This window comes from Acinetobacter sp. LF10, assembly GCF_048585715.1.
Lineage (GTDB): Bacteria > Pseudomonadota > Gammaproteobacteria > Pseudomonadales > Moraxellaceae > Acinetobacter.
The window spans coordinates 1670468-1785810 of sequence record NZ_CP184160.1; the positions used below are offsets into that span (position 1 = coordinate 1670468).

At 37.7% G+C, this 115343-nt stretch carries 106 protein-coding genes, 4 pseudogenes and 1 riboswitch (1 of these 111 cut by a window edge); of the genes and pseudogenes, 42 read left to right on the top strand and 68 right to left on the bottom strand.

Features of this window, described 5'->3' with window-relative positions:
* From ACN19N_RS08110 to ACN19N_RS08130, 5 genes are all read left to right on the top strand, one after another.
* Positions 1-1849, top strand: partial view of a TonB-dependent siderophore receptor gene (locus ACN19N_RS08110; protein WP_420001070.1) — the 3' portion only. Its footprint begins 338 nt before the window's first position; the window shows 1849 of its 2187 coding nt (coding positions 339-2187); its start codon lies beyond the left edge, outside the window; its stop codon occupies positions 1847-1849.
* Between the two features lie 477 nt (positions 1850-2326).
* Entirely contained in the window at positions 2327-3319 is a 993-nt protein-coding gene (locus ACN19N_RS08115) for a DUF1852 domain-containing protein (protein WP_269230375.1), read from the top strand.
* 30 nt (positions 3320-3349) lie between these two features.
* Positions 3350-4378, top strand: coding sequence for a methionine synthase (locus ACN19N_RS08120; protein WP_269230374.1), 1029 nt, complete (start codon positions 3350-3352; stop codon positions 4376-4378).
* A gap of 151 nt (positions 4379-4529) precedes the next feature.
* Positions 4530-5021, top strand: a complete 492-nt coding sequence (locus ACN19N_RS08125) for a flavin reductase (RefSeq protein ID WP_269230443.1) — start codon at positions 4530-4532, stop codon at positions 5019-5021.
* A gap of 51 nt (positions 5022-5072) precedes the next feature.
* Positions 5073-5873 carry a sulfite exporter TauE/SafE family protein gene (locus ACN19N_RS08130; RefSeq protein ID WP_269239622.1) on the top strand — a complete coding sequence of 267 codons (801 nt, stop codon included), beginning with the start codon at positions 5073-5075 and terminating at the stop codon, positions 5871-5873.
* A 97-nt stretch (positions 5874-5970) separates the two neighbouring features.
* On the opposite strand, the gene ACN19N_RS08135 is transcribed toward ACN19N_RS08130, so the two are convergent.
* Entirely contained in the window at positions 5971-6669 is a 699-nt protein-coding gene (locus tag ACN19N_RS08135; protein ID WP_293746348.1) for a DUF1826 domain-containing protein, read from the bottom strand.
* Between the two features lie 204 nt (positions 6670-6873).
* On the opposite strand from ACN19N_RS08135, the gene ACN19N_RS08140 reads away from it, so the two are divergent.
* Entirely contained in the window at positions 6874-8205 is a 1332-nt protein-coding gene (locus tag ACN19N_RS08140) for a type II toxin-antitoxin system HipA family toxin (RefSeq protein ID WP_420001071.1), read from the top strand.
* Positions 8202-8510: a helix-turn-helix domain-containing protein gene (locus ACN19N_RS08145; RefSeq protein ID WP_269230370.1), complete on the top strand. Its 309-nt coding sequence runs from the start codon at positions 8202-8204 to the stop codon at positions 8508-8510. The genes ACN19N_RS08140 and ACN19N_RS08145 overlap by 4 nt, the downstream gene beginning before the upstream one ends.
* Before the next feature lie 77 nt (positions 8511-8587).
* Here the strand turns inward: ACN19N_RS08145 and ACN19N_RS08150 are convergent, their stop codons facing one another.
* Positions 8588-8824 carry a VF530 family DNA-binding protein gene (locus ACN19N_RS08150; protein ID WP_089604344.1) on the bottom strand — a complete coding sequence of 79 codons (237 nt, stop codon included), beginning with the start codon at positions 8822-8824 and terminating at the stop codon, positions 8588-8590.
* A 579-nt stretch (positions 8825-9403) separates the two neighbouring features.
* Positions 9404-10150: a TenA family transcriptional regulator gene (locus ACN19N_RS08155; protein ID WP_269230369.1), complete on the bottom strand. Its 747-nt coding sequence runs from the start codon at positions 10148-10150 to the stop codon at positions 9404-9406.
* Positions 10151-10492: 342 nt separating this feature from the next.
* Between ACN19N_RS08155 and ACN19N_RS08160 the strand changes: the two are divergent.
* From ACN19N_RS08160 to ACN19N_RS08170, 3 genes and pseudogenes are all read left to right on the top strand, one after another.
* Positions 10493-11038: pseudogene (locus ACN19N_RS08160) on the top strand (GGDEF domain-containing protein); the annotation flags it as partial.
* Between the two features lie 72 nt (positions 11039-11110).
* Positions 11111-12270, top strand: a protein-coding gene (locus tag ACN19N_RS08165; protein ID WP_420001054.1) for an IS3 family transposase whose coding sequence is annotated in 2 segments (ribosomal slippage) — positions 11111-11345 and positions 11345-12270 — 1161 coding nt in all. Because the reading frame shifts where the segments join, the coding sequence is not laid out codon by codon here.
* A 17-nt stretch (positions 12271-12287) separates the two neighbouring features.
* Positions 12288-12998, top strand: a pseudogene (locus ACN19N_RS08170) (GGDEF domain-containing protein); the annotation flags it as partial.
* A 67-nt stretch (positions 12999-13065) separates the two neighbouring features.
* Here ACN19N_RS08170 and aroC read toward each other — a convergent pair.
* The 12 genes and pseudogenes from aroC to ACN19N_RS08230 all read right to left on the bottom strand — a co-directional run bounded on the left by aroC (position 13066) and on the right by ACN19N_RS08230 (position 22384).
* Positions 13066-14157, bottom strand: a complete 1092-nt coding sequence (gene aroC, locus ACN19N_RS08175) for a chorismate synthase (protein ID WP_420001072.1) — start codon at positions 14155-14157, stop codon at positions 13066-13068.
* Positions 14158-14172: 15 nt separating this feature from the next.
* Positions 14173-14538 carry a hypothetical protein gene (locus tag ACN19N_RS08180; protein WP_269230366.1) on the bottom strand — a complete coding sequence of 122 codons (366 nt, stop codon included), beginning with the start codon at positions 14536-14538 and terminating at the stop codon, positions 14173-14175.
* A gap of 11 nt (positions 14539-14549) precedes the next feature.
* Complete coding sequence (gene prmB, locus ACN19N_RS08185; protein WP_420001073.1) at positions 14550-15563, bottom strand: 50S ribosomal protein L3 N(5)-glutamine methyltransferase; 1014 nt, start codon at positions 15561-15563, stop codon at positions 14550-14552.
* A gap of 144 nt (positions 15564-15707) precedes the next feature.
* Positions 15708-15824 (bottom strand): annotated as a pseudogene (locus ACN19N_RS08190) (hypothetical protein); the annotation flags it as partial.
* Positions 15825-15860: 36 nt separating this feature from the next.
* Complete coding sequence (locus ACN19N_RS08195) at positions 15861-17048, bottom strand: vWA domain-containing protein (protein ID WP_420001074.1); 1188 nt, start codon at positions 17046-17048, stop codon at positions 15861-15863.
* A gap of 12 nt (positions 17049-17060) precedes the next feature.
* The gene (locus tag ACN19N_RS08200; protein WP_277560848.1) at positions 17061-17912 is read right to left on the bottom strand and encodes an AAA family ATPase; all 852 of its coding nucleotides are present in this window, start codon (positions 17910-17912) and stop codon (positions 17061-17063) included.
* Between the two features lie 37 nt (positions 17913-17949).
* Positions 17950-18336: a hypothetical protein gene (locus ACN19N_RS08205; RefSeq protein ID WP_269230362.1), complete on the bottom strand. Its 387-nt coding sequence runs from the start codon at positions 18334-18336 to the stop codon at positions 17950-17952.
* Complete coding sequence (locus tag ACN19N_RS08210) at positions 18329-18589, bottom strand: YcgL domain-containing protein (protein ID WP_269230442.1); 261 nt, start codon at positions 18587-18589, stop codon at positions 18329-18331. The genes ACN19N_RS08205 and ACN19N_RS08210 overlap by 8 nt, the downstream gene beginning before the upstream one ends.
* Positions 18590-18769: 180 nt before the next feature.
* Positions 18770-19912, bottom strand: a complete 1143-nt coding sequence (locus tag ACN19N_RS08215) for a ribonuclease D (protein WP_293744034.1) — start codon at positions 19910-19912, stop codon at positions 18770-18772.
* Positions 19913-20191: 279 nt separating this feature from the next.
* Positions 20192-20788: a recombination mediator RecR gene (gene recR, locus ACN19N_RS08220; RefSeq protein WP_005160191.1), complete on the bottom strand. Its 597-nt coding sequence runs from the start codon at positions 20786-20788 to the stop codon at positions 20192-20194.
* A gap of 66 nt (positions 20789-20854) precedes the next feature.
* The gene (locus ACN19N_RS08225; protein WP_293744037.1) at positions 20855-21184 is read right to left on the bottom strand and encodes a YbaB/EbfC family nucleoid-associated protein; all 330 of its coding nucleotides are present in this window, start codon (positions 21182-21184) and stop codon (positions 20855-20857) included.
* Positions 21185-21196: 12 nt separating this feature from the next.
* On the bottom strand, positions 21197-22384 hold the full coding sequence (locus tag ACN19N_RS08230; protein WP_004662102.1) for an O-succinylhomoserine sulfhydrylase: 1188 nt from the start codon (positions 22382-22384) through the stop codon (positions 21197-21199).
* Positions 22385-22518: 134 nt separating this feature from the next.
* Between ACN19N_RS08230 and ACN19N_RS08235 the strand changes: the two genes are divergently transcribed.
* Both ACN19N_RS08235 and ACN19N_RS08240 read left to right on the top strand, forming a co-directional pair.
* Entirely contained in the window at positions 22519-23604 is a 1086-nt protein-coding gene (locus ACN19N_RS08235) for an alpha/beta fold hydrolase (RefSeq protein ID WP_250749072.1), read from the top strand.
* 3 nt (positions 23605-23607) lie between these two features.
* Positions 23608-24480, top strand: a complete 873-nt coding sequence (locus ACN19N_RS08240) for an NAD(P)-dependent oxidoreductase (RefSeq protein ID WP_420001075.1) — start codon at positions 23608-23610, stop codon at positions 24478-24480.
* Between the two features lie 86 nt (positions 24481-24566).
* Here ACN19N_RS08240 and ACN19N_RS08245 read toward each other — a convergent pair whose 3' ends face one another.
* A complete protein-coding gene (locus tag ACN19N_RS08245) occupies positions 24567-24833 on the bottom strand; it encodes a hypothetical protein (protein ID WP_293744044.1) in 267 nt (88 codons plus the stop codon).
* Positions 24834-25170: 337 nt separating this feature from the next.
* On the opposite strand from ACN19N_RS08245, the gene ACN19N_RS08250 reads away from it, so the two are divergent.
* The 3 genes from ACN19N_RS08250 to ACN19N_RS08260 all read left to right on the top strand — a co-directional run bounded on the left by ACN19N_RS08250 (position 25171) and on the right by ACN19N_RS08260 (position 27291).
* Positions 25171-25440 (top strand): YARHG domain-containing protein, encoded by a 270-nt coding sequence (locus tag ACN19N_RS08250; RefSeq protein WP_004662096.1) that lies wholly within the window; start codon positions 25171-25173, stop codon positions 25438-25440.
* Positions 25441-25527: 87 nt separating this feature from the next.
* Positions 25528-25941, top strand: coding sequence for an HIT family protein (locus ACN19N_RS08255; protein WP_420001076.1), 414 nt, complete (start codon positions 25528-25530; stop codon positions 25939-25941).
* Positions 25942-26190: 249 nt separating this feature from the next.
* Positions 26191-27291, top strand: coding sequence for a porin (locus ACN19N_RS08260; protein ID WP_269230356.1), 1101 nt, complete (start codon positions 26191-26193; stop codon positions 27289-27291).
* A 91-nt stretch (positions 27292-27382) separates the two neighbouring features.
* On the opposite strand, the gene ACN19N_RS08265 is transcribed toward ACN19N_RS08260, so the two are convergent.
* Positions 27383-27844 carry a DUF6231 family protein gene (locus ACN19N_RS08265; protein ID WP_269230355.1) on the bottom strand — a complete coding sequence of 154 codons (462 nt, stop codon included), beginning with the start codon at positions 27842-27844 and terminating at the stop codon, positions 27383-27385.
* Positions 27845-27882: 38 nt separating this feature from the next.
* Between ACN19N_RS08265 and ACN19N_RS08270 the strand changes: the two genes are divergently transcribed.
* Positions 27883-28752, top strand: coding sequence for a DUF2797 domain-containing protein (locus ACN19N_RS08270; RefSeq protein WP_420002369.1), 870 nt, complete (start codon positions 27883-27885; stop codon positions 28750-28752).
* A gap of 37 nt (positions 28753-28789) precedes the next feature.
* Here the strand turns inward: ACN19N_RS08270 and lpxB are convergent, their stop codons facing one another.
* Positions 28790-29968: a lipid-A-disaccharide synthase gene (lpxB, locus tag ACN19N_RS08275; protein ID WP_269230354.1), complete on the bottom strand. Its 1179-nt coding sequence runs from the start codon at positions 29966-29968 to the stop codon at positions 28790-28792.
* Positions 29969-30215: 247 nt separating this feature from the next.
* Between lpxB and ACN19N_RS08280 the strand changes: the two genes are divergently transcribed.
* From ACN19N_RS08280 to ACN19N_RS08300, 5 genes are all read left to right on the top strand, one after another.
* Complete coding sequence (locus ACN19N_RS08280; protein WP_046739620.1) at positions 30216-30509, top strand: hypothetical protein; 294 nt, start codon at positions 30216-30218, stop codon at positions 30507-30509.
* Between the two features lie 2 nt (positions 30510-30511).
* Entirely contained in the window at positions 30512-32068 is a 1557-nt protein-coding gene (locus ACN19N_RS08285) for a PepSY-associated TM helix domain-containing protein (protein WP_420001077.1), read from the top strand.
* A complete protein-coding gene (locus ACN19N_RS08290) occupies positions 32065-32352 on the top strand; it encodes a DUF1634 domain-containing protein (protein WP_269237951.1) in 288 nt (95 codons plus the stop codon). Before ACN19N_RS08285 ends, ACN19N_RS08290 begins: the two co-directional genes overlap by 4 nt.
* 389 nt (positions 32353-32741) lie before the next feature.
* On the top strand, positions 32742-33686 hold the full coding sequence (locus ACN19N_RS08295) for a sulfite exporter TauE/SafE family protein (RefSeq protein ID WP_420001078.1): 945 nt from the start codon (positions 32742-32744) through the stop codon (positions 33684-33686).
* A gap of 132 nt (positions 33687-33818) precedes the next feature.
* Positions 33819-34910, top strand: a complete 1092-nt coding sequence (locus tag ACN19N_RS08300) for a 3-deoxy-7-phosphoheptulonate synthase (RefSeq protein WP_269230350.1) — start codon at positions 33819-33821, stop codon at positions 34908-34910.
* A 26-nt stretch (positions 34911-34936) separates the two neighbouring features.
* On the opposite strand, the gene ACN19N_RS08305 is transcribed toward ACN19N_RS08300, so the two are convergent.
* Entirely contained in the window at positions 34937-35236 is a 300-nt protein-coding gene (locus tag ACN19N_RS08305) for a hypothetical protein (protein ID WP_293746374.1), read from the bottom strand.
* Between the two features lie 92 nt (positions 35237-35328).
* Between ACN19N_RS08305 and ACN19N_RS08310 the strand changes: the two genes are divergently transcribed.
* The 3 genes from ACN19N_RS08310 (at position 35329) to ACN19N_RS08320 (ending at position 39498) form a co-directional block, all read left to right on the top strand.
* Complete coding sequence (locus ACN19N_RS08310) at positions 35329-35829, top strand: hypothetical protein (protein WP_420001079.1); 501 nt, start codon at positions 35329-35331, stop codon at positions 35827-35829.
* 75 nt (positions 35830-35904) lie between these two features.
* Complete coding sequence (locus ACN19N_RS08315; protein ID WP_420001080.1) at positions 35905-38028, top strand: TonB-dependent receptor; 2124 nt, start codon at positions 35905-35907, stop codon at positions 38026-38028.
* Between the two features lie 3 nt (positions 38029-38031).
* Complete coding sequence (locus ACN19N_RS08320) at positions 38032-39498, top strand: PepSY domain-containing protein (RefSeq protein ID WP_420001081.1); 1467 nt, start codon at positions 38032-38034, stop codon at positions 39496-39498.
* Positions 39499-39554: 56 nt separating this feature from the next.
* Here ACN19N_RS08320 and ACN19N_RS08325 read toward each other — a convergent pair whose 3' ends face one another.
* From ACN19N_RS08325 to ybaK, 16 genes are all read right to left on the bottom strand, one after another.
* The gene (locus ACN19N_RS08325; protein ID WP_420001082.1) at positions 39555-40295 is read right to left on the bottom strand and encodes an adenosylcobinamide-GDP ribazoletransferase; all 741 of its coding nucleotides are present in this window, start codon (positions 40293-40295) and stop codon (positions 39555-39557) included.
* A 102-nt stretch (positions 40296-40397) separates the two neighbouring features.
* Positions 40398-41978 (bottom strand): histidine-type phosphatase, encoded by a 1581-nt coding sequence (locus ACN19N_RS08330; protein ID WP_420001083.1) that lies wholly within the window; start codon positions 41976-41978, stop codon positions 40398-40400.
* Between the two features lie 117 nt (positions 41979-42095).
* On the bottom strand, positions 42096-42695 hold the full coding sequence (locus ACN19N_RS08335; protein WP_269230440.1) for a histidine phosphatase family protein: 600 nt from the start codon (positions 42693-42695) through the stop codon (positions 42096-42098).
* A complete protein-coding gene (cobT, locus tag ACN19N_RS08340) occupies positions 42685-43755 on the bottom strand; it encodes a nicotinate-nucleotide--dimethylbenzimidazole phosphoribosyltransferase (RefSeq protein WP_420001084.1) in 1071 nt (356 codons plus the stop codon). The genes ACN19N_RS08335 and cobT overlap by 11 nt, the downstream gene beginning before the upstream one ends.
* Before the next feature lies 1 nt (position 43756).
* Positions 43757-44275, bottom strand: a complete 519-nt coding sequence (gene cobU, locus ACN19N_RS08345; protein WP_293741663.1) for a bifunctional adenosylcobinamide kinase/adenosylcobinamide-phosphate guanylyltransferase — start codon at positions 44273-44275, stop codon at positions 43757-43759.
* Between the two features lie 2 nt (positions 44276-44277).
* Complete coding sequence (locus tag ACN19N_RS08350) at positions 44278-44901, bottom strand: 2'-5' RNA ligase family protein (protein ID WP_420001085.1); 624 nt, start codon at positions 44899-44901, stop codon at positions 44278-44280.
* Between the two features lie 79 nt (positions 44902-44980).
* On the bottom strand, positions 44981-47110 hold the full coding sequence (gene mtlD / locus ACN19N_RS08355; RefSeq protein WP_420001086.1) for a bifunctional mannitol-1-phosphate dehydrogenase/phosphatase: 2130 nt from the start codon (positions 47108-47110) through the stop codon (positions 44981-44983).
* Between the two features lie 222 nt (positions 47111-47332).
* The gene (locus ACN19N_RS08360) at positions 47333-48553 is read right to left on the bottom strand and encodes an MFS transporter (RefSeq protein ID WP_420001087.1); all 1221 of its coding nucleotides are present in this window, start codon (positions 48551-48553) and stop codon (positions 47333-47335) included.
* A gap of 53 nt (positions 48554-48606) precedes the next feature.
* Complete coding sequence (locus tag ACN19N_RS08365) at positions 48607-51000, bottom strand: TonB-dependent receptor (protein WP_420001088.1); 2394 nt, start codon at positions 50998-51000, stop codon at positions 48607-48609.
* Positions 51001-51009: 9 nt separating this feature from the next.
* Positions 51010-52260 carry an MFS transporter gene (locus ACN19N_RS08370; RefSeq protein WP_269237963.1) on the bottom strand — a complete coding sequence of 417 codons (1251 nt, stop codon included), beginning with the start codon at positions 52258-52260 and terminating at the stop codon, positions 51010-51012.
* Complete coding sequence (locus tag ACN19N_RS08375) at positions 52257-52628, bottom strand: hypothetical protein (protein WP_269230336.1); 372 nt, start codon at positions 52626-52628, stop codon at positions 52257-52259. Before ACN19N_RS08375 ends, ACN19N_RS08370 begins: the two co-directional genes overlap by 4 nt.
* A complete protein-coding gene (locus ACN19N_RS08380; protein WP_420001089.1) occupies positions 52625-53272 on the bottom strand; it encodes a GNAT family N-acetyltransferase in 648 nt (215 codons plus the stop codon). The genes ACN19N_RS08375 and ACN19N_RS08380 overlap by 4 nt, the downstream gene beginning before the upstream one ends.
* A 33-nt stretch (positions 53273-53305) precedes the next feature.
* Positions 53306-55123, bottom strand: coding sequence for an IucA/IucC family protein (locus tag ACN19N_RS08385; protein ID WP_420001090.1), 1818 nt, complete (start codon positions 55121-55123; stop codon positions 53306-53308).
* A complete protein-coding gene (locus tag ACN19N_RS08390) occupies positions 55120-56601 on the bottom strand; it encodes a lysine N(6)-hydroxylase/L-ornithine N(5)-oxygenase family protein (RefSeq protein ID WP_293741677.1) in 1482 nt (493 codons plus the stop codon). Before ACN19N_RS08390 ends, ACN19N_RS08385 begins: the two co-directional genes overlap by 4 nt.
* A complete protein-coding gene (locus ACN19N_RS08395) occupies positions 56594-58378 on the bottom strand; it encodes an IucA/IucC family protein (protein ID WP_420001091.1) in 1785 nt (594 codons plus the stop codon). Before ACN19N_RS08395 ends, ACN19N_RS08390 begins: the two co-directional genes overlap by 8 nt.
* Positions 58379-58698: 320 nt before the next feature.
* Complete coding sequence (gene ybaK / locus ACN19N_RS08400; RefSeq protein ID WP_269237969.1) at positions 58699-59166, bottom strand: Cys-tRNA(Pro) deacylase; 468 nt, start codon at positions 59164-59166, stop codon at positions 58699-58701.
* A gap of 163 nt (positions 59167-59329) precedes the next feature.
* Here ybaK and ACN19N_RS08405 point away from each other — a divergent pair, with 163 nt between their 5' ends.
* From ACN19N_RS08405 to ACN19N_RS08420, 4 genes are all read left to right on the top strand, one after another.
* Complete coding sequence (locus ACN19N_RS08405; RefSeq protein ID WP_050039743.1) at positions 59330-59635, top strand: hypothetical protein; 306 nt, start codon at positions 59330-59332, stop codon at positions 59633-59635.
* Positions 59636-59828: 193 nt separating this feature from the next.
* Complete coding sequence (locus ACN19N_RS08410; protein ID WP_420001092.1) at positions 59829-61202, top strand: ABC1 kinase family protein; 1374 nt, start codon at positions 59829-59831, stop codon at positions 61200-61202.
* A 236-nt stretch (positions 61203-61438) separates the two neighbouring features.
* Positions 61439-62725, top strand: coding sequence for an acyl-CoA dehydrogenase family protein (locus tag ACN19N_RS08415; protein WP_420002370.1), 1287 nt, complete (start codon positions 61439-61441; stop codon positions 62723-62725).
* Between the two features lie 15 nt (positions 62726-62740).
* Positions 62741-63940: an acyl-CoA dehydrogenase family protein gene (locus ACN19N_RS08420; RefSeq protein WP_269230328.1), complete on the top strand. Its 1200-nt coding sequence runs from the start codon at positions 62741-62743 to the stop codon at positions 63938-63940.
* Between the two features lie 66 nt (positions 63941-64006).
* Here the strand turns inward: ACN19N_RS08420 and gorA are convergent, their stop codons facing one another.
* On the bottom strand, positions 64007-65359 hold the full coding sequence (gene gorA, locus ACN19N_RS08425) for a glutathione-disulfide reductase (protein ID WP_269230327.1): 1353 nt from the start codon (positions 65357-65359) through the stop codon (positions 64007-64009).
* Positions 65360-65514: 155 nt separating this feature from the next.
* Entirely contained in the window at positions 65515-66759 is a 1245-nt protein-coding gene (locus ACN19N_RS08430; RefSeq protein WP_293743378.1) for an alkane 1-monooxygenase, read from the bottom strand.
* Positions 66760-66949: 190 nt separating this feature from the next.
* On the opposite strand from ACN19N_RS08430, the gene ACN19N_RS08435 reads away from it, so the two are divergent.
* Entirely contained in the window at positions 66950-67882 is a 933-nt protein-coding gene (locus ACN19N_RS08435; RefSeq protein WP_331276169.1) for an AraC family transcriptional regulator, read from the top strand.
* Positions 67883-67928: 46 nt separating this feature from the next.
* On the opposite strand, the gene lpxA is transcribed toward ACN19N_RS08435, so the two are convergent.
* The 12 genes from lpxA to rimO form a co-directional block, all read right to left on the bottom strand.
* Positions 67929-68717 (bottom strand): acyl-ACP--UDP-N-acetylglucosamine O-acyltransferase, encoded by a 789-nt coding sequence (gene lpxA / locus ACN19N_RS08440; protein ID WP_269230324.1) that lies wholly within the window; start codon positions 68715-68717, stop codon positions 67929-67931.
* Positions 68714-69199: a 3-hydroxyacyl-ACP dehydratase FabZ gene (fabZ, locus tag ACN19N_RS08445; RefSeq protein WP_420001093.1), complete on the bottom strand. Its 486-nt coding sequence runs from the start codon at positions 69197-69199 to the stop codon at positions 68714-68716. The genes lpxA and fabZ overlap by 4 nt, the downstream gene beginning before the upstream one ends.
* A gap of 6 nt (positions 69200-69205) precedes the next feature.
* Positions 69206-70276 carry a UDP-3-O-(3-hydroxymyristoyl)glucosamine N-acyltransferase gene (lpxD, locus tag ACN19N_RS08450; protein ID WP_420001094.1) on the bottom strand — a complete coding sequence of 357 codons (1071 nt, stop codon included), beginning with the start codon at positions 70274-70276 and terminating at the stop codon, positions 69206-69208.
* A gap of 3 nt (positions 70277-70279) precedes the next feature.
* Entirely contained in the window at positions 70280-70780 is a 501-nt protein-coding gene (locus ACN19N_RS08455; protein WP_269230322.1) for an OmpH family outer membrane protein, read from the bottom strand.
* Positions 70781-70820: 40 nt separating this feature from the next.
* Positions 70821-73334 carry an outer membrane protein assembly factor BamA gene (bamA, locus tag ACN19N_RS08460; protein WP_420001095.1) on the bottom strand — a complete coding sequence of 838 codons (2514 nt, stop codon included), beginning with the start codon at positions 73332-73334 and terminating at the stop codon, positions 70821-70823.
* Between the two features lie 36 nt (positions 73335-73370).
* A complete protein-coding gene (gene rseP / locus ACN19N_RS08465) occupies positions 73371-74726 on the bottom strand; it encodes an RIP metalloprotease RseP (protein ID WP_269230320.1) in 1356 nt (451 codons plus the stop codon).
* Between the two features lie 5 nt (positions 74727-74731).
* A complete protein-coding gene (ispC, locus tag ACN19N_RS08470; RefSeq protein ID WP_420001096.1) occupies positions 74732-75928 on the bottom strand; it encodes a 1-deoxy-D-xylulose-5-phosphate reductoisomerase in 1197 nt (398 codons plus the stop codon).
* The gene (locus ACN19N_RS08475; RefSeq protein ID WP_420001097.1) at positions 75929-76756 is read right to left on the bottom strand and encodes a phosphatidate cytidylyltransferase; all 828 of its coding nucleotides are present in this window, start codon (positions 76754-76756) and stop codon (positions 75929-75931) included.
* 2 nt (positions 76757-76758) lie between these two features.
* On the bottom strand, positions 76759-77508 hold the full coding sequence (uppS, locus tag ACN19N_RS08480; RefSeq protein WP_269230317.1) for a polyprenyl diphosphate synthase: 750 nt from the start codon (positions 77506-77508) through the stop codon (positions 76759-76761).
* 4 nt (positions 77509-77512) lie between these two features.
* A complete protein-coding gene (gene frr, locus ACN19N_RS08485) occupies positions 77513-78067 on the bottom strand; it encodes a ribosome recycling factor (RefSeq protein WP_004662028.1) in 555 nt (184 codons plus the stop codon).
* 77 nt (positions 78068-78144) lie between these two features.
* Entirely contained in the window at positions 78145-78873 is a 729-nt protein-coding gene (gene pyrH, locus ACN19N_RS08490; protein ID WP_004662027.1) for a UMP kinase, read from the bottom strand.
* Between the two features lie 51 nt (positions 78874-78924).
* The gene (gene rimO, locus ACN19N_RS08495; RefSeq protein WP_269230316.1) at positions 78925-80268 is read right to left on the bottom strand and encodes a 30S ribosomal protein S12 methylthiotransferase RimO; all 1344 of its coding nucleotides are present in this window, start codon (positions 80266-80268) and stop codon (positions 78925-78927) included.
* 328 nt (positions 80269-80596) lie between these two features.
* Between rimO and glnL the strand changes: the two genes are divergently transcribed.
* The 5 genes from glnL (at position 80597) to ACN19N_RS08520 (ending at position 85677) form a co-directional block, all read left to right on the top strand.
* Complete coding sequence (gene glnL / locus ACN19N_RS08500) at positions 80597-81706, top strand: nitrogen regulation protein NR(II) (RefSeq protein ID WP_269230315.1); 1110 nt, start codon at positions 80597-80599, stop codon at positions 81704-81706.
* Positions 81693-83180 (top strand): nitrogen regulation protein NR(I), encoded by a 1488-nt coding sequence (gene glnG / locus ACN19N_RS08505; protein ID WP_005216038.1) that lies wholly within the window; start codon positions 81693-81695, stop codon positions 83178-83180. The genes glnL and glnG overlap by 14 nt, the downstream gene beginning before the upstream one ends.
* 147 nt (positions 83181-83327) lie before the next feature.
* Entirely contained in the window at positions 83328-83969 is a 642-nt protein-coding gene (locus ACN19N_RS08510) for a TetR/AcrR family transcriptional regulator (protein ID WP_004662020.1), read from the top strand.
* A 112-nt stretch (positions 83970-84081) separates the two neighbouring features.
* Positions 84082-85002 (top strand): ornithine carbamoyltransferase, encoded by a 921-nt coding sequence (argF, locus tag ACN19N_RS08515; RefSeq protein ID WP_004662017.1) that lies wholly within the window; start codon positions 84082-84084, stop codon positions 85000-85002.
* Positions 85003-85152: 150 nt separating this feature from the next.
* Positions 85153-85677: a protein tyrosine phosphatase family protein gene (locus ACN19N_RS08520; RefSeq protein ID WP_004662015.1), complete on the top strand. Its 525-nt coding sequence runs from the start codon at positions 85153-85155 to the stop codon at positions 85675-85677.
* Here the strand turns inward: ACN19N_RS08520 and ispF are convergent.
* Positions 85665-86156, bottom strand: coding sequence for a 2-C-methyl-D-erythritol 2,4-cyclodiphosphate synthase (ispF, locus tag ACN19N_RS08525; protein WP_293745538.1), 492 nt, complete (start codon positions 86154-86156; stop codon positions 85665-85667). The two genes, ACN19N_RS08520 and ispF, sit on opposite strands and share 13 nt — an antisense overlap.
* 98 nt (positions 86157-86254) lie before the next feature.
* On the opposite strand from ispF, the gene ACN19N_RS08530 reads away from it, so the two are divergent.
* Positions 86255-86902 (top strand): A1S_1983 family putative colistin resistance protein, encoded by a 648-nt coding sequence (locus ACN19N_RS08530; protein WP_005160326.1) that lies wholly within the window; start codon positions 86255-86257, stop codon positions 86900-86902.
* A 39-nt stretch (positions 86903-86941) separates the two neighbouring features.
* On the opposite strand, the gene ACN19N_RS08535 is transcribed toward ACN19N_RS08530, so the two are convergent.
* The 4 genes from ACN19N_RS08535 to galE all read right to left on the bottom strand — a co-directional run bounded on the left by ACN19N_RS08535 (position 86942) and on the right by galE (position 91722).
* Complete coding sequence (locus ACN19N_RS08535) at positions 86942-88186, bottom strand: D-amino acid dehydrogenase (RefSeq protein ID WP_420001098.1); 1245 nt, start codon at positions 88184-88186, stop codon at positions 86942-86944.
* Positions 88187-88367: 181 nt separating this feature from the next.
* Positions 88368-88457, bottom strand: a riboswitch (glycine riboswitch).
* A gap of 140 nt (positions 88458-88597) precedes the next feature.
* Positions 88598-89089: a hypothetical protein gene (locus ACN19N_RS08540; RefSeq protein ID WP_420002371.1), complete on the bottom strand. Its 492-nt coding sequence runs from the start codon at positions 89087-89089 to the stop codon at positions 88598-88600.
* A 115-nt stretch (positions 89090-89204) separates the two neighbouring features.
* A complete protein-coding gene (gene fumC / locus ACN19N_RS08545; protein WP_420001099.1) occupies positions 89205-90599 on the bottom strand; it encodes a class II fumarate hydratase in 1395 nt (464 codons plus the stop codon).
* 115 nt (positions 90600-90714) lie between these two features.
* Positions 90715-91722, bottom strand: coding sequence for a UDP-glucose 4-epimerase GalE (gene galE, locus ACN19N_RS08550; protein ID WP_269237981.1), 1008 nt, complete (start codon positions 91720-91722; stop codon positions 90715-90717).
* A gap of 64 nt (positions 91723-91786) precedes the next feature.
* Between galE and tusD the strand changes: the two genes are divergently transcribed.
* Genes tusD through ACN19N_RS08570 form a run of 4 tightly spaced genes read left to right on the top strand, consistent with a single transcriptional unit; the run spans position 91787 to position 93184 of the window.
* Positions 91787-92155, top strand: coding sequence for a sulfurtransferase complex subunit TusD (gene tusD, locus ACN19N_RS08555; RefSeq protein WP_420001100.1), 369 nt, complete (start codon positions 91787-91789; stop codon positions 92153-92155).
* A gap of 43 nt (positions 92156-92198) precedes the next feature.
* Positions 92199-92549: a hypothetical protein gene (locus ACN19N_RS08560; protein ID WP_420001101.1), complete on the top strand. Its 351-nt coding sequence runs from the start codon at positions 92199-92201 to the stop codon at positions 92547-92549.
* An 11-nt stretch (positions 92550-92560) separates the two neighbouring features.
* A complete protein-coding gene (locus ACN19N_RS08565; protein WP_269230308.1) occupies positions 92561-92845 on the top strand; it encodes a hypothetical protein in 285 nt (94 codons plus the stop codon).
* A 27-nt stretch (positions 92846-92872) separates the two neighbouring features.
* Positions 92873-93184: a TusE/DsrC/DsvC family sulfur relay protein gene (locus tag ACN19N_RS08570; protein ID WP_269230307.1), complete on the top strand. Its 312-nt coding sequence runs from the start codon at positions 92873-92875 to the stop codon at positions 93182-93184.
* Positions 93185-93194: 10 nt separating this feature from the next.
* On the opposite strand, the gene ACN19N_RS08575 is transcribed toward ACN19N_RS08570, so the two are convergent.
* Positions 93195-94058 (bottom strand): DMT family transporter, encoded by an 864-nt coding sequence (locus ACN19N_RS08575; RefSeq protein WP_420001102.1) that lies wholly within the window; start codon positions 94056-94058, stop codon positions 93195-93197.
* A gap of 121 nt (positions 94059-94179) precedes the next feature.
* On the opposite strand from ACN19N_RS08575, the gene ACN19N_RS08580 reads away from it, so the two are divergent.
* Entirely contained in the window at positions 94180-95574 is a 1395-nt protein-coding gene (locus ACN19N_RS08580) for a PLP-dependent aminotransferase family protein (RefSeq protein WP_420001103.1), read from the top strand.
* A 5-nt stretch (positions 95575-95579) separates the two neighbouring features.
* Here ACN19N_RS08580 and ACN19N_RS08585 read toward each other — a convergent pair whose 3' ends face one another.
* From ACN19N_RS08585 to ACN19N_RS08645, 13 genes and pseudogenes are all read right to left on the bottom strand, one after another.
* Complete coding sequence (locus ACN19N_RS08585) at positions 95580-96062, bottom strand: winged helix-turn-helix transcriptional regulator (RefSeq protein WP_420001104.1); 483 nt, start codon at positions 96060-96062, stop codon at positions 95580-95582.
* Positions 96063-96241: 179 nt separating this feature from the next.
* Positions 96242-97468, bottom strand: coding sequence for a molybdopterin molybdotransferase MoeA (locus ACN19N_RS08590; RefSeq protein WP_420001105.1), 1227 nt, complete (start codon positions 97466-97468; stop codon positions 96242-96244).
* Positions 97468-98391 (bottom strand): bifunctional molybdenum cofactor biosynthesis protein MoaC/MoaB, encoded by a 924-nt coding sequence (gene moaCB / locus ACN19N_RS08595; protein ID WP_004661994.1) that lies wholly within the window; start codon positions 98389-98391, stop codon positions 97468-97470. Before moaCB ends, ACN19N_RS08590 begins: the two co-directional genes overlap by 1 nt.
* 17 nt (positions 98392-98408) lie before the next feature.
* The gene (locus tag ACN19N_RS08600) at positions 98409-98927 is read right to left on the bottom strand and encodes a molybdenum cofactor biosynthesis protein MoaE (protein WP_420001106.1); all 519 of its coding nucleotides are present in this window, start codon (positions 98925-98927) and stop codon (positions 98409-98411) included.
* A 2-nt stretch (positions 98928-98929) separates the two neighbouring features.
* Positions 98930-99181, bottom strand: a complete 252-nt coding sequence (locus ACN19N_RS08605) for a MoaD/ThiS family protein (protein WP_087536153.1) — start codon at positions 99179-99181, stop codon at positions 98930-98932.
* 27 nt (positions 99182-99208) lie between these two features.
* Positions 99209-100237: a GTP 3',8-cyclase MoaA gene (moaA, locus tag ACN19N_RS08610; protein ID WP_420001107.1), complete on the bottom strand. Its 1029-nt coding sequence runs from the start codon at positions 100235-100237 to the stop codon at positions 99209-99211.
* 272 nt (positions 100238-100509) lie between these two features.
* Positions 100510-102807, bottom strand: a pseudogene (locus ACN19N_RS08615) (molybdopterin-dependent oxidoreductase).
* A gap of 20 nt (positions 102808-102827) precedes the next feature.
* Positions 102828-103703: a MaoC/PaaZ C-terminal domain-containing protein gene (locus tag ACN19N_RS08620; protein ID WP_420001108.1), complete on the bottom strand. Its 876-nt coding sequence runs from the start codon at positions 103701-103703 to the stop codon at positions 102828-102830.
* A 172-nt stretch (positions 103704-103875) separates the two neighbouring features.
* The gene (gene mobA / locus ACN19N_RS08625; RefSeq protein WP_420001109.1) at positions 103876-104505 is read right to left on the bottom strand and encodes a molybdenum cofactor guanylyltransferase; all 630 of its coding nucleotides are present in this window, start codon (positions 104503-104505) and stop codon (positions 103876-103878) included.
* Positions 104502-107282 (bottom strand): nitrate reductase, encoded by a 2781-nt coding sequence (locus ACN19N_RS08630; RefSeq protein ID WP_269237992.1) that lies wholly within the window; start codon positions 107280-107282, stop codon positions 104502-104504. The genes mobA and ACN19N_RS08630 overlap by 4 nt, the downstream gene beginning before the upstream one ends.
* A 192-nt stretch (positions 107283-107474) precedes the next feature.
* A complete protein-coding gene (gene nirD / locus ACN19N_RS08635; protein ID WP_420001110.1) occupies positions 107475-109094 on the bottom strand; it encodes a nitrite reductase small subunit NirD in 1620 nt (539 codons plus the stop codon).
* An 11-nt stretch (positions 109095-109105) separates the two neighbouring features.
* On the bottom strand, positions 109106-111652 hold the full coding sequence (gene nirB, locus ACN19N_RS08640; protein ID WP_420001111.1) for a nitrite reductase large subunit NirB: 2547 nt from the start codon (positions 111650-111652) through the stop codon (positions 109106-109108).
* Between the two features lie 28 nt (positions 111653-111680).
* Positions 111681-113033, bottom strand: a complete 1353-nt coding sequence (locus ACN19N_RS08645; protein ID WP_420001112.1) for an MFS transporter — start codon at positions 113031-113033, stop codon at positions 111681-111683.
* Positions 113034-113559: 526 nt separating this feature from the next.
* Here ACN19N_RS08645 and ACN19N_RS08650 point away from each other — a divergent pair.
* On the top strand, positions 113560-114150 hold the full coding sequence (locus tag ACN19N_RS08650; protein ID WP_420001113.1) for an ANTAR domain-containing response regulator: 591 nt from the start codon (positions 113560-113562) through the stop codon (positions 114148-114150).
* A complete protein-coding gene (locus ACN19N_RS08655; protein ID WP_420001114.1) occupies positions 114151-115161 on the top strand; it encodes an ABC transporter substrate-binding protein in 1011 nt (336 codons plus the stop codon).
* Positions 115162-115343 lie beyond the last annotated feature (182 nt).

A 115343-nucleotide genomic window follows, 5' to 3' on the forward strand; every position in this document is an offset into this window, starting at 1 on the left:
TTACTCAAACTTTATGATGCGTGGTTTCGCGCTGAACCTTGGTTCAAGCTACTTGCTCAATGGTAACTTACTCCGTGGTGAACAAAATGTCGGGCTGGAAAACAAAGAACAAGTCGAGATTTTAAAGGGTATGAGTGCCATTCAAAGTGGCATGTCGACACCTGCGGGTGTGGTTAATTATGTAAGCAAACGTCCTAAAGACATCCGTTCAATGACCGTTGATGCAGATAGTCATGGCGGTAATCGTATCGCAGCGGACTTGGGTGGATTTTTAGGAACTGAGCAACAATTTGGTTATCGAATGAATTTGGCGCATGAGGAAATCCATCCGCATGTAGAACATGCCAATGGTAAACGCTTATTTGGCTCTTTGGCTTTAGATTGGAACATTTCCGATCGTTCAAAACTAGAATTTGATATTGAATCACAGCGTCAACGTCAGCGTTCAGTACCAGGTTATCAATTACTTGATGGTAAAACAGTACCCACTGACGTGGAGTGGGATCGTTTACTTGGCTATCAAAGTTGGAGCCAACCTGTCATCAATCAAAGTCTAAATACGGGCTTAAAATATACGCATCGTCTCAATGATGATTGGACAGCAAACTTATCCGCTTCACAAAGCCGTGTAGTCGTTGATGATTATTCTGCCTTTCCATGGGGCTGTTATAGTGATATTTGTCAAACCAAAGGAAGCTCTTTTGACGAAAATGGCAATTATGATATTTATGACTTCCGCAGTCCTGATGATAGTTATCTGACCAATCAATTTAAAGCAGGATTAAATGGTCAATTCAGTACTGGCACATGGCAACATAAACTGAGTTTAGAATTATCACAGACCTATAAACGACATACACAATATAATTCTATCTTTCAGCTAGCATCGGAAAGTCCTCAATCTACAGGAAATATTTATAATGATCCTGTGACTTATATACCGAGTGAAAAAACTTTAGGAAAACATTACAAATCATTAGCGAGTCAGCAAACTGCATTCAATTTACTTGATCAAGTTAAATTTAATAATACTTGGTCAGCTCTAGTTGGCGGAAAATTACTTCATTTAAATGAAGATGCTTATAATGCTGAGGGAAGCAATATCCGCAAGACCAATTTTAATCGTTTCTTACCGCAATTTGCTGTGATGTATCAACTTTGGGAAATGGCTCATGTCTATGTATCTTATGCCAAAGGTTTAAGTGATGGAGGGCAAGCACCATCATATGCTAATAATCCACTTACTATATTAGCACCTAAACATTCAACTCAATATGAGTGGGGCTTTAAGCAGCAGTGGCAAGATTTACTTTTTACTGCGGCATTATTTGATTTAAAACAAGATAACCAATATACCAATACTTCAAATGATTTCGTAAAAGATGGTGAACAACATAACCTTGGTTTGGAACTTGGTCTGCAAGGACGTCTTGTTCAAAATTTAGATGTGACATCGACTATGGCGCTCACACGTTCACGCTTAAAAGACATACAATCATCTGAATATCAGGGTCATCAAACTCAAAATGTACCGACTGTACGTTTGGCGAGTAATATTTCATATCAAGTCCCTCAAGTAGAAGGATTACGTTTACTTGCTGGTATACAATACAGTAGCAGTAAATATGCGAATAAATCAGCTACAGTAAAAGTGCCGAGCTATACCTTATTTAACGTGGGTTCAGCCTATAACTTCCGTGCTTATGGCTATGAAAACACGTTAAGATTCAATGTAGATAATCTATTTAATAAAAAATATTGGCGAGATGTAGGTAGCTTCTTCGGTGATGATTATTTATTTCTTGGTACACCACGTACAGCACAATTGTCTTGGAGTGTGAATTTTTAATTGCATCAGTTGAATGTGGTAAATAAATTCAGGCATCAAGTACAGCACTAATAATCATATGATGGTAGGGGCTGTGCTTGATACTTCATGTCACATAAAATTAAGTGATATGATTTTAAAATAAAAATAATTAATTAAATTCGAATACTTAGAATATAGTTGTGCTTTGAAATTACAATTTTCTAGCGTTGTCTTTTAGCTCTTTATTCCATTTTTTATCCCTTTTTAAAGATACAATCAGATCTAATCTAAACTTTTATTTTCAAGAAATTTATGTTGGTTTTACTGACTTAATTTATAAAATCTGATGACTCAGCTTGCTGCCTTTCATTCGCAATGGATACAACAAAAACCTTAACATGAATTTTACTCATCTTGTGGTTAGATTAAATCATTTTTATTCATCTAATGATTGCGGTATAAATCACTCCATAGAGAAATTTAGATTTTATTGCAAAAATTAGGATACCAATCATCATGAGTACAGAGTTTGCATGTTCAATTAAACGCATTCGTTTTGATGAAAACTATCAACCAGCGGATAGCACACGTCTAACGACTAATTTTGCCAACTTAGCACGCGGTGAAAGTCGAGAGCAGAATCTTCGTAATACACTTCGAATGATTAATAATCGTTTCAATGCTTTAGCACAAACTGATAATCCGAATGGTGACCGTTATTCACTTGAAATTGATATTATTTCTGCGGATTTAGATATTGAAGGTAATGGTAAAACTTTTCCAATCATTGAAATGCTGAAAAGCACCATTACCGATCATCATACCAATCAACGTATTGAAGGCATGATTGGCAATAGTTTCTCATCTTATGTACGTGATTATGATTTTAGTGTGGTGCTGAAAGAACACAATAAAGAGAACTCAACTTCGTATGCACCAGAAGGTTTCGGTGATTTACACGGTAAGCTTTATCAATATTTAGTAAATTCAGATACTTTTAAGGCTGAATTTAATCAACAACCTGTCATTTGTTTAAGTGTTTCAACGGCAAGGACTTATCAGCGTACTGTTAATGAGCATCCAGTTTTAGGTGTTGAGTATAAACAAGATGCATACTCACGTACTGATGAATATTTCCACAAAATGGGCTTACAGGTTCGCTTCTTCATGCCGAAAGGTAGCGTTGCACCTTTAGCATTCTATTTTTCGGGTGATTTATTACGTGATTACACTGACTTCGAGCTGATCAGTGCAATTAGTACCATGGAAACTTTCCAAAAGATCTACCGTCCTGAAATTTACAATGCAAATTCTTCAGCAGCACAGGTCTATCAAGCAAGTCTAGAGTACCCAGATTACTCCTTAACACGAATTGTTTACGACCGTGTAGAGCGTGGTCAGCTTGCTGTAAAACAAGGTAAATGGACGGAAGAAAACTTTATCAAGCCTTATCAAAATATCCTTGAGCAATGGGCTGCGAATTACACCGTAGACAGTAACGCTGCTTAATTTACCTGAAATAGAGATAGAAGATTTACAATGGCAATTTTATTACCAACATCAACGGCTGGCAGTTTACCAAAACCTTCATGGCTTGCTGAGCCTGAAAAACTTTGGTCACCTTGGAAATTAGAGGGTGAGGCATTAATCGAAGCAAAGCAAGATGCCTTGCGTTTATCTCTGCAAGAACAGATCCATGCAGGGATTGATATTGTCAGCGATGGTGAGCAAACACGCCAACATTTTGTCACAACATTTATTGAACACCTTGATGGTGTGGATTTTGAGAAGCGTGAAACGGTGCGTATCCGTAATCGTTATGATGCAAGTGTTCCATCTGTAGTCGGTGCAGTCTCTCGTCAAAAGCCAGTATTTGTAGAAGATGCTAAGTTTTTACGTAGCCAAACCACACAACCAATCAAATGGGCACTTCCAGGTCCAATGACCATGATTGACACGTTATATGATGGTCACTATAAAAGCCGTGAAAAACTGGCTTGGGAATTTGCCAAGATTCTTAATCAAGAAGCGCTTGAATTGGAAGCTGCGGGTGTCGACATTATTCAATTTGATGAACCTGCATTTAATGTGTTCTTTGATGAGGTAAATGATTGGGGTGTTGCCACTTTAGAAAGAGCGCTTGAAGGTCTTAAATGTGAAACAGCCGTACATATCTGCTATGGCTATGGCATCAAAGCCAATACCGATTGGAAAAAGACTTTGGGTTCAGAGTGGCGTCAATACGAAGAAGCTTTTCCTAAGCTACAAAAATCTAAGCTCGATATCATCTCACTCGAATGCCAAAACTCTCGTGTGCCAATGGATCTAATTGAACTGATTCGCGGTAAAAAAGTCATGGTTGGTGCGATTGATGTGGCAACCAATAATATTGAAACAGCGGATGAGGTTGCAGATACGCTACGTAAAGCGCTTCAGTTTGTCGATGCTGATAAACTTTATCCATCTACCAACTGTGGAATGGCGCCTTTATCTCGTCAAGTAGCACGCGGTAAGCTGAATGCCTTGAGTGCAGGCGCAGAAATTATCCGAAAAGAGCTCTCTTTTTAATATTTAGAAATTTGGAAATATCGAATGGGCTACTTATTAATTTAGTTAGTAGCCCATTCAGTTTGAAATAATTTAGATGTGCAAATGTGACGCAAGTGTGTGTTAGGGCTTAATCTAAAGAAAAGCTACAGTTCAATTTAGGAATAAGATGATGATTGAAGCAACTGACTTTAGAAATGCGATGTCTTTACTGACAAGTGCAGTGAATGTAGTGACTACAGCGGGAGCGTCTGGTCGTCATGGATTTACCGCATCTGCTGTATGTAGCGTTACGGATACACCTCCGACATTATTGGTGTGTATGAATACAGCCTCTAGGTCACATGCACATTTTATTGAAAATGAAACTTTAACTGTGAATGTTTTAGGCGCGCAACATCAGCATATTTCCAATGTATTTTCTTCTAAGTTGACGTCTGAAGAGCGTTTTAAATATGGAACTTGGACTAAATTAAAAACAGGTGCACCTGTTTTAGAGGATGCTCTTGTCAGTTTTGATTGTCAGATTGAACAAATTCAGGAAGTAGGAACACATACTATTTTTATTTGCCGTACAGTTGCTATTCAAAAAAGTCAGCATGAACATAGTCTGGTGTATTTTAATCGCGCTTATCACCAAGTGGGTGAGACTGAAGTTGCTTAAATTAACATTCGCTATTTATCTAATATTAACCTTCAATCAAGTAAGTATGTCGTGGAATTAATCATTTTTTTAGCTATAGGTGCATTAGCGGGATTTGCTGCTGGGCTTTTTGGTGTTGGCGGTGGACTCATCATCGTACCACTTTTATATGTGGTCTTTACGCAAATGGGGTATGATTCTGAAGTTGTGATGCATCTTGCTTTGGGTACTTCATTAGCCACGATTATTGTGACGTCTATCAGCTCATTAATGGCGCATAATAAAAATGGTGCAGTAATTTGGCCTGTATTCAAAAATCTGACTCCTGGTTTAGTCATTGGGTCATTTTTTGGTGCAGGTATTGCGGGATTACTATCAAGGGAACATTTACAACTGATTATTGGTGTTTTTGTGATTTGGGTTGCATATCAGATGTTTACTGGTGCAAAAAAAGTCATTGATCAGAATAAAGCACTTCCTTCAGCAGCTAAACAAGTATTTGCTGGTACTGGAATCGGCGTTGCATCTGCAATTTTTGGGATTGGAGGAGGGAGCTTAACTGTACCTTATCTCAATCATTATGGTGTGGTCATGCAAAGAGCGGTGGGAACATCTGCTGCATGTGGCTTACCTATCGCAATCGCAGGTGCGCTAGGGTTTATGTTATTTGGTATGAAAGAACAAATAAATGTTCAGAACAGCATTGGTTTTGTTCATATTTATGCTTTTCTTGGTATCAGTGCGATGAGCTTTTTCACCGCAAAGCTAGGTGCTAAAGTGGCACATGCTTTATCACCGCAAATGTTAAAAAAATGCTTTGCTGTATTGTTACTTATTGTCGGATGTTTTTTCCTTTTTAAAGGAATACGTTGAAATATAATAGGTTGATTATTCAAAAGCTCATTAGATATGGGCTTTTATACATTAGAGCTTAATGGATCTATTTTTTAACTCTTTGAGATATAAATAGTTAGCAAATCAAGAGTAGACGATATTCGCCTTCATTTTCAATAGGTGCTCTATGAACACAAGGTAAAACGTGCTGCGTCGGGTGATCAACTGCTAGACGCCAAAGATGTCCTAAACCCAAATTTAAAGGTCTTGCATCAGGGAGCGGCTGGTAATGTAAATCGAAGAAATAATCTTGTAGAAAATTTTCAAATTCAGCTTCTGAGCCATGATGTAATTCTTTAAGCTTATCTCTAATTTCGGGAATCAAAACTTTTTGCTTAACTTGATCGCTTGGCAAAATATCACTTGCCGCGCCGTGATAAGTACATAAAAAAGTATCAGTTGGGATGGGGGAACGATCAACATGAAATGAATACACATCGGTTGAAATAAAATTTAACTCATCATCACGTTCGTAATTTTGAATTAAGTTAAGGGTAGGTGAAGCGCCGAAATCACTTAATAGCTGCATATCTTTTAAGATGATTTCTCTTGCTAAATGACCTTGTTCGGAAAGTTGTAAAGCCAATAGATCATCAACCGAAACCTCAGTGATATTTTCCTTTAGCTGAAGCTTTTTTACGATTTCTTGAAAATCTCCATTCAGGTTTCTATACCAACAAATCGCATTTCTATCTCCTTGAAAATTAGAACCGACAAGTTCAGAGAAACTAGAAACCACATTAATTTGCTTGTGGTCAGAAAATGCATTCTTCATAAAAAGAAGTTTATCAAAAAGAAATTATGTTTAATGATACACAGTTTGGTTGGGTTATGAACTATCACGTTGAGCAAATTAGCTTAAAGATGAAATGAGCAAAATTATACTCAAAAAATTATATAAAAAATAATTATGCGCAAATATATTCACAAATATAAAAAAATAGAGTATTTTTGAGAAAATAATTGCTCATTCATATCAATGAAAAAATTAACAATACAGGCGTTACTTGATCAAAGTTGGTTTGATATTGCTGAACTTACGCTATTAGAACCAAAACTAGGCTCAGCAAGTGCTAGTGAATTAGCTTACGAGTTAGAATACGCAATCCATAATTTGGATAAACGAGATGAGCATGCCTGTAGTCTATCACTACCTGTACAAATACTCATAAAACATGAATCTAGTTCATGGTTTGGTTTTTTAGATGATATTGTTCCATCAGGTGCTGCACGCCGTTATTGGGTGAATTTTCTAGGTCTACAAAGACTAACGCATGCAGAGCAAGATAGTATTTTATTAGAAAAAGGTGGCATCGCACCCGTAGGCAATTTGAGAATTAAAGAAGCTCTTCCAGCAATCAATCCTGACTCAACTCTACATCTACGTTATTTTAGTCAAATTGATGTTGCTGATCGAAATGTGGATTTTCTTGAATATGCACAGCAAATGGGGGCAATTAGTGGTGGTGCAACAGGAGCGGGTGGTGAAGCTCCCAAATTACTAATTCGTGCTACCAAAGATCAAAATATTTGGATTGATACTTATCAACAAAACTTTGATCAACCTGATCAACACTATCTAGTTAAATTTCCTCGGAATAATCGTGCTGAGATAGACTGTAATATTCTCAGAGCAGAATACTATTATTATCAAGAACTAAAAGAATTAGGTTTCAAGACCATTGAAACAACAGAAATGAAGCTGATTGAAGGTGAAAAATATCCATCTTTATGGCTGCCGAGGTTTGATGTCGAATGGCACAATCAACAATGGCATCGTCATGGGCTTGAATCCATCTATTCAATATTAAATAAAGCTTCAGGTAGTCATCTCAATCACTTTGAAGTGATTGAAAATCTATGTAAGTTACTTATATCTATTGATTCCGAATTTGATTCAACACAATTCATTTGTGAATGGTTACAAAGGGACTTATTGAATATTATTTTTGGTAATTCTGATAATCATGGACGAAATACTTCATTTCTAAAAAAATCTGGAAAAATTTCGCTTGCTCCAATTTATGATTTCGCTCCAATGAAAGCTGATCCAGAAGTTGTTACAAGGTCAACAACTTGGGGAAGTCCTTATGAGGAAGGAGGAGAATATCAATGGGATAAAATTACCCAAAAACTAGAACATTTATGCGATCCAAATTTATCTCTAACGACATTAAAATCTTTGGCAAGTCATCTTGTTGGCTTAAAACAAAGATTACTTGATAGAGGTGTACCAAAGCAGATTATAGAGATACCAGCGCTTTCATTTGACTACGTTGAAGCTAAATTAGAAAGATGGGAACTATTATGAATATAAAAAATCAGACTCAAGATCGCCAACAAATCCTGATAGATCTATATATGCAATACTTATTGAATGAAATAACACTGGGACAATTATTGGCGTATTTACGCAAAAACATTCTGAGTATGTCTCAAGAACAATATGCAAATTTAGTCGGTGTAAGTCGCAGGACATTAACTGATATCGAGCAAGACAAAGGAAAACTTACTCAATCAGTTTTAGACAAGGTCTTTAAACCACTTGGATTGAAAGCAGGACTTGTACCAACTCATGAGCACATTGTGAGAAAGATTCTTAAACCATCAGAATGAGATCAATGGCAAAGTTTAACTCTGTGTACCAAGACTGTGTAGCCTAAATTAAAATGCTGGGGCTAGGGTTTTGATAGCTAAGATTTCTGTTTAGCTTTTTGGCGTAAGACATACAAATATAAGCTTTCTACTTTTTCACGTGCCCATGGTGTGGTACGCAAGAATCGCAATGATGATTTAACACTTGGATCTATGCAAAAACATCTAATTTCAATTTTATGACTTAAGCCTTCAAAGCCACCGTAGTAATCCAATAATTCATCCAAAATGTCAGCAAGTTTTTTGCCATGTAGAGGGTCATTGGAGGCGTTCATAATAGATCAACCATATTTTTGAGACCGTTATTATAACCTGAGCGAGTTGAAATAGGTCAGCATTACAAGGCTTATGCAATCATGGCTTTAATGCATAAGCCTTTCACGTAGCGGTCTGATTTCTGCATAACTTATATTACTATCATTAGGATACTCAGTAATGTGATGTATAATCGTAGATTATTACGTTACTAAGCTATGGCAACAAACAGTGTTGTGTAGACTACAGTCTCGGATATCTTATTTAACATAATATACATTATACGCAATTGTTAAAATATAAGTTTTTGATATTTAATAACGATTATTCTTTATCATAATCTTTTTCAAATCCCGATGGTTCACCAGTAACTTCTTCTACTGTTAAAAGTGTGCAGTCACAACAACGTTCCATATATCACCAATGAAGAACGAGAAAAAATTCTTACTCGTTTTGAAGAAATACATAGTTAATCTAGACAACTTAACGCCACTGAGCTCCCTAAATTAGAGAATTTCGACGATAAAATGAATCCATTTTAAAATTAAATAAAAACTGCTACTTAGCACCCCAACTAGGTAGCAGCTTATTCGGTATTTTTAATTATTATTTTGTAACTTGTAGCACTCATCTAAAGCTAGCTCATAATAAGCCAAGCCTTCTTTCGCTGCTAAAAAAGCTTTTCTCTGAGAAACCGGATCTTTGTCACATAATCTCTTAATTAGCTCCATCGCTTCATAAGGATGTAGATCATCGTAGTGTGCATGAGCTCTTAACCATGCCAATGATCTTTTATTAATACTTACTTCTGGAGTTTCTGTATAAGCTTGTATTCCTTTATATACATGAATGGTCCAATCCCCTGTAGCCCACTCTATTGCTAAATTTGTTGCAGCAATACTCTCCGCTAAACTTCCCCTAAAATTTACATCCCATAAAAAATGATTGACCGCATTCATTGCTACTGGTGGTCTAACTTCATTCAACATTTCAGTCGTTATGCCAAAACCCTTCGCCCAATCTTGATACCAATGTAAATGTCTTTCTTCAACTTTGATATTTTGAATTAACCAATCTCTAGTCTCAGTTACACCATCTAAAGAAAAAGCCGTCGCTTTAGCTAAAGCACCTGCCATATATGATGGAAAATGAGCAACCAAAGGATAAAAATTTAATAATGCTGACCGAAAGCATTTTAAATTTAGGCTACCGCTTGCCATATTTAAAAACAAAGGGTGTTTGCTTACTCGTTCTTTTGCAGGAACAAGTTCATCCCAAAATTGTTGTGCCCATTCTGAGTGAGGTGTTATTTCTAGTTTTGTTCCATATTGCTTCGTAACAGTCATTTCGATCCATCCTATTTCGTATGACTTATTTCAATCATTTTCCACGATTGCTGCTTATTTTTATAGCTAGATTTGATCGTAATACAATCAATATACAATGATTGTTATTTAATTTGTAACATTTTTTTATCTGTTCAGCATTTTATTAAGTTTAATCATTATATTAGTTGCTAATACATTCATATTACACCCGAAAAATATAGAATACTGGTAATAAAATCTGATTATCATAAAAAATTATTAATTTTATATAATCCAATACACATTTTATTTAATTCAGTGTAACGTAGTTAACAATCCCTATTTACATTTATAAGAACATTGGGGGCGATGAGAGATAAGATGAAGTTAAAAGCATCCAACTTACTGGGGCAAGAACAAATTGACTTGTTAATTTCTCGCGGACTAAATTTAGTTTGGTTTCCTAAAGAATTAGAAGTCATTTATAAAGATCAGTATAAAAATGAAGCTGCACATGAATTCCGTTACCGTGCACCAATCATTCTATGCCTCTATTTATATTTAAGTTTTGGTACTTATCAGGTTCTACCTACAGAACTACGCACTGCATGGGTCGCGTACTACGGTTGGGTGGGCATGATAATTGTTTTTGCATGGTTACTTGCTTTCATTCCATCGATGAATAGATGGTTTGATTACTATGTTTGCTTAGGCTCTACAGGTGCCGTCGCTCTTACTTTCACGTTAATTAATGTATTGGAACATGGTCAGAATAACGTTCTTTTTCATGCCGCTATGATGTATGCCGTGGTCATTATATATGGCTTTGTTGGTATGCGATTTTATACAGCGATGTTTGCTGGTTGGTGTGGTGGTTTAATTGGTATTGCCATTAGTGTTTGGTTTAATGGATCAATTGATTGGACTGATCCTAGCCAAAATAATGGACAGCATGTCCCTCTAAAGATAACGTAACTTCAATCTTTGGAGATCCAAGAAATGGCTAAACGTTTTAGTCCGGAATTTAAACAGCAAGCAATTGATCATGCACTTTCAAACTCCCACGAGCCTATAGCTGCAATCGCCCATAAATTAGGTGTGGGTTATTCAACCTTAGATAAATGGATTCGTGAAGCCAATCCAGTAGGTTCAAGCAAACGTCAACTTTCTCCTGAACAACAGCGGATATTGGAATTAGAAAAAGAAGTCAAACAGCTCAAGGAAGCCAATGACATCTTAAAAAAAGCGCATGTGTACTTTCTGACAGATCATGCCAAGAAAAGTACACGGTAATTCAAGATATGGATGTGAATGAAGTCACTGTGTCTTCTGTCTGTAAATGCCTAGATGTCAGCACTTCAGGCTATTATGCCTGGCGAAAACGCCAGACCAATACAGCGCAGAAATACAATGATTTAAAAGTTGTATATTGGCAGCATCATGCGCGCTTGGGTGCACCGTCATTGGTACATGACATGCGTGATTTAGGTTATCGCATGAGCGAACGTACCGTTGGAAGGATGCTAAAAAAGCTTGGTTTACGTAGTAGGATTGCACGTAAATACAAGCATACGACTGATTCAAACCATCGTTTGTCTACAGCATCAAATTTGTTGGATCGCCAATTTACAGTTACTCAGCCTAATAAAGTTTGGACAACGGATATTACCTATATCCGAACTAAAGAAGGCTGGCTGTATTTATGTGTGATGCTAGATCTATTCAGCCGTCGTATTGTGGGTTGGCAAACCAGCCATCGAATAGACCGCCAATTGGTGTGTGATGCGTTTAATTATGCAATGGCTCGTCAGGGTTATCCAACGGGTGTCATGGTGCATTCGGATCAAGGTAGTCAGTACTGTAGTCGTGATTTTAGGGCGCTATTATTGACGAATAACTGTATTCAAAGCATGTCTAGACGAGGAAACTGTTGGGACAATGCAGTGACCGAAAGCTTCTTCCATACCCTGAAGGGGCATGTAGTACATGGCAGTGTATTTTCTACGAGAAAAGAGGCAAATGCTATCTTGTTTGAGTATATTGAAGTTTACTACAATCGAATCAGAAGGCATTCTGCAAATGGCTGGTTAAGTCCAGAAGCCTTTGAACAGAAATATTTCAAGAATTTAGAGGGATCGGTTGTCCACGATACTGTCTAGGATCAGCCATTAGTGTTTGGTTTAATGGATCAATTGATTGGACTTACTTAAATCGGACTTATACTTTTAGTAGCTTTCTAGGAATGGCTTTAGCTTATGCAATAGATCGGCAACATAGAGAGAATTATCTACAAGACTGTATGATCGAACTAAATCGATTAGAGCTTATGCGTCAGGCGCAACAACTTTCAATTTTATCTCAACAAGATGCTTTAACTGGTTTAGCGAACCGTAGATACCTCGATGAAGTGCTTGAAAATGAGTGGAAACGCTCAATCCGTCATGAAGTTCCTATCACAATCATGATGATCGATATCGATTTTTTTAAACTATACAATGATACATTAGGCCATATTCAGGGAGATCAATGTCTTAGACGAATTGCCATTTTGCTCGGTTCAATCTCATCGCGAAGTGGAGATCTTGCTGCACGTTATGGCGGTGAAGAGTTCTTACTTTTATTTTCCATGACGAATAAAGATCAAGCACTTATACAAGTTCAACGTTTAATGGAATTGGTACGAAATATAGAGATTGCACATCCTCGAAGTAATGTCTCTAAATATGTAACGATCAGTGCAGGTGTTGCAACAACAACCCCTCATCTTAATGACAGTCTATCAGAGTTTATCTCTAAAGCAGATCATGCTTTGTATGTAGCAAAAAGTAATGGTCGAAATCAATATCATGTTGCAACGAGTGAAAATGTAATTTCTGAGACTTTATAAGATTAATTTTTTATTATTAAAAAACATACTTGCGCCCAAAGTGTCGCAAGTATGTGAAAAATCAAAATTATGGCTCAATTGGTTGAAATGGAACTACAACATCAGCATTTTGAGCACGATGTCTTAAAAAATGATCCATTAGAACAATTGCTAACATTGCTTCAGCAATTGGAGTCGCTCGAACGCCCACACAAGGATCATGACGACCCTTGGTTAACACATCCGTGTTTTCTCGATCAATTGTAATGGTTTTACCTGGAGTGGTAATACTGGCAGTTGGTTTTAAAGCAATCGCGACACGAATCGTTTGACCACTTGAAATACCACCTAAAATTCCACCAGCATGATTTGCAAGGAAACCATCTGTGGTTAGTTCATCACGAGTTTCGTGACCAAACTGCCCAGCAACTGCAAAACCATCCCCAATCTCAACACCTTTAACCGCATTGATACTCATCATGGCATGAGCAATATCTGCATCTAAGCGATCAAATACAGGTTCACCCCATCCTACTGGTACTTTTTCAGCAACGATTTCAAGTTTTGCACCGCAACTTGTCCCTTGCTCACGTAATGCTGTGACTAATTGCTCGAAGCGAGGAACTGCATCAACATCACCACAGAAAAATGGATTATTTGGCACTTCAGCCCAATCTAACTTTTCTGCAATTTCATTCCCAATCTGTGTTACATGCCCGCGGATATCAATACCAAATTTCTCTGCCAAATACTTTTTAGCAATCGCGCCCGCTGCAACACGCATCGCTGTCTCACGTGCACTTGAGCGACCACCACCACGATAATCACGGAAACCATATTTTTGAGTATAGGTATAATCAGCATGACCAGGACGGAATGTTTGGGCAATATTACCGTAGTCTTTTGATTTTTGATCTGTATTACGAATCAATAAACCAATTGATGTACCCGTAGTTTTGCCTTCAAAAACACCAGAAATAATTTCAACTTGATCAGGCTCTTTACGTTGCGTTGCAAACTTAGAAGTACCCGGCTTACGGCGATCCAAATCTTTTTGCAAGTCTGCCTCGCAAAGTTCTAGTCCCGGTGGTACGCCATCTACAATTGCCATCAAGCCAGCACCATGTGATTCACCACATGTCGTCACACGGAATAACTGACCAATACTATTTCCTGCCATTTTCTAACCTATCTTTTATTCATCGAAACTGTGGTGCATCTCTTCAAGCATTAATTCATAGATATTCCCTAAAACATCATCATCACATTGCTGACGATAACTCAGGACAATATATTCAATCAGACTTTTATGATCTGAAAGTAAATAAAGACTATGAATCAATGACTCCGCGGCATCAGGATCAAACTCACCATACCCTAGATTTACAAGGAGTTGATCAAATTGCTGACAAATTTCTTGCTTAAAAACTTCCGAATTAATTGCATCAATTCCACTCTGATTCCATTTGTTTTTTAATGCAATCAAACCATCTTTAAATTGCTGAATTTTAGTTTGATCTAAGTCAGGTTTAGCTACTAATAGAATTGCTGCAATTGGCATCTTGTACGACTCTAGATCTGCTCAACAGATTGTTGAAAGATGTCTTTATAACGGCGGCATTGTTCAGCTGTTAAAGCAAAAATACCAGAACCGCCTTTTTGGAATGTAAGCCAATGGAAATCAACAGTATTAAAGTTTTGACGCATTGCCCATTCTGAATTACCGACTTCGATAACGATTAAACCATCTTCTGTCAAATAGTCAGCAGCTTGCGCTAACATTTTACGAACCAAATCTAAACCATCTTGACCAGCAGCAAGTGCAAGCTCAGGCTCGTGTAAGAATTCTTCTGGTAAATCTGCCATATCTTCTGCATCCACATAAGGTGGATTGCTTACGATTAAATCATATTGATTTTCAGCAGGAATTTTTGAGAATAAATCAGACTCAAGCAAAGCAACTTGATATTGCTTATCATGGTGTTCGGCATTAATTGATGCAACTTCTAAAGCTTCTTTGGAAATATCAGTTGCATCCACTTCAGAATCTGGAAATGCATAAGCTAAAGCAATCGCAATACAACCAGAACCCGTACACATGTCTAAAATACGTTGTGGCGTTTTCGGATTCGTGTTTTCTGGTAAATTATTTAATGCTTCAAGCATTTGACCATTTTCATTTAAACAATATGGTGCAAAGCGTTGTTCGATCAATTCGGCAATTGGCGAACGCGGAATCAGTACACGTTCATCTACATAGTATGGTTTATTACAGAAATATGCCAAATTTAATAAATATGATGTTGGAATGCGATCATTGATGCGACGTTCTAATAGACTTAAAAATTCTGCTTTCTCAGTTGGGAGTAATTTTGCATCTAATATTTCTGCATCAGCTTTCCATTCTAGAGAAAGTGTTTGCAAAACAAGTGCAGAGCTTTCTGCAAAATAATCTTCAGTACCTTGACCTAAGTGTGCATCATATTGACGAAGTGCGGTTACACCAAAACGAATAAAATCTCGAATTGTTACTAAGTTTTCAGCCGCTTCTTGTAAATGTTCAGGGCTGATTGTAGGTCGCTCCACTTAGGCGTCTCCAAAAGTGCTAATTGCAAAAACGCTTTATTCTAACGGGATTAGCGTCTATTTAACAGAAAAAAAACCGCCTCTATACAGAAGCGGTCATTATTTTGATATTTCAATATCTACGAGTCAGAGTCCAAATTTATCAGCCACATAATCAGCATCCATTGCTTCTTTTAAATGATGAGGAATAAATTGACCACCAAAATTACCAAAGAAACCTGCTTCATTCGGTAAAGCAATCCCATTAATTTGATATTCCATGATTCCTCCTATTTTTATAAAGTATGCATATAAACGCTAACGAGACAAATAACGGGTCATATCCTCAATGCCTTTTAATGTCATTGGGTACATATGATTTTCAAAAATTTCTTTGATCCAGTTAATGGTCTGGGTGTAATGCCAGTAACTTTCCATTTCAGGATTCAACCAAGCGGTTTTGTCAAAATGCTGACGTAAACGCCTTAACCATACTTCTCCAGCCTCATCATTCATGTATTCAACTGAACCACCTGCCGATTTGAGTTCATATGGTGCCATACTGGCATCACCAACAATGATGACACGATAGTCACGACCGTAAGTATGGAATAAATCCCATGTATTCATACGAGTTGAACTACGACGGTGGTTATCCTTCCATACATAATCATAAAGACAATTGTGGAAATAGAAATATTCTAAGGTTTTGAACTCAGACTTCGCCGCACTAAATAATTTTTCACATTCAGCAATATAGGCATCCATTGAACCACCAACGTCAAACAACATCAGTACTTTAATGCGGTTACGCCGTTCAGGAACCAATTGCACATCCAAAATGCCCTGTTTTGCTGTTTCTCGAATAGTCCCATCAACATCAAGCTCTTCAGCCGCGCCTTGACGAGCAAACTTACGTAAACGGCGTAAAGCAATTTGCATCTGACGTGTTCCTAAAACTTGATCATCATCAAGATTTTGGTATTTACGCTGCTCCCACACCTTTACAGCCGAACGTTTACGCCCCGGCCCACCGATACGAACACCTTCAGGATGATCGCCAAAAGCACCAAAAGGCGAAGTTCCGCCAGTGCCAACCATTCGATTGCCACCCTGATGCTTTTTATGTTGTTCACGTAAACGTTCTTCCAACATTTTCATCAGTTCTTCCAAAGAACCTGCTTTTTGTAGCTCAGCACGTTGCTCTGGTGTTAGATGTTTTTCTAATAATTCAAGGTCAAACCAATCTTTAGGTAACTTGTGAACTTGTTTAAGTAACTCGTCCAAATCAAAAGTTTCAATGCCATCAAAATAATCTTTCATGGCACGATCGAACTTATCAAAGAAACGTTCATCTTTGACTAAAACTGTTTTAGCCAACTGATAGAATTCTTCCTGATCTGCAAATACCAAACCCGATGCAACCGCTTGGTTGAGATCAATCAGCTCACGAGTTGTAACAGGTACACCATATTTACGTAAGGTGTAAAACAATCGCACAAACATGTGATTACACTCTTAGCGGCGTGACATAAAAGCTAAACGTTCAAGTAATTGTACATCTTGTTCATTTTTAATCAGCGCACCATACAGTGGCGGGATTGCTTTTGATTTATCATGATTACGCAATACATCTTCTGGCATATCATCTGCCATGAGCAAGCTTAACCAATCAATTAACTCTGAGGTTGATGGTGGTTTTTTTAAATTCGTGACTTCACGTAGTTTAAAGAACACTTGCAATGCTTCACTGACCAAAGTATTAGAAATATTGGGGAAATGCACTGCAATGATTTCACGCATCGTTGCTTCATCAGGAAACTCAATATAATGAAAGAAGCAGCGACGTAAGAATGCATCTGGTAGTTCTTTTTCATTATTCGAAGTAATAATCACAATCGGGCGTTGTGTTGCAGTAATGGTTTCACCAGTCTCGTAAACATAAAAAGACATTTTGTCGAGTTCATGCAATAAGTCATTTGGGAACTCAATATCTGCTTTGTCAATTTCATCAATCAACAATACACAACGTTCTTCACTGGTAAATGCTTCCCACAATTTACCCGGTTTAATATAGTTTTTAATGTCATAAACACGGTCATCACCTAACTGGCTATCACGCAAGCGAGAAACAGCATCATATTCATACAATCCTTGCTGAGCTTTGGTGGTTGATTTGATATGCCAAGTAATTAGTTTTAGACCTAAACTTTCTGCAACTTGTTCCGCAAGTAATGTTTTACCTGTACCTGGCTCACCTTTTACCAATAATGGTTTTTGTAAAGCACGCGCGGCTTTTACCGCAAGTTTCAGGCTGTCAGTTGCAATATATTGATCTGTACCAGTGAAGTGTTGTGTATCAGCAGACATTTGAAAACCTTATTTTTCTTTAACTTTATGTGAATATCTAAACCGAACGTGCAAGTTTATTTGCACTGTATTTTGACCAGCAGAAGCCGATCAATAATCCTGTACCAATGACAAAGAGAATCAAAGATAAATTTGACCAGATTAAAACATGCTCTTTTGTGAGTACGCCAAAAATCAAACCAAAAATAGCAGGTGCTAATTCTGAATTGGGACCTTCAGAAATTGTTGGTGTGGCAAGGATTGCAAAAACGATAATCCAAAGAATTCCTCCTATTGGATTAGGCATACGTGACATCAAACGATACCAACACCATAATGCAATCATTGCACCTGTAACATACACAATAATCGCAACATTCTCTTCAGGAAATTGTTCCAGTAGCGAAAGAATGTGAGACCACATTGCAGTTATCGTTTCAAGCACCACGCAACCCCTCTGGCGCTACCGCATTTGGATTAATAAGTCCTTCTGGCGGCATTTGAATAAAAAAACCTTTGGTCTGTAATGAGTCTAAGACATGCAATACGTTTACACGTGCAAGTTTCCGCTCACCATGAAGTTCCAAATGCATTACAAAAGTTGCTTTGCCAAATGCTTGCAAAACAGTCTCAGGAACAGATTCAAAAGGATTTTCTTGTTCCGTATCAGCAGAATAATTTGGACGAGCAATATACATATACATTTCGTCTTTCTTGCTTGATCTATAAATATCGCAGTGCATGTTTACTCACAACTCTTATCAATCTTAGAGGCTGTTGGCAGTTCATTCAACAGTCCTTAAACAGCATACATGAAAAAAAAACTAGGTACATTAACGAATGTTAACGCAACAGTCGTATTTCACAGCTGAACTATTTTACCTAGCTAACTTCATTTGGGCCGCCAAATACTCAATATCTTGTCGCAGTAATGCAACCAATGGCTTGGTCAAGATATCGTAGCGCCAACCTAACAAATAACTTGGCAACTCTTGCTCTTCTAAATGGAATACAACATATTCATAAATTGCATTCAGCCATTTCTTACGTAGCAAGACTTCTTTTGGTATTCCTGTCTCAAATACGACACGGTCAATCAAAGCATCGACCTGAGGTGCAACTTCTTTTGAATTACTTTTAACAGGTCGAGCCATTCTTAATGGCCATTCATCTTCAGGCGGTAAAAATTTTAATAAATCCAATATCGTTTTGCCATGTTCACGCACAATATTTGGACGAATATCTTTAACTTGTGCAAGTTGGAAATTATTACGTGGATTTTTTTCCACTAAATCTAGCATTGTTGTATTTTTGAGGACAAAACTACGCGGTTGATTCATGGCTTTGGTAATTTGCTCACGCCAAATACTGAGCTGCTGTAATTGCATTAACTCACGACGTGAATGACGATAATTACCAATATCGGTATATAGTTCTGTCAATGGAGTTTCTATCGCAATTTCTTTCGTTAAATTCTGACAATCTTCCAAAACATATTGATAAAGCCCTTTACGCTGTAAATCATGTTTTAATGTATCAGCGAGCTTTGTTAAATATAAGACATCATTTGCGGCATAATTAATTTGCTCTTGACTTAAAGGGCGTGCCAACCAATCTGAGCGAGTTTGATCTTTATCAATCTCAATATTTAGGCAGGTTTTTAATGCATTTTGATAGCTGACCTGAAGCCCATGACCAAGAAATGCCATTGCGATCTGTGTATCAAATACATTTTTTAATGGTTTTTGATCTGCATAATGATAAATTAAATCAATATCTTCGCCACAAGCATGAAAGATATTTTGCTGAGCAGCAAAAACTTTCTGCCAAAACTGCTCTAAATCAAGTGCTGTTCCATCTAGTAAAGCAATTTGACCATTACAATTAATCTGGCACACCCCAAGTTTCGGATATAAGGTATCAACCTTAATGAACTCAGTATCAAGTGCGTAGGTAGAACATTGTTCCATTTGAGTGAGGAGAACAGCAAGATCTTTTTGCTGTTGAATGAACTGAAACATATTTGCTCAAGTAAAATAATAAAAAACACTAGCAAGACAACTGTAAAATTACAGTTTTTGCTGAAACGAAACTAAATTAAATCTACAAAGAATAATTTAATCACTATTCCACATGAAAAACATGAAATTACTCCTATTCCATTCATCAAAAACGAAAATCCTTTTCGTTTGCTCATAGTGCCATAAATTAAAACAAATATACCTAAAATAATGTAAGACAAAATGTAAAAGTGAATTATTTGTTTAAATTAATAGTATGAATTTACAATAAATATAAAACTATTTCATCTTCATACGATTGTGTACTGCTTGGCTTAATGTATGACTATCAACATACTCTAATTCGCCACCTTGTGGTACGCCTTGTGCGATCCTTGTCATGTGAATTGGCAAATGTTTCGTTGCTTCAACCAAATAATGTGCAGTCGCTTGACCTTCCACGGTAGCATTAGTTGCTAAAATTACTTCTTCAATCTGTCCTTGGCTTAATCGTTGAATCAAATAAGGAATACCAATTTCTTCGGGACCTATACCGTCTAATGGAGACAAATGACCACCAAGTACATGATATTTACCTCTAAAGCTTCCACTTTGTTCGATTGCCATGACATCAGCTGGAGATTCAACGACACAAAGCAATTGCTCATCTCTTTCTACAGACGCACAAATATCACAAATTTCATTTTCAGTTAATGAATGACAAATATGGCATTCGTGAATATGGCTCGAAGCCTCATGTAATGCATACGATAATGCAAAAGCACCTTCACGATTTTTCATCAACAAATGTAATGCCATCCGTTGTGCAGATTTTGGACCAACGCTTGGTAAAATACGCAATGCTTGAACTAGCTGTTCAAATCGTTCACTAAACACAGATCAACTCTATTATTTATAAAAAAGGTTCTCTAAGCCTCACAAAAAGACTTAGAGACTTTTGGCTTAGAATAAACCAGATAAACCTGGTGGTAAGCCCATACCTGAATTCGCACCTTGAAGTTTTTCTTCAGAAATAGCTTCGGCTTGACGTGCTGCATCATTCATCGCAGCAGCAATCAGATCTTCAATCATATCAGCTTCATCTTGTAATAAGTCTGGGCTAATTTCGATACGCTTAACGACATTACGACAAGTCATCGTCACTTTGACCAAACCACCGCCCGCTTCAGCATGCACTTCAGTTTTAGCAAGCTCTTCTTTGGCTTTTTTAAGATTTGATTCCATATCTTTTTGCATGCGCTGAGCTTGCTGCATGAGCATATTAATGTTCATAAGTTTCTCTCGTTAAATTAAATCTAAACCGCGTGATAAGTCACGAATAATATCATTAATATCTTCTAAACCAACAGAGACACGAATTAAGCCTTCTTCAATTCCTGCTGCCTGTTTGGCTTCGGCAGACATTCTACCATGCGAGGTCGTTGCTGGATGTGTAATTGTTGATTTAACATCCCCTAGATTACTGGTAATTGATAAGAAACGCGTGTTATCAATAACCGTCCACGCACCTTCACGTTCGCCTCTTACGACAAAAGATACAACACCGCCAAAACCTTTTTGCTGTTTTTTGGCTAATTCATGTCCGGGATGATCTGTTAAACCAGCGTAATACACTTTTTCAACCTTTTCATGTTGGTGTAACCACTCCGCAAGTATTTGTGCATTTTCACAATGCGCTTTCATACGAATACTCAGAGTTTCTAAACCTTTCAAGAAAATCCATGCATTAAATGGGCTCATTGAATTACCCAAAGTACGGATTACACCATTAACTTCTTCAAGTAAATCGTTTTTGCCAACAACTGCACCACCTAATGCACGCCCCTGACCATCAATATATTTTGTTGCTGAATAAAGCACTAAATCAGCACCGAACTTGATAGGTTGTTGCAATACTGGCGTACAAAAACAGTTATCTACAGCAAATAATGCGCCATTGGCATGAGCAATATCTGCAATTGCTTGCATATCACCAACCTGTGCCAAAGGATTCGAGGGAGTTTCAATAAAGAGAATACGTGTATTCGGACGAATCGCTTGTTTCCAGCCTTCAAGATCATCCAAATCGACAAACGTCACTTCTACAGCAAATTTAGCAACATATTTTTCAAATAAAGCAATGATTGAACCGAATACTGCACGAGAACAAATCACATGATCGCCAGCTTTTAAATATGCCATACACATAGCATGTACAGCCGCCATACCAGAACTTGTCGCAACTGCACGCTCAGCGCCATCTAATATCGCTAAGCGTTTTTCAAAGGCTTGTACTGTTGGATTGGTATAACGTGAGTATGTATTTCCTGCGATTTGCCCAGAAAATTTTGCGGCAGCATCTGCTGCACTTTCGCAAACAAAAGAAGATGTTAAAAAGATAGGTTCACTATGTTCCCCTTCAAAGGTACGATCATGCCCTGTGCGAATAGCCAGTGTTTCAAGTTGGTATTCTAAATCATCGCTTGGATTCATCGTTTTGTATGCCTTATGATCAGGTGTTTAAATATGCCAACATTTTGAGCGCCTAATGTATTTAAGGTCAAGGCGTAAGATGAAATTATCGCTTAGACTTCGTGCAATCTTGACTCATGATGAGACTTTCAAAGATGAAATCACTTGTAGAACAGCAAAAAATAAATTTTAAACATCTCGCTATGCGTGTCTTCGATGCAGATAGGCTTGTATTGTCACAATCGACACCTTATCAAGTGATTGCTGAATTTAAACAAACTCGTGTTCGGTTTTATGCTTCTGAAAACAAACGTTACAAAGAGCCATTGGTATTTACAGCTCCTCTTGCCATCAATATGGATATTTATGATCTATATCCATACCGCTCTTTGATTAAGCATTTTCAAGAAAGTGGTTTTGATGTTTATCTAATTGATTGGGGTAAGTTGACTTACAAGAACTACCAAGTGAATTTCTTATCTTTTATCGATAAATTTATTCCACGTTGTATTGAGGCGATTCAAAAGCATTCTAAATCTGAAAAAATATCTTTGCATGGTTGGAGTATGGCTGGAATTTTTGTCACTCTTTACACCGCTCGACACAAGCCAAATGCGGTTAAAAATTTAATTGTTTTAGGTAGCCCAATTGATAGTTATGCATCGGGTTATATCGGAAAATTATATAAAACACTGGCATATATTACGACGCGTAACCCAACCATCAAAGATTATGTCTATAACCGTTTACCTAAGTTGATGATTCATTCACCTGGTTTTTTAAACTCATTAGGTTTTAAATTGTTAGATCCTAAGGGCTGGATTGACGGCAATATTCAATTACTCAAAAATCTTGATAACCTCAAACTGGTACAAGAAGACGCAACACTCAGCCATTTCTTAAACAATATGATTGATTACCCGGGGGGGATCAACCAAGACATGCTGTTTAATGTCTGGATGCAGAACCCATTAAAAAATGGTGCAATCACACTAAAGAATAAAACCATTGAGCTTAAAAACATTGAATGTTCATTACTTGTGGGTGCTGGTAAAAGTGATCAACTTGTTACTTCTGAGGCAGCTTTTCCTCTGACACAGTTGACAAATAGTCAAGATGTCACGTTTACTTTGATACCTGGCGGACACTTAGGTTTAATGTCTAGTCAAAATAGTTCAATTGAGTTCTGGCCAACACTGACAACTTGGTTAACAGAACGCTCAACTCCAATAAAAAGGTAAACTATGACTCAATCTGTTGCATTCATCGGTTTAGGTGCTATGGGCTATCGCATGGCTGCGCATTTACCCAAGTATTTTGAGAAAGTTTATGTATGGAATCGTAGCTTCGATAAAGCCGAACAACATGCAACAGAATATGGCACTTTAGCGGTTGAACTTGCTGAAGCCGTTCAGGCAGATGTGATCTTTTCTTGCTTGCCGACCAGTGATGATGTTGAAACATTAATTGAAGGTGTGAACATTAAATCAGGTGCAATTTGGATTGATTGCACCAGTGGTGTTCCTGAGGCAGCGCGCCGTCTAGCAGAACGATTGAAAACACAAAATATTGATTTTCTCGATGCGCCTGTCAGCGGACAAACCATTGGTGCAGAAAATGCAACACTTACGGTTATGGTGGGTGGCGACGTTAATGCTTTTGAACGTGCTTATCCTGCGATGGCAGCAGTCGGAAAGCTCATTCAGCACGTAGGTGATTCGGGCGCAGGATTTGCCGTTAAAGCAATTAATAACATGTTATTGGCAGTCAATTTATGGTCGGTTGCAGAGGGGTTTAGTACACTCAAAGCGCATAGTGTAAACCTAGATGCAGCTTTAAATTGTATTAATTCATCTAGCGGTAAAAGCATGGTTACAGAAACTATTTTTCCGCAACGGGTACTTAGTCGTGAATTTCCTGTAACTTTTGCATTGCCTTTGCTCGCAAAAGACACAGGTATTGCATTGGATTTAGTGCATGAGGCGAAACTTCCAGCCCCGATCCTTGCCCTCACTCAAAGTTTGATCCAAGCAGCAAACCTTACAGCAGAACCGAATAGTGACTTTTCTTCTGCTGTCAAAATGTATGAAGAATGGACAAAAATCATACTAAAGTAAAAAGCTCAAGGTATAGGTAAATTGGAATGGGAGAACAGGCTGTTATATTGTAGTAGCCCTATTCTCCTATCTTAACCTAACTTTAGTTAGCGATTTTTCCAAAATAACACTTCTAATTTAAATTCTGATTTTACTAGAAATGCACACATAAACAATGATATACCAATTACAATAATCATATTGTCTTTAAATGCAATCCCAAAACCGAATATAATGATGGATGCGACAAGAATTGCATAAAAAGCAATTGCACCAACTTTTTCATTCAATCTCACAGCCACCACCCCAAAAAGAAGAATCATTCTCGACAATTGCAATAAGCATACAATAGTATATTTAAATTTATATGACATTTTAGAAATTCTTTAGATGATTTTTTGTCATTATTAGATTCTATTTTAAAACACTGATTCTTTGTACTATAGGTATTTTCTCTGACTTATGAAAAAGTAAGATTAAAATCTCTATAATTAGTTGTTTTTAATGAATCTTAATAAAAGCTATTGATATATAAGGTATTTATTTATTGTGTGAATGAATTATGGATAAAAATTACACTCCAATAATACAGTTTCATTGAAATTTCATTCATAAACCGTATATTAGTAGTTGAACTTAAGTCAAATCGTGAAAATAGACATATTTTCTTAATTTATTTGAGTTCATGCCTTTTAACTAGAGGAATACCTCATGAATAAGTTTGCGGTTGCAGTTTTTGCTGGATTGGTAAGCCTTACAGGTTTTAACCTTCAAGCAGCTACACCAGAACAAGAATGTAAAAAGTTGCAAGATGACTATAACCTCATCTATGCATCTAAAGGATTTTGTTTTAAAGATGCAGATGCCAAGGCTAAATATGGTAATGAAAACTGCCATACAACAAAGCCTAAATTTTCTGACAGAGAGCAACAACGCTTAGATGAAATTAAAGAGCGTCAAAAAGAATTAAATTGCAAATAAAAGCCTTATTTTTAAGTCTTAGCAGTTTATTTTCTATTTTTGTCTGAAAAGCAAAACTTCTCATCTCATTATATTAAAGGACTAATCATGGCGTACGATGACCAAAATATTTTCGCAAGAATCTTACGAGGCGAACTACCTGCAATCAAAATCTATGAAGATGATCAGGTCCTCGCTTTTATGGATATTATGCCTCAAGCAGATGGTCATGCTTTAGTTATTCCTAAAACACCTGCTGTTACTTTGATGGATTTACCTGCTGATGCAGCAGCCTATACGATTCAAATTGTTCAAAAGATAGCTAAAGCAATTGAAACCGCTTTAGATGCTAAAGGGATCGTACTAATTCAACTTTCAGGAGCTGCAGCTGGGCAAACAGTTCCACATGTGCACTTCCATTTGATTCCTAGCTCTATTCATGAGCTTGGTCGCCATGCAGCTCAAATGGGTGATCAGGAAAAAATTACGGCTTTGGCTGAAAAGATTAAAGCAGTACTTTAAGTTAAATAAATAGTTAAAACGGGGATATTCCCCGTTTTTTATTTTCTAATTATATAAAAATCAATAACTAAAATAATTATTACCAAATATTAATCGTCATCAAACTGTCATTTTTCTTTCACTTATCTGTCACAAAGTTTGCCGATACTGCTTACAAGTCAGTGAGCTGTGTAACTTTATGTACACAAGCAAGCTTATAACAGTAACTAAGGCATCAGCCATTTACAAAAAGTGTTTGGAGAAATCTCAATGAAAAAATTGCTTCTTGCTGCTACTGTAGCAACTTTAGCCATGAATGCAGCGCAAGCAGCACCTACATTGTATGGTAAGCTCAATGTGACTTTGGATCAAATCGACAAAAATGGCTTTAAAGATGAAAGCGTAACAAAAATTAACTCAAATGCTTCTCGTCTTGGTGTGAAAGGCGAAGAAAAGTTAACGAATACCCTTTCAGCTGTTTACTTAGCAGAATGGCAATTAAATGCTGATAGTGAAGATAAAGATGGTAAGGAATTAACACAACGTAATCGTTTTATTGGTCTTAAATCTGATGGTGTTGCAACATTAAAAATTGGTAAATTTGATTCTTACTTTAAAACAGCTGCTGGTAATAACCAAGATATTTTCAATGACCACAATGATCTTGATATGACAGCTGTATTAGCAGGTGAAGATCGTCTAAACAATGTTATCGGTTTTGAAACTGATAAAAAATTATTGGCTGGTTTAGCATTTAACATTATGTTCCAACAAGGTGAAGAAGCTTCTACCGCTGATAGTACTGCTAAGGGTAAAAAAGGCAGCCGTGATGGTTTTGGTGATGGTGTATCAACATCAATCACTTATGAAAATAAAGACATCGGTTTGAATGCTGCTGTGGCGGGTAACTTCGGTGTTGCATCAAAATACAATGCTTATGATTTATCTGGTATTTATACTGATGCAGTTCGTGTAACTGGCTCTATTGATTTAACTCAAGCTGGCGTTGATGGTTTAGTATTCGGTGCTTTATGGCAAACTGCTCAACCATCTGATGATACAGTATCAACTTCAAGCGGCACGCCTGCTGTTGTAACCTCTTATAAAGGCTTACAAGAAGATGCTTATGGCTTAACAGCAGCATATGTTATTCCATCTACACCTGTGAAGTTAAAAGCACAATACATTTCTTCAACAACTGAATCTGATGGTCGTAAAGATCGTAAACAAGACCTTTATGGTTTCGGTGCTGACTACCAAATCAACAAACAAGCTCGTTTCTACGGTGTTGTTGGTCAACAAAAACGTGACTGGTTAACTAAAGATGACAAGAAGACCACAATTGGTTTAGGTATGGAATATAGCTTCTAATTTGAAGTAAATTATAAGACAAATAATAAAAGGGCAAATTGCCCTTTTATTTTTTTCTAAACTTTTCTAAAAGATAAAAATGATTTCAGCGTTACCAACGAAATTTATTCCAATTTTCTGGATTTGCCCAAAATTTAGAATTAAACCAATCAGGAACATGTTTGTAAGTTAAAATATTAAATTGCCATAGAGCAAAATCACTATCATGCGTCGTTTTATCAATAAGTTGAGTAAAACCTAGTGAACGTAATAACTTTTCATCGTTTCGTTTACTAACAACAACAATCCTTTTTGCCATTAAGTCACGTAATTTCACCAATAACTGCGATTTTTGTACTTCACTGATACTTTGCATTTCATCTGTATCAAATAATACAAAACCTAAATCATAGCGTTGTGTAAATGGCAGATTTAAAATGTCAGTTACGTTAAAATAGTGCCATTGAATTTCAGCATTTTGATCAATTTGCTGACCTATACAAAGTGCAGTATGAATGGGCTGTTCTTTAGATAAATCGTCTAGCATAGAAGTGATGACATTTTGTTCAGCCATAACTGCAACCCTTGATTGAGAAAGATGAGAGTTTATTGATGGAACTACAAGGCATTTGTCACAAAATGCACGCAGCGCTCAAAACGCATAGTGTAACTGATCAACCAAGCAGCAAGGCAAATGTTGAATATAAATTTATATTAGATCGTTCAGAAACTGATCTACCCTTCGTATTAGGTCAAGAATTAGAAATTGAATGGACTGGAAATATTTTTTGTACTTCGTGTGGTGCAAAGACTCCAAAATCATATTCCCAAGGTCACTGTTTCAAGTGCTTCAAGACCAAAGCTGAATGCGATCTTTGTATTATGAAACCTGAGACTTGCCATTATCATCTTGGAACTTGTCGTGAAGATGAATTTGCACACAAGGTTTGTTTCCAACCACATATTGTGTATTTAGCCAATTCCAGCGCTTTGAAAATCGGAATTACCCGTATCGTTAATATGCCGACGCGTTGGCTTGATCAAGGTGCTACACAAGCTCTACCTATTTTGAAAGTGGGTTCCCGTCGTTTATCTGGTCATTTGGAAACGCTAATCGGTACTCAAATTGCCGATAAGACGGATTGGCGTAAGCTCCTGAAAGGTGAAGCTGAACCATTGAATTTAATTGAGCAACGTGACCAAATTCTGGAAGAATTTGCACCAAAAATTCAAACGATCCGAGATGAATTTAGCCAAAACCTAGAATTTAATGAAGAACTTGAATTTTTAGAACATGAATTGCCTAAAGAATTTATTTACCCAGTTGAACAATATCCAGAAAAAATTAAGTCCTTAAATTTGGATAAAACACCCAAAATTCGTGGTGTTTTACATGGCATTAAGGGGCAATATTTATTACTCGATATTGGTGTCATCAATATTCGTAAATACACAGGCTATGAAATGATTCTAAGAGCGTAAATGATAAGGTGGCATTTGAAATGCCACCTTTTTTAACTTAATTTGTTTTTAAACAATTCAGAATTGCATCAACAGGATTTTCAGTATCTCCTGAGATTAATTGTTTGTGCATACTTAGATGTTGCATCATCTGAATATGTGCTGTTTCATTATCCATTAATTTTTCAATTTCAGAAGCCAGGTGTTCTGGTGTTGCATCAGCTTGAATGAGTTCTTGGATGACTTTTTTACCTGCAATAATATTAGGTAAAGAGTAGTAAGGAATCTTAACGAGAAACTTAGCAATCATATAAGTTAACCAATGCAACTTATAAAAAGTCACCATTGGGCGATGCAATAACATCGCTTCAAGCGTCGCAGTTCCTGATGCTAGTGCGACAATATCACTCGCATTCATGACCATACGACCTATTTTAGATTCAGCATCCGTATTTTCTAAAATATAAATTTTTGATTTTAAAGTTACATCTAAATTTTGAATACCATGTTCAATTTGTTGTCTTCGAGCATCATTAATTGCTGGAATCAGAAACTCTAGTTCAGGATATTTCTTATGTAGTATTTCCGCAGCCCCAATTAACAAAGGCAATAGCCTGTCAATTTCACCTCTTCGACTTCCTGGTAATAAAGCAACGTGCATTTCATGTGCAGATAGACCAAGCTGATGTTTTGCTTCTACAATCGGATTTTTTAAAGGTAATTGTTTGGCTAAAGGATGCCCAACAAAAGCTGCTGGAACATCGTAATTTTCGTAAAATGTTTTTTCAAATGGGAATAAACACAAGACTAAATCTATACTACGTTTAATGCCATGTACCCGCCCTTGACGCCATGCCCAAACAGATGGACTGACATATTGAACTGTTTTAATCGTTAAATTCTTTTCTTTTATTGTTTTAGAAAGACGTAAATTGAAATCAGGTGCATCAATTCCAATAAAAATATCCACTGGATGTTCAGTCCAACGTTCAACTAGACCATCACGTACAGCAAATAACTTCTTTATATCTTTCAAAACCTCGACAATTCCCATAACTGATAAGATTTCCATTGGATAATAGCTATGGAAACCCTCAGCAATCATTTGTGGACCACCAATACCTTCAAATTCAGCATCAATTCCTTGTTCGCGAAAACTGCGCATGAGTTTCACTCCTAGAGTATCTCCAGAAACTTCTCCCACCACGATACCAATTTTTAGTTTTTGCTTTAACAAGACCAATGCCCCACTGAAATATTTGAATGATTCTAACAAAATGATTTTACATCGAATCATAATAAGCTATCCAATTTGTTCAAGATTGGTGAATATGATTTTTGATCTAAAATTCCATTCATTATTTCAAGAATCATCTTGATTAACGATAGCTAAATGATTGCGAGTTTACTGCTAATTTATTAATATTAACAATAATCATTTTCATTTGAAATTTATTCTCCTATTGGCTAGTTAAAAATCATTTATGGCAAAATCAACATCACTTACGCTCATCTATCGCCTAAGTATTTTTTACCGCTTTACCTTGAGCTTTGTTGTTGGTTACGTCTGCATGATGTATTTGAGCTTATGTCTGACGGCATTATTTCTTCATTCATTCGCTAAAGCTGAAGCCATTTATTTGGCTGCCTTTATTTCAATAATTTTTTATTTACTATTTATCATTGTTAGTTTCTGCACGAATTCTTTGTTAAAACTCACTTGGATTAGCTTGATTTTGGCAGGTACTTTATTCGGCTTATCTGTAGGTTTAAGTTAATAATGCAAAACAAAAGTGTACGCCAATCTATGGCATGGCTACATGCATGGACGGGTTTAATTTTTGGATGGCTTTTATTTGCCATTTTTCTGATGGGAACGAGTGCCTATTATCGTCATCAGATTAATTTATGGATGCAGCCACAACTATCGCATTATCAAATTAATCAAGCAACGGCTATTCAAACAGCAACAGAATATTTAGAAAAAAATGCAGCTGATGCTAAATCTTGGTATATCAAAGTTGCGAACAAAGAAGAACCTGTAAATAAGATTTATTGGGAAAAAAGTATAGGTGGTTATGAAAGCCGAGACTTGGATGCAAATACTGGTCAAGAACTTAAACTTTCTGCAACACAAGGTGGTGACTTTTTTTATAATTTCCACTTTCAGCTGTACGGATTACCTGTCCTTATTGGACGCCTAATCGTTTGTATCGCAGCTTTTATTATGTTGGTTGCATTGGTTTCGGGCATTATTACCCATAAAAAAATCTTTACAGATTTCTTTACATTAAGAACTTTTAAATCACAACGCTCTTGGCTCGATTTTCATAATGTTTGCTCTGTACTTGCTCTTCCCTTTTTCTTGACGATTACTTTTACTGGTTTAGCTATTTTCTTTTACTTATATTTACCGTGGGGTATGAAACAATTATATCCTGAAAAGCCATTTCAATATTTCACGGAGATCAGAACGATCTCTCAAACAACCGATATCGACTCTCCCCCAAGCCCAGCAGATATGCAGCCAATCACTGTGTTATTAGAGAAATTACCACAGCAATGGGAAAACAAAGAATTTGCAACGATTGAGGTTAAAAATCCAAATACCAATCAAGCAAAAATCACTTTCAAACAATTAGAAGATCATTCCATTACCTTAAATCAAACACAAATTACCTTAAATGGTGCTGGAAAAATTTTAGGCAACACAAGAAATAATAGTCCAGTAGCAACCTTAAATGCAGGCGTTTATGGTCTACATATGGCTACATTTGCGCAACCACTACTACGATTTGCTTTCTTTTGTTCAGGAATACTAGGTTGTTTGATGATTGCGTCAGGACTATTACTATGGAGTCTCAAGCGCCAAATCCAAAATAAATCTGAGAAGTTTCACCTTGGTTTTTATTTGGTGGATCGTTTGAATGTTGCGACGTTTATTGGCTTACCAATCGCCATGTTAGGTTATCTTTTTGCAAACAGATTGATACATATTACTGAAACCACCCCGAATTATGAAATTTATACTTTTTTTAGTGTGTGGATGCTGAGCTTAATTATAGCCCTACTCACTCCTAAACAATATTTATGGAAATCACAAGTTTTCTTTTTCGGTTTGATTGCAGTTGTTTTACCAATATATAACTTAGTGTATCTCAATAATCATCGATTAATTTCGGACCTTTCAAGTTATTGGTTATTTCTGCGTGTTGATTTATTCCTGCTCATTTGCGCCGTATTCGCTATTTTTATTTTTAGAAATATTCAACCTATTCAGGAAAAGTCCATACAAAAAATTAAAACAAAATTAGCGCAAAATAAGGTGAAGGCATGATTTTTTTGAGTCTAATTTTGATACTGATTGGAATGACCTTTTTATATAAATGTAGTTCTAAGCAAATCAGCAAAACGGAGCAAATATATCTCATTCGCTATAAAACTTTCTTCAAAATTTTTGCTTACCTCTGCTTTTTAATTTCGGGAAGCCTACTCTGTCTTGAATATGGAAGCGCTATAGGATTTGTAAGTTGGTGGTTATTTGCGACACCGATTACATTTCTACTTGTGTTATGGGTTAATGAATTAAAACCTAACAAAAATAAAATTTTAGCAAAGTAGAGAATGTTTAAATTACTAGACCTCTTGCAAAAGTCAAAAAACAATCAGATGTAAGTATTGATTTTATTAAGTTTGATCAATTCTAAAATCATTGAAAATAGCACTTACGCAAGAGGTCTACTCTACTTTTCAATTAATTATTTACGTCACTTTGATCAAGCTAAGATTTACTCGATGATTACATGGGGCAAATTAATGAAACATGGCTGTGTAATTCAGTCAATTTTTATACTTTAATTGATATTCTTTAGCTTTTTTTTGCATAAGTAAATCACTATTCATCACAACGGTTTATCTAAAAAACGTATAAGATGCGCAAATTTATTGAATAATTATGATTTGTTCGTTATTCAATGTGTAAAACATCAAATTTTGGAGTGTAAGCGGTTATGAAACCTCGTAACTGGAATTTAACCAAGCCTAAACAAGATTCTGAAGAAGAACCTATGCCCCATGATCAGAATATTGAGAACCTTGCGTTACGTAAAGATCTTAAATCAGTCTTGATATTAACCATACTTGGGCTTGTTGTATCTAGTATCGTTGTATTCTTTGTTTTCCCTCACTTCACTGGAAGTAGTTCTTTCCAATTAACTCATTTATTTTGGGTCGCAGTTTTTGCTGGACTGGTTGCTCAGATTATTGATGGCGCACTTGGTATGGCTTATGGTGTGACATCAACAACTTTGTTAATGGCTTTAGGTGTTCCTCCTGCTGCGGCTACTGGTTCAGTCCATATGTCAGAAGTATTTACCACAGCATTTTCTGGGCTATCACATTACAAAATGGGAAATGTTGATTTCTCAATATTCAAAAAGTTACTTATTCCTGGTGCAATTGGTGCAATTATTGGTGCCTATATTGTTTCGATTAAAGGTGATGTATTAAAACCATATATTTCATTGTATTTGGTGTTTATTGGATTCTATATCTTATTAAAAGCATATAAGCGTGCAAAAGTAAAGCATGAGATGGATGCTAAAAATATTGTACCTCTTGCGCTGTTTGGAGGATTCGTTGATAGCGTAGGTGGTGGTGGATGGGGACCTGTGGTTACAAGTACCTTAATAGGAAGAGGTGGTGCACCTCGTAAAATAATTGGCAGTGTAAACTCGGCAGAATTTTTTATCTCAATTGCCGCAGGTGTATCCTTTGCAATATTACTTGGATTTGGTTATTGGCAAGTTATTGCAGGTCTAATTTTTGGTGGTCTATTTGCCGCCCCATTTGCTGCTTTCTTGACCAAACGAATTCCAACTAAAGCTCTGCTAATTTTTGTAGGTTTTCTTGTTATAATTGTAAGTAGTTACAATCTATACAGATCCATATTTTAGATCGAGTAACATAATTTATCTAATTCAGAATACTTTTTGAAAAGGAATACTCTTCTTAAAAGAAATATTCCTTTTTTCATGCTATATTCGTAGACAAAATAACCTCTTCTTTCGATTGAATTTGTGACAGCAATGAATACTCTACAGTCAAATCCAGTTTCTCAGCCAGATATCGATGACGTTAATATTAAAAGCATTCAAACTCTAATTACCCCTGCGGAACTGAAAGCTGATTTACCTTTATCTGAGACTGCATCTCAAACTGTGTTACAAGGACGTGCAACTGTACGTAATATTTTAGACGGCAATGACAAACGTTTGTTTGTGGTGATTGGACCTTGTTCAATCCATGATGTTAAAGCTGCAAATGAATATGCTGATCGCTTAAAAGAATTAAGTGAAAAAGTAAAAGATACTTTATACCTTGTGATGCGTGTATATTTTGAAAAACCACGTACAACAGTCGGTTGGAAAGGTCTAATTAACGATCCAGACATGAATGACTCTTTCAATATTGAAAAAGGTTTACATATTGGTCGTGGTCTTTTGCTTGAATTAAATGAAAAAGGTTTGCCATGTGCGACCGAAGCACTTGATCCAAATTCTCCACAATATTATCAAGATTTGATTTCTTGGTCTGCGATTGGCGCACGTACTACAGAAAGTCAAACACACCGTGAAATGTCTTCTGGTTTATCATCTCCTGTTGGGTTTAAAAACGGTACAGATGGTGGTTTAACGGTTGCGACCAATGCTATGCAATCGGTTAAGCACGGTCATAGCTTCCTCGGCTTAAATGAAAATGGTCAGGTTGCAATTATCAATACCAATGGTAATCCTTATGCGCACGTTGTTTTACGTGGTGGTAATGGTAAACCAAACTATGATGCTTCATCGGTTGCTGAGGCAGAGGCTGCTTTAGCTAAAGCAAAAGTAAGTAACAAAATCATGATTGATACCAGTCATGCGAACTCAAATAAAGACCCATACTTACAACCATTGGTTCTCAAAAACATCACAGAGCAAATTCTTGATGGTAATAAATCAATCGTAGGTATCATGGTTGAAAGTCATCTTAAAGGCGGTCGTCAGGATATTCCTGAAAACCTTTGTGATCTGGTATATGGTCAATCTGTGACTGATGGTTGTATCGATTGGGATACAACTGAAAAAGCGCTATTAGAGATGCACGAAGCACTTAAAGATGTTTTACCAAATCGTTAATCTTTAAGTAGATGTAAAGCAGGCTCTCATGAGCCTGTTTTTATTTTTAAATTTGCCATTAAAGTTTCATGACTCACTAGATCTAAAATTACTTTTTCAATATTCGCCCTATTTACGTTTGGGATTACAATTAAATTTTGTTCTATAAAATATTGACTGGAATGCAAATCATCATTTATGGTTTGCATCAAACGAACAGGGTCATAGAAAACTAATTCATAATTCTTATTTCTATACGTTAATACTAAAATAATCCATCCTTTAGATTCAAACACTGATTCTTCGTCACCGAAAAAATCTGGAAAATTTATGCGGTAATCTGCCATATATTTGTGTTCTTAAATATCGGATTTGTTTTGAACTGTAACATTTTTTTAATTATACTGCTGCCATATTTCCCCTACGTCGTATCGCTGATATGAAGTCCAGTTTTCGTCAACACTTGCTAAAGTGGCGTGCCTCATTCGGTGCGATTACTTTGCTTTGTTTACTCTGGCATATCTTCTTACCAACGATGGTACATACTGGCGTCGTACCTGCACTCTATGCAATGCCTACACATTGCCAAGTTACAGAGATTAAAAATAGTTTGATGTTGTCTGAATCTCATTCAGGTCACCATCACGCTATGCATGAAATGCATCATCAACAGCATTTACAATCGACTGCGCATGATCAACTGAGTGACTATGCAAAAGAGGTTTTTGCCCTTGCTAGTCAAATCATGAAGCATTGTCCTTTATGTACACATGGTTTAGATGCTGTTGCAATTATTCCTTTAATTGCATTTATTTTAATCTTTGTACTGGCTTGGTTTAGTCGTGTGCGATGTCTATGTTATACGTGGTCAGAAGATCTGCATATTCCACGTATCTTCTATATTTTCCCGATTAAACAAGCTCCTCCTCTTGCTCTATAAAATGCTTTTTTAACATTTCGTATCCAGTGAATCACTGCGGTACAGCCTCGTTTATTGCTTTTTATAGAGTTAAATATGAATACTCAATTTCGTTTGTCAGTATTAACGGCTGCATGTCTATCGATTACCTACAGCTCAATCACTCTTGCTGAAACAGCTTCTGAAAATGAAACAAAAACCCTAGCTACAATCGTAGTCACAGCAAGTCGTGAAGGAGAATCTATAAATAATACTCCTGCTGCGATTAGCAAAATTAGTAGCCAAGATATAGATGATAAACATGCCACATTCATTGGTCAGTTAGTTAATCAAACTCCAGGTGTGTTAATGAATAACTTGGGCAACGAACAACATATGATGTCGATTCGTCAACCCATCACCACTTCTGCTGTTTATCAATATTTGGAAGATGGCATTTCGATCCGCCCAGTCGGTGTGTTTAACCACAATGCTTTATATGAAGTAAATCTAGCTGGAATTGATAGCATTGAAATTTTGCGTGGCCCAGCAAGTAGCTTGTATGGAAGTAACGCAATTGGTGGCACGATTAATTTCCTCACCAAAGCACCGAGTTTAACCCCAACTGCTGATTTAGGTGTGAGTGCAAGCTCTGAAGGTTATCGCCGTTTAGACTTAGGTGCATCCAATACGTTTGATACAGAGTATGGTGCACATGGTTTAAGACTGTCTGCCTATGCCAGTGATCGTGGTGATAGCTGGCAAGATCATGCTGAAAGTAATAAGCAAAGTGTGACCTTAAGACATGATTGGCGTATATCAGATGCCACTCAAATCAAAAATATTTTCAGCTACAACCATTTAAAAACCGATATGACGGGTAGCCTTAATGCAAATGATTTTAGCAAACGTCCAGGTTATAGCTATCAAACATTTACATATCGAGAAGTAGACTCAACCCGTCTTTCATCACAGATTAACCATCAATGGGATGATCAGCAACAAAGTCAATTGACCGTCTATTATCGCGATAATACAACCGATCAAAATCCAAGTTATAACATTCGTAAGGATGCTGATAAGAATGGTATACCTACAGGAACTTATAGTGGGCAAACCACCTATAACGCTTTTCAATCTTATGGCTTAAATTTACAGCATTCCATTAATTTAGATCAGGTGAAATTAATCGTTGGGGCGATGGCAGATCATTCGCCGAACCAAGCTCAAACCAATGATATTGAAGTCTTTCGCGATCCAAAAACGCTTGTTTATACAGGTTACAAACAACGTCAGTTGTTACGTGATTTCAAAGTTGATGTAAATAACCAAGCACTTTACACACAAGCAAATTGGCAAGCTTTGCCCAACCTAAATCTAGTCGGTGGCGCTCGCTATGATTGGATCGGTTATGACTTTGATAACAAGCTTATCCCCTCTAAAGTTACAGGTGCGCCAGACGAGAAACGTAGTTTCCACAAGGCAAGCCCTCAACTTGGTTTTGTATGGAATATCTCACCTGAATTAGATCTGTATAGCAATTGGTCACAAGGTTTTGTGCCACCAGAGGTCAGTAGTTTATATGGCGCAAATCTGGTCACACCAAACTTAAAAGAAGCTACATTTAATAATATTGATGCGGGTTTACGTTTCAAAGTTTTAGATGACCGACTGGATGGAGAAATTACCTTATATCGTTTACAAGGTAAGGATGAAATAATTAGTTATACAAAAATTGAAAATACACGTGAAATACGTGAACCTCGCAATGCAGGCAAAACCTTACATCAAGGCATCGAAATTGGTGGGACTTGGAAAATCAGTGAACTGTATGACCAGCGTTTGAAGCTATCTGGAAGTTTTGCAGAACATAAGTATAAAGAATGGCAGCCATCTTTAACACTTAATTATAGTGATAATACGATGGCAAACTCTCCAAAAAGTTTTGGCACGATTGAGTATCAAATCAAACCTATTCCAGCATTATTACTTTCGGCTGAAGGTGTTTATGTCGGTTCATATTGGATTGATGATGCTAATACTGAAAAATATGATGGGCATACCATTCTAAATTTACGTGCCAATTATCGTAAAAAAGCTTATGAGGTTTATGGACAAATTCTTAATGTAGCTGATGTCCATTATGCGGAAAGTACTTCATATAGCAGTAATCAAGCTAGTTATACGCCTGCAGCACCACGAACCTATTTATTAGGTTTACGTTATCATTTTGGAAAATAAATAATGAATGCCAATCAACTTAAGAAGTTACTGAAATTTCATCGTAGCTTTGGAATGGTTCTTGGCATTCTCGTTTTGATGTGGTCTTTAACAGGTGTGTTGCATCCAATTATGAGTGCAACACAACCTCAACCCGTCAAAAGAATGCCTCCACCTCAGCAACTGAATTTAACAAATGCTTTGCCTGCACCTTTGGTTTTACAGCAGCATAAAATTGAAAAATTTACAGCACTACAAACCATTCAATTACAACCTGAACTTGTGGCTTATCGAGTTTTAAAACCAAATCAAAACATTGCGGAGTATTTTGATAGTCAATCGGGTCAACTCATTGAGGATGCCGAGCAACAAGATGCAAAACGTCTTGCGATTTGGTATACAGGTTTAGCCAAACAACAGATCGTTTCGACTGAACTGATCACTGAGTTTAGTGATGACTATCCAAGTGTGAATCGTTTATTGCCTGTTTGGCGTGTAAGTTTTGACAATGGTTTAAGGGCTTATGTCGATCCATCACAATCTCGATTAGCCACGCTATCCAATGACCAAAAAATGTGGATGGCGAAAATATTTCGTTTAGGTCATACATGGACCTGGAGCGATCAACCGTGGACAGGACAAAGTATACTGATGCAAATTGCCTTAATTGGCATTTTAGTGCTGACTTGTATGGGAATTGGATTGTTTTTTAGGATTCGTAATCGTCAAAACCATCGTTTAGCTCACAAGCCAATTCGCTTTTTACATCGCTATTTGGGCATCAGTCTAAGTATATTTATCTTGCTATGGGTATTCAGTGGTTTCTATCATGTTTGGCATAAAAAATCTGAGATTGTGAACATTCAACCGATGTTTTATACACAGAATTTAAGTGCTGTCGCATGGAAAACGGCTGTTCAACAGCCAATACAACGCCTTAACCTTGTACCAATCTCCTTTGGTCAAGATCACGCTCAAGCAGGTTGGATAGTTCAATTGACAGGCAAACCACAGCTACAAGGCAGCATGACCGCAGCCAAAGAACATGATCATAATCATCATGCCAAAAGTGCTGCCCCTGCAATTGAATTGATTGATGCGAATACCGCGACAAAATTAAATACGCTTGAGCAAAGTAAGCAGTTGGCTGCCGACTATTTACATTTACCAGTGGGTCACTTTACTCAAAGCTCTTGGGTCACCAGTTTTGGTGGTGAATATGGTTTTATCAATAAGCGTTTACCCGTAGTAAAAGTTGAAAGCAATTTAAGTGATCAACTCAGGCTATATATTGAACCAAGTAGCGGTGTGATTGCAGCGCAAGTCATTCAACAAGATGCTTTAGAAGGTTTTAGTTTTGCTTATCTACATAAATGGACATGGCTACCACTAGATAAAACACTCAGGGATATCTTGTTAGGTAGTATTGCTGGACTCATCGCTTTATTGGTGATCTTAGGTTGTAGATTAGCAGCCCGAAAAGCATCCTAAGTTCTGTGTTGATCCTTCTTAATTTAAGGAGGATCAATTTTTTAGAATTAAACCCATCAAATATAAAATGAAGCCATCACAAAAATTAGCATTAATCCTGTCTCAATCAGCTCAATTGCAGCACCAACAGTATCACCAGTAATCCCACCAATTCTTTTGATAAATAAAGCTCTTAAATAAAATAATACAGTAATAAAGCAGATAAAAGTCACCAACCCCAACCATTTAAACATACAAAGTAATGAAATTGTAATGACAAAAACAACCCATGTAACTTTCTTTGGAATAAAATCAGTAATTGAACGTCCTAGCCCTTTATCACGAACATAAGCTGTGGTTAAAAATAAAAATAATGGAACACTACGCCCAAGCATTGGAACTAGAATCAAAAAAGTATTGAGATGCTGCTCAAGCAGCACATACAGCGTAGCAAATTTAAGTAAACAAACAGCAACCAGACTCAGCACACCGATTGGACCGCAGCTTGGATCTTTCATAATTTTGAGTGTACGTTCAGGATCACCAAAACCACCCACCCAAGCATCTGCTGTATCGGCTAAACCATCAAGGTGAAGCCCACCTGTAAGCCATATCCATAACACTAAAATGATACTGGCAATCAATAAAATTGGCAGTTTGACTAAAATCACAGAGACACCAAATAGAATAAGTCCGATCAACAAACCCACAAATGGATAAAACAAAATCGCTTGACCATTTTGCTTTGCACTTGGCATTGTTTTTAATTCAATGGGCAAAACCGTTAAAAATTGCAAAGCAATCCAAAAAGCCGTCATGCAAGAAATCTCAGTCAAACAATATTGATGATTTACAGATTATGAAGAAACAAAAATGGGAATAGAACCCTATTCCCAAATTAAAATGATGAATCAACTAGATTATTGAATTTGATAACATTGTTTGAGCTTCAAATAATCATAATAGAAACTGTTGGTACTATATTGTGCATATTTACATGATGGTTTAAACAAGGTCTCTTTTTCATTGTAGAGCATTTTTACCAAAGTTGTGCCTTGAGCATTTTGGTAAATATCCCACTGTAAATTCGCAGCCATTGGTGATACCACTTCACCTCTCCACGTACTATTGCTGTAGTTATAGGTTTGACGTAAAGGCAAAGGCTGCATCATGTCATGTAATTCCAAACTGGTCGCCAGTGGAATAATGATTTCTGCATGTGCGAAGCGTAACACAGCACGGTGGGATTGTTGTTTATCGACAATTGCATCTACTTGCTTAAACAAATCTTGTTTTAGACCTTGAGCAATGTTACTGGTGACAGCATTTGATTCTTGAAAGCTTGGCCCTTTTTCATAAAAATCATTTGCATCGTTAAATTCAGCATAGAATTTTGCTGCATCTACAGGCATATATTGATCAAAATTCATACCCTTTAATTCAAGCTGCATACCACCAGAAATTGAATACAACTCATAAAGATAAGCTGCTGCATCCACAGCACTTGCAATGGTATTTTTTCCTTTCCCTTTTTCTGTAATGGTCTCACCTTTTGGCGATGTCACGGTATAAGTGCCGCTATTACTGAAAGTATAACCAGTCGTACCTAATTTTTTGATAAATTCAGGCTTAAAAATTGGGTTAAGTACATTCATTGCAATTTGCTGTGCGCGTGTATCTTTTGCCAAATCATTTAACTTATTTTTTAGATATACATCTTCAGCTTCAAATTTTTGATAGGCTTGACTTGCATCATAGATTGCTTGTTGTTGTGTTGATAATGGTTTAAGCAAATCTTGATCTTTATTCAAGCTATGGAAATAAAGTTTAAAACGATCTACGCCGCCATCCTCAATAGATGGGATACTCGTACTGGTTAAACTGGTATATGAAACAGGTGTAACTTGATTTTTCAATTGGGGTTGCTGTTGAATCAATTCAGCAGTAAAGAACTTGGCACTATCCACCGCACGATCTACGCCTGAGCTTTGAACTAAAATAGATTCAGGTTGTGTCGCTGCTGTTTTAAATAGCTCAGGTAAACGCTGTAAAAGACGGTCTGCGATGCCACGATGTTCTTGAATACCGAGCATCGTTTCATTGCCATATCCATACTGACGGATTCCGTCCACCCCATAACCAAGCAGGATATTGGCTTTCATCATACTTTCTAAATCGGCACCTAGTTTCTCACCTAAAGGCGTTAAAGCATTCTCAGCCTTGGCTTGTTTCCATAAATTATAAAGTGCCAAGTCATATTTAATACTCGATAATCCTCTTGAGCCATGACGTGCCACTAACTCAGTGAAAACAGGTTTAAAACCTTGTGGAATCGCTTCGTATTTTTTAAGGTCTTGTTGAGGTTGATATGGTGTTTTGGTTTGATAATATTTTGATGAGGTATTTTGTTCAGGGCTAGACTGTGATTGTTGCTCATTATTATCACATGCTGCCAATAAGATACTTGCACATAACAGACTGCTTTTAAATAAAATATTCATGAATAGACATTACTTATCGTTTAAGAAATGCCCTGTATCATAGGCAGTGACAATGACAGTCCGATTACAGTTTTATGGCAGTGTGTGATGATCGAAAAATCTCTTATTACTTATTTATCAATGTTTTTCTTCAAAATACATCTTATCTAATCTTTTAGAGCATTCAAGTTGATAGAGCTTGCCCAGTTCGGCAGGCATTTTTAATAAATCATCTAGGTTTTGTTTTTGCGCTAAACAGGTAAGTAATTTGATCACCCCACCATGTGTGACTACTAAAGCCTTGTTCCAATCCTGTCGTTGCATTTGCTCGTAAATTTCATCAAACCCACACATGACTCGCTGCTTGAATTGAATCAAAGACTCACCATTTGGCGCATGATATTGCGTAGGAAATTGCCAAAAATTTGCTAATCGCTCAGGTTCGGCTTCATAAATGGCTTGGGTTGAAATACCCTCCCAATCGCCAAAATACATTTCTTTGATATGCTCATTGACCCACATTGGCAATCCGAGTTGATCTGCCAAATGCTCTGCAAAGCGACGACAACGCCGCAAAGGTGAACTGATAATCACATCCCAATCCACTGGAGTAGTCATGTACTGCTGAATGGTTGATTGCATTTGCAACCAACCCTGTTCAGTCAAATCATCATCCAAGTGCCCACGTAGCGTATGGCTTAAAGTCGTTTCACCATGTCGCAGTAAATCAATCTGCAACTTTGTCACCTGTTACTGCCGCTTCCGCAAAAGTTGCCATTTGATTATGCAATACACAAGCAAGTTGGATCATAGATAATGCCGCACCAGCACCACTGCCTTCCCCTAAACGTAAATTCATTTTGAGGATTGGCTGTGCTGCAAGTTCTTTTAAGATACGTTGATGACCATATTCTGCTGATTGATGTCCAAATAACATCCATTCACGACTCTGTGGTTGAATACGCATCGCACATAAAGCTGCAACTGAACTGATAAAACCATCCACCACAATCGGCAAACCAATTTGCGCACAACGTAAATAAGCCCCTGTCATGGCAGCTATTTCTAAGCCACCAACAGCGGCTAGAATTTTCAAAGCATCATTCGCAACATGAGGTCTATGGAGCTTGACCGCTTGATCAATGACTTTAATTTTATGTTGTAATTGTTCAATATTGATTCCAGTGCCTAAGCCTGTAAGCTGCTGCGCTGATTCATTCAGTAACAAACAGGCAAGTGCTGAAGCTGAACAGGTATTCCCAATGCCCATTTCACCTGCAACAAAAATATCGCTTCCCTTCGCTTTTGCGAGATCAGCACTATTTTTACCCAGTTCAAGCGCGGCAAGGCATTCTTGCTCGGTCATGGCTGTTTGTTGTGCAAAATTTGCAGTGCCAGCACGAATAGTATGGCATTCAACTCCCACATAATTGTAACTATCGCCTACTGTCCCACAATCAGTCACTTGTAAATGTGCTTGATGATGTTTGGCAATCACACTAATTGCTGCACCACCCGATGCAAAATTTTGCAACATTTGACGAGTTACTGCTTGAGGATAGGCTGAAATATTTTCTGCCACAACACCATGATCACCAGCAAAAATAGTAATCCAAGGTTTATTAATTTTAGGGAAAACCGTTCTTTGTAAAGCAGATAAATTAATCGCAATTTGCTCTAAATCACCTAATGCGCCTGTTGGTTTGGTCAATTGAAGTTGACGTTGCTCAGCCTGTTGTTTTACATCTAGATCAGGTTGTTGTACTGCGGCTAAAAACCATTGCGCTTGTTCAGTCATATTATTTCTCATCTTTTAAAATCATTGGAAAACCTGCCACACAGAACACCACTTTATTTGCCAACTGCCCTAAAGCTTGATGTAAACGTCCTGCTTCATCCACAAATCGACGGCTAATTTCCCCCATAGGAACGACACCCAGTCCAGTTTCGTTACTCACTAAAATAATGTGTGATTTGAGTTGGGGTAATAGGTTTAAAAATTTGTCTGTTTGCTGCTGTTGTAATTCAGCATGATCGGATAACAATAAATTGGTGAGCCATAAGGTCAAACAATCCACCAAGATCACTTGATTCTCTTGATCTAATTGCAACAGTTGATCCGCAAGAAAAATAGGTTCTTCACACAATTGCCAATCATCAGGACGTTGTTGTTGATGATGCGCAATACGCTGCTGCATTTCTGTATCTAAGGCCTGCGCCGTTGCAATATAAATGACAGATAAACCTGTCTCTTTGGCTGTTTGTTCTGCCAAACGACTTTTACCTGAGCGCGCCCCACCTAAAATCAGTTGCAACATATCTAACCTAGTTCAATTTGCTGATAAGGATACAGGAATCCTTGTAAAATCTGTGCCTTATAATAGCCAAAAGTCAGTTTTTTGACCTCAATATTTATAGTTTTTATCGAATGCTGTTGTATCCGTTCAAGTACAATATCACTCAGCCAAGCTTCACGATACAAGCCTAAAGTAATATGCGGACAATATTCGAGTGCCGCAATTTCTCCAGATAGTTGAGCAAATTGTTGACGAATTTGAGCCAGTACATGATCTTTATCTTTGATATGCAAGAATAAAGCACTGCTAAAACTATCAATCTGGGTGATTTCTAGTTCAAAGGGCTTTAACTGCAATTGTTTAACCAAGTCGATCTGTCGATTTAATTGTGCGATTTGGAAATCATCATCATATTTCTTAACATCTGCTGTCAAAAAACCGCAAACAAACAAGGTAATGTGATATTGGCGCTGGTTTGATGGGATAAGAAGATTTGAAAATGGTGTTCTGACCTGATCTAGATACCGAATCAATTCAGGTTGATCAATTTCGATATACCACAGCCCATAGTCTGAACGACCCAAATGCCATTCAGGATAATCTCGCAGTTCAGTTGCAATCAGTTGAGTAGATGCTTGTAATAACACAACGTCGACAACATGTTTAAAGTTGTACTATTCAAACACAAATCAATTAAAACATTAAAGTTCTTTTCAATATTTCATTTCAAACAGACTCCGACTTGGTTTCCCCAAACGTCGCGTTAAACGCTAAATCGACATCGGCTAATTCATGTTGAATACCTTGATAAAGCTGATCTAACAACTGTTTCTTTTGAGTTTCGGTCACATCCATGTAGGCGACATTTTTTTGAATGTGTTGAACAATCAATATTTCGTCTAATTCAAGTATCTTCAAAGCATAGGCATATCCATAAATTGCCCCATTTAAGAGATTTTGATCAGGCAACTGTTGTTGAATATGGTTCTCTAAACTTCCTAAAACACGCTCATTAAAATTAAGCTTTTTTAACGGCTCTCTTGCAACACGTTCACACGGATCTTTATAAGCAGATCGACATGAGTTTAAAAAACTTTCAGCCATTCGATCCAATTGCTTTTTTTGATTTGGGATTAAATTAGCTAAACCTAATTTAACTTCATCAACCAGTCTTTCAGCATATTGTCGAACTGCTAAATCAGCCATTGCAATACCAATCGTCTCATGCCCATTTAAACTGGCATACCAAGCAAGCATGGCATGACAACCATTCCACAAACGATTTTTAATGATTTGAATATCCGCAATCTGATCAACCAGAATCATTTGACGCATTTTATGAAGTAATGGACTGCGATTCTCTACATAAATTGGCATATCCGTTTCGCTGTGAAACAAAATTAAGTCCATATTCTGTAGAAACTGACCAGCTTGGAATTGCCCTTTCATATCGTCTAAGCATGAACTCAGGTGCTGTTCTTGTTGTTCAGTTAAAGCCGTTTCATCTGAGAGTTCAATACTATCTTCATTTAAATCAGACTGATATTGTTTAAATAATTGGTGTTTGATATTCAGTTGGCGATACAACGCCTGATCTGTAAGTTTAGAAGCCATCCTGTTTACGACCGTATCACAGAAATAATGTTCAGTTAAAATATGCTCAGCAATATCTTCATCTGTTATTTCAAGCAAAGCCTCACGGAGGTGCTTCAGTACCAAATATTTTGCACAGACTTTATTCAACACAATTAAGAAAGTAATTGGCTCATCATTTTGTATCTCTTGTGACATAAAACGTGCGAGCAAGCCTTTTGCAATTATTTTTGCTTCAGATGGAATCGCCTGTTCTGGTAAACACAGCGCAATCAAACTCGATTGCATATACATATCTAACATTTGCTGCTGATTGTCCGCATCAATCACAGTTAAATTTTCGATACGTTCGTCATAAGAAGACTGACCATATCGAATACTATAACTGCCAAAACTATTTACAGATTCAAGATATAAACGATTTCTGGTTGATGCCAAGATTCGCTGAGGTCGAGTAAAACCATCCCAATGTGATAATACTTGTGCAAGGTATCCACCACCCATCGCACCAAAACCATGAATCCCAACGGTTAATTGATTCAAACTTTGTGGAAAAGATTCTTGCAACTGCGGCATGCCCATTTCAGGAATATATTGATCTAAAGCATTCAGACATTCATTCATGTCCTGATAATAGAATTTTGTTTGAGCCAACATCTTATCATTCGGCTCTTTGATATCTTTAAGTAAAATTGTGATTCCACCTGCTTCAGATGCAGAATTAATCCCATTCTCTGAATCTTCAAACATAAGGCACTGTTGCGGTTGTAAATTTAGTCTTTGTGCCGCTGTGATAAAAATTTCAGGGTGTGGCTTCCCTTGTTCAACTTCATCACCACAGACCAATAAGTCAAAAAATTTATAGACATTGGCATTAATTAGATATTCTTCTGCAATCGCACGCCGACTCGATGTTGCAACTGCCATTCTTAAATCAGACTTACGCAAACGCTCTAAAACTTGGATTAAGCCCTTTTTAATGGGAACACCATTTTGACGAACAAACGCCAGTTCAATTTCATCTGCTCGTTTGCGAATAGCAGTATAAGGAACATCTGTACCATAAAACTTTTGTGCCAGTTGTTCAGATGCTTTTGCACTTAACCCTAGACACTGCATCAAATATTCATCTGAGAACTCCTGTCCAATCAACTCATTGGAGGCCTGTTTCAATGTTTGAAAGCGCAAATGCTCCGTATCAAACATTGTTCCATCCATATCAAAAAGTGCCCCTTGGACAGGATAATCATGAAAAATTAACATTTTTACTCCTTTGCTATGAACCAGACCTTTCTTAGATTAACTAAAAAAGTGCATCAAAATCAAAGGCGTAAATAAATGAAATAAATCTGATCAAAAAACACACCAAAATGGTTATTTTTTGATTCAAGAGCCGCTCATTCTGTTAATAATTTGCATTACTCCAAAAAATATGCTTGCTTTTTTAAGCAAAAACGGCAAATGTTTGTGCTTATAGACTCGAATCTAAATCACGAGCTTAGTCGATATTTTGTTTTGTAGCATTAAGATCCAAGCCAAATACAAACCCACACTGAGCATTAACACACCGAGTAAATAAAAAGGTAAATTGATCGCATAGTGATATAAAAATGTACTGAGCAAAGGTGCAACAATTAAACCAAGCGCCTGAATTGCAGTACATAAACTTGCCATTTTAATTTGTGCACTTTGGCTCACAGATTGTGCTGCCCCTGTCGTAAATGCAGGAAGCAGGCTTGCAACCCCTATTCCATATAAAATATAGCTGGCTTGGAAAAAGATGATTTGATCTGCATTTAACGACAATAATAAACCAGCAAGCATTGCCGTAATCCCTAAGCCTACCAAGGCTTGTAAGCTTAATTTAACAATTTTCACGATAATAATCTGAGTCAGAACCAAACTAAAACCAACAATTAACATACACTGAGAAAAGTAGCTTGCACTCTGCTGTATGTTGAGTTGAAAGCGATCCTGAATATAAAATCCTGCTGTCATATTCAAAGTCACGATTGCCATATAAGTACTAAAACCAAGGATTAACCACGGTAAAGCAGGCTTGATTGAAAACGCTGTTGATTCATCTTTTAAGCTTTGTTGTTGTGTTGAATTGATCTGAGTAATCGTGTCTTTATGAAAAAATACGGTCAGTAAAACACTAAAGATCATCAGTACAATAACAGCCACCCACATTGACAATAAAATCCCACCTAGCAATAAAATAGAAGTTACAAATGGCCCAATGATCATCCCTAAACTGTTCATTGCACCGTACATTGCCATTTTTTGACTTCGTTGTTCTGTATCAATGACATGCTGCATCACATAACTTTGTAAACCAATTTGTGGCATTGCCATGAATGCCCCTGTACTTGCACGGCTGAGTATAAGAAGTATAAAAATTGCAACAGGCGCTAAACTTTGATTGATGCCAAAATAAAGGATGAGTGTAAAAATCGCCCATGTAATGGTCATCCCCCAAAAACCATAATTCATCAATTGATATGGTGTTTGTATTTTCTGATGCTTAGCAATAAAGATTGAAGCAATTGCCATACAAATCGCACCCGCGGATACAATTATGCCCCCCTGAAGCTCGGTTAAGTGTAACTGCCGAATTAAAGGTGCAAGCAAAGGCAAAATCATGGAAAAACAAGTGCCGTTGGCTAAAGTTGCCCAAGCCAATAATTTAAAATTTCTTTGCATAATGAATGTCATAAAAAGAAAAGGCATCTAAAAAAGATGCCTTTTTGATTAGATTAGTATTTGAGGGTATAGCTCAAACCATAAGTACGACCTTGTGCAGGTAAACTAGACATCGCACCATATACAGCTTCAGCAGCTTGGCTAAATACAGTTTTGTACTCCGTATTCCAAACATTGTAGACACCAAAACCAACTGTTCCAGGGCCTGCTTTTGCATTGGCAATCACATCCATCACAGCATAACCTTTGATTTCGCTCGGCAGTTTTATATCTTTGCGCCCCTTTGTATCTACATTCTTATAATCTTGCATTTCTTGTTTCGCTTTATCAGTTCCACTCACAGCAAGTGCTTGAACACGGAGACCAAAGCCGTCTGTAAATTGCCAATCCGTATACAGTGTACCTTTTAAAGGAGAAATACGGGTGCTATCCAACTCTTGCCATTTTCCATCTGAATTTTTAAATTGCCCACGTGTATAAGCGACTGTACCTCCTAATGACATATTATCTGTTAATGGATAATTAACATTTGCTTCAGCACCATAAATACGTTCATCTGTATCAATCACATCAATGTTATATGCGGGCGCACTATTAAAACGTACAACTTTGTCAGAGGTATTATAAAAAGCAGTTACACTAGTATTAAGACCACTATCACCTTGCAAACGCCAACCTAATTCATAGTTATTGACCTTGATTGGATCAATATTATTACTATTCACAACAAAATTAGCAGGTACATCGCGCAACATACGTTGTACATCAGGAATACTAAAACCTTGTGAAAAATTAGCAAATATCTGTTGTACATCTGTCAAATGATAGACTGCACCTAAATTAAATAAAGTTGCATTATGTTTAACCTTACCGCCATTTAATTTTTTTGCTGTATAAGGATATTTTAAATCATTCGTTAAAATATCAGCGGGAATAGATTCACGATATGGCGTTGAATCAGAAACTTTACTATCTATCCTTTCATGACGCATACCAGCTTGAATATTTAAGCGATCTGATATTTCATAATGCCCCTGTAAAAATACACCTAACTTTTTAATTTCTGTATCTGGTCCAAATTGATAAATTTTTTCTGGGGTAAAATCAAGTCCATTGCTTGCGTAAAAGTTGTCAAAATTAAATCTACGAGCAGATGCCTTGTCTGTTTCATTTTCATAATCTAACCCATAAATCAGACCTATGTTACGATCGGAAATCTTAAAATCTTTCTGTAAAGCTGTACGTACCCCCCATACATCAATTTCTGTTTCTGATTGTAGAACGGCATATCCTAAACGAACTGCTTTTAAAAAATCAGGAGACCGCGGATTAGCATAATTTGGATAAAGTTGTGCTAATTCAAAATTTAAAGTTCCATGACCCAGAGGAGAAACTGTTGGAAACCAACGTCCTTTTTCTTTACGGTAGAAGGCTTCCGTATTTAGTTTTTGACCTAATAAATCTTGATTTTCGTATTGAACATTAACCGCATACCGTTCAGTTTTTGGTTGAGTATTTAGTTTCAGCCCTGAAACAGCTTTTAAGCTTGGTTTGACTACAGTTGGAAATAATAGATTTGCAGCATTGTAACCAGAGAGATTACCGTAATCCGCACCATAATCACTATCCTGCTCATCATTATAATACTGTGCACCAAGGCTTAATTTTTGCTTGTCTGTTAATTGCCAACCTAAACGACCATTTACATCGACTGTCTCAGTATCTTGACGATCAGTTTGTGCGATTTCAGGTCCAATGCGATGACCATGACTGTCTTGGATTTCCCCACGTTTGGTATAGCCTGCACCTAAGAAACCATTCCAATCCCCTTGATTAAAGGCAACCGATTGATAAGCCTCATAAGCAAGTGCATCATTTTTAAAATTATCACCAGAGGTCACACCAACTTTTGATTCAAAGCTTAAACCTTCCTCAGTACCTTTTTTGGTAATAATATTAATAATACCGCCTGTTGCCCCTGAACCATAAATGCTACTCGCACCTGAAACCACTTCAATTTTTTCAATTGAATCTGGGCTAATACTATTCAATTGACGAGAACTGTCACGAGAACCTGTTTGTGGAACACCATCAATCATATATTGTACTGTTCGCCCACGCATGGTCATACCATAATTACTGGTTGTACCAGAGCTTGGGGTTAATGATGGAACTAATAAGCCTAGAATATCAGCAGTACTCTTACCTGCAGCCGCTTGTTTAGCAATATCCTCTTTATTGATGCTATAAACTGTCCCTGCAATTTCCGCAATACTTTGAGCTGAACGAGTCGCTGTCACCACAATCGGTGCAAGTTGTGCTATTTTTTGACTTTCTACAACAACTGCTTGAGTAGATGGTGCTGTTTCAACAGTTTGAGCATAAAGCTGTGTACTTATGGCTAAGCTCAACAGTGTGAATGATGTCGAAAGTGAACGAACTTTCATAAATTACCCCTAGGTATGTTGTTGCGTTTGTTTTGCTTTGTGAACTAGAACTTGACTGAGCAAGATGCTCAGTACAGATGCGGCTGCAAGAATGAGATAGAAATTTCCATAGCCAAATGCCTTAGCCAAGAAACCTGACATTGCTCCGCCAATGAAATAAACCAGCAGCTCAAAACAGACTAAAATCGTAAAGTCTGTTCCTGCTTGCTCTTTAGAACTGGTTTGCATGAAATGAGCATATAAAGCGGTCATCGCGACGTAACGAATAGCTAAAATGACCACGACAAATACACCAAGTAACATTTGCCATTGATCAAACCAACTCAATAAGACAGCAGCCCCAAGCAAGGCATAAATCAAAGTTCGTGCCCAACCTGCCCAAATCAATAATTGAGTCGCTGCTAATTTTTTTAATAAAAATGCTGCGGATACTGCTGCCAATAAACCGACACCAGCTCCGACTACAGACATCAGTATGCCAATGTGTGCCAATGACCATTTTTGATCAATCAACATGGGATTGAGCATTGCCATCGCGGGGGCTTCAACCACGCGATAACAGACAATCAAGGCCAAAGCCCATAACATTTCAGGGCGTTTAAACGCTCGGATCAGGCTCGGTGCTTGCTTGGCAATTTTTTCTGTATTCGATCTTTCTTTGATTTGGAAAATAGCCAACATTGTGAATGCTGTCATTGCAGCTAAAGCAATTAGTGCCGTTTGCCAACCATAGAGTTGATACAACCATAAAGTAGCAGCACCCCCCACCATACTGCCTAAAGCAACGCCAATACTTTGCGCCATACTTCCTAATCGGTATTCAGACTCGGAAAATGTTTCAACGGTATAACCATCAATCGCAATATCTTGGGTTGCAGCAAAAGTCGAAATCCATAAACCCACAATCACAAAGACACTTAAACCATAGTCAAACTGTGTCAATGCCAAAGCCACCACGCCCAAGACCAATGCAATCTGAGTAAATAACAGCCAAGTTTTGCGTTTACCCAATGATTTCAAATAAAAGCGATCAAGCAATGGTGCCCAAAAAAACTTAAATGCCCACGGGATATACAGTAGCGACAACATCCCAATCCAACGCAAATCCACGCCTTGATGACGTAAAATCGTAGGTAAAGCCACATTGTAAAAATACAATGGCAAAGCATGTGCTAGGTACAGTACCACCACAACCGATAGGCTCAGTGTGGATACTGTTTTGATTGGAAAGGCATTGTCATGATTCAATTGTTGATTCATAACCACCTCTGCACAGCCCATTGCACAGCATCGGCTTGGCTCAAACTGACGAAATAAGGCACATGCCACGCTTTTTGCAGTGCTGGTGTATCTAATCGAATCCGATCTGCTTCATCTTGGGCAATACGAGCAAAACCTAGGCAATATTGATAAAAGTCTGGTTTATATTGCTTATACCATTTCGCTTGAATTGCCCGATATTCTTCGGGAAATTCGGTATTCAGCTCAGTTTGCATAATCAACACAAAATTTCTTTTTTGTTCGAAATATTGTTGGATATGCGCTAACCATTGTTCAAATTCTGCCACCGAGACATGCGCGGCAAAGCGCATGTCTAAGATGTGCATCTCATTGATTGATAAACTCATGTAACACTCAGGAATTTGGCTGGCTGATCTGCGAGCTGTTGTTGTAATTGCTGTGATGTTTGGAGCGATTGACCAAACTTGTTATAAAAAGTTTCTCTAAAGCAGTAGTACAACATGGCGGTTTTCTCAGCCATTGGAATGAGACGCTGGCTTTCGTAGCACATCTCCTCGACCACTGCCGCATAAGGCTTAACCGTATGATCTGGTTCACCCACAATTTTTTTCGCTTGTGAATGTTCAAAAATATAGAAGCTGAGCAAACGAATGGTTGGACGCAAAAATCCTTTACCAAACACGGATTTGTCACCGAACAGCAAATGCCAGCCTAGATCATGGTCATCACCTTCGTAATAACGACCTAAACGATCCCGTTTACCTTCATAGATTTCGGTATAACCCACATCTTTACCATCCACCCCAACAATTAATAAACGCTGATGGTCATCTGCAAGCATCTTGTCGAAATACACCTGCAAATCCAGTTCAGATTTATTCAATTGCCATTGTGGAATCACATGTGGCTCATGCATCCATTGATGCAATAAAGGAATATCTTGTGGATATTGCACTTGTCTTAAATAATATTGCGTACCATTCTCATGGTATTCATAGTAATCAGGGAGTCGCTGAGAGATTGTGTTCATATCAGACCTTTATTTATTCAATCTTAGAAATATTTAGCCAGCTTTAGATTTAGCTTGTTGAGCGCCCCATTCCGCCAATGTCTCTGGACTCACTGGGTTTGCAATTGGATCAAGGAAAACAGGCACAGGACGTTCTGCTTCATCGTTATAACTTGTGGTAAATAAACGAACACGGTTCAAACAAATCTTGGTGTAAGTTGGTCGTAACATGGCAAATTTTTCAGCACGTTCAGCCAATTCAGGATGCTGTTGGTTAAACTCAACGATAACGTTGGAAATGGTTTGCCAGAAATCAAGTTCTGAATATTCAGGATAATCTTGCAAGAACACATTACAGATATAGCGGTAATGCACCATGAACAGACCTGTGAAAATGAAATGACTTAAATCGGTTGCTTCATGACGTAATAACAAATTAGCTTCAGATGGCAGTTGACCTAATTCAGGGAAATCTTCATCCACCAAATTGATATCATCAATAAAGTCTTTTAAGACCAATGCTTTTGGCACACCATTTTCATGCACCAACATGGTGTTTTCGCCGTGTGGTGAGAATGCTAAACCGTAGCGATACAAACAGAGTAATAACGGACTTAAACAGACTTGCGCAAATTGCGCTAACCAAGCCAAAGGATTTAAACCAGATGCTTGAATCAGTACGCTAAGGATGGATTGACCTGAAATATCTCGATGTAATAAGGCTGCTTGAGAAAGTACTTGCTGTGATGAATCAATATAGCGATCGACACTTTCACGCCACAAGCAACCAAATAATTCTTTAAATTGATAAGGCGCACCTTCAATTTGGTCAAAACACGGTTGATGAATGGTTAATGTCGCCACTTCACCCAAGAAAATCACACCTGTTTCTTGCAAGTCTTGATCTTGTTGATGAATTTGCTTTAACCATGCAGTAACAGCAGGTGCTGCAAGATTACGTTTTGAAGGTAATCCACGATAAACAGCCGTGTTAAAAATACTCACTGGCAGTTTAATGTAATGACGTTGTAAGTTGGATGTATTACATAAAGTCCGAATTGACTGCATCGGTACATAGCTGTCTTGGCTAATGTTCAACTCAATGATTTTCTGATCGACAATTTCATTGGCATAGGTTGGAACCAGCCATTGATGCCATTGCCAAGCATGCACAGGAATCAAGAAATAATCTTGTGGATTCAACGCTTTGGTTTGTAGAATGTTTTGAAATTGTTGAAGTTCATTGGCATCAAACTCATGTTGATACAAAGCACAAGCATCCCATTGTTCAGTGCTACGATATTCCGCTAAATCACGATGTACAGCTAACCATAATACTTTGACTTCTGGTGAGAGTTCAGGTGCAGCACTTAAATAATCATCATAACCAAAGCCCATACGTCCCTTACTCATGATCAGCCAAGGATGACCGCGTAACATGCCTTCAACTTTATAATGCGATTCAGTTAAAACCGCAGCACTTGGCAAACGCGTTTCATTGAACAAATGTGCTTCTGCCAGCCAAGTATTATTCATTTCCTTAATCAAATACGCTTTGGTGAATGGCTTGACATTCGAGCTGTCAGACATTGCGACAATAAACTCATGTAAATTCCAAGCAGGCTGATCACTGTGCTGACCATTGCTTACATCACGTACCGAGCCTTCCTGAATATTCCAGTGTCCAAGTAAATATTGATGTCCTTGAAATTCATACTGACGATTGCCTAAATCTAACTGATAACGTCCTACTGATAAGGCTTTAACTTCAATAATTTCTTCGTAGAGAAACTCTGCAATCGCCATTTCAATGAGACGTTGCCCTGCGGCACGCCATTGCTGCTGATTAATTTTTAAAGTTGCAAAGTTCATATCAATTTCTCATAAGTTGAATATACAGCAGCAGTTTGTGTGCGTGTGCCTACACCACGACTGGTTGAAGGTGTCGTTATCGTGTTCTGCTCTGCTGTCTTTAAAATCGAAAGGTTTTTACTCGCTGTCTTTTCACAAAGACAATCTTCTAAAACGGCTTTTTTATCTGCCATACAAATTTTAGGATTTTGAGAGAGATTAAAATGCTGGAAAGTCTGTACCTGTTGCCCAAGCTCATAAATCTGACGCTCAGCCAATTGATTAATAATCGTAGCTGCACGATAAGCGCCAAGACCTAAGTCTGGTGTACCAACTCCATGACTATGCATTTCTTGATTTTGAACAAAAATATGACCATTCAGATGATGTACAACTCGATAGTCCTCGGTAATTTGCCAACGCTGTTTATGATCAAATTCAATATAAGGTTTCAGCAACTGCATAAAACCAAAGTCAGGCGTAAAGTAACCTGTTGCTGCCACAAGGAAATCACAATCGAGATGGAAGCTTTGCGCCGTGGCACGATGCTGAAAATGCAGTCGAATCTTTTGTGTATCCAACACTTCGGCATCTTTTAAATCGCATTGACTATGTAAATGTGTCTGTAAACTTTGACCCGCAATGCTGCGGTGATAAAGTTTTTGATAGATTTCACGAATGGTTTTTGCACTGATCCCCTTGTATAACAAGGCTTGCTGCTGCAATTGCTGTTCTTTTTTCTCGACTGGCAAATCATAAAAATGCTGCGCATAGTCAGGGCTAAAGTGCTCCAGTCCCAATGGTGCATACTCCATTGGGAAGAAACCTTGAGAACGGGTAAACCAATGCAAATCAAATGGATGATTTGCCTCATCTTGCTGTTCATCAAACAGATCAATAAAGACTTCAGCCGCAGATTGCCCTGAACCAAGCACCACCACATCGCCATGTAAATCCGTATTAGCATGCGTCATATATTGAGCTGAATGCAGACATTTTTGTGGTTGCTGTTGCTGAACTTTTTCCAGACATTCAGGCAAATAAGGCACATTGCCGCTTCCAATCAATAAATGACGGCATAAATAACTGTGCTGAATCCCTTCTGACTCAACTAGTACTTTAAAACCGATGGTTTGAGGTTCAATCATCAAAACACGAGATTGGTATTCAATACAGTCAAGCTGTTCTGCAACCCATTGGCAATAATGGTTATATTCACAACGTGGAATATGTGGTTGCTCTAAGAAATAGAATTTATACAAACGTTGATGATGACGCAGATAATTCAAGAAACTGAATGGACTGGTTGGATCAACCATCGACACCAAATCCGCCATAAATGGCACTTGTAATACCGTATTCGGTAACTGCATTCCTGCATGCCAATCGAATTGAGCTTTTTGCTCGAAAAATGCATAGTTCAATGCACTTTTATTCTGTAGCAGACTGGCAAGACTTAAATTAAATGGTCCTAGACCAATTCCAATAAAATCAAGCATAACTGACATCCTTTTCTGTCATAAACAGTGGATTTGGCAGTTGTACATAAACGGATTGATTTTCGACGGGTGCGATCAGTTCATCTAATTCATGCAAACGGGTCAGTAAATTACCCTTATAAGGTAAAGTTGGATTGAACAATAACCCCTGCAATAATGTGCTATCAGGGTATTGCTGTAATTGCACCTGTAAGAAAGTTTTTAAATGTTCAAACAATTCATCTTCGGTGATATAGCCTGTTGCACCAATCGCATTGATCATGCCAAACAAGGTATTTCCAAAGAAATAATAACTAAAACGTTCATCCACGAAATCTTTAGGCCCGACGGCAAATGCCTTTTCTTTCAGCTCAGGTAAAGCTTGCAGAATTTCAGTGGCAAATTCTTCAATGTAGTAGAAACCTTGGTTATCACGTAGCCACAAGTTTTTTGGGAAATGATTTTCTAACTCCAATAACACATTCTGCTGATGTGATTCAAAAGCCATACCATAACGATGGTAGACATACATTAAAGGCTGCAAGCTGACTTCAAGGAAACGATTAAACCAATCCAAAGCAATGTCTGAAAAATCGGTTTCATGGTGCGTTTTTGCTATTTTTGCAAATAAAGCATTAAAACGATTGAGCGGTTTACTTGGATGATCCTGACATAAAGAAGCAATACAGGTAACTTGCTGTTGAGGATGGAATGGCTGATCACGGAAAATACAGATACTTTCATTGACCACTTCATCATCAATTTTTAAAGCAATCCACGCTGGATCATTCACCGCTTTTAAGCTTGGGCACTGTTTTAAAATGTTTTGACCCAATTCACTGTGCCATAAACGATGCGTCAGCTCACCACGATGGCATTCTTTGGCTAAATTGACGCGAATAGAATTGGTGATCATCACTGAAAGTGAGGGTTTCACCATCCAAGGTGCATTAAAACTCGCTAAGGTTCGGATTGAAGTGGTTGGAGAAAATTGCCAGCCTCGTAAGCCTAAATCAATTAACTGCCCCGTTTGTTTAAGACGTTCAAACCACGGTTTACTTTGTAAGTAACGTGCTTGCCATGGATGCAAAGGCAGTAATTTATATTCGGTATGGGTTTTTAATAGATTGATATCTTGTTCAGATAAATACCACTGTAAAGCAGTTTTTAATTGAGCTGAAATACTTTCATCAGTAGCACTACCCTCAGAAATATAGTCTTGATGAACCAACCAATAATACAGTTGTGTCTTGCCTTTATGTTCAGGAGAGAACTTTAACCAATCTTCATGCACAAATCCTGTTCTACTTTTTGGTGCTGGGTGCATACTATGCCCCAGAATGAGCGCCTGCTCTGTTTCAATAAAACTCTGACCTGCTTTGACCAAATCATCAAAATCGCTCTCACGTTGTACTAAAAACTGTTGCAGTGCATCACGACTTTGAATCCACTTCTCTACTAAAGATGCAGCATCTAATGGAATAGACGATTCAAAAACCAGTTCTTCAAGCAGGAGACCTACAATTGTAATAGGGCTTAAAGTTTTGATTTGTCCATGGATAATAACTTGTGGAACATCTGCTACACGATGTCGCCCGACTCGGCTGACATAAGATAAAGGAAAATTACATTGAGCTTGAATAGAATGGATAGGGATTGATAACAGCGTTAAACCTTGGCTAAACGCTTGTTGTTGCGGACTTTGCTGATTTCTATTAAGCAAGTGACCTTTGCCAGTTTCTTGCGTATATGCGTTGACGAAGTGTTGTATCGCCAACCGATTGGCAAGTGATTGCATCTGTCGGTATCCTCTTATAAAGAGAGAGTTAATTTTTTTTCGAATGTTTTGAGCTCTAAACAAACCTTATTACAATGTTATTCACAGTAAATAAGATATTATTAATGATAATTATTATCATTAATAATATCAATTATAAATTTAAGCTGAACCTCTGCACTTAATACTTTGTTTTTTAATATGAAAAATTAATTTAGATCAAGAAAAACACAAAAAATTATAATTCCAATTATCGATAATTTCAATTATAATTTACTCTTTTATTGTTTTTATGAATCAAATAAAAAAGACTTTCTGCTTTAAAGTCTTTTTTAAATATATTAACAATCTAAAACATCTGAAAACGTCGCTTCCAGTAACTTAGCTAGATCAACTGGGTTAAGACCAATGTCCAAACCTCTTTTTCCACCACTTACATAAATCTTGTTTAATGACTTGGCTGTCTCATCGATTACAGTTTTGAGTCGTTTTTTCTGTCCTAAGGGACTAATTCCACCGACTAAATAACCAGTTAAACGTTCAGCATCTTTTGGATTGGCCATTTGTAGCTTCTTGCACCCTACTGCTGATGCAACTTTTTTTAAATTTAAGTGATAATTCACTGGCAAAACTGCGATGAAATAATTTTTTTCATCGGTGACCATTAGCGTTTTGAATACTTCATCTACATTTAGATTGAGTTTTTCTGCGGCTTCTAAGCCAAAACTTTTTGCATTTACATCATGTTCATATTCATGAACTGTGAATGCTATTTTATTTTTTTCTAATAACTTACAAGCTGGAGTCATTTCTTTTCAGTTCTTCGATTTAGTGATTAAAGTAGTATAAGTGTAGCATTTAAAAATTAAGGATTAAATTTGCTTAGGCTATTTTAAGATAAATCTATTCTTGATAAAAATTCAATTAACCTCATATATTTGCTAACAGTAAACAGAATGAGCTCAAGCAACGATGAGTTATAAACATAATAATTTGATGGCAATGCGTCAGAATTATTGGGATGATGAGTCATCTCCTACTGTGCAAGAAGAGAAAATTTTTCTTCGGAATACTTTGATTGAAGAAGGTATTTTTAAAGATGCGACTTTAGACGACACCAAGTATTTTTTCTTTACATTACCCAGTATCATTATTGTGAAAGCTCATGCTTTAGGCTTTCATCATAGTCATGTAAAGCGTATGTTGATTGCTCATATTCATACTAATCGTGCAGCTTTAATGAGAAAATCTACTCTAAAAATTCAGTTTAGGATTTAGGACATCTGTATAGTAAAGCCAAATTTGAAATTTAAATTTTACTTAGGCTATTCTGATTTATTGACCTAATTCACAAATTTAGACTGATAATTCAAGAGATTGAACTATTTTAATACGTTCAAAAGCTGTAATATCCGCTACAATTTAAGTCTCGGCTTTCAACCCTCCGATTTCAGCATAGGATTTTTCTTTCATGTCAGATCAGAACGATAAGCTTAAGAATCTAAAAACCTCCTCTGTAGATCGTCGCTTATCTATTGCAAAAGCCTCTTTACTCGCTGGAACACGTTGGGCGACTGCTAGCGCTACTTCAATTTTTTCTAGTGAAGAAGAAAAAGAGAAAAAGCGTAAAAAAGCCATGGCTGAACAAGCTCATTATTTAGTTTCTGAAATAGGAAAACTAAAAGGATCTATCGTAAAGATTGGTCAAATGATGGCTTTATACGGCGAACATTTCTTACCTGAAGAAATTACACAAGCATTAAATACATTGAACAATCAAACTGTCGCACTTGCTTGGCCTGCAATCAAAGCGCATTTGCAAGAACAGTTAGGTTCAAAATTAGATGAACTCACGATTGATCATGAACCAATTGGTACAGCTTCACTTGCCCAAGTTCATCGTGCGACACGTAAATCAGATGGTTTAGAACTGGTTCTTAAAATTCAATACCCTGGTGTGGCGGAAGCAATTGATTCTGATATGAATCTATTTAAGAACATGCTTAAACTCACACGTATGGTGCCACAAACTCGTGAATTTGATCAGTGGTTTGATGAAGTTCGTGAAATGATGCATCGAGAAGTCGACTATGGCATCGAAGCCGCAACGACGCGTCGATTTGCTGATCGTTTAAAGAATGATCCACGCTATGTGGTACCAGAAATCGTAAATGAATTTTGCTCTAATAAAGTGTTGTGCATGACTTTCGAGCGCGGTGTACCAATCAATAGTCCGGTAATGCTTTCCCTCCCCCAAGAACGTCGTAACAAATTAGGCGAAGCTGCTCTGGAAATTGCAGTACGTGAATTATTTGAATGGGGTGAAATGCAAACTGATCCGAACTTTGGTAATTACCTTGTTCGTTTGGGCAACGGCGATGATGTAAAGGATAAAATCGTTTTACTTGATTTCGGGGCGATCCGTCAATTTGATGATAACTTACTTGCTGTAGCACGGAATCTTATTCATGCAGGTTATGACCATGATAAAACTGCAATGGTTAAAGCCATGACTGGTTATGAGTTTTTTGATGCAATGCCAGAAAGTATAAAACCAGGTATGGCAGACGTGTTCTTGATTGCAACGGAGGCTTTTAGTTGCCCAAGTAATAATCCGAATATGCCAGCTGGTATAATGGATGACCAAGACCGCTACGATTGGAAAAAAAGCCAACTCCATAGTCGTGTAATGCAACAAGCAGCACAATCAATGGCATCTCGTTATTTCTCTGTTCCACCAAAAGAATTTATGTTTATTAGCCGTAAGTTTATTGGTGCATATACGTTTATGACTGTGATCGAAGCAAAGACAAATGTACGAAAAATGATTCGTCAGTTTGCATAAGCGCTATACCTAAAGTCATTTTGACCAATCTGATTTGTCAGTTTGGTCAATTTTTTTAAAATTTATTTTTCTGATATTTCTTTTATTCATTTAAAAACAATAATATAAAATCTATGTACGAACCATTTTACCCTTTATCTTTCTTAATTTAGCACGTCAAACAAGACATAGTTTTTTTGACTAGAGCATGTCAGCATAATTTTACAACCATCCTCTAGGATAAAATCATGTCGAATATGATGAATAAAGCTCAAGGCTTTGGGCTATCTTTGATCACTAAAATCGCAGGAAGCGAAGTATTAGATCAACTCAAATTAAGAAAATTTGTAGAGAAATCATTATATCAAGGATCAAAAACAGGTTTTAAAGTACTGAATAAGACAAAAAAAGCTTTTAAACCGCAAGCAATTGATAAGCAACGCCTCCCGAATCAAGTTAATAAAAATTTGTTTGATCTCAGCCTTACTGAAGAACAGCAAATGACTGTCGATGCAATGTCTCAATTCGCTGAAGAAGTTTTATATACTTTAGCGCATGACGCTGATCATCAAGCACAATTCCCAGAACAACTTTGGCAACATTTGGTCGACTTAGGTTTGAACTACTATGCTTTACCTGAAGCATTAGGTGGTGTTGCCGCTGAACAAAATATTGTGAGTAATATATTAATCGCAGAAAGTTTAGCTAAAGGTGATTTCAGTTTAACAGCAGGTCTACTCAGCACATTTAGCGTTATTAATGCAATTACACGTTGGGGTTCAACACAAGTTCAATCGATGTATTTGCCTGTATTTGCTGAAGATACTGACGTTACCGCAACATTTGCATTTCAAGAAGCAACTCCTGCATTTAATCCATATCAGTTAAAAACAACTGCAACTGAAGCAAACGGTCAATTCTACATTACCGGTGAAAAAACCTTAGTTATCCTCGGTGACACTGCGGATGTATTCCTTGTAAGTGCTGAGTTTAATGGTCAACCTGATATTTTTGTTGTGCAGTCAAATCAAACGATTGCAATCAAAGCTAATCCAGCAATGGGATTAAAAGCAACTGAAACAGCAACACTTCAATTCAACCAAACTCCTGCTTTGCGTTTAGGCGATGCTGACTTTGATTACACTGCATTTGTCGACCTTGGAAACTTAATGTGGTGCGCCATGGCGATTGGTACAGGTGAAGCAATCAAAGCTTACTGTATTAAATATGCCAATGAACGTACTGCTTTTGGTGAACCTATCTCTCATCGTCAAAGTGTTGCTTTCATGATTGCCGATATGGCCATTGAAATTGATGCTATGCGTATGTTGGTTTTAAATGCGGCAAGCTTGGCTGAAGCAGGTAAACCTTTTCATCGTGAGGCCTATCTTGCTCGCTTACTTTGTGCCGAAAAATCAATGAAAATTGGTACAGATGGCGTACAAATCTTAGGTGGTCATGGTTTTACTAAAGAGCATCCTGTTGAACGTTGGTATCGTGATCTACGCGCGACCGCTATCTTACATTCTGGCTTACATGCGTAATTTTGGAGAAGAAGAATGAACTTACAAAATCCGAAAAAATTTAAAATGTTGGTTGATCAGGCGCATGAAACAGCATTGAATGTATTACGCCCTATTTCACGTAAATATGACAAAGCAGAACATGCATACCCTAAAGAACTCGATATGCTCGCTGCGCTATTAGATGGCATGAATGAAAGTGGCGAAGGTGTCGGTGCAGCCAATGCGAGTAAACGAGGGACAGCTAACCCAGATGCCATTGTGAATGGCGGTAACATGTCTGCGGCACTTGGTATTATTGAAATGTGTTATGGTGATACAGGCTTACTGCTCAGTATGCCACGTCAAGGCTTAGGCAACTCTGCCATTGCAGCAGTTGCGAATGATGAGCAACTTGAACGTTTCAAAGGTACTTGGGCTGCTATGGCAATTACCGAACCAGGATGTGGTTCAGACTCAGCAGCTATTCGTACAACCGCAACCAAAGATGGTGATGATTATATCCTTAATGGTGAAAAGATTTATGTCACTTCTGGTGATCGTGCAGACTCAGTTGTGGTTTGGGCAACACTAGATAAAAAACTTGGTCGTGCTGCTATTAAATCCTTTGTTGTACCTAAAGGTACGCAGGGTATGAAAGTTGAACGCTTAGAGCACAAACTGGGAATCAAAGCTTCTGACACAGCTGCTATAAGTTTTATTGACTGTCGTGTACCAGCAGCTAATTTATTAGGTAATCCAGAAATTGATGTTGCTAAAGGTTTTGCTGGTGTTATGGAAACTTTTGATAACACTCGTCCACTTGTTGCAGCCATGGCAATCGGTTGTGCAAAGGCATCTCTAGAACGTATTAAAGAAATTTTTAAAGATCAGCTTGATCCGGACTACAAAACGCCTTATTTGCAAACTTCGAATTTGGCTGCTCAAATCTATCGTATGGAAGCTGAGTGGGAAGCTGCTCGCCTACTTATGATTAAAGCCACATGGATGGCTGACAATAAAAAGCCTAATTCTAAAGAAGCTTCTATTGCTAAAGCAAAAGCTGGGCGTGTAGGTAATGAAATTACACTCAAATGCGTCGAATTAGCTGCAAGCGTGGGCTATGGTGAAGATGAGTTATTAGAAAAATGGGCACGTGACTCAAAAATCCTTGATATTTTTGAAGGTACACAACAGATTCAACAGCTCATCATTGCTCGTCGTGAATTGGGTAAATCTTCGAGTGAATTGAAATAAATACCCATTTAAACAAAAAATTTAAAAAGGACGTTATTTACGTCCTTTTTATTTTCATATAGCACGCTATCGCATCGTCACAAACTCTTCTGCTGAAGTAGGATGAATTGCAACAGTATTATCAAAGTCTTTTTTCGTCGCTCCCATTTTTAAAGCAACCGCAAAACCTTGCAGAATCTCATCCATGCCAAAACCGATACCGTGGATACCGACAATTTTTTCATTTTCACCCACACAGACTAGCTTCATTTTGGTCGGCTGACGATGTTGCGTAATGGCGCTATACATCGCAGTAAATGATGAATTATAAACTTTCACAGCTTGCTGACCATATTTCTCAATCGCTTCTTGCTCAGTTATCCCTACTATTCCAATCGGAGGATGGCTGAAAACAACCGTTGGTATATTATCGTAATCTAAATGCTCATCTGGCTTATGATTGAATAATCGCTCAGACAATTTACGACCCGCTGCAACTGCGACAGGTGTAAGCTCCATTTTCCCTGTAATATCTCCTACCGCATAAATGCCCGTTTGGGATGTATTCTGGAATTTATCGACTTGAATATATCCTCGATCATCGAGCTGTATATTGGCTTTTTCTAAATTCAAGCTCGCCGTATTTGGCTCTCTACCCGTTGCCCAAATCAAGCAATCGACCGTATGACTTTCGCCATTTTCTAAATGTAATATGACAGAGCCATCGGTATTCTTGGTGATTTCTTTAGGAACAGCTTGTGTATGTATAGTAATTCCATCTGTTTGCATCACTTCAACCAAAGTTTCACTCAAGAAAGAATCAAAACGTCGAACAGGTAAATCTTTACGAATAAATAATCCAACTTGTGAACCTAAAGCATTGAGTACCCCTGCCAACTCAACTGCAATATAACCAGAACCAATCACGGCAGTAGTTTTAGGTAAAGCCGTTAGTTCAAAGAAACCATTCGAATCAATCCCATATTCAACACCATCAATATTAGGTAATAATGGCTGTGTCCCTGTTGCAATCAAGATATGGTCTGCTGTGAATTTCTCACCGTTGACTTCGATAGTATTTTTATCAATAAAATGAGCCGCACCATGAATAAGATCAATCTTATTATTACTTAGGCTATTTTGATAAGATAGATGAATTCGTTCTATATAAGCTTGACGATTTTTGACCAGTGTCTGCCAATCGAAAGATTCAACTTTACTGTTAAAGCCATAATCAGGTCCATATTTTTGAATTGATTCAGCAATATGTGCTGCATACCACATGACTTTTTTAGGCACACAGCCGACATTGACACAGGTGCCACCTATTTCAGCTTTCTCAATGAGAGCACATTTTTTTCCATACATTGCAGCACGGTTAACTGATGCAATTCCACCACTACCACCACCAATCGCAATATAATCATAATGTTTTGTCATTACTGCCTCATAGAATCAATTACAAAATTATTTTATAAGTATTAGATATACAGCAACAAAGTTCTGAATCCTTATTTTGTTAAAGTTTTAATACAAGAAAATAAAAAAGCACTGAGGATAAATCATCAGTGCTCTACTTTTGGGAAAGTTTTAAGCTATTCGGCTGCCACAGCTTCTACTGAAGTTTCAACTAAAGATTGATCCACTACACCAAATTTCTTAAACAGTTTTGCACGACGTTTTGGATAGATATTGGCTTTATTCAAATCACCTTTGTAATGATCAAATACACGCTTATCCATCATTTTTGACCATAGTGGTGGAATTAATGCTGGTAATAACATGGTTGCATAACCACTAGGTAATTCTGGTGCTTCATCAAAATTGCGCAGTGCTTGGAATGGACGTGTTGGATAAGCGTGATGATCTGAATGACGCTGTAATTGATACAAGAATAAGTTGGTCACAATATTGTTATTGTTCCAGCTATGCTCTGGCATCGTACGTTCATATTTACCATTTTTATCTTTTTGACGTTTTAAACCATAATGTTCAATATAATTAATAATTTCAAACAAGCTAATACCGTAAAAAGCTTGAGTCGCTAAATACGGAATTACACCTTTACCAAATAATCCAATCATTGAACCATGAAAAGCAGCACTCATTCCCCAGCCTTGCAATAATTCATTTTCAGTTGACCAGAATTCTTTACCTTTACGTTTCAAACGATTAGTTTCAATTTCAATAGCAGATTTGAAAGAACCAATTACTGTACGTGGCCAGAACTCATAGAATGTTTCTCCCATTTGTGAAGATGCTGGATCTTCAGGTGTTGCAGCGCGTTTATGGTGTCCATACGGATGTTCTACACGGAAGTGATTATATCCTGTAGGTACAAGAGCAAGATGAGAAAGAATATGATCTATACGATCATGTTTATGGCTAAGTTCATGTGCAGTATTGATTGCGATACCATTGATCGCACCCATTGAAATACCCAATAGGATTTTATCGATAAACGAAGTTTCTTTACGACTACATAAATAACATGCGTAAAAATTAGCTGCATATTGTAATGGAAGAAAGCTTTTTACTAAGCGTGAATAATAGGGATCTTTTTCAAGTAGTTTAATATCTTCATCAGTTGGGTTATTTGCATCTTTTCCAATCAATGTGTCAATTGCTGGAATAACGATATGCAAAACAATTGGTCCACCTAATGCAAAGATTTTTTTTAATGGACGAGGTGCAAATTGATAACCTGCTAAAATACCAATGCCAATTGCAGGTAAAGCTGGGCTAATTGCCCATAAATAACGTTTACGATCCAATTCAGTTTTCGATTTTGGAATGCTTACTGGCGTACGTTCTTGCTCTACATTTACTGGTGCATTCATCATCTTATCCATGTCTTTGTATATATATGTATATTTTGATGAATTATGAGTTTCATGACAGTTGCAAGCGTCCAAAAAACCTATGTGAAAGTCTTTGGCATAATCTTCCATGTTTTTGTCCTAAAAACACATATTGAGTTATTGGGAGAGCTCTCTATAATTTACAATGAATACATAATTTAAAAATCATATGGATGCTTTAAGTAAAATATTTGCTGATATTCATTTAAACCATACGGAATATATCTACTTGAAAACTCAAGGAGAATGGAGTTTTACGTGCCAAGATCAAACAGCACTTATCGTATACATTGTTTTAGTTGGTTCTGTTTTCATTCAAATTGATTCACAAAATAGTTTAACTGCTCATGCTGGTGAAATTGTCCTAATTCCTTCTGGAACAGCACATACGGGTGCAGATAACTCCATCACAAAGCTTGTGAATGCAGTCAATATTTCAAAATTGTTTGATGGACATAAAGAGGATGCTATTGAATTCGGTACAGATTCGTCAGAGAAAAATCTTATTTTAACTGTTCGTTGTCAGATTGACACCATCATGGCACGCCCTTTTATTCAAGCGTTACCTTCAATCATTCATATTCAACACGGAGAAAATACAGCACCTGAATGGTTACAAATTGGTTTGCACTTTTTAGCATTAGAGACACAAAATATTCAGGCAGGTAGAGATATTATTATTGATCATCTTGTAAATATTTTATTGATCAAATGTATAAGAGATCATATTCAACAGATCTCAAATCAACATGGATGGCTAAGCGCTTTAAATCATCCTGAGCTCAGCAATAGCCTTGCTGCAATTCATAACCATCCTGAAGATGCATGGACAGTTGAAACCCTTGCAGAACAATGCTGTATGTCACGTTCAAAATTTGCAAGTTTATTTCATGAAGTGATCGGAGAATCCCCCTTGGCTTATCTACAACAACATCGTATGCGCTTAGCGAGCCAGTATTTACGTAAAAGTAATTATTCCATTCATCTGATTGCAAACAAAGTGGGCTACTCTTCCGAAACAGCTTTTAGTCAAGCATTTAAACGGACTTTTGAGTTATCACCCAAACAATACCGACAGCAATTTATCGAAGCAGAAAATTAGAAAATAAAAAAAGACACCTAAGTGTCTTTTTTTATTTTTGTAAATTTTAACGGACAATACCGCGTGTAGACTTTTCGAGTGAATCAATAAACAATTGTGCTTCAGGCGTCTTCGTCAGTATGTCGCTACGAATCTGCTCAATGGCTTGCTCAGTGGTTAAACCAGCCTTATAAATCAGCTTGTATGCTTCTCTTAAACCTTGAATCGTATCTCGAGTCCAACCTTTACGTCGCATGCCTTCAATATTCATACCGTAAGCATGTGCAGGATTACCAGATGCCATCACGTAAGCAGGAACGTCCTTAAGAATTAAAGATGCTCCACCAATCATGCTATATGAATCAATACGGCAGAACTGATGAATACCCGCATTACCACCTACAATAACATGATTACCTACATGGACATGACCCGCAACGCCCACATTATTGGCAAAAATATTGTGATCACCAATTACACAATCATGTGCAATATGAGTATTCACCATGAATAAGTTATGACTGCCAATTTTTGTTATTGCATTATCCTGAACCGTACCTCTATGCAAAGTACAATGTTCACGAATAAAGTTATTATCCCCAATTTCTAGCCATGTCTCTTCACCTTGATACTTTAAATCTTGGCAAATTTCACCGACACTCGAAAACTGAAAAATATCATTATTTTTTCCAATTTTCGTAAAACCGCCAATTACCACATGTGAACGTAATTTAGTCCCAGCATCAATCGTTACATTCGGACCAACAATACAATAAGGTCCAATTTGTACATCAGATGCAATTTCTGCAGATGGGTCAATAATTGCGGTTGTGTGAATTAGGTTTTGACTACTCATGTCTGCTCAATTTTTTGGTGGGAAATAATGATCTCTGCTGTTGCAGCGACAATACCGTCGACACTAGCCTTACAATTGTACTTGTAAATGCCACGTTTTTGCATCACTAGTTCTGATTTTAAGACAAGCTGGTCACCAGCAACAACTTGTTTCTTAAATCTTACTTTTTCTGCGCCAGCAAATAAGAACAATGATCCTTCTTTTGGCTTTTGATTGGTCAATACAAAGCCTAATATTCCTGAGACCTGTGCGAGAGCTTCAATAATCAACACACCCGGCATAATCGGGTATGTCGGGAAATGCCCTTGCAAAAACTCTTCATTAATAGAGACATTTTTATAGCCGACAATACTATTCTCAGTTATTTCTGTAACTCTATCAACAAGTAAAAAAGGATAACGATGCGGTAAATATTCACGAATCGTCAGAATATCCATGGGTAATGCAGGCATTGTAAATGCTGGAGATGTAGGCTCAGTCATAATAAATTATTTACGTAACTTAAAGGTTGATTCAAGGGACTCTAATTGAGCTTGCATATGATCAAGCCTTTTAGTGATTTGGGTCAATGGCACATCTGCTAATTGTCTAAGGCGTACAACAGTTCTTTTCCAGTGACTATTTTCAAATAGTCCAATTCCCGAAGAAAAGGTTCCCGCTTCAGAAATACTTTTTGTGACCATTGACATTCCAGTAAGCGTCACATTATTCGCAATATTTAAATGCCCTGCAACTGCACTGCCACCACCGATAATACAGTTTTTGCCAATTCGGACACTTCCAGCAATTGCCGTGTTTGCAGCGATGGCTGTATGTTGATCAATTTGAACATTGTGGGCAATTTGCACAAGGTTATCAATAATGACGCCATCTGCTAAAATTGTGTCATCTAATGCGCCACGATCAATACTACAATTTGAGCCAATACGGACATCATTACCGATTCTTACCGAACCGAGTTGAGCAATACGGTGCCATTTTCCTTGATAAGGTGCAAAACCAAAACCTTCTGATCCAATCACAGTATTCGCATGAATACGAACCCGATCTTTTAACTTTGCACCGCCCGTGATCGTGACATGCGCATCAATGAAACAGTCATTACCAATTTCAACTTCATCATCAATAAAAGCATGTGCTTGGATAATTGTATTATGTCCAATAACACAATGCTCACCAATGACAGCATAGTGCCCTATATAAGCATTATCAGCCACAATTGCAGAAGGATGAATTTGAGCAGTACTTTCGATACCTTTTCGAGAAATTTTCTTCTCAAATAAATGTGTAAGAGTTGCAAAAGCGAGATAAGGATTTTCTACAATGATAAAATTTTGCTTCGATGATAATTGTTGTTTTAATGCAGTTGTTACAATATAAACACCTGCTTCGCTTGCTTCAGCTTGTGCTAAATATTTTTCACCATTTACAAAACAAATGTGATGATTTTGTGCCTGTTCCAAACTAGACAAATTAGAAATTTTAAAATCTTTATCACCAAAAAGCTCACCTTTTACAAGATGAGCTATTTCTTCTAAACGATAACTACGTCTATTCATTGATTATTTCAGTGCGTTAACCTTTTGGATCATTTTATCAGTTAAATCATACTGAGCGTCAGAGGCAATTGTTGAATTTTTATTCAAAATAAGATCTAAATTATTTTCTTTTCTTAATTGCTCAGCTGCTTGCTTCACTTTTCCTTCAAATGCAGTGTTCATTGACTGCAATGAAGACTGTACTTTAGTCTGTAAGCCCTGTTGGGTTGTATTGAACTCATTTAACTTAGCTTGATACAGCGCAGTCATTTTCTGAATATCAGCTTGATTCATCTTAGGACCATCAGTTTGCGCTTTTTGCTGCATAGTTTCTAATTCTTTGCCTAATTGTTCTAATCTCGTCGATGTTGGTTTAACTGATTGACCAAGAGCAGCATTTTGTTGTTTAAGATATGTGCTACTTTCAACTACGCGAGTTAGATCAACAACACCTATACCAGCAGCATTCGTCATAGCAGAAACCGTTAAACCTAAGCCTAACATCAACATCGTTAATTTTTTCATTATTTCGTCCTTTTATATTTTAAGAGTTTAAGGGCCGTACTTAGAAAGTACGACCAATTTCGAATTGAATAGATTTGGTATTATCACCACTCTTATCATTAAGTGGATAAGCATAACTTAATGATAATGGACCAATCATCGTAATCCACGTAAAACCAGCGCCAACGCTATAACGCATATTGCCAAAATCGAACTTGTAGTTATCATTACAATATTGTTTGATATCAACAGTACTAGCACCTACTAATATATTACCCTTTGGTACATTACATTGCGTATCAAATACCTGAGCACCCTCGGCAAAAAGTACAGGTCGAACTTGACGTGTCCAATCTCCTTTGAATGGTAAAGGTAATGCTAACTCTGTTCCAAATTGAACCAAGGCATTCCCACCAACTTCTTCTGGGCTCGGGTCATTTTTACCAGTTGCTTGGAAAATCACACTTGGGTATTTAGGTCCCAGTGAGCTATTGTCATAACCACGAACAGATCCATAACCACCCGCATAGAAGTTTTTATAGAATGGTAGGTCATTACCATAACCTAACTTACCATAGCCTCTAAGTACAAATCCCATCGGCAATGATTTGAATGCCTGAGCATCATAAGTCATTTTTTGGTAGTCAACGTCACTACCTGGAAGCCCTACCTCTAGACCCACACGATGAGACATACCTGAAGTTGGGAAAAGTGGTCTGTTCAAGGTGTTATAAGACCAACCTAAATTCAAAGTATAAGTTAGGAAACTACCTTCGAAAGCACTATTATAAGTAATCTCGCCACCCGGTTTACATTTACCTGTATAGTTACCATCTAAATCTTTATCTAATTGGTCTTCAGGACAATAAGTGTTCTGTGCTGTTGCTTTACCACCATTTGCCAACAAATAATCACGAATGTATGTTGATACGCTTGGACCTGTTCTTACCTTAGTTTGATCGATACCCAAAGATGCACTCACACTTTGGTTTTCATCAATTGGGTAGCCGAAACTTAAACTACCACCAACGCTATCAGTAACATAGTTATTAACGTTATAGTTCTCACTTAACTTCGTTTTTCGATAATAAACGTTGTAACCACGACTAACACCATCAATAGTAAAATATGGATCCGTCACACTTAAGTTATAATAGTCTTGTGTTTCGGAACGAGATAAATCAATCGCAACACGGTTCCCAGTACCCATAAAGTTGGTTTGACTTAAACCTGCTTGGAAAGTAATACCACCATTCTGAGAATAACCTACTGCTAATGTCGTTGTGCCAGAATGTTGCTCTTCAACATCTACATTTAAATCAACTTGGTCTGGAGAATTAGGTACGCGAACAGGTTTTACATCAACAGTTTTAAAGAAACCTGTGCGTTCTAAACGCACTTTTGATAAATCAATTTTTTCATTGCTCGCTAAAGCACCTTCCATTTGACGCATTTCACGACGTAATACTTCATCCGCTGTTTTACTATTTCCAGTAAAGTTAATACGACGAACAGTGACTTGCTGACCAGGATTAATGTAATAATTGAGGTTTACGATACCAGTTTGATTGTTAATTTCAGGTACAACATTCACTTCAGCATAGTAATAACCTGCATTACCATATTTACGAAGTAGTAATTGCTTCACCGCATTTACTTTTTCTTGTGAATAAGTTTCACCATCTTTATATAGTTTTAGTGCTTTTAATTCTTCAGGTTTATAGAGTGCATCGCCTAAGAATTTGGTTTCACCAAACTTAAACTGACCGCCTTCATCAACTGAGACCTCAATGAAAATGTGTTTTTTATCTTCACTGATGTTGAGTTGTGAATTGATAATATTAAAGTTGATATAACCTTTATTCAGATATAAAGCACGTAATGCTTCTAAGCTTGCTGCCATTTTTTCACGTGCATAGCGATCATTACGTGTAACAATCGAAGCCCAACCGCTTTCTTTAACTGCAAAAGCCTGCTTAATGTCACTATCACTAAATACAGTATTACCAATGATATTAATATCAAAAACTTTTGCAGCCGTACCTTCATTAAAATTAAGCTTGAGCTCAACACGGTTATTTGGACGAGCAATGGTATCAACCGTTACATCAGCATCATAACGACCTTGTTGAGTATATTGCTGCTCAAGTTCAGTCTCAATGATCTGCAATGCTGACTTCTTAAAGACTTCGCCCTCTGCAATCCCCATTTTCTTTAAGCCCTGCTCTAAGGCTTCTTTAGGAATCAGCTTATTACCTTTAAACTCCAATTTAGAAATAATTGGACGCTCAACAACTTTAAAAACCAATACGTTTTTTTCTTTATAGGCTTTAATGTCATCAAATAGACCTGAAGCATATAAAGTACGGATCGCCTCAGCAATCACAGGATCACTTACTCTATCGCCACTATTTATTGGTAACATAGAATAGATACTTGCAGGTGTTAAACGCACGAGGCCATCAATTCGTATATCTTGTGCAAGAAACTCATCTGCTGCGTATGCTTGTTGTACCACTGCCATCGCACTAACCAGTGCCAAAGGCATTAATAAATGTGTGTGACGCATGCCCATATATTTTCCAGTAAGTTAAATTCCGTTTGCGTTTTTTTATAAACGCATGAAGTCGTTAAATAAAGCCAAAAGCATCATGCTACCGAGCAGTACCATACCAACTTTTAGACCAAACATTTGTATTTGTTCGGAAACAGGTTTACCACGAATTGCTTCGATAAAGTAATAAACTAAGTGACCACCATCAAGCATTGGAATTGGTAATAAATTTAGGATACCCAGACTTACACTCATCAACGCCATAAAAGAAATAAAGGTTTGCCACCCCATTTCAGCACTCTGTCCTGCAACTTTTGCAATCGTAATAGGACCTGATAAGTTATCCAATCCAATTAGTCCACGTACCATTTTAGTAATCGAACTAAAAATCATACCTGACAATTGTGTTGTTTTTTCAACAGCGACACCTAATGCTTCAACAGGTGAATACTGAATGGTTTGTTTGTATTCATTGGGAATCGTGATTTTACCCGCATCACTTTTCACTCCAAGAACACCACTCATATTACCCATATTGTCACGTTGACCTTGCGGCATCACCTGTAAATGTACAAGTTGACCTTGACGTATTACATCAATATTCAAAAGTTTTTCAGGTGAATTTTGCACAACATTCACAACATCAAACCAATCTTTCATTGCAACACTATCAATTGCGACGATGCGATCACCCACTTTCATACCTTGGCGTATTGCAGCACCATCTGGGCTCAATTCCTTTACAGTCGCTGATATAAATGGACGATAAGGTAAGAAACCTAATACATCTAATGGAGATTGGCTTTGATCTTTTAAAAAGTCTTTAATTGGCAAATTGTATTGTTTTTCAGTTCCCGCACGATCAACAACAATCGAAACTTGACCAGTCTCTCCAACGCGATTAACCAAAGCGTAATTCAGTTTTTCCCATGTTGCAGTTGTTTGACCATCCACCATCACCACTTTATCGCCAACATGTAAATCGACTTGGGCAGCAGGTGTATTTGGCATGATTTTGCCAATACGGGTATTGAGCTGTTCTTGGGCTGGTAAAAACAAAATCCAAAATAATAAAACTGCAAAAATAAGATTAATCAACGGTCCAGCAGCAACAATTGCGATACGCTTCCATGGAGATTGTCGGTTGAATGCATAAGGTAAATCTTGCTCAGCAACATTACCTTCACGTTCATCCAGCATTTTAACGTAACCACCAAGCGGCAATGCTGAAAGCTGGTATTGTATACCTGATTTTTTCGATTGCCATTTAAGCAAAGTCGGTCCAAAGCCAATAGAATAGACTAAAACCTTAACGCCTAATTTACGCGCGACCCAATAATGACCAAACTCATGAATCGCAATCAGAGGGCCTAATAATAAAATCGCTGCAACAATCATAAATAGTGCGCTCATACGATTTAACCCCCTATACCTACGATGTACTTCTCTGCGATACCTCTTGCGATCATATCAGTCTGCAAGATGATGTCTATGCTTTCTGCTTTAGCATTTTGTACAACTTGTAAAGTATGCTCGACCACTTGCGTAATTTCAGTAAATCGAATTTGTCCTTTTAAAAATGCAGCAACCGCGATCTCATTGGCAGCATTCAAAATTGTAGGTGCTAACCCACCCGCACGCATGGCTTGACGAGCTAAATTTAAAGCTGGGAATTTAATATCATCAGGTGCCTGAAAATTTAATTGAGCTGTTTCGAACAGATTTAAAGCAGGAACATCCGTCATTAAGCGTTGCGGCCATGCTAATGCGTGCGCAATTGGCGTACACATGTCTGGGTTACCCATTTGTGCCAAAGTTGATCCATCCACATATTGCACCATGGAATGAATAATACTTTGTGGATGAACAACAACTGTAACAAAATGTTCTGATATTGAAAACAAATGACACGCTTCGATCAATTCCAAACCTTTATTCATCAAAGTCGCTGAATCTACCGAAATTTTTTGCCCCATAGACCAATTTGGATGCTTACAAGCCTGTTGAGGCGTTACATCATGTAATTGTTCTAAAGAATGATTAAGAAATGGACCACCAGAAGCTGTCAATAAAACCTGAGACACACCAAGTTGTGGCTCACCTGTTCTCTCAATCTGTAAATAATTGTGTGGTAATGACTGAAAGATCGCATTATGCTCTGAATCGACAGGAAGCAATAAAGCATTATGATCACGTGCTGCCTGCATCATGATGTCACCTGACATCACCAAGGCTTCCTTGTTTGCAAGTAACACACGTTTGCCTGCTTTGACTGCGGCAAGTGTTGGTAATAAGCCAGCAGCACCGACGATTGCAGCCATAACAATATCAACTGCATCATGTTCAGCAATCGCTATCAAACCTGCTTCATCTGTTAAAATTTCAATATTTTTTAGATTTTCTTGATTTAAACGTTGTTCTAGTTCTAATGCTTTTATTTTCGGAACAACCACTATTTTAGGGCTGTATTTTTTACATATTTCTACCAGTTCATCTAAACGACTATATGCAGAAACCGCATAAACAGAGTATTGGTCTGGGTGTCGTGCCAATACTTTTAAGGTACTTTGCCCAATTGAACCCGTAACACCCAATATACAAACAGCTTGTGTCATTTATAGATCTACACCAATAAGTTTTACTAATACATACATACCAGTTGCAAAAATAGGCGCGGCAGCAAGAAGTGAATCAATTCGATCTAGTACTCCACCATGCCCTGGAAGTACACGCCCTGAGTCTTTAATGCCTGCACGACGTTTGATCATCGACTCAAATAAGTCACCTAATACAGATGCAAAAACAGTAATAATGGAAAGAATTAAGAACAAAATAAGCTGGATTGTCGTTAAATTTAAATAGAAGTATTGTATAACCAACATAATCACAACTGTTGTTGCAATACCACCATACAATCCTTCAACTGATTTATTCGGGCTTACTGTAGGAGCAAGTTTTCTTTTACCAAATTTACGACCAACAAAATATGCGCCACTATCTGCCCCCCAAACTAACAAGAACAAATACATCAGCCACCAAGGTGAGCTATGCCAAACCGTATAAAGCGCAGTCACTGCTGCAGAAATTAGAATAAAACCAATAACATACAATGATACATTGTACCAACTATCTGATTCTGGAAAGCTTTTAACCCAGTAAATACTCCCTAGCCACGTAAGAATAGATGCTGCCCATAACAACAATGCAACATCATTAAAAAATAAAGCGAGTATTGAAACCGATGCTACACATATACCATATATCCAAGCCTTAGGTTTTGAAACAATGGCTTCTTTATGAGGCATAAGCTTAAACCACTCATAGCCTGCAACCCCAGCTGCTAAAATCATAAGCACAAACATTGGATAATGTGATTGCGTCGCAAACATGCAACTTAAAACAACAGCAACTAACACCAATGCGGTAATAATCCGCTCTAACATTATTAATTCTCTATTTTCGCTTGTTGAATCTGTTCTGTCGTCTTACCGAAACGTCGTTCACGTCCTGAAAAAACACGAAATGCGTAATCCAATTCTTCGACCTTAAACTCTGGCCATAAAGTTTCTGTAAAGTACAATTCTGCATACGCAGCTTGCCACAATAAGAAATTTGAAAGGCGATAATCCCCCCCTGTACGAATTAATAAATCCACAGCAGGTAGGTCATTTAGACTGACATATTTATCAAATAAATCAACATTTATATGATTTGTTTGAACTTTTCCAGCAAGAACATCTTGAGCAATACATTTTGCAGCATTCGCCATGTCCCACATACCACCATAGCTAATCGCAATACTTAAGGTCATGGAATCAAAGGCAGCTGTTTTTTGTTCTGCATATCGCATTAAATCACTTAAATGATCTGAGAGGCGCGATCGGTCACCAATAAAACGTAGAGCAATATTAAACTTTTCCATACGAGGAAGCTGCTCATGAATCGTATCTTCTAACAACTTCATGAGTAAATCGACTTCATATTGTGGTCGATTCCAGTTTTCACTTGAAAATGCAAAAACCGTTAATGCTTTTACGCCGACACTTTTACAATGCTCGACAATCGGATCCAAGACATTTTTGCCTTCACGATGCCCATCACCTTTTTGCATTTGCATCTTTTTGGCAAAGCGATTGTTGCCATCCATAATGATGGCAACATGCTGAGGAAGAAGTTGATCTTCTTGCAAGGTCATAAAGTTAGACCTTCATTAATTCAGCTTCTTTCGCAGCCAAGCGCTTTTCTACTTCAGCAACGAATTTATCCGTAATTTTCTGAATATCCTCTGATGCACGGCGATCATCATCTTCAGAAATTTCTTTTTCTTTCAACAATGCTTTGATATCACCTAATACATCACGACGAATGTTTCGAATTGCAACTTTGGCATTCTCAGCTTCAGTACGTGCAACTTTTTGCATATCGCGACGTGTTTCTTCAGTCAATGCAGCCATCGGTACACGAATTGCGTCTGCTGTAATAGGATTTAATCCTAAACCAGCTTCACGAATTGCTTTATCAATTGCTGAAACCATTGAGCGCTCAAATGGTTGTACTAAGAGTGTACGTGAGTCTTCAAGTCCTACGTTTGCAACTTGGTTTAATGGAACATCAGAACCATAGTAAGGAACCATCACACCATTTAAAATAGATGGATGCGCACGTCCAGTACGAACTTTTGCAAAACCTTGCTCCAAAGAGTCAAGTGTTTTATTCATACGCAATTCGCTATCTTTTTTGAGATCGTTAATCATATGATCTTCCTTACTTATTCATTAGGTATTACAAAATATTTAGACATTAGTATAAAGCGCTTTATGGCTCACGTACATTAATTCGTAACGTGAGTACCCTCTTTTTCACCCATTACAACAGAAAGTAAAGCACCCGATTTATTCATATCGAATACTTGTAATGGGACATTATGATCACGGCATAAGCAAATTGCTGTAAGATCCATTACACCCAACTTTTCATCAAGTACTTGATCGAAAGTTAAATTATCATACTTAACTGCATCATCATATTTACTTGGATCTTTATTATAAACACCATCAACTTTAGTTGCTTTTAAGATGAGGTTTGCTTCAATTTCAATACCACGTAAGCAAGCAGCTGTATCTGTGGTAAAGAATGGATTACCTGTACCCGCAACAAATACACAAACTTCACCTTGGCTTAGGTGGCGAATTGCATCACGACTTGAGTAAGATTCAACAACCGTGCCAATTGGAAGTGCAGACATTAAACGTGTTTTGATATTACGGCGCACTAATGCATCACGCATTGCCAAACCATTCATTACAGTTGCCAACATCCCCATTTGGTCACCTGTTACGCGACCTACAAGACCATCTTTTTGTAACTGACTACCACGATATAAGTTACCGCCACCAACAACGATACCAACCTGCACACCTAAACCAACCAAGTGCGCAATTGAAAGTGACATCTGATCTAATACTTGGGCATCGATACCCATATCTTTATTGCCTGCTAAAGCTTCACCAGAAAGCTTTAGCAAGATTCGTGCATAACGTGGATTTTTAGAAGCTGACATACCTTTACTCCAAACCGACTAATCTCAAAATTTCTTCAATTTAATTCAATATCAAGCTGATTTAATCTGAATCAACTTAGCAAATAAATCATATTCATCTGCATCCGTGATTTCGACTTCGAGTAAATCACCCGCTTTAATCACACTCTTATCAATATCTTCAACAAATACGTTGCCATCGATTTCTGGTGCATCTGCATATGAACGCGCAACAGCAACTGGAAATTCTTCTTCCAAGCTATCAACCAATACTGTCATCGTCTGACCAATACGCTTTTGTAGTTTTGCAGCAGAAATCGCTTGCTGAACTTCCATGAAACGCTCATAACGATCTTGCTTGATCTCTTCTGGCACATGATCAGGAAGATCATTTGCAGTCGCGCCCTCTACTGGTGAATAAGTAAAACAGCCCACCCGATCTAATTGGGCTTCTTTTAACCATTCCAATAGAGTTTGGAAATCTTCTTCAGTTTCACCAGGGAAACCCACAACAAAAGTTGAGCGAATCACCAATTCAGGGCATTTTTCACGCCACAATTTCAGACGCTCTAATGTATTTTCACTATGAGCTGGTCGCTTCATCAATTTTAAGATGCGCGGACTGGCATGCTGAAAAGGAATATCTAAATATGGCAGGATTTTTCCTTGTGCCATTAGGTCAATGACTGCATCGACATGTGGGTAAGGATAGACATAATGTAAACGCACCCAAATACCAAGCTGACCAAGTGCTTCACACATATCATAGAACTTAGTTTTTACAGGTTGACCATTCCAAAAGTCCAACTTGTATTTGGTATCGACACCATAAGCAGAAGTATCTTGAGAAATAACCAATACTTCTTTTACACCAGCGCGTTTTAATGCTGCTGCTTCATCTAACACACTACCTACAGGACGAGAAACTAAATCACCACGCATACTTGGAATAATGCAGAAAGTACAACGATGGTTACAGCCTTCTGATATTTTTAAATAAGCATAATGTTTTGGTGTTAAACGCACACCTTGTTCTGGGACTAGATCAATAAATGGGTTATGTTTTGGAGGAGCTGGTACATATTCATGTACAGCTTCCATTACATCTTGATAAGCTGCCGCCCCTGTAACTTTAAGCACATTTGGGTGCATTTGACGAATTTTATCTTCATCTTTACCTAAGCAACCTGTAACGATCACACGACCGTTCTCGCTCATGGCTTCGCCAATGGCATCTAAAGACTCTTGCACTGCAGATTCAATAAAACCACAAGTATTAACAACAACCAAATCTGCACCGTCATAATCTGATGCAACTTGATAACCTTCAGTCTTTAACTGAGTTAAAATTCGTTCAGAATCTACCAATGCCTTAGGACAACCTAAAGATACAAAACCGACTTTGGGGGTCTTCATGAATCTGCGCTCCACTTGAATCGGCGTATTGTATGACTTTTCTTTGCTGCCGCATAGCTACAAAGCCATCTCTTTGTGTAATGCACCAAAATACAACCAAAATTTTAAACAAACCCCAACAACGCACCATTTTAAAGCATGATAAAATATTGAAATAACTCAATCTATGTGAAAAATACAGCATAAACTCATTATTTATGAATTAAGTTATTGAATATTAGCCAATACAAAGTTGGCTTGCATTTTGCATTAAATACATTTCAGAAGTTAATGGCTATTCATCTACATTGATATTTATTGCGCCATTTTAAAACAGGACGATTCACAAATGGATCAACATAACACTATCGACTATCGACTGCTCGTAGATAATCTGACCACTGCCATATTATTGGTCGATAGTAATCTTAATATTTTTTATTTAAATTCGGCTTGTGAAGCATTATTCGATGTTAGTTTACTTCGCGCGTCAGGCCAACCAGTGCTCAATCTGCTTCATGCACATGATGATGCATTTAATACACATGAAGCTTTATTAAATACATTAGAAAGCGGACAACATTACACACGTCGCGAAGCTGTAATTAATGTGAACTTTAAACCAATCCATGTGGATTATACGGTCTCACAATTAAATGCAGGTAAAAGTTATCACCCACTTTTATTAATCGAACTGAATCCAATTGATCGAATGTTGAAAATTTCTAAAGAAGAAAATTTAGTACAACAACATCAAGTCGCGCGCCAATTGGTCCGTGGCGTGGCACATGAAATTAAAAATCCTTTAGCGGGCATTCGTGGTGCAACACAATTACTTGCTCGCAGCTTAAATGATGAAAGCTATCGTGAGTTTACCGACATTATTATTAGTGAAGTCGATCGCCTAACCAATCTAGCAGATACCATGCTTGGTTCACGTCAATTACCAAGCTACGAGCTGGTTAATGTTCATGAACCTTTAGAGCGCGTTCGTTCACTTATTGTGAATCAAACGAAGAAAAAAATTAAGATTACCCGCGATTACGACCTATCTTTACCTGATGTGATGGCTGACCGTGATCAACTGATTCAAGTTATGCTCAATATCAGCGTAAATGCTGTGCAAGCAATGACTGAAAATAAAGATTTTTTTGTCGATTCAGAACCAGAGCTGATTTTAAGAACGCGCATTCAACGCTTAGTGACAATTAACGGTGTTCTGAATCGCTCATCGATAAGAATTGATATTGAAGACAATGGACCAGGTGTTCCAGAAAGCATATTAGAGTCTGTATTTTACCCGCTTGTTACTGGACGAGCAAAAGGTACAGGACTTGGCCTCAGTATCGCGCAAAACATTATGCATCAACACAACGGAATGATCGAATGTCAGTCCGTTCCAGGAAAAACCATATTTAGCTTATATTTACCTTGGGAGTTAGACCGTGTCACGAAATAAAATTTGGGTAATAGATGATGATCGTGCCATGCGTTGGGTACTCGAAAAAACTTTTAAAGAAGAAGGTTTTGACGTCACCAACTTTGAAGAAGCACAAACAGCGCTAGAACGTTTGCATGATGCTGCACCCGATGTCATTTTGACAGATATTCGCATGCCTGGAATTGATGGCTTAACTTTCTTATCTAAAGTTAAAAACACACATCCAGATCTACCTGTCATCATCATGACAGCACATTCTGATTTAGAATCTGCTGTCTCGAGTTACCAAACTGGTGCATTTGAGTATTTACCAAAACCATTTGATATCGATGAAGCTTTAGCATTAGTGAATCGTGCTATTTTGCACATCAATAAATTGCAACAACAAGAAGCAACCAAAGCCACGACGCCTTTACAATCAACCGAAATCATTGGTGAATCACCTGCAATGCAGGAAGTATTCCGTGCAATTGGACGTTTATCTCAATCCCATATCACGGTATTGATTAATGGTGAATCTGGTACAGGTAAAGAACTTGTTGCACATGCATTACACAAACATTCGCCTCGTCGTGCTAAACCATTTATTGCACTCAATATGGCTGCCATTCCAAAAGACTTAATTGAAACTGAGTTATTTGGGCATGAGAAAGGCGCGTTTACAGGTGCAAATACTCAGCATCAAGGTCGCTTTGAGCAAGCCAACGGCGGTACATTATTTCTTGATGAAATTGGTGATATGCCTTTTGAAACACAAACACGCTTACTTCGCGTCCTTGCTGATGGCGAGTTCTACCGTGTTGGGGGACACATTCCAGTTAAAGTTGATGTCCGAATTGTAGCCGCAACTCACCAAGACTTAGAGAAGTTGGTGAATGAAGGTCGTTTCCGTGAGGACTTGTACCATCGCCTTAATGTCATTCGCATTCATATTCCGAAACTTGCTCATCGTAGCGAAGATATTCCTATGCTTGCGCAACATTTCTTGGCGCGTGCAGGTAAAGAATTAGGTGTTAGTCCTAAAATCTTACGTACAGAAACAACTGACTATATGCAGCAACTCCCTTGGCCAGGTAACGTTCGTCAATTAGAAAATACTTGTCGTTGGTTAACAGTAATGATTACTGGACGTGAAGTCTATCCAGAAGATCTACCTGCTGAGCTAAAACAAGTTGCTATACAAAAGTCGACAAATGACGCATCAGCTACAAGCCCAGCTTTAGTTGAAAGAATTGCTGTACATCATTGGGATGAGCTACTAGCTCAATGGGCAATTCAAAAATTAAAAAATGGCGAAATGAAAATTTTAGATATCGCAACACCAATGTTTGAGCGCACTTTGATTAATGCAGCCCTTCAACAAACACGTGGTCGCAAACGCCATGCAGCAGAGCTTTTAGGTTGGGGCCGTAACACGCTTACTCGCAAACTTAAAGAGCTTGGCATGGATTCAACAGACGATGATGAAGACGATGAAGTGCGTTCAGCATAAATCATAAATAGTCCATAAAAGCGAGTAATGATCACATTACTCGCTTTTTTACATTGAGATGTTTAGATACATGATCCAATGCCATAGCCATACAATACATATGGTTTTTGCTATAATAAAATATTCCCTCAACGCTCATTGAATATAATGACTGATATTTGTTACCCAAGTTGCGAACAACCTCAAACTCGTCGTGGTCAAGAACGTCGCCTTGCCTTATTACTATGTGCAACCGATTTATTTCTTGAAAAAGGTTATGATGCGGTTTCCTTGGATGATATTGTCAATCATGCAGGTGGCTCAAAAGCTTCTATTTATAAATATTTTGGCAACAAAGAAGGGCTTTTTACTGCGATTTGTGATTATCGTCGTGAGGTGTTTTTTAAAGGTGTTTGTTTTCCATACACTTCGGAACAAAATAATTTAAGAACATACCTTGTACAAACATTACAACGCTTTTATCAACATATTATTCAACCTGAAAATATTGCCTTTATGCGTATGTTCACAGAGCAAACTCAAAAAGATATACAATTAGCGCACTATTTTTATGACCAATGTGCTTTAAATATACAGAATACGATTGCATTTGCTTTAGGTCAGGCACACGACCTCAATGAAATATACTGCTCTAACCCTCATTTCTCTGCCATGATGTATTTCGGAATTCTACGTGATGTTGAGTGGCGACTTTTAATGGGTTTAGAAGTATCAGCAAATGACGCTGAAATAACTGATTATATTAATTATTCCGTTGATTTATTCTTAAAAGCTCATCAAAAAGTCTAATTCTTTTGCATTTTTTAGGTGGTGTAGTATAGTAGTCAATTCCTTTTTTATCACCACCCATTAAATAACAATTAATTATTGTTTTTATTCAATAATTATTGTGGGAGTAACTATGGCGCTTCGGCATTTCCTGACTTTACGAGACCTTTCAACTTTAGAGTTGCAACGCATTTTAGACCGTGCTCAAGAATTGAAACGCATGCAACATGCAAATACGGTTTTTCAACCATTTGTAGGTAAAGTCTTAGGAATGATTTTTGAGAAATCGAGTACACGTACACGTATTTCTTTTGAAGCTGGCATTTGCCAATTTGGCGGTAACGCGATTTTCCTTTCTCCACGAGATACTCAATTAGGTCGTGGTGAGCCAATTGAGGATTCAGCACGTGTCATTTCAAGCATGCTTGATATCGTGATGATTCGTACTTTTGGCCATGATATTGTTGAACGTTTTGCTTCTTATTCGAAAGTTCCTGTCATTAATGGATTAACGGATGACCACCATCCATGTCAATTACTTGCTGACTTACAAACCTTTCAAGAACACCGTGGAAGCATCAAAGGTAAAACGGTTGCTTGGATTGGCGATGGCAACAATATGTGTAATTCATACATTGAAGCAGCACATATGATGGGTTTTAAACTCAAAATTGCTGCACCTGAAGGTTACGAACCAAAACCTGAGTTTTTAACTGAATTTGCCGATTGTGTAGAAGTGTTCAATAAAGCTGAGGATGCTGCGGTTAATGCTGACTTGATCGTAACTGATGTATGGGCAAGCATGGGGCAAGAAGAAGAACAAAAACTTCGTGAAAAAGCATTTGCTGATTTCCAAGTGAATGAAAAATTAATGGATCTGGCTCATCCAGATTGTTTATTTATGCATTGCTTACCCGCACACCGTGGCGAAGAAATTTCTGAACACATGCTGGATCATAAAAATGCTGTTGTTTGGGATGAAGCAGAGAATCGCTTACATGCTCAAAAGGCATTAATGGAATTCTTATTAAATGAGAATTTGAAAAAAGACTAAATAGCTAAAGAAAACAGCATCATCATGATGCTGTTTTTATTTTTGCGATCTAAATTGAACACTTAAATAAAAACACTTATAGTAGAAAATCTTTTATTAGAAGAAGTTTCTCCTCTTGGTTGAAACTTTGATAACTACAAAGCGAACATTATGACTTCACTCGAACAAGCACTGTCTGAAATTCCTAGTTTTTCTTTGGTGCACGAGCATCTATTTAGTTCTGCTCAGCCAAGCGCTGAACAATTATTGCAAATTAAAGAATATGGCTGTAGTACAGTAATCAATCTTGCGACGAGCAAATCAGAAAATCATTTAGCTAAGCAAGACCAAATCTGCTTGGATTTAGGCTTAAACTACATTCATATTCCTATTGATTGGGATCTTCCTTGTGCAGAACAATGCTTATTCGTTTTAGATTTAATTGCTCATCTTGTTCAAAATGAAATTGTTTGGCTGCATTGTGCCAAAAACATGCGTGTAAGTAGTTTGATGTATTTATATCGTCAATTTTATATGGATATGGATATGCCCACAGCTCAAGCATTACTTCATGAGATTTGGGAACCGAATGAGACTTGGACTGGTTTAATTCATAGTATTACTTTACAACTGCAAGGTCGTAAAGCAACACTTGAACTTGAACAATCATTAATGGATGTAGATCATCTTGCTTGATGTGAAATTAAGACAGTTGCTGTTGCCAAAATGCCTTCTTGACGACCTGTAAATCCTAGTTGTTCCGTTGTTGTAGCTTTGATACTAATTTGAGTGATATCGACTTCAAGTACATCGGCAATACTTTGGCGCATTTCTAAATTATGTTTTGCGAGCTTTGGACGTTCACACGCAACTGTGATATCAGCATTATTTAAATGATAACCACGATCTAAAATTAATTGATATACATGTTTCAATAACATCCGGCTATCAGCCCCTTTATACTCAGGATCAGTATCTGGGAAATGTTGCCCAATATCTCCCAATGCTAATGCGCCAAGTAAAGCATCACTCAATGCATGCAAGACTACATCACCATCTGAATGCGCTTTTAAACCATGTGTATGCGGAATTTTAATCCCAGCTAAAGTAACGAAACTGCCTTCTTCAAAAGCATGTACATCAATCCCTTGTCCAATACGAATTTGAGCAACCATATGATTTTCCTTTTACAATATACTGAACAAATCTTGTATTCAGGCTTTCTATTTCGCTATAGTACAGTGAGCAAATTAGGCTGAACATATAAGTGATTATGCTGTTGAACACCTTAATAAATCAATTAAAGAAATCTGGTTATATCATCACATTGAGTTGTTTTTGCTCATCATTTGTATTTGCCGCGTCAATTAATTGTACAACACAGAATGCTGAGCAAAAAAAAATTTGTTCTAAGCAGTATCAAGACCAACGAACTAAGCTGAATAATAAGTTTTTAACCGCTTATCTTGTGACTGATGCTCCAATTCAACTACTACATGACACACAAAAGCTTTGGCTTAATCAAATCCAACAGTGCAAATCTAAAAATTGTTATCAGCAACAATTTGATGTTCGTTTAGATGATTTAAACTTTTATACTTCAATGAATCAGACGCTTACACAACACTATTTAAAATTTGAACATGGTGATTTAGCCAAACAACCTGTTCACATCCAGATTCATCAACTGGATAAAGATAAATTAAAAATCGAAGGAATTGCTTATCGTAATCCCAATAATCGTGTAGAGACTCAAACTTTATCTTTACTTGCCTACACCACTCCCGAACAAAAGAATCTCATTATTGATAATGAAAAAAAGTGCCAGTACCAATTTGACTTTCAAAAAGCTTTATTAATTATAAAAAGTGAGCAAAAAGGTTGTGAGCGCTTTACAGGAATTTATCGTTTGTATGATTGATAAATAAAAAGCCGATGTTTTCACATCGGCTTTTTATATTTAACTTGGGAATTTTTGTGCAATTTCCTCGCTAATCAATACCGCTGTTGCGGCAGATAAAGTCCAGCCTAAATGCCCATGCCCAGTATTGTAAAATACTCGCGCATGTTTACCCTGTTTCACTACAGGCAACATATTTGGCATCATCGGACGTAAGCCCGCCCATGGTACAGCGTGCTCAGTTGAAATATCAAAATTTTGGTTCACCCAGTTAATTAAAGGTTGGATTCGATCTGCGCGAATATCACGATTATAACCATTAAACTCGGCTGTGCCTGCGACACGGAAGCGATCAGCGCCTAAACGAGAAGTAACAATTTTTGCGCTTTCATCAAGCAGACTCACCCACGGTGCATTTTTTACACTTCGCTCATCTTTAAGCTGGACTGTAATTGAATATCCTTTTACAGGATAGATATTGACTGTATCCCCCAACAAATCTGCAAGCTGATAACTTCCAACACCACCGCACACTAAAATAATATCAGCTTCAATTTGAGTCAGCTGATTATTATCAGGGTGCATATTCTCTGAACTATTTTTGCAATCTACTACAACTCTATCCTGCAAACATTTAACATCAAGAACATCCAAACCAAAGCGATATTTCACACCATATTGTTTTGTTTTTTCGGCAAGACCAACAGAATACTTATGAATATCTCCTGTTGCATCCGCAGCAGTGTAATATCCACCATAATAATCACCAGTTAAATTTGGCTCAATAGATTTCATTTCTTCAGGTGTTATTGCATAACGCTCAAGTTTACCCTCGACTAAAACATCATTCACTTTTTTGGCAATATCGAAGTCTTGTTTAGTATGGTACATGTGCAAAATACCGCGCTTTTCTAAATCAAAAGCAATATCCTCTTTTTCTGCAATTTCAAATAATCGTTGTCTTGCTAACAACGCTAAACGAACTGTTTCAATTGTATTTACCTTATAGTCCTTAATGTGAGTCAAAAACTCGACTAGCCAGCGATATTTATGCACACTAAAAGACGGATTGAGCAATAAAGGCGCATCTTTCTTACTCATCCATTTAATCCCTTTCAACACTGTTGCCTTCTGATTCCAGACCTCAGCGTTACAAGCAGACAACTGCCCACCATTGGCAAATGAAGTTTCCATTGCTGGAAATAAATGACGCTCAATCACTGTGACTTCATAACCCAATTTAATTAATTCATAAGCAGACGTTACACCCGTAATCCCCGCACCAATAACAACAACATGTGGCATAGCAAACTCCTTGAAATGCATAACATTTCATAATGTTTAGCCCCATCTGTCATGGTACCTGAGAGTTTTGGCAGATGATTACCAATTAATCATTAAGCCTTCCCCTTCGGTGAGTGTTAATCGTAGAAGAAACTTTTCTCTTATAATTCTTCAAATCGAACACTGCTCTCCAGATTGTATTTATATCATTACAGTCCTTCTGCCTGAAAGTTTCCGGGGTCGTTGCTCCTTCGGCGAGTTCATTGAAGAACTTCTCTCCCGCAATAATATTTATATCCCTATAAGCAATATATATGCCGACCAAAAATACCAACACTAAATTCTTGTAATTCTTTGTAGATCAAGTATCTCTTTCAGCGCTAATCAAAATAAATCAATAAAAAAGCAGACTTTAACGTCTGCTTTTGAAGATTAAAATTTGCACTGCAAAATTTGATCTGAAAACTGTCCTTTCCATAGTTCTCGTAACGCTGGTAAATAGAATTTTTCACCAATCATCACTAATTCAGCATCAATCAGTGCATGAATCTCATGCATCAACACATAATCCAATGCAATCAAGGAAAGCTGTGCTTGTTTCTGAGAAATCTGCTTACGTTTAATTTGCGCTTTTTTGACTAACTCGTTGGCAAAATTTTTATCTTTATAAGCGGTAATAGCACTTAAACGTAATTCAATGATTCCCCAACCTTCCAATAATTTCTTAAATACTTCGAAATCTTTAGAAGTTGCTTCCCAAGTCACATTCTCTAAATCATTGTCTTCTGGTAATACAGGCAACAACAAATCAGCCGTACTTGGAAAAATTTTCTTTAAATTCAATACAAATTTAACAGGATTTTCATTTGGAAGATCAGAAAACTGGATATTGGTTTTGGTATCTGTCAAATAAATATTGAGCATAATGAAGCAACAATCAGGTAAATCAAAAGCATATTGTACGCAGATCGATTTATAAAAACTACTCATAAAAAATCCCCCTAGGTTAAAGAAGGATTTTTTAAACTACCAATACGACTTACTTACTATTCGGAGAAACCATATTTTCAGGTCTAACCACTTCATCGAACTGCTCTGCTGTGACTAGACCTAATTCAATAGCAACTTGTTTTAAGGTTTTATTTTCCTTATAAGCGGTTTTGGCAACTTTGGCAGAATTTTCGTAACCAATCACAGGATTGAGTGCTGTGACTAACATTAAAGAGTTATGCAAGAAATAATCAATCTTCTCACGATTTGGTTCAACACCTACCGCACAATGATCATTAAAGCTATTACAAGCATCTCCTAATAACTGAATAGATTGCAATAAGTTATAAGCAATCACTGGCATAAATACATTCAGCTCAAAGTTACCTGATGCACCCGCCACATTGATGGTAGTGTCATTACCTAGAACCTGAGCAACAACCATGGTCATCGCTTCACTTTGTGTAGGATTGACTTTACCAGGCATGATACTTGAACCAGGTTCATTTTCTGGAATACGAATCTCACCAAAACCACAACGAGGACCACTCGCTAACCATCGAATATCATTGGCAATCTTATTTAAGCTTGCAGCCAATGTTTTTAAAGCGCCTGAAGCAAATACTGCTGCGTCTCGCCCTGCCAAAGCTTCAAACTTATTCGGTGCAGTCACAAATGGTAAACCTGTAAGTTCAGCCAATTGTTCAGCTGCTTTCGCCGCATAATCTGGATGTGCGTTTAAGCCAGTGCCTACCGCCGTTCCCCCTAAAGGCAACTCATAAAGACCTGCAAGTGCTTGCTGCAAACGTTTTAGACCATGCTCAAGTTGTGACACATAACCACTAAATTCTTGTCCTAAAGTCAGAGGCGTTGCATCCTGTAAATGCGTACGACCAATTTTAACAATACTGTCAAATTCTTCAGACTTGCGTTGTAGGGTCGCTTTTAACTTTTCAACAGCAGGAATAAGCAGTTCATTGATCTGAATACTTGCAGCCACATGAATTGCTGTTGGGAAAGAATCATTGGTTGATTGTGCACGATTGACATGATCATTTGGATGTACTGGTTTTTGTGCACCGAGTACTTGTCCTAATTTTTGATTGGCAATGTTTGCAATCACTTCATTACAGTTCATATTACTTTGCGTACCAGAACCTGTTTGCCAAACCACCAATGGAAATTGCGAATCCCATTGTCCAGCAATCACCTCTTCCGCCGCACCGACGATATATTGACTTAAATCTTCAGGGAGCTGTTTTAATTCAGCATTGGTAATTGCAGCAGCTTTCTTCACCAAACCCATTGCACGAATCATTGCACGTGGTAAACGCTCTTGACCAATTTTAAAGTTCTGTAAACTTCTCTGCGTTTGCGCACCCCACAAGGCTTCATTAGGAACCTCAATTTCACCCATCGTATCGTGTTCAATTCGCATTTGCATAAACAACCTCTGCTCTATTTGGTTAAAATTTTCACGGGCTGGAGCAAGTCGCTGCTTTGGCTAGTGATCAATATCCTAATCAAACCAACCAAATATGTAAATAAGAATCATTATCTTAATTACCTTTCAAAGTATTCAGATAAAAGCGCCATTCATCTTCAATCATTTGTGATAGAGAGCGTTTAGGAACCCAATTTAATATTTTTTTTGCTTTATCAATATTTGCCCCCAATTGCGCTAACTCTTGGTTTTGATATACAGCAGGTTGCACTTGAATTTCGGTCTGAGTGACTCTCGCAACTTCATCAATTAAATTTTGTATAGATGTGAGTTGATGATGTGCAATATTGAATGCTTCCAAACAACTTGTTTGTGTTTTTAACCAATTTAATGCGATCAAAACTGCATCACAAGCATCCAAAACATGTAAAAAGCTCCTTTCAACCGTTCCATCTTCTGTCTCTGCTTGATTCTGCAATTCGATACAATCTCGCTGCATCGCTGCAACTTGTAAAGCTAAAGGCACAATATTTTTAGGGAGTTGAGTTACGTATTCCCCTAAAACTCCATGTTCAAAAGCACCAACAATATTGGAGAACCTGAGATTGATAATTTTCCATTCATGATCGACTTTATAAGTATCTGCAATAATATCTTCAACCATTTGCTGAGATCGAATGTATGGATTTGGGTAACGATAATTCAACTCAGTCTCTTCAACCAGACTTGGATTAGATTGCCCATATACGGCCAAACTAGAAATATTGATTAACTCTCTAACCCCCATCCGCTGCATTGCTCTCAATAAGCTCATAATACTGCTGACATTATCATTGTAGTATTCCAGTGGCTTTAAAACAGATTCTTCAAGCGATTTAAAACTGGCTGTATGAATAACCGTATCAATTGAATATTGTTCAAATACTTTATTTAAGGCTGGCGTATTTCTCACATCTACTTTAACAAATGGAATATACATTCCTGAGATGTATTCTAAGCGTTCCAAGGTTTGTAAAGTCGAATTGGCCAAATTATCAACAATAACAATTTCTTGCCCACGTGCTAATAAACTCAAAGCAATATGTGAACCGATAAAGCCTAAACCACCTGTCACCAAAATCATTGTATACTTACCTTCTTTTTTAATCTGTCCATCATTTTGCTTACATGACCATAGTGAATGTTCAATGAGTACACTACTGTTAATAACTTCTGCACCTACTTCAATTATGGCTTGGCATGCTTTTGGTTTAGCTCAAGCATTAGGAAATAAGTCCGAAGATTTTCGTGTCTTCTTTTACCAAGATGGTGTTCAGGTTGCAAATGATTTACAGTGGTTTCCTGATGATCAACGCAATCTAAAACAAGAATGGCAAAAGCTTGGCATTCGACTCCCTGTCTGTGTCAGTGCTGCCCTTGCTCGGGGAATCACTGATGCAAGCAATGCCCAACGTCATTCACTTCAACAACACAATTTAGCGCAAGGTTTTGAGCTAGTTGGGCTTGGAGAGCTAGCTGATGCTATGCAAAGCTGTTCTCGTTTAATTCAATTTTAGTTTAAGTTCATTAATAGAGTGTTGCTTTTAAAAGGTAAATTGTGTGAAATCTGTACTCGTCATCCTAACGCAATCCAATTTAACTAGTTTGCAGATCAACGAAAGCGTGTCTGCAACTATGGTTTTAGCAACCTTTGGCATTTCTGTCAAAGTATTATTAAAAGATGCTGCACTGAGCTTATTGAACAATAAATTAGAGTTCGATCAATTCAAACAAGCTTTCAAAATTGCTGCCAATATGGTGGACAGTTTTGAATTCTATGATTTAACCCCGATTTTAGTTGAAACTAAAAATCAACACTTGGCGATTGTGCAAGATAGTGATCAAGAAATCGAGTTGGTTGAGATTCAACCTGAATTTATTCAATCTTTCGATCATATTTTGTATTGGTAGAGCTCAGAAACATGGAAAATTCAACTTTATTTTTGATTCAATCCCCTTACTACAACACAGATAAAATCTGGATTGAGTTAGCTCAAATGGCACATGTGAATGATACGGTTGTAGTCATGGGGGATGGACTTTTAGTGCTAACTAAAAAGATTGTAGATCTTTATTCAAATCTTTACTGCTTAAGTAATGAGCAAAGTTTACTTGGAGATGAAATAAAATCTGAGGTCAAAGTTATAGAATACGCTGAATTCGCTGATTTAGTTCTGCAATTCAAACGATGTATTTCTTTAAAATAAATTATTTTTAGTTAATTAGGTTATTTCATGCAATTAGAGTTAGATCAAGACGGTCATTTGGTCGATTATACAATTTGGAATCCTGAAGTTGCCCAGCAACTTGCTCAATCTCTTGATCTAGAACTGACCGCTTGGCATTTCGAAATTCTCCACGCCGTACGTCAATTTTATCAACAATTTGGACATTCCCCAGCAACTCGTCCACTGATTAAATTTTTGATGAAGACGGTTAGTGCTGAAATCAATAATGCTGAATTACAGCAAAGATTTAACACAGGTTTAGTAGCGCGTCATCTAAGTCGTTTAGCTGGTGTTCCCAAACCTGCCAATTGTTTATAACTGCTATAAATTATGCAAATTTTTTGGCGCATGCAACACAGACTATCACAGCGATGGTAACGGCAAACATCGCAACACTTACTTGCTCGTGAAGCAAAACAGCTGCAATCATTAGTCCAAATATGGGTTGTAATAATTGTAATTGTCCTACTGTTGCGATACCTCCTTGTGCTAAGCCTTTGTACCAAAAAAAGAAACCTATCAACATGCTAAATAGAGAAACATAAGCTAACCCCAATTTCGCAGCATTTGAAATCTGCGCGAAGTCCGCAGGCATGTAGAGATATGAAATCAACAGCATAACTGGCAAAGTTATTAACAGCGCCCAACAAATAACCTGCCATCCTCCTAAGCGCTTTGATAATTTTCCACCCTCAGCATAACCAAAGCCACACAGTAAGATTGCAAGTAACATAAAAATATCGCCATAGCCAAATCGCCATGTATCACTTTGAATGATCATGTAAGTAAAAATGATCAAAGCACCTAAAATGGCAAATAACCAAAAATTTACATTTGGCCTTTCTCCACCCCGTAATACACCAAAAATAGCAGTCGATAAAGGAAGTAAACCAACAAAAACAATCGTATGTGCAGCACTCACATATTGCAAAGCGAGCGCAGTAAATAACGGAAATCCTATCACCACACCGATTGCCACATAAGATAATGCAAGCCAATCCTTTTTAACAGGAAACTGTTGTTTTAATAGCAAAAGTAAGAATAAACCTAATAAACCAGCAATTGCAGCCCGAGCAGCAGTTAAAAAAGTAGGACTGAAATCCATGACGGCGACACGTGTTGCCGGCAAAGAACCCGCAAAAATAATCACGCCGATTAGTCCATTTAACCAACCCTGATTCGCAACTTTCATTTATTTTCTCCAAATCTATTTGGAGAATTTAATCTGTAATATGTTATATTCCCACATACGATACAGTACAATTTCAAAGAACTGTATTGGTATTTTTACCAACACAGTGCGAATAAATGATATGAAAATAACAAAAATTGATTTAGTCATACAGCACATTAATCAACAAATCAACAATCGTTCATTAATGCCTGGTTCTCGACTACCTTCCGTTCGTGCGTTAGCGAGACAATTAAACTTATCTATTTCAACCATTGTCGAAGGCTACGAACGTCTTGTGGCAAAAGGTATAATTGAAGCAAAAACAGGTTCAGGCTTCTTTGTAGCTGGGCCACTTGTACCTCTCTCGATTTCTGAAATTCACCCTAAAATCGATCGAAATATTGACCCTTTGTGGATATCAAGACAAGCTTTAGAAGCAAAAGCTGATGTACTAAAGCCTGGCTGTGGCTGGCTACCCAATGAGTGGATGCCACATGAGCATATTCGTAAGGCAATCCGTAAAGTTTCTAAAACCAATTCAAATATTCTGACAGATTACTCCACCCCACTTGGGCTTCCTGCCTTACGTGAATTGTTAGCTCGTAGAATGCAAAGCAAAGGAATTGAAGGGATTGCAAATCAGATTTTATTGACTGATTCTGGTACGCAAGCGATTGATCTGATATGCCGTTATTTTTTAAAACCAAATGATGTGGTATTAGTAGATGACCCTTGTTATTTTAACTTCCATGCCCTGCTAAAAGTTCATCAAGTTCAAATCATCGGCATTCCCTATACCAAAAATGGACCTGACTTAGCCGCATTTGCAACTGCTATTCAAGACTTCAACCCAAGGCTATACATTACTAACTCTGGAATTCATAATCCAACTGGTGCTGTATTAAATGCAGCAACAGCTTATCAAGTTCTCAAACTGGTAGAACAGTCAAATTTGATTGTCATTGAAGATGATATTTTTGCAGATTTAGAATTACACACTGCTTCACGACTTGCCGCACTTGATGGTTTATCACGAGTAATTCATATTGGGAGTTTTTCTAAAACCCTATCAGGTTCAGTCCGTACAGGCTATATTGCCACTAAACCAGAATGGATTGAAGATTTAACAGATATCAAGATTGCAACAAGTTTTGGCGGTAATCAATTGTCTGCTGAAATTCTGTATGCAGCATTAACGGATGGGAATTATCGTAAGTATTTAGAAGAACTAAAAATCAACTTAGCAAAAGCAATGGATTTAACCATCAAAAAATTAGAGAAACTAAATATAACACCTTGGTTTAAGCCAGAAGCAGGATTATTTTTATGGTGTGAACTACCTAAACATTTAGATATTGCGTCTATTGCACAAACTTGTTTGGAAAATGGTGTGATTTTAGCACCGGGGAATGCATTCAGCCAAAGTCAAAATTTTAAGAATTTTATCCGTTTTAATGTCGCACAATGCAGCAACTCGAAGGTTTTTGCCGTTCTATCTCATGCTATTCAACAAGAGCAAGAACGGCAGCATTGATAAAATTATGCAGTTTTTTGTTTTTGTTCAATAAAAGCAAAATATCCTGGACCAGCTGATACACGGACATCTTTTACATTCAGCTGTTCATCACATTCTGAGCAAACCACCCTTGGATTCATTTTCTTACCACAACCTTTGTGTGTAAACTCAATCGGTTTTCCAAGTCCCATATCCATCCACTTATCAGCCCACTGCACCATCGCTAAAATAAGAGGATAAAGATCTAAACCTTTATCAGTAAGTTGGTATTCAAACCGTTCTTGACGTTCTACATAAGGTACTTTGGTTAAAATACCATGCTCGACTAAACGCTTAAGACGCTCTGAAAGTACGTGGCGGGTCAATCCCAAACTACGTTGGAAGTCATCAAAACGACGTATTCCCATGAAAGCGTTACGTAAAATTAGCATTGTCCAACGATCACCGAGTACAGAAAGCGTTCTCGCAACTGAACATGGCTGATCGCCAATTTCTTCCCATTTCATTATTATCACCTGATCATTTTTTAGAACTTTAAAGACATCTCATCGATGCCTTGAACCGTCATATTTAGAAACTAAACACTATAAAATATACACTAAACTACCTGATCAATCAGATGCAATATTGGCACTCAGTTAAATATCAAAAAAACAGATCATTTCATCTAAATTCATTCGATAACTTAGCGATTAATAAAAACACCTGAAAGTTCTTGTCCAGCATCTAACTGAATATTTGCAGGAATACGCACTAAACAATTGGCATGCATTAAATTACTCAACATATGTGATTGTTGTTTCGCAAGGCTTTGTAACTTGAGCTGTCCCTGATCAAAATAAGCATGCATTCTTAAAAATCGCTCACGTGCATCAGATTTCAGTCCATGAGTGAGTACTCCACTAAACCATTGCATAGGCTCACGTTGATTTTGCAAAGTATCTAATAAAGCGCTGCCATAAATCTGCATACACACATAAACCGCCGCTGGATTACCCGGTAAACCTAATAAATAGCAATGATGGTCAGGATTTTCATATTTTGCAAAAAATAATGGCTTACCCGGTTTTTGTTTGACTTTCCAAAATATCTGTTCAAATCCAGCCTCAAAAGCACATGGACGAACGAAGTCATAATCACCCACTGAAACGCCGCCAGTCGTAATAATCACATCGTATGTATGCTTTAATCGCTCAAAGCATGCCGTGACCTGTTCAGCTTCATCTGCAATATGTAGGATTTCAACATCTATGCCATAATCTTTGAACCAAGCTTTCAGTAACGGCCCATTGGCATCAAAAACTTTACCAGCGTGTAAATCTTCAGGGTGCTCAGCAACCTCATCACCTGTAATAACCACAGCAATCTTAGGCTGTTGAAATACCTCGACAGTTTGCACACCTGCCATACTTAAAGCAGCAAGTGCACCGATATTGATATTCTGACCAACGTCCGCAAGCTGTTGACCTTGTTGTACTTCTTCGCCTGTAAATCGAATATCAGCATGTGGCTTGATCTGTTCAAGCAATCGAATTTTGTCAGACTCAACCTGAATGATCTCTTGTCGAGCAACATGTGTGGTGCCTTCAGGAATTTTGCCACCTGTAAAAATACGAATGGCTTGCCCATCAAGCAATTGATATTCGAGTTCACTACCCGCTTTAATCTCACCGATTACATCAAAACAAACATCTTGAAGCTGTGTAAGTGAACTATTAATCGCATAACCATCTACCGCACTTTGAGAAAAGCTAGGTAGATTGACCTCGGAATAGATTGCTTTAGCGAGATAACGATTCAAACCTTGGGCTAAAGCCAAGACCTCAGTCGTCAATGTTTTGGGCTGAGTTCGAATGAGTTCAAGTGCCTCATCAATACTGATTAAACCCTTTTCAGCACCACATCCAGACATTATTCATATCCCCCTGGATGTGGTAAATCTCGGCAAACATCAAAAATATGAACCAGAGCTGGCAGAATAGCTGCCATTGATTCACTCGCACCACCACGGCTACCCGGCAGCGTTACCACTAAGGAACGATCAATAAAACCTGCTACACCACGAGACATTGCTGCATACGGTGTGCGTTTTTGGCCAAAAGAACGTGCCGCTTCCATCAGACCATCTAATTTACGTTCTAAAAGTGGTTCAAGTGTATCAACAGTAATATCTCGTTTACCAATGCCCGTACCCCCAACCGTCATGATACATGCATAAGACTTTGTCAATTCTAGTACCAATTCTTTCAATTGATCTGATTCATCTGGCAAAATTTGATAATGAATTGGATCAAAACCTGCTTCAGTTAAGGTCTCAACCACTGATTTCCCTGCGGTATCAGGTTTACGTCCTGCTGCAACGGTATCCGAGAGTACAATCACTGCCGCTGAAACAGGCTGACGAAGAGTCCTTTTAAAATGGGACTTACCCCCTTTTTTCTTAAGCAATTTACATTGGTCTAAACATAATTCATCAGGTTCACAATGCGGCTTCAACATGTCATAAATGGTTAACCCTGCCAAACTCGCAGCAGTCAAGGCTTCCATCTCAACCCCTGTAGGCCCAATGGTTTCAACAGTCGTCAGAATCACAACATGATCATGTTGTAAATCATATTCAACATCAGCACGATAAATCGGTAAAGGATGACAAAGTGGAATCAGTTCATCTGTGCGTTTTGCTGCCAAAATACCTGCAATACGTGCCGTTTTTAAGGCATCACCTTTTTCGGTATTTCCATCACGCAATAGCTGAATACAATGTGGTGGTGCGTACAAAATCGCTTGTGCTTCTGCAACACGATAACTTTCGGGTTTCATCCCAACATTTTTCATTTTAACTTCCTAAGACTTTATTCGTGTGTATGCTCATGTGCACAATTTTCATGTTCGTTGTGATGGTGATGCTCATGTTTATGGACATGAATTTCAGTTTCGGCATCTTTACGAATACAGCAACCTTCTACATATTGACTGGTACCATCCATAAAGAACTCTTCTTTCCAAATTGGTACTTCATGTTTTACACGCTCAACGGCTTCTTCACAGGCTTGAAAAGCTTCACGGCGGTGGGCAGCATACGCAATTGCAATAATCGCCGTTTCACTGACATCTAAATATCCAATCCGATGCATCACACGCACATAAGAGACTTGATGCTTCTCTTTGATTTGCTGTTCGATTTCACGAATCATTTTTTCAGCAACAGGAGTATACGAGGTGTATTTTAAAGCCTTCACCGCTTTGCCTTCATGATGATTGCGGACTGTACCAATAAAAATATCAATACCACCGCATTCAGGAAAAGATTGTATCGGATCAAAACAATCTAGGCTTAAAACCTGATCTTGAACTCTCGCAAATTCACGCATACTTATCCTCCAGCGACAGGTGATAACAATACCAAAGTACATGAAGTATTTAATGCTGTTTGACGTAGCACAATATCTTCACCTATCGCACACGCACATTTATCCATCGCTTTTGTTGCTTCTGGGTAAAGCATCACAATGTGACTTAGTACTTCTTCAACCGTTTGATTTTCTGCAAACTCAAATGCAAGCTCTTTTGGCAATAACCGTTCAATAGCACCAAAAGCTTCTATTTTTATGTCAATAGTTTGCATATTCTCTCCAGACCACTTTTTTCCAAACTAACCACCCAACATATGCATACTAATTTTGCGTACTTGTTGGTGTTTTATCGCATGATAACCTTTCGCTTTGTGCCAAATATAAGGTTTAATTTGCTGATCAAGCTCTTGATAATTGATCTCTTGAGCTAGTTGTTTCTGTTTAATCACAGCTTGTAAATACGGCTTTATATTCAAACCCTGTTGTGCAAATAAACAATTATATAATTCACCTTGTGCTGTTAATCGAATTCGATCACAATCACCGCAAAATGAATGAGTTATCGTAGAAATAATACCAATACAATATTGCCCGTCTAACTGATACTGACGTGCGGGCTCATGCTGCTGTTGCAAAACTTGAATCTGATAAAAAGGCTGAAGTTGCGCTAAAATTTCAGCTTCACTCACAACTGACTGATCTGTCCAATGCTGATCGCCATCTAGAGGCATAAATTCAATAAAACGTAATGGAATACTGTGTTGCTTCGCCCACTTTACCATTGGCAGAATCTGATCATCATTCTGACCTTTCATCAACACACAATTGATTTTGAAAGCAAGCCCCGCTTTTTTTGCCGCCTCTATTCCATTTAATACGGGTGTGAGTTCTTTTTTAGTCAGTTGCTTGAATTGATCTGGGTCTAAACTATCTAGGCTGATATTAAGATCATCTAATCCAGCTTGTTTTAGGGGTTCCGCATATTTAGCTAAATAATGTGCATTGGTAGTGATTGAGATTCGTTTTAAACCCAAAACTCGTAAGCTCTGCAAATCACGAATAAAATGAACAACACCCTGACGCATTAAAGGTTCTCCCCCTGTAATGCGAATATTTTCAATCCCTTGCTTCACCATATATTGGCAAAATACTAGCAACGCTTCAAAACTGAGTAAATCTTGTTTTTTCATCCATTCTGGATGCTCAGGCATACAATAGGTGCATTTGAAATTGCAACGATCTGTCACGGAAATCCGTAACTTACGTTTAATACGACCATACTGATCTGCTAAGATCGGAATGTTCGTAGATATATCATGCTTCATCATTTGCACTCATATTGTGAAACTTCTTACTACCTTCAGCACAAGTTCTGTGCATCTTTGCTATCGAGTTTACAGCGAATTAATTTTAATAAAGCAATATTTATTCCAATATGAAATCTATTTGCTTGCAATACTTATTATTCACTCAAATAAGCACTCATTGTAATTTGTAAACAGCAATTAAAATAAGGTAAACCTTTTTAATAAAAAACATTGCACCAATTTTTCCCATTTTCCGCTAAAAATGAAAGAATTTGGTGCATTTCTTGTAAAAGCTAATCCGCAATAACGGATACATCTAAACGTTCCAATCTTACGGGTACATACTTATGATAGGGTGTCTTCGATAATGGATCACAATGTTGAGTAGACGTTAAACGATTCAACTCAGGTCCGATGGGTTCACCACCACGATAGCGTAAGCCATAACCATGCGGTAATGATACAACGCCTTTACGCATCCCCTCATCAACTTCAACGACAACATATATTTCCCCATGCTCAGAGACACATCGCAAACTCTGACCTGTTTCAATGGCAAATTGAGATGCATCTTCTGGATTTATTTTTAATCGACCTTCTGCATCAACCTTACGCCAAGCAGGATCACGATAAATTTGATTTGCATTGTAACTACGACGTTCGCCAGCAAGTAAAATAAATGGATAATCATCTGTTAATAGAAGATTTTTTTGTTTGAGTTGGGCTAATTCAATAAACATTTCTGGAATAGCTAAACGTATTTTTTTATCTTTATAGGCAATCAAACTCCACACATCAGCATAGTCATGTTGTGATAAAACCACACCTGAACGTTGCTGCAAAATAGCTTGAAATAGTTTAACACCAAGATTTAAACGATTGCCCTCATAGCCTGCTTATTTAACTGCCTGATAATGCTGAGCGGCATATTGCATACATAATGGTAATAACAAGGCAGCCGCAGCCGCATCATTCGGCAAAGTCTTACCTAATGTGCGATATATAATTGATGCAGCAAAAGGAATCAACTTTTTATTTTTAGCAAAACTTGCAGCTAATGCACCAAAGTAAGGAAGATAGGCTGTTTTAGCTGAATCTTTTTCTGCAATTTTACTGAGTATTGGAAATTGTTGAGGTATCACCTTCATCGCTTCAAGCAAGCGAGTATAGATCTCTGCCTCAGGCAAAGAATCACCTTGTGCGGTAAACAACGGATGACGTAAATGGAATCCATTTTTTGGAAATTCTAAATTAAAGCCTGTAAATTCCCATTTTTCGAACTGACTACTTGCAGGCAAAATATAGTCTGCAAAGCGAGCAGTCTCAGTCATTGCAACATCTACTACAACCAATAAGTCTAAAGCTTTAAACGCTTGCTCATAAGCAGTGGTATCAGGGTACGTAAGTAAAGGATTACAACTATCGGCGAATACAGCCCGAATACGCTTATCACCTGCTTTTAGAATTTCATCTGGCAAAATGTTTGGCGGAAAGAACCCAGAAATTGGAAACATTTTATGATGTACTGTACGGCGATATTTAGGATTTCGCTCATCAGTATTGGTCAAAATCGGAATAAACATGGTATGTAAATTATTCGTACCTTGTTTACCAAAATGCCCTGTCAATAAATATAAAAGTTTTTCTAAATAACCATTCAGTGTCGTATTTAGCGTATGTTGAATGCCTAAATCAATTCGAACGCATCCACGTTTAGCTTTAGAAAAATCGCGAACAATTTGATAAATCTGTGCGACTGCAACATCTGCTTTTTGAATATATTCCTCTATCGGAAGAGCAAGAAATGCCTGTTTTACCTCTTCAAAACCATGTGTATGCTTTTGAATAAAATCTTGATCATAAAGATTTTCACGTAACATAATTGCAATCATAGCAGACATTAAATAAGCATCTGTTCCGGGCTTGAGTTGCACATGAATATCAGCCTGTTTCGCAGTTTCTGTCACACGTGGATCAAAAACGACCATGGTACGATTTGGATCTTTCTTTATATGTTTTAAGGTATCACGTGCATTTGGGATACCATGTGCTTGAAATGGGTTTGTTCCAATAAACAAAACATAATCCGCATGCTCAACGTCTTCTGTCGTGTGACAAGCCTGACTACCAAACAAACGACCATTCACCCAAAAGTCACCTGTCTTTTCTTGGGCTAAAGAGTTATATGCATAAAAGCTTTTCATCGCGTATAGCAGTTGGCGCCCATAAGCCGCACCAAGATGGTTTCCTTGTCCACCTCCACCCACAGAGGCAAAAGCAGTTCCACCAAAAGTATCGCGAATATGCACGAGTTGATCTGCTATTTCTTGAATAGCCTGATCCCAACTAATTTCTTGGAATGAGCCATCTGGCTGACGTTTTAGGGGTGTGGCCAATCGATCTGCGTGTTTTTGATAGTGTTGCAAGCGAGCTGCCTTTTGACAAATATACCCTTGCGAGAAAGGATGCTGATCATCACCCTTAATTTTTTTAAACTGATTATCTTCAATTTCAACGCTTAAACCACAATTACGAGAACATAAAATACACGCTGTCACGTCTTGCTTCGATGCAGATACTGTTGTTGTCATTTTCCATCATCCTGTCTTTATTATTTAAATTGACCCATTAAACAAACTTGTCCAGCAGAACCTACAACTCGAACATACTTTTCGCTCTGTTCAGTACATGTTTCAACTTGATTATGCTGTGATGGTAACTTTACTGGCTTTAAGAATCGAACATCAATTTGTTTAACTTCTTCTGGGAGTAACTCAAAACTTTTTGCAAATACCCCAAAGCCATGCAGTACTTTTTGACCAAAATTCGAAAACTTTGCCAACAAACCTACCCAATGAATCGGGTTGAAATCACCTGTAAGAAGTGCAAATTTAAAACCATCATCTGATTGAACAGACCATTCTCCTTGTGCCGTCCAATTTTTATGCTCTTGTGTTTCTGTGCGTTTAACTTTTTTGAAAGTTGGCAAAATAAACGCCATATGCAATATGGTTTCAACCAAATCAGGCTGAGAAATCGTTCCAGTCGTGATTTGAACAGAAACCCGAGCTAAGCCATTGCGTTCATCAACTTGTGCAATTTTTGCCTGAATCATTAATTTTTCATTTCGTGGAATCTTGCCATTTATTTTCAGACTGACGCCCTGATTAATTACTTGACTCAGTGGATAATGGGTTTGTAATAACAAACGTGTCGCAAATGACAACCCCCATTGAGAAACCATATGTGGAGGAATTGAGTCTCGATATTTGTTGATTTTTGAACCCGTCCATTTCACATAATGCTCTATCAGATCGTTACTTGGAGGATCAATCACCTCGATAATCGGAGCAACAACTTGCCAATCAAGCGCTCTTGGTGTGGTCTTTTTCAAAGTACGAAGTCCAATCTGTCCGAGACCAGCCAGAGTTGACTGATGCTCTAACAAAAAATGTAACGGAATCTGCTGATAACGAATTGTGAACATCTGAAGCCCCTTTCCTTTTATTTTTCTAATATTCCTTTAGCTACAGAATATTAGTTCACATCTGTTAAAAATATTTCGATGTAAAATTAAACAAGTTCCAAAATAGAACTTGTTTAAACAAAGGTCAAGAATTCTTATCTAAAACTTTATATTTTATGGAAGCTAAAAGAAGCTAGTGCGCTGTAAACATCTGATGAAAAGCTTTCATCTGTTTGTACTGCTGTAACTCATCTAAAGAATTAATACTATGGCAAAACAGGCTTTGCTTTTTAAATGAAACACTTTGTGCATGCAATTGCTTAAAACAATCTCTTAAACTTAATTTATTGGTAGTAATTTGCTGTTGTAAAATTGGCAGGCTTTCTTTTTTTAATAAACAAAATGGATATAAAGCATCTCCATTAATTGCAACATAAGCCACTAGTGCTTGTGGATTTTTTTGTAGTGCGCGATGTAACTTAATTAAAACTTGATTGGGTATATACGTAACATCGCACGGAATAAATAAAGCATAGTCCGATTGTAGATATGACCACGCACTTTTCATCCCCATTAATGGACCTAAAAAACCTGTTTGATCATCTGAATAACAATAGATGTTCGGTTCAATCTGCTTGTAAATCGAACTATCTCGATGACTGTTTACCCAAATACTTTGCACTTCTGATTTAAATTTCTGACAAATTTTAGATAGTTGAATTTGATCATCAAATTGTTGAAGTAATTTATTCATGCCATTCATACGGCGTGCTTGTCCTCCCGCCAAGATCACAAGATCTGTAGCGGGAAATTGTATAGTCATGCTTCTGCCTCCAACTGACAAGTCTTAATCAAACCACGAATTTCTGGTAAACATGAACCACAGTTACCACCCGCTTTTAAACATGCCGTGACTTGCTTTTCATGCGTGATATTTTGAGTTTTAATCGCTTCAATAATCTTGTTTTTTCCTACTTTGAAACAACTACACACCAATGGACCATCGTTATTAGCAGCAGACATTGGCATACCTGCCAACAATGCTTTACGGTGCAAAGCACTTAATCGCTCACGTTTAAATAAACTTGCAACCCAATCACGATCTGGTAATAACTCAGCAGGTGCAATATAAAGACTTGCGATTAAAATCCCATCTTTGAGTACAATACTATGACTAAGTTGTGATGAAATATCCTCAATACTTAACCATTCATATGTTTCATCGACAAAAGGCAAAAAGGTTTTTAAGTTTTTTTGAGTTTGATCAATACTGTGTCGATCGGCAAGCTCATAACGCATTGCTTTTGCAGTTTTGATTTTTGTCCACCAAGCACAAGTCTGTAAAGATGCTTTGATTTGATGTTCGAACCCTTCTCGAACATATAAAACGCCTTGCCAAGTCGTATGGAAAGGCTGTATCGATACTGGCGTATGCTTAAACTCAGGTTCACCTGAAATTGCATCCACAACAGGGTTAACTACTTTACCAACCCGAGCATCTGAAGCGACTTGTTCTGTCCAATGAATCGGGGCAAAGATTTGTCCACGGCGAACACCTTGAGCCAATGTCACGCGTAATACACAACTTCCCCATGCCGAACGAATCTCGACCAATCCTTTATCACGAATACCAAATTTAAGCGCATCGTTTGGATGAATCTCACAAAATGGCTCAGCACGATGTGTGGTCAAATTTGCCGATAAACCTGTACGTGTCATGGTATGCCATTGATCCCGAATACGTCCCGTATTCAGAATTAACGGATAATCTTCAGAAATTGAGTGTACGGGATCGATTGCGATCGTTGGAATAAGTTTTGCTTTACGAGAAGCATAACTAAACTCACCTTGACCAAAAAGTTGCTTAACCGATGTCGTCTGACCTTTTTCCCACACAGGCCATTGCGTTGGTTTTAACTCATTATATTCTTCAAGACTTAGATTGGTTAAACCTTTTAAATTAAAATAACGAAAATTTTCTACCTGATCACGTTCAGCTAAACTTGCATTTTGATATGCAGACAATGCAGCATGCTCATTAAAGATGTCACACGCATTGCTAAAATCAAAACCAGAAAAACCAAGTTTTTTTGCAACTTCAGCAACAGCCCACCAATCTGCTTTGGCTTGTTTTGGTGAAGCTAAAAATGCGCGTTGGCGTGAAATTCGACGTTCTGAATTTGTTACAGTCCCATCTTTTTCCCCCCAACCTAATGCTGGTAGCAAAATATCAGCATAAGCAGTGGTATCGGTATCGGAACAGATATCTGAAACGACAACAAACTCACATTTATCCAATGCTCGTTTCACCTGATCGGCATCAGGAAGACTGACCACAGGATTGGTTGCCATAATCCAGATTGCTTTAATTTTTCCACTTTCAACCGCTTGAAACAAATCAACTGCTTTAAGTCCAGCTTGTGTCGCAATGGTTGGGCTATTCCAAAAACTTTGCACTAAATTTTGATGCGTTGGATTATCAATATCTAAGTGTGCTGCCAACATATTGGCAAGCCCACCAACCTCACGACCACCCATCGCGTTGGGTTGTCCAGTCATTGAAAATGGAGCAGCACCCAGCTTACCAATTTTACCCGTCAGTAAATGACAGTTGATAATACTATTGGCTTTATTCACCCCTTGAGATGATTGATTAACTCCCATTGAAAAAAGAGTTACTACTTTTTCAGTTGTGGCAAATTTATCAAAAAACAGTTGTAATTTTTCTTCTGAAATCCCTGTGCGTTTTGCGACAGCTTTAAAATCTTGTTCAGTTCGATTCGCTTCTAAAAGTGCTTGAAGCCCCTCTGTGTAAGATTCAACAAACTCATGATCAGCATAACCATGTTGATATAAATATTGTAATAATCCTTTAAACAAGGCCACATCTTGACCTGGCAAGATTGGCAAATGTAAATCTGCTTGCTCACAAGTGCTCGTAAATCGTGGGTCGACGACAACCACAAATAAATTAGGATTTTGACTCTTCGCTTGCATAATCCGTTGATATAAAACTGGATGACACCATGCTGTATTTGAACCAACCAATACCACCATATCAGCATGTTCAAAGTCTTCATAACTTGCAGGTACAATATCTTCACCAAAGCTACGTTTATGCGCAGCAACTGCTGAAGACATACATAGACGTGAATTGGTATCAATATTGGCTGTGCCTAAATAACCCTTTACGAATTTATTAACCACATAATAGTCTTCAGTTAATAACTGCCCCGAAACATAAAATGCCACACTTTCAGGTCCATATTGCTCAATACATGCCTGAAATTGAGTTGCAATTTTGTCAATTGCAACATCCCATGTTGTCACATTACGGTGATTTTTGCGTCCCAACATCGGATTTAAAACACGGGTTTCCAACCCTAAGGTATCTGCTAAATTGCTCCCTTTAATACAGAGTCGTCCAAAATTTGCAGGGTGTTCTGTGTCTCCTGAAACTTTAATATTTGAACCTTGTGTTTTATGTTGAACTTCAACATTAACACCACATCCAACGCCACAATATGGACAAGTTGTTTTTGTAATGAGTGTTTGTGCATGATCGGAGCGACTGTGTTCTAAATTTTGAATACTGTTCATGACTGCTCCTTTACCTATTCCATCTTTGCCCTAACTAAAGTTTCGATTGCTTAAAATTGTATGATCAGTGATCAATAGCCAATTTATAATCTACGCCTTAACTTTTATTGTGAATCTTTGGTTGACTACCATAAAGTAGTTAAATGACTGAGTTTTTGGTTTAGGAGAAATTTCTCCTAAACCAAAGTAAGATTAACCTGCTTTTTTCAATGCAAAATCTTTACCAAATAACAATTTATTTCTAAATGTCGAAACAGGTGTTTGATCCGCAATTAACTCGGCATACCACATACCATCTTCGGTATCACCGAATAAAACAGCACCAATCACTTTATCTTTTTGGATAATAATACGCTTGTAAATATGGCGTTTTTCGTCATTTAGAATGATGTCTTCATAATCTTCTTTAGGCTCAAAATTACCTGCGGAGAAGACATCGACACCACTAACTTTAAGCTGAGTTGGTACAGTTGGAGACTTGAACGTTAAGCTACCGTGTTCAGCCAAATGGGTTGCACAAATAAATGCTTGCCCCCAAAGTGGCTCCACCAATCCAAAGGTTTGATTACGATGTTCAATACATTCACCAACAGCATAAATACTTGGATCAAAGGTTTGCATGGTGTCATTCACTAAAATGCCGCGATTACAACGTAATCCAGCGCTTTGCGCCAAAGTGATATTTGGACGAATACCTACAGCAAAGACCACCAAATCAGCATCTAATAAACTACCATCTTTTAAACGGATCTGACTGACATGACCATTTTTACCAATTAAAGCTTCGGTATTGGCTTCAGTAATAATCTTGATGCCTTTCTCTTCAATGCTATGACGTAGCATACGGCTTGCTCGACCATCTAATTGACGCTCCATGATACGATCCATTAGATGCAGCACCGTTACATTCATGCCACGTTGCTTCAAGCCATACGCTGCTTCTAGACCAAGTAAACCACCGCCAATCACGACTGCATTTTTTTTAGTTTCACAATATTTAATCATGGTATTCACATCATAAATATCACGGAAACTAATCACACCTTTCAAGTCAACACCTTGTACTGGTGGAATAAACGGCTTAGAACCTGTGGCAATAATTAAACGGTCATAATCAACAGTTTCACCTTTTTCTGTATGGACTGTCTTGCGAGTACGATCAATTTTTATCGCAGGATCATCAGCAATAAACTTAATCCCTTTATCGCTATACCAAGCATGAGAATGCAACATAATATCTTCGATCGTTTTCTCACCTGAAAGTACTGGTGACAGCATGATACGGTTATAGTTACCCCAAGGTTCTTCACCAATGACTGTCACTTCATAACGATCTGGCGCCATATCAAGCAAATCTTCTAGGCAACGCATCCCAGCTAAACCATTACCAATCAGAACAAGCTTTAACTTCTCTTGTGAAATTCCATTGTTGGTAATATAAGTTTTTTGTGGTACAGCTCCGACCCAGACACGACCATTTTCAATTTTAGTCGGGAAAACCAATAGTTTTTGATCTTTATCTTCTAGGCATCGACCTGTTGCTAGACTGAAGTGTTGCTTATAAATCGGTGAGGCAATAACACGCTCACCTTGCAAATCACCAATAATACCGCGCGCCATCACATTCGCTTGGCTGAATGGATCTTTATTGCTTAATGCATAAATACGTTTTTCGTTCCCTACGCGAAATAAAGCAACTGATTGTCCTGCAATAAGTGCACCTGCGCCAGTATTTGGTGTGATGTCATCAAGGTTACATACATCGACCCATTGATTTTCTGGAAGCATACTCATGTCTTTTAAATTTGTCATTTTGATTCTCCTTATGCTTCTACCATCGGGATACGATCAACTGAACGTTCAGCTTCATTTAATGGACGGATTTGATCACGAACTTCGGTAAATTGAATATATGGATCAGCTTGCTCTTCTGCGCTTGCATTGATGTAAGTTTGGAAGCGTTTACGAATTTCAGGATTCTCTACCGCAGTACGCCATTCATCTTGATAAGTTCCAATCACATGCGCCATACGATTTTCCAGCTCTTCAGCAAGACCCAGAGAATCATCAACAATCACAGCTTTGAGATAATCTAAACCACCCTCCATATTGTCACGCCATACACTGGTACGTTGTAAACGATCAGCGGTTTGGATATAGAACATAAAGAAGCGGTCGATATAACGAATCAAAGTTTCGGTATCAAGATCAGAAGCTAAAAGCTCTGCATGACGCGGCTTCATTCCACCATTACCACATACATAGAGGTTCCAGCCTTTTTCTGTCGCAATGACACCGACATCTTTACCTTGTGCTTCAGCGCACTCACGGGTACAACCTGACACCGCCATTTTTAGTTTGTGCGGTGAGCGTAAGCCTTTGTAGCGGTTTTCTAGTTCGATTGCTAAACCAACAGAATCATCCACACCATAGCGGCACCAAGTGCTACCCACACATGATTTCACTGTACGTAATGATTTACCGTAAGCATGCCCTGACTCGAAGCCTGCTGCATTCAACTCTTCCCAAATAAATGGTAGCTCGTGCAGTTGTGCACCAAATAAGTCAACACGTTGACCACCTGTAATTTTGGTATACAGGTTATATTTTTTAGCAATTTGACCTACAGCAATCAAACCATCTGGAGTGACTTCACCACCTGCCATACGCGGTACAACTGAGTATGAACCATCCTTTTGGATATTTCCTAAATAGTAGTCATTACTGTCTTGTAGACCAGCGTGCGTTGGTTCCAATACAAAGTCATTCCAGCACGATGCCAAAATGTTCGCTGTCATTGGTTTACAGATATCACAACCTAAACCATGACCATGTTGTTGAATCAAATCATCAAATGTTTTGATTTCATTGATACGTACCAAGTGATAGATCTCTTGACGTGAGTATGGGAAGTGCTCACAAACATGGTTATTAACCGTTACACCTTGACGTTGTAACTCAGACTTTAAAACTTGAGTAACTAATGGCGCACAACCACCACATGCCGTTGCTGCTTTGGTACATTTCTTTAAAGCACCTAAAGAGGTGGAACCATCACAAATGGCTTGGCAAATATCTGCTTTCGACACGTTGTTACATGAACAAATCGTTGCGCTGTCTGGAAGTAAATCAACACCACTGCCACCCGCCTTCGCACCAGAATCAGCAAAGCCTGGCATGATTAAGCTTTCAGGTGTTTCTGGCAATGCGATACCATTCAACATCATTTGTAGAAGATCGTTATATTCTTTTGCATCACCAACAAGTACTGCACCCAGTAATTTGGTTTTGTCTGCATCTACAACGATTTTCTTATAAATCAATGCATCCTCATCAGCATAGAAATAGCTAAGCGAATTCGGTGTCATGCCATGTGCATCACCCACCGATGCTACATCCACACCCATCAACTTCAGCTTGGTACTCATATCAGCACCAGCAAAGCTATGTGTTTCTTCTTCTAAGATATGTTTGGCTGCAATACGTGCCATATCATAGCCAGGAGCCACTAAACCATAGATTTTATTGTCCCAAAGCGCACATTCACCAATTGCGTAAATATTTTCATCAGAGGTTTGGCAGTAATCATTGATCTTGATACCACCACGCTCCCCAAGTGCTAAACCGCTTGAACGTGCTAATTCATCACGTGGGCGAATACCTGCTGAGAATAAAATAATATCTGTTTCAAGCTCGCTACCATCCGCAAACTTCATCACATGCGTTGCGCTTTCTCCCGCTTCAATAGATGAAGTTGCTTTTTGAGTATGAACTTTTACACCAAGGTTCTCGATTTTACGGCGTAAAACTTTACCGCCTAAGTCATCAATTTGAACCGCCATTAAGCGTGGTGCAAATTCAACAACGTGCGTTTCTAGGTTTAAATCACGTAAAGCTTTTGCAGCCTCCAAACCTAATAAACCACCACCAATCACTACACCCGATTTTGAATTTAAGCTTGCAGCGCGAATTGAATCTAAATCTTCAATGGTTCGATAAACAAAACAGTTCTCACGATCATTGCCTGAAATTGGTGGAACAAACGCATATGAACCTGTTGCCAATACCAATTTGTCGTAACTAATCACATCACCAAAACTTGTTGTCACTGTTTTTTCTACAGTATCGATTGCAATTGCTTTGGTATCCAAGCGTAAGTCAATACCATGTGCATCTGCGAAATCAAAACGTGCAAGTGATAGGTCTTTTGCTGATTTTCCTGAAAAATATTCAGTTAAATGAACACGATCATATGCAATGCGTGGTTCTTCAGCAAGAATCGTTATTTCTAATTCATCATCAGCTTTCTCTAAGATGGCTTCGATGAATTTATGACCCACCATACCGTGACCAATCATCACTAATTTCATTGTGTTTCTCCTAAAATCTAATCTGAGATTAAGCTGCGCTGTTTTGTTCTGAGCCGCGTTCTAAAATCGCTTGTTCAAACAAGCGTTGTTCTTTTTCTTTATGCTCTACCGAAAATCGGATCAGCATGACCGAACTCGCAGCAATGACCACTAAGCCACCTAAAACCATTAAACAAGTTTGAATATCCAACATACCTTTCAATAAGAAACCTGCTGCTACTGCACCAACGTTTCCACCAGCACCGATGATGCCTGCAACACCACCTAGCGCTTCACGATCAATGAATGGAACAAGCGCATAAGTTGCACCACATGCCATATGAGTAAATAATGCGAACACAGTCATCACTAGAATTGCCAACACAGGACCATTCATTTGTGAGAACAACATTAAGAAAAGCCCTTCGCCAAGAATTAAAGCAAATAGCACTTTAGTACGACCATCTAAGCCTTTTTTGAGTGCAACTTTGTCTGAAAGAATCCCACCCAATGCACGGGCAAATAATGCAAGCAAACCAAAAATACCTGCTGCTAAACCAGCTTCTTTTAATCCAAAACTGAAGTGCTCGACGTAGTACATCGCGATGATGTTATGAATAAAGATTTCGATACCGAAACATGCTGCATACGAGAAGAATAGAACCCATACGCGATAGTTACGTGCAGCATGCATTAAGATTGCAAGGCCACCTTTTTTATCACTACCAACCGCTATACCTTGTTCACGGAGCTCTTTAAAATTGCCTTGAGGACAATCTTGTGTCAATTTCCAGTAAAGGAAACCTACAATCACCATCATGACACCCGGTACAATCAGTGCAATTCTCCACCCCATTGTTTGCTCAACGCCAAACATAACTAAAGCAGCAAGCAGTAATGGCATGAGTGCTTGAGTTGCCCCACCGCCTGCATTTCCCCAACCTGCTGAAGCAGCATTTGCAGTACCTACGACATTCGGAGCAAACATGGTGCTGGTGTGGTATTGCGTGATCACAAAACTTGCACCAATCGCACCGATAAGGAGGCGAAAGAAAAGGAACGATTCATAGCTATTTGCTGAAGCCACACCAAATACAGGTATGCTGCCAATAATCAACAAGGCGGTATAGGTCTTGCGTGGCCCGTATTTATCGCATAAAGGACCAACAATCAAACGAACTAAGATGGTGATTGCAACTGCGGCAATGTTAATATTTGCGATTTGATCTTTGGTTAAATGAAACTCACCTGCAATGACAGGCATCAATGGTGCGCAGGCAAACCAAGCAAAGAAGCAAACAAAGAATGCAAGCCAACTCATGTGGAATGCGCGCATCGCTGGCGCTGAGAAGTTAAATAACTTAATTGATGTGGCTTTTTTCGCCGATAAATCTAAAGACATTGCCATCTCCTATACTGAACGTAATTGCTTTGTTGACACATATCGCTGTGTAAACAAACCGATCAGATCGGACATCGTTGGCCGTCTTACAATTTTTTAAAAAGTCTTCATTGACTCAATAAAGACAAAGCAAGTGTTATGCCAATTAATAAAATAAAAATAAAAAAATAATATTAATTATTGTTTAATAATGATTTTTTGTAAAATAAATAGCATTTTAAATATCTTTTAAATGGTTAAATAAATGCCGAATATATGAATGAACTGTTTTAAAGCACAATTAAACATGCTTCAAAATAATTCTTTTTATGCACCAACAATGAACATTAATTATTTTTAATAAAGATCACATCTATTTTTTATTTGTTTCCCTTAGCTACAACGATACAATAAAGCGCACAAAATCGAGGCTAAAGTAATGCCTGCACTGAATAGATCATTCCTGATGGCATTAATTTTGCTTCAAAAAAATACTTAAAGCACATTATGCTAAATGTGCATTGACTTATAATTTGACTTTATATTTATGCCGAAACTCAAAATCGCACTTATTGACGATGATCAGGCTCGAGCTGAATACATTAAAACATGTTTAATTCAACATGACTTTGATGTCGTTGCTAGTTTGACTTTAGATCACCTCAATGTTTTTAAATTAGAACATCTTCAAGCAGATGTTATTTTGCTTGATATGGATCATCCTCATCGTGATGTAATTGAGAGTTGCGTAAGCAATTTTGACTTACCAACGGTATTATTCACCAAGAACACTGACCGAGATATGATTAAACAGGCGATTGATGCAGGGATTACCGCCTATATCGTTGATGGTATCGATCCAAGCCGATTACATACCATTTTAGATATTTCGATTCAACAATATAAAAAACATAAAAAGTTAGAAGGTGATCTCAAAGATGCAAAGACCAAACTAGCAGATCGTAAAGATGTTGAGAAAGCTAAAGTCCTACTCATGCAATTACACGGATTAACCGAAGACAAAGCATTCCAACTCCTTAGAAAAAATGCCATGAGCCATCGTATGACCATTGGTGAAATGTCACGTCGCTTGCTCGATGCACAACAGCTTTTGAACAATCAATTACAGGATGAATAAATGAGCAGTTTAGAAAAAAGTGAATTGCAACTTGGCTACATCCCTTTGCTCGATTGTATTGCGCTATTATGGGCAAAACAGCGTGGTTTGTTTGAAGCAGTAGGTCTAAACGTTACCTTAACCAAAGAAGCTTCTTGGGCAAGCCTACGTGATCGACTGGCTTTTGGTCTTTTAGATGCTGCACATTGTTTATCTGCCATGTTACCTGCAGCAGCAATAGGTGCTGATCAAATTGGTATTCCATTACAAACACCACTCATTCTCAGTGAAAATCGAGCTTTTATAAGTTTAAGTCAAAAACTGTGTTATCAGTTAGATATAAAGAAATATGATGCTGTAGATCTATCAGCTAAAAAATTAGTAGAACACATGAAAAAAAATCATATGGTCTCTTTAGGACATGTTTTCCAGCATTCCATCCATCATTATTGCTTAAGAGAATGGCTAGCATTAGCAGATCCTGAACTTGCACATTCAATACAAGTCAAAACCTTACCACCTCCATATATGGTAGAAGCATTAAACAACCATTTAATTGATGGTTTTTGTGTTGGCGAGCCATGGAATACTCAAGCAGAGCTGGCAGGATTAGGACAAATTGTTGGCTCGAGTCAAGACATCATTCCAAATGTTGCAGATAAAGTTCTAGCTGTAACGCAAGAATGGGCTCAACAGCATCCAAATACATTAATTGCCTTAACTCGCGCAATCTTGCAAGCTCAGCAAGAGTTACGTGTGTTAGAAGATTTTGAACCTGTATGGCAACTTTTAATTGATTTTGATGTCATCCAGTTTGAATGTTCGCCAAGCATTCATGTCGAAAAATACTATACGATCCAAGATATAATTCGGAACTTCGTTAAAAGTAGCGCTATACCTAAAAGTACAGATTTTGAATGGTTGTTTCAGCAAATGCAAAAATGGAACAATTTGCCTGTAGGGTCTGTAGATTACGAAAATAAAGCACAAAGTTTTCTACTATTAGATACTTATTTAGCAGCATCAAAATAAGAGAACTCTTGATAAAAAAAAGCTGTCTTGTGAAAAGACAGCTTTGAAAAGACCCATAAGAGATTCTGCCAATCGAGAGCTATCTCTTATGTAATAGCTATACTATCTATATTCAATTTATCTTTTTCGGACATTTTCATGTCATTAGCAGCCATACAAAACTTCACAATTCATCTTTTTTG

Excerpts from the sequence above, each read along its gene's own strand:
- ACN19N_RS08115 (WP_269230375.1), top strand. The coding sequence starts at position 2,327 with ATGAGTACAGAGTTTGCATGTTCAATTAAACGCATTCGTTTTGATGAA.
- ACN19N_RS08120 (WP_269230374.1), top strand. The coding sequence starts at position 3,350 with ATGGCAATTTTATTACCAACATCAACGGCTGGCAGTTTACCAAAACCT.
- ACN19N_RS08125 (WP_269230443.1), top strand. The coding sequence starts at position 4,530 with ATGATTGAAGCAACTGACTTTAGAAATGCGATGTCTTTACTGACAAGT.
- ACN19N_RS08135 (WP_293746348.1), bottom strand. The coding sequence starts at position 6,669 with ATGAAGAATGCATTTTCTGACCACAAGCAAATTAATGTGGTTTCTAGT.
- ACN19N_RS08140 (WP_420001071.1), top strand. The coding sequence starts at position 6,874 with ATGAAAAAATTAACAATACAGGCGTTACTTGATCAAAGTTGGTTTGAT.
- ACN19N_RS08145 (WP_269230370.1), top strand. The coding sequence starts at position 8,202 with ATGAATATAAAAAATCAGACTCAAGATCGCCAACAAATCCTGATAGAT.
- ACN19N_RS08150 (WP_089604344.1), bottom strand. The coding sequence starts at position 8,824 with ATGAACGCCTCCAATGACCCTCTACATGGCAAAAAACTTGCTGACATT.
- ACN19N_RS08155 (WP_269230369.1), bottom strand. The coding sequence starts at position 10,150 with ATGACTGTTACGAAGCAATATGGAACAAAACTAGAAATAACACCTCAC.
- aroC (WP_420001072.1), bottom strand. The coding sequence starts at position 14,157 with ATGGCAGGAAATAGTATTGGTCAGTTATTCCGTGTGACGACATGTGGT.
- ACN19N_RS08180 (WP_269230366.1), bottom strand. The coding sequence starts at position 14,538 with ATGCCAATTGCAGCAATTCTATTAGTAGCTAAACCTGACTTAGATCAA.
- ACN19N_RS08195 (WP_420001074.1), bottom strand. The coding sequence starts at position 17,048 with ATGTTTGTGCGATTGTTTTACACCTTACGTAAATATGGTGTACCTGTT.
- ACN19N_RS08200 (WP_277560848.1), bottom strand. The coding sequence starts at position 17,912 with ATGTCTGCTGATACACAACACTTCACTGGTACAGATCAATATATTGCA.
- ACN19N_RS08210 (WP_269230442.1), bottom strand. The coding sequence starts at position 18,589 with ATGTATATTGCTCGTCCAAATTATTCTGCTGATACGGAACAAGAAAAT.
- ACN19N_RS08215 (WP_293744034.1), bottom strand. The coding sequence starts at position 19,912 with ATGTTTCAGTTCATTCAACAGCAAAAAGATCTTGCTGTTCTCCTCACT.
- ACN19N_RS08225 (WP_293744037.1), bottom strand. The coding sequence starts at position 21,184 with ATGAACATTAATATGCTCATGCAGCAAGCTCAGCGCATGCAAAAAGAT.
- ACN19N_RS08230 (WP_004662102.1), bottom strand. The coding sequence starts at position 22,384 with ATGAATCCAAGCGATGATTTAGAATACCAACTTGAAACACTGGCTATT.
- ACN19N_RS08235 (WP_250749072.1), top strand. The coding sequence starts at position 22,519 with ATGAAATCACTTGTAGAACAGCAAAAAATAAATTTTAAACATCTCGCT.
- ACN19N_RS08240 (WP_420001075.1), top strand. The coding sequence starts at position 23,608 with ATGACTCAATCTGTTGCATTCATCGGTTTAGGTGCTATGGGCTATCGC.
- ACN19N_RS08245 (WP_293744044.1), bottom strand. The coding sequence starts at position 24,833 with ATGTCATATAAATTTAAATATACTATTGTATGCTTATTGCAATTGTCG.
- ACN19N_RS08250 (WP_004662096.1), top strand. The coding sequence starts at position 25,171 with ATGAATAAGTTTGCGGTTGCAGTTTTTGCTGGATTGGTAAGCCTTACA.
- ACN19N_RS08255 (WP_420001076.1), top strand. The coding sequence starts at position 25,528 with ATGGCGTACGATGACCAAAATATTTTCGCAAGAATCTTACGAGGCGAA.
- ACN19N_RS08260 (WP_269230356.1), top strand. The coding sequence starts at position 26,191 with ATGAAAAAATTGCTTCTTGCTGCTACTGTAGCAACTTTAGCCATGAAT.
- ACN19N_RS08265 (WP_269230355.1), bottom strand. The coding sequence starts at position 27,844 with ATGGCTGAACAAAATGTCATCACTTCTATGCTAGACGATTTATCTAAA.
- ACN19N_RS08270 (WP_420002369.1), top strand. The coding sequence starts at position 27,883 with ATGGAACTACAAGGCATTTGTCACAAAATGCACGCAGCGCTCAAAACG.
- ACN19N_RS08280 (WP_046739620.1), top strand. The coding sequence starts at position 30,216 with ATGGCAAAATCAACATCACTTACGCTCATCTATCGCCTAAGTATTTTT.
- ACN19N_RS08285 (WP_420001077.1), top strand. The coding sequence starts at position 30,512 with ATGCAAAACAAAAGTGTACGCCAATCTATGGCATGGCTACATGCATGG.
- ACN19N_RS08290 (WP_269237951.1), top strand. The coding sequence starts at position 32,065 with ATGATTTTTTTGAGTCTAATTTTGATACTGATTGGAATGACCTTTTTA.
- ACN19N_RS08295 (WP_420001078.1), top strand. The coding sequence starts at position 32,742 with ATGAAACCTCGTAACTGGAATTTAACCAAGCCTAAACAAGATTCTGAA.
- ACN19N_RS08300 (WP_269230350.1), top strand. The coding sequence starts at position 33,819 with ATGAATACTCTACAGTCAAATCCAGTTTCTCAGCCAGATATCGATGAC.
- ACN19N_RS08305 (WP_293746374.1), bottom strand. The coding sequence starts at position 35,236 with ATGGCAGATTACCGCATAAATTTTCCAGATTTTTTCGGTGACGAAGAA.
- ACN19N_RS08310 (WP_420001079.1), top strand. The coding sequence starts at position 35,329 with ATGAAGTCCAGTTTTCGTCAACACTTGCTAAAGTGGCGTGCCTCATTC.
- ACN19N_RS08315 (WP_420001080.1), top strand. The coding sequence starts at position 35,905 with ATGAATACTCAATTTCGTTTGTCAGTATTAACGGCTGCATGTCTATCG.
- ACN19N_RS08320 (WP_420001081.1), top strand. The coding sequence starts at position 38,032 with ATGAATGCCAATCAACTTAAGAAGTTACTGAAATTTCATCGTAGCTTT.
- ACN19N_RS08325 (WP_420001082.1), bottom strand. The coding sequence starts at position 40,295 with ATGACGGCTTTTTGGATTGCTTTGCAATTTTTAACGGTTTTGCCCATT.
- ACN19N_RS08330 (WP_420001083.1), bottom strand. The coding sequence starts at position 41,978 with ATGAATATTTTATTTAAAAGCAGTCTGTTATGTGCAAGTATCTTATTG.
- cobT (WP_420001084.1), bottom strand. The coding sequence starts at position 43,755 with ATGACTGAACAAGCGCAATGGTTTTTAGCCGCAGTACAACAACCTGAT.
- cobU (WP_293741663.1), bottom strand. The coding sequence starts at position 44,275 with ATGTTGCAACTGATTTTAGGTGGGGCGCGCTCAGGTAAAAGTCGTTTG.
- mtlD (WP_420001086.1), bottom strand. The coding sequence starts at position 47,110 with ATGTTAATTTTTCATGATTATCCTGTCCAAGGGGCACTTTTTGATATG.
- ACN19N_RS08360 (WP_420001087.1), bottom strand. The coding sequence starts at position 48,553 with ATGCAAAGAAATTTTAAATTATTGGCTTGGGCAACTTTAGCCAACGGC.
- ACN19N_RS08365 (WP_420001088.1), bottom strand. The coding sequence starts at position 51,000 with ATGAAAGTTCGTTCACTTTCGACATCATTCACACTGTTGAGCTTAGCC.
- ACN19N_RS08370 (WP_269237963.1), bottom strand. The coding sequence starts at position 52,260 with ATGAATCAACAATTGAATCATGACAATGCCTTTCCAATCAAAACAGTA.
- ACN19N_RS08375 (WP_269230336.1), bottom strand. The coding sequence starts at position 52,628 with ATGAGTTTATCAATCAATGAGATGCACATCTTAGACATGCGCTTTGCC.
- ACN19N_RS08380 (WP_420001089.1), bottom strand. The coding sequence starts at position 53,272 with ATGAACACAATCTCTCAGCGACTCCCTGATTACTATGAATACCATGAG.
- ACN19N_RS08385 (WP_420001090.1), bottom strand. The coding sequence starts at position 55,123 with ATGAACTTTGCAACTTTAAAAATTAATCAGCAGCAATGGCGTGCCGCA.
- ACN19N_RS08390 (WP_293741677.1), bottom strand. The coding sequence starts at position 56,601 with ATGCTTGATTTTATTGGAATTGGTCTAGGACCATTTAATTTAAGTCTT.
- ACN19N_RS08395 (WP_420001091.1), bottom strand. The coding sequence starts at position 58,378 with ATGCAATCACTTGCCAATCGGTTGGCGATACAACACTTCGTCAACGCA.
- ybaK (WP_269237969.1), bottom strand. The coding sequence starts at position 59,166 with ATGACTCCAGCTTGTAAGTTATTAGAAAAAAATAAAATAGCATTCACA.
- ACN19N_RS08405 (WP_050039743.1), top strand. The coding sequence starts at position 59,330 with ATGAGTTATAAACATAATAATTTGATGGCAATGCGTCAGAATTATTGG.
- ACN19N_RS08410 (WP_420001092.1), top strand. The coding sequence starts at position 59,829 with ATGTCAGATCAGAACGATAAGCTTAAGAATCTAAAAACCTCCTCTGTA.
- ACN19N_RS08415 (WP_420002370.1), top strand. The coding sequence starts at position 61,439 with ATGATGAATAAAGCTCAAGGCTTTGGGCTATCTTTGATCACTAAAATC.
- ACN19N_RS08420 (WP_269230328.1), top strand. The coding sequence starts at position 62,741 with ATGAACTTACAAAATCCGAAAAAATTTAAAATGTTGGTTGATCAGGCG.
- gorA (WP_269230327.1), bottom strand. The coding sequence starts at position 65,359 with ATGACAAAACATTATGATTATATTGCGATTGGTGGTGGTAGTGGTGGA.
- ACN19N_RS08430 (WP_293743378.1), bottom strand. The coding sequence starts at position 66,759 with ATGAATGCACCAGTAAATGTAGAGCAAGAACGTACGCCAGTAAGCATT.
- ACN19N_RS08435 (WP_331276169.1), top strand. The coding sequence starts at position 66,950 with ATGGATGCTTTAAGTAAAATATTTGCTGATATTCATTTAAACCATACG.
- lpxA (WP_269230324.1), bottom strand. The coding sequence starts at position 68,717 with ATGAGTAGTCAAAACCTAATTCACACAACCGCAATTATTGACCCATCT.
- fabZ (WP_420001093.1), bottom strand. The coding sequence starts at position 69,199 with ATGACTGAGCCTACATCTCCAGCATTTACAATGCCTGCATTACCCATG.
- lpxD (WP_420001094.1), bottom strand. The coding sequence starts at position 70,276 with ATGAATAGACGTAGTTATCGTTTAGAAGAAATAGCTCATCTTGTAAAA.
- ACN19N_RS08455 (WP_269230322.1), bottom strand. The coding sequence starts at position 70,780 with ATGAAAAAATTAACGATGTTGATGTTAGGCTTAGGTTTAACGGTTTCT.
- bamA (WP_420001095.1), bottom strand. The coding sequence starts at position 73,334 with ATGGGCATGCGTCACACACATTTATTAATGCCTTTGGCACTGGTTAGT.
- rseP (WP_269230320.1), bottom strand. The coding sequence starts at position 74,726 with ATGAGCGCACTATTTATGATTGTTGCAGCGATTTTATTATTAGGCCCT.
- ispC (WP_420001096.1), bottom strand. The coding sequence starts at position 75,928 with ATGACACAAGCTGTTTGTATATTGGGTGTTACGGGTTCAATTGGGCAA.
- ACN19N_RS08475 (WP_420001097.1), bottom strand. The coding sequence starts at position 76,756 with ATGTTAGAGCGGATTATTACCGCATTGGTGTTAGTTGCTGTTGTTTTA.
- uppS (WP_269230317.1), bottom strand. The coding sequence starts at position 77,508 with ATGACCTTGCAAGAAGATCAACTTCTTCCTCAGCATGTTGCCATCATT.
- frr (WP_004662028.1), bottom strand. The coding sequence starts at position 78,067 with ATGATTAACGATCTCAAAAAAGATAGCGAATTGCGTATGAATAAAACA.
- pyrH (WP_004662027.1), bottom strand. The coding sequence starts at position 78,873 with ATGTCAGCTTCTAAAAATCCACGTTATGCACGAATCTTGCTAAAGCTT.
- rimO (WP_269230316.1), bottom strand. The coding sequence starts at position 80,268 with ATGAAGACCCCCAAAGTCGGTTTTGTATCTTTAGGTTGTCCTAAGGCA.
- glnL (WP_269230315.1), top strand. The coding sequence starts at position 80,597 with ATGGATCAACATAACACTATCGACTATCGACTGCTCGTAGATAATCTG.
- ACN19N_RS08510 (WP_004662020.1), top strand. The coding sequence starts at position 83,328 with ATGACTGATATTTGTTACCCAAGTTGCGAACAACCTCAAACTCGTCGT.
- argF (WP_004662017.1), top strand. The coding sequence starts at position 84,082 with ATGGCGCTTCGGCATTTCCTGACTTTACGAGACCTTTCAACTTTAGAG.
- ACN19N_RS08520 (WP_004662015.1), top strand. The coding sequence starts at position 85,153 with ATGACTTCACTCGAACAAGCACTGTCTGAAATTCCTAGTTTTTCTTTG.
- ispF (WP_293745538.1), bottom strand. The coding sequence starts at position 86,156 with ATGGTTGCTCAAATTCGTATTGGACAAGGGATTGATGTACATGCTTTT.
- ACN19N_RS08530 (WP_005160326.1), top strand. The coding sequence starts at position 86,255 with ATGCTGTTGAACACCTTAATAAATCAATTAAAGAAATCTGGTTATATC.
- ACN19N_RS08535 (WP_420001098.1), bottom strand. The coding sequence starts at position 88,186 with ATGCCACATGTTGTTGTTATTGGTGCGGGGATTACGGGTGTAACGTCT.
- ACN19N_RS08540 (WP_420002371.1), bottom strand. The coding sequence starts at position 89,089 with ATGCTCAATATTTATTTGACAGATACCAAAACCAATATCCAGTTTTCT.
- fumC (WP_420001099.1), bottom strand. The coding sequence starts at position 90,599 with ATGCAAATGCGAATTGAACACGATACGATGGGTGAAATTGAGGTTCCT.
- galE (WP_269237981.1), bottom strand. The coding sequence starts at position 91,722 with ATGATTTTGGTGACAGGTGGTTTAGGCTTTATCGGTTCACATATTGCT.
- tusD (WP_420001100.1), top strand. The coding sequence starts at position 91,787 with ATGAGTACACTACTGTTAATAACTTCTGCACCTACTTCAATTATGGCT.
- ACN19N_RS08565 (WP_269230308.1), top strand. The coding sequence starts at position 92,561 with ATGGAAAATTCAACTTTATTTTTGATTCAATCCCCTTACTACAACACA.
- ACN19N_RS08570 (WP_269230307.1), top strand. The coding sequence starts at position 92,873 with ATGCAATTAGAGTTAGATCAAGACGGTCATTTGGTCGATTATACAATT.
- ACN19N_RS08575 (WP_420001102.1), bottom strand. The coding sequence starts at position 94,058 with ATGAAAGTTGCGAATCAGGGTTGGTTAAATGGACTAATCGGCGTGATT.
- ACN19N_RS08580 (WP_420001103.1), top strand. The coding sequence starts at position 94,180 with ATGAAAATAACAAAAATTGATTTAGTCATACAGCACATTAATCAACAA.
- ACN19N_RS08585 (WP_420001104.1), bottom strand. The coding sequence starts at position 96,062 with ATGAAATGGGAAGAAATTGGCGATCAGCCATGTTCAGTTGCGAGAACG.
- ACN19N_RS08590 (WP_420001105.1), bottom strand. The coding sequence starts at position 97,468 with ATGTCTGGATGTGGTGCTGAAAAGGGTTTAATCAGTATTGATGAGGCA.
- moaCB (WP_004661994.1), bottom strand. The coding sequence starts at position 98,391 with ATGAAAAATGTTGGGATGAAACCCGAAAGTTATCGTGTTGCAGAAGCA.
- ACN19N_RS08600 (WP_420001106.1), bottom strand. The coding sequence starts at position 98,927 with ATGCGTGAATTTGCGAGAGTTCAAGATCAGGTTTTAAGCCTAGATTGT.
- ACN19N_RS08605 (WP_087536153.1), bottom strand. The coding sequence starts at position 99,181 with ATGCAAACTATTGACATAAAAATAGAAGCTTTTGGTGCTATTGAACGG.
- moaA (WP_420001107.1), bottom strand. The coding sequence starts at position 100,237 with ATGATGAAGCATGATATATCTACGAACATTCCGATCTTAGCAGATCAG.
- ACN19N_RS08620 (WP_420001108.1), bottom strand. The coding sequence starts at position 103,703 with ATGTTCACAATTCGTTATCAGCAGATTCCGTTACATTTTTTGTTAGAG.
- mobA (WP_420001109.1), bottom strand. The coding sequence starts at position 104,505 with ATGACTATACAATTTCCCGCTACAGATCTTGTGATCTTGGCGGGAGGA.
- ACN19N_RS08630 (WP_269237992.1), bottom strand. The coding sequence starts at position 107,282 with ATGAACAGTATTCAAAATTTAGAACACAGTCGCTCCGATCATGCACAA.
- nirD (WP_420001110.1), bottom strand. The coding sequence starts at position 109,094 with ATGACAAATTTAAAAGACATGAGTATGCTTCCAGAAAATCAATGGGTC.
- nirB (WP_420001111.1), bottom strand. The coding sequence starts at position 111,652 with ATGAAATTAGTGATGATTGGTCACGGTATGGTGGGTCATAAATTCATC.
- ACN19N_RS08645 (WP_420001112.1), bottom strand. The coding sequence starts at position 113,033 with ATGTCTTTAGATTTATCGGCGAAAAAAGCCACATCAATTAAGTTATTT.
- ACN19N_RS08650 (WP_420001113.1), top strand. The coding sequence starts at position 113,560 with ATGCCGAAACTCAAAATCGCACTTATTGACGATGATCAGGCTCGAGCT.
- ACN19N_RS08655 (WP_420001114.1), top strand. The coding sequence starts at position 114,151 with ATGAGCAGTTTAGAAAAAAGTGAATTGCAACTTGGCTACATCCCTTTG.